The sequence below is a fragment of the Enterococcus sp. LJL128 genome (genome assembly GCF_056924295.1).
The window spans coordinates 57,672-173,014 of sequence record NZ_JBXPBP010000004.1 but is presented as its reverse complement, the minus strand read 5'-3'; the positions used below and the strand labels follow the sequence as shown (position 1 = coordinate 173,014).

Here is a 115,343-nt window from a genome sequence, read left to right as displayed (position 1 = left end):
TGCCTTTTAATTGCTGAATCATATCAGGGATTTCACGATAAAGGGAGCTGTTCAGCACGATAACTTCAGGGTCATAGTGGGCAATTAAGTTATTAATGCCTATGCTTAAATACTGGCAGTTTTCTTTAACAACCTGAACAGCATCAGGGTCGTTATTCTGGTAATATTCCCGAAGAATGACGGAATTGACGTAGTCCATTGATTTAATTTGTGCAAATTTTTCAAAACAAACTTTATTGGCTGCATACATTTCTAGACAGCCATGATTTCCGCAAGGGCATTTCTCCCCATTCATAACTACAATTTGGTGACCTATTTCACCGGCAAACCCATGAGAGCCCACTTGTAGTACGCCGTTTTGAACAATCCCGGCACCAATCCCACTATGCATGTTTATGCTGATTAGACTGGAAGAATCGGAAGTAAAGGTGTATTCGCCCAAAGCAGATAAATTCGCTTCGTTTTCTAGATAAACGGGATAATCACTTAGCTCTTCCGCAATTTGCCGAAAAGAAATTTGTTCTAAATTATGATGAGGGGTAAAAATGATATCGCCATTGTAAACTGGTCCGTGAATGGCAAGGACGACGCCGATAACCCCGTAATTGGTCTTGGGTAATATTTCGTTAAATGAAGTGAAGATTTCCGCAAAATATTTTTTTATGGTCTCTTCATCCAAGGTAATTGGTTTCTTTTGAAAAATGCTGACTTCTTCTCCGTCAAGATAGGTTAGTAGCGCATTAATATAATTATAGCCAACATCAATCGAAATTGACAGACCAGCTTTACCGTTGTACTTCAAGATGATTGGTTTACGGCCTCCCGCGTTGCTGGATGAACCGATTCCTGTTTCCAGCACTAAATAATCCTCAATCAATTTTTTTACAATGACAGAAACAGTTGCCTTTGTAAGGCCTGTCATTGTGGCTAAATCTGCTCGAGAAAGATTTCGGTTGTTCATAATAAGCTCGAGACACAAGGATTCATTAGGTGTACGTCGGGTGTAATGTAAATTTTCCATCGAAAAAACACCTCCTATTAATTTGTTTGTTATATATACTTAATACAGTATACATATAATTCGTGCAGCTTACTAGTTTTTTTGTATTTCCTAGTTTGTTTGTAAAATGAACATACTATGTTGAGAATTAAAATATAAAAACTATAATTTCACTAAATAAATCTTTTTTAAATGTAAAAAGAGACTTGACTAATATAGGATAAACGGTTAACATGATGGCGTTGAATTGGTTTGTAAAAAGAACAAACTAATGTGAATGTCATTTTATTTTTAGGAGGAAGAAATAATGAGCTATTTTCCACGCGTAGAAAAAATTAAATATGAAGGTCCCAAAACAACGAATCCATTTGCTTTTCGTCACTACAATCCAGAGGAAATAGTTGCTGGTAAATCAATGAAAGAGCATTTACGTTTTGCTGTTGCATACTGGCATACGATGACACAAGATGGCAGTGATCCTTTTGGATTACCAACAAATCAGCGAACATGGATTGCTTCTACTGAAATGGAAACTTCACGAAATCGAGTAACTGCATTTTTTGAAATTTTAGAAAAATTGGGTGTAGAGTATTTTTGTTTTCATGATGTTGATATTGCTCCAGAAGGAGACAGCTTAGAAGAATTCTATAAGAACTTAGATGAAATTACGGATTTGATTAAGGAACAAATGGATCGGACAGGAATCAAACTGTTATGGAACACCGCAAATATGTTCAGTCATCCAAGGTATGTCAATGGAGCGGCATCAGCTAACCATGCAGATGTATTCGCTTATGCCGCTGCACAAGTGAAAAAAGGGCTGGATATTTCGAAAAAACTAAATGGCGAGAACTATGTATTCTGGGGCGGACGTGAAGGCTATGAAACCTTATTGAATACAGATATGGCATTTGAGCAAGACAATATTGCACGTTTGTTCAAAATGGCCATTGCGTATGGCGAAAAAATTGGGCATAAGCCGCAGTTCCTAATTGAACCAAAACCCAAAGAGCCTAGCAAACATCAATATGATTTTGATGCAGCAACTGCCCTGCAATTCATCCAAAAGTATGGATTGGAAGGTGAATTCAAGCTAAATCTGGAAGCCAATCATGCAACGTTAGCTGGTCATACATTTGAGCATGAAATTGAAGTTGCCCGAACCAACAACGCGTTAGGTTCGCTGGATGCCAACCAAGGAGATGTTCTACTAGGTTGGGATACGGATGAATTTCCAACAAATGTGTATGATGTGACATTAGCTATGTACGGTGTTTTGGAAAATGGCGGAATTGCTCCAGGCGGAATTAATTTTGATTCAAAAGTACGCCGTTCAAGTTTTGAAATGGAAGATCTATTCTTGGCTCATATTGCAGGTATGGATACTTTTGCACGAGGCTTGAAGGCTGCAGCGAAATTAAAAGAAGATCGTTTCTTTGATGACTTGAAGGAAAAACGATATGCGACCTTTAAAGAAGGAATTGGGGCATCGATTGTTGCTGATAAGGAAAACTTAGAAAGCTTGACGGAATATGCGTTGAAACTAAAGGAAATTAAACTGGAATCAAGCCATATTGAGTACGTGAAATCTTGTCTGAATGATTATTTAGTGTAAAAGATAAAAGTTCTCTACAATTGGCTGCAAAGTTATAAAGGGAGCTTGAGTTAGTTTTTGATAGGAATATTAAATTGTTTGGATTGTAGAGAGTTTTTCTTTTGTGAAGTAACTAAAAATGATAGGAATGGAGCTGCCGATGAAAATGCAAAATCCTATTAACACAGGGGGGGCTGCCAATAAAGAGGACGTAACAGTCTTTTCATTAGGCTCTGAAGGTCCTGATGTAGGTGTGATGAGTGTAATTGAGTCGCAAGGAAAATCTGGAAAGATTCTTCATTATGGATTTGATTATACCGATACATGGCTAAAGGGCGTTGATAATGGTCGAATCACTGCTATTGTTGATTAAGAGGCCTACCAATTTGGTTATCAAGTAATTTAAAATTTAGTTAAATCGATTGATGGGAGAAAAACTTGATCAACCATTCCAATTGATGTGAAATATGTTCAGGCAGTAGACCTGCAGAGTTAGGTAAATGAAAAAGTAAGGTGAAAACCTATTTAGTAGAGGACTTAGCAAAAGAAAGTACCGATGAATCTGAAAAATAAAAAATTATAGCTTAGCTTTTGGGGATGAACAAGTTGCTTATCTCCCATCAGCTATCTTAAGAAGAGGTGAAAAGATGGCTTATGTTTTAGGGCTTGATTTAGGAACAAGTGCGCTTAAAGGATTAGTAGTTGATAAACAAGGACGAGTAGTAGCTGAAGCAACAGCGTCTTATCCATTAGCTACTCCGCAAATCGGATATAGCGAGCAAAACCCTATTCACTGGACTGAAGCAGCTGATAAGGTTGTAAAAGAACTGCTGGCAGTAATTCCTGACATGAAAGATTTATTAGAAGGGATTAGCTTTTCAGGACAAATGCATAGTTTAGTGCTGCTTGATGAGGAAAATGAGCCGTTGCGTCCGGCAATTTTATGGAATGATGTCCGCACGACAAAGCAATGTAAAGAAATTACAGAAACAATGGGAGACGTTATCCTCGCCCATACAAAAAATATTGCTTTGGAAGGATTTACACTGCCAAAAATTTTGTGGGTGCAGGAAAATGAACCGGAGATTTGGACACAGACGAAACAAATTCAGCTACCCAAGGATTATTTGCGTTTTTGGCTTACAGGTGACTACAATATGGACTATTCTGATGCGGCTGGCACATTATTATTGAATCAAGAAAGTCAACAGTGGGATACAGAGATTTTAGAGCAATGGAACATCCCTATTTCGATTCTTCCAGCACTTGTTGAGTCTGCAGAGGTTGTAGGTCTTCTAAAACAAGATTTAAAAGAACGTTATGGATTTACTAAGGACATCAAGATTATTGCTGGAGGAGCAGATAATGCTTGTGCTGCGGTAGGCGCTGGTATTGTCAATGAAAAAATTGGTCTATGCTCCATCGGTACAAGTGGTGTGTTCCTTAAATATGAGGATGGAGTGGACAAGGATTATCAGGGGAAATTACATGTATTCCATCATGCGATAAAAAATGCTGCCTATTCAATGGGGGTTACTTTAGCAGCGGGAAACAGTTTGGATTGGTTCAAGAAGACGTTTGCGCAGAATCAGTCCTTTGACACGCTGTTAGCAGAGATTGATACGGTACCAGCTGGAAGTGACGGGCTGCTCTTTTCACCTTACATTGTTGGAGAGCGTACCCCATATAGTGACAGTCAAATTCGCGGAAGCTTTATTGGTATGGATACGCATCACCAACTGAAGCACTTTAGTCGAAGTGTTTTAGAGGGGATTACGTTTTCGCTAAAAGACTCCCAGCAAATGATGGAGGAAGTAACTACCGAAAGGCTGGAGAGAATCGTCTCCGTAGGCGGGGGTGCAAAAAATGAGAATTGGCTGCAAATGCAGGCTGATATTTTTAATACACCCATCGTTACTTTAACGACAGAGCAGGGACCTGGCTTAGGGGCGGCTATGTTGGCAGCAGTTGGCTGTCAATGGTATTCAGATTTGAATGAATGTGCGAGTCAATTTGTCACGTATAAAGAAGTAGTTCAGCCTCAAAGAGAACAAGCAGCAGCATACAAAAAAGTGTATGCACGCTATCAAATGGTATATAACGCAACAAAAGATATTTGCCATGACTATTTTTCTACGCTTGATTAATTAGAAGATAAAGCAGGAAAAAAATTTATAACGGTTTTCATGTATTTTTAAAATCAAAAAAGGGGCCTTAGTCACTTCGATTAATAATTGGAGTAGCTAAGCGCCCTTTCTATATTCGATTCATAAAGTATTAATACTGTGAGTCAATGAATTGAATTCTGTAATCAGCCATTGGGTCACTATTACTGTCAAAGAAACGAACAGCTATTTTTATGATATAGTAAGTGTATCTGGAAAACGATGGAGGAAGCGAATGAATAATAATGATAGATTACTGCGTCTGAGATATGCATTGGACATGAAGGATGCAGATATAGTAAAAGCTTTTGAACTAGGTGGATTAGTTGTTTCTAAAGAAGAAGTGAAAGAAATGCTGACTAAAGAAAACAACCAGCAGCATGAAGAACACGATGATTTTGAAAAGAATATCTATGTCAAAACGATTAATAATCAAGTACTGGATACGTTTTTGAATGGATTTATTACTTTAAAACGTGGTGAGCCTAAGAATGGAAAAGCTGATACCCCACAATTAAAAAGCAATGAAATTCGCCACATTAATAATATTCTTTTGAAAAAAGTGAAGATTGCCTTAGCCTTGACCAGCGACGACCTGTTGGATATTTTAGCTGAAGCTGGTGTCTATCCTTCAAAAGGAGAAATGAGTGCTATTTTGAGAAAAGAAGGGCATCGCAATTTTAAGCCTTGCGGAGATAAATATGCGCGTAATTTTTTGAAAGGCTTAGGCTTACGTTATCGTAAATCCTAGCATAAATAAGTAAGCTGTTTAGCAACATGATAGGTATAGAAAGTTGAGAAAACGCAGTCTACTTAAGAACCAAGAAGATCAATCATCATGAATCGGTGATTGGTCTTTTTGTCATTAATAGGCAGAGAATGTGGTCTACCACTTTAGGTTGAAAGTTAGCAGATTACGTGATACTCTGTGTGAGTATTAATTTTCACAAAAAATAACATATATTTGAAAATGTTATTTAATCTTATGAAATTAATAATGAAAAGCAACAAAATTTTGTGTATCTATATTATAGAGGAGCTATTAAGCAAGATAGTTAAAAATGAATGATTAATTAGGAGAAAGGCTATTTATGGTTAATCAAACGAAAAATGAAAAAGAAAACACAACTGATTTAGAAATAAAAAGGATAAGAAAGAGTGTTTTTTATAAAATTGTCGGGCTAATTTTGGTGATTATTGTAGGAATTGGAGTGAAAGTATATATGGATGAAAAAAAGTTTAATGATGAAATGATGAGAATAGTAAATAGTGATGGAGCGAAAAAGGTGTATGAACAAACTATTAAAAATAGAGATTCTCTAGCATTTACAAAAGGAGGTATAATCCAGAATTATAAAATAGATTATGATTCTGTTGAACATAATCCAATGGGGGGGATTATGTTGGATTTGACTGTAAATGAAGATCCTGCACTTACAGTCGGAATAATTCTAAATAAAAAATCTGATGGAACTTTGCATAGTGGTGTAGTTGTAATTTCCTCTAAGTTATCTAATATTTTGGAAGATGAGAATGCTAATGGAAATTAAATTTTCAGATGAACAGCGCCAAGAAATTGCAGAATTTCAGTATAAAAAATTAAAAACAAGCGGCGATGGATTATCGGCCTCTGAAGAAGCTTATTTAGACAGTCAGCGTGTATTGGCAGTTGTGAATGGGGTTTATCAGTTAGTGGAACAAGCGATTCAAGATTTGTCTGTAGAGTACAAAAAAGAAATAGGTGAAATTGAAAAGCTATGGGAAGAGACGCTTGCGGCTGCCCGTGACGTAGGAGCACATTTAGAAGAGAATGAAATTCTTTCTGCTTTAATGTCAGGAGGATGTACAAAAGAGACACTGGTTGTTCAACCAATTGCAGAGCTGGAAAGTACCTTTGCAGAAATTGCAGCAATTGGTGCGGACTTTGTTTCATTAGTGAATCAGATTAAATCAAGCGTGGCACAGCAATTAGCGACGGATAAAGAATTAGCTGAGCAGGTGGGCATTTTATGACAGAGGAACAAGTGAAACGAAATTTGACAAGTGAGTTAGATGAAATGGAATCCGACTTTGAAAAAAATCGGCAAATATATCAGAGGAAACGGGAAAAATTAGAAGAGCAATTATTGGAAATAGGAAGAGAGGAAAAATGACAAAAGAAATAGTTGATATAGAAGCACTGGCGAAAAAGATGATGAAGCAAATAGAAAAAATGATTATTCAATCTTCTATCGCAAGTACAGCACATGCAAAAGTGAAAACGAAAAAAGAAAAATTAAAACAAAGTACTAAAGATACCTTGACTGTGACTAAAGGAAGTTTGGATGGTGTAGGGAGTGATTTATCTAGTTCGCTAAAAGGTTCATGGGGAACCCAAGCGAAGGAAAGCTTAACACGCAACAGTGAAAAATTGAAAACATTCTAGATGATCGATAGGGAGAAGCCTATATTGTTAGAGATAAGAAACTACTTAAAAATCTAATCTTGGAAAATTTTGCGAGTATAGGTCAGTAGATATCAGTATTTGTGGATTCAATAGATAAAGAATATAAAGCTAGCAAAAAACATCATGGATTAGAAAAGAAGAGGAGCAGAAATTTATGGATACCAATGAAAGCTTAGCACTAAAAGTAATTAATGAGTCTTTGAAGCTACCTGTTGTCAAAGTGAATCGTTCAGAATTTTTAGTGAAAATATTTGATGGAAAAATTGAAGATACAAACCAACTTATTGAAAAAGGTCCACAATATTTTTTATCAAAAGATCAATTAGAACATGTTGCAAATAATCGAATCCATTCCATAACGGCTCAATCCAGTGCGATATCATTTGCTACAGGAATCCCAGGTGGTCTAGCAATGGCAGCGACCATTCCCGCTGATATCGCTCAGTTTTATGGCTACTCCTTAAAACTTGCACAAGAAATTTCATATATTTATGGTTATGATAATATCTGGAATCAGCAAGGAGAACTAACCGAGGAAGCTAAAAATACACTAATATTATATTTAGGTATTATGTTAGGTGTGACCTCTGCAGGTTCTGTTGTTAGAGTTCTATCAGGTAAGCTTTCAGTACAAGCATTGAAAAAAATACCTCAGAAAGCTTTAACTAAGACATTTTATTATCCTATCATAAAAAAAATTCTTGCAGTTTTTGGAACCAAATTAACAAAAGCAAGCTTCGCAAAAGGCATTTCTAAAACAATTCCTATTATGGGTGGAGTAGTATCTGGAGGATTGAACTATTTTTCCATGAAGCCTATGGCAACAAGACTTAAAAATGAGTTGGCGAAAGGTTTAGATTATTCAGAGGAAGAGTTGAAAAAAGACTTGGAAATTCTAAATGTCGAAGAAATGTCAATTAATGATGTTGACTTGTCAAAGAATCATAGTAAAAATGAGAATCTGATTGAACAAATAGAAAAGGCACATGAGTTGCTGAAACAAGAATTTATTACAGAGGAAGAATTTGTATTGCTAAAAAAGAATATACTTTCGAAGTAATTTGTTAGATAACCATCAACATTGAAAAAAAGAGTCGTATTTTAGATAAATGATATATCCTAGTTAGATTTATTTATAATATATTAGTTAAGAAATTTAAATGAAGCTAAACGAGCAAAGCAGCGGGCAAAAATTACCCGCTGAATTAGATCCTTAGTATAGAATCTATTTAAACCAATAATTCATCCAGACAAGAAATAGTACTGCCTTTACTTTCATAATAACGTATCATTTCGTCAATTTTCCTTTTATCGTAGCTGGTAATGCAGTCTGACAAAATCGTGACGCCATAGTCTGCTTTGCGCAGGTTATAACAGGTCGATTTAACACAAGCGACAGCATCTGCTCCTGTCAGGTAGAATTCGTTGATTTCATTAACATTAATAAAGTCTGCAAATTCTTCGCTAGTCAATGCGTTGCCCTTATATTTGGTAAAAACATTTTCCGATACAATTTTCAAGTCTGGAGCTAATTCAGCACCCTGAGTATTGGTTTTAAAGGTTCTTGTCCCTGCTGATAAATTTTCATGCCTGATATAGATGACATGCATATTACTGTCAACGGCCCAATCAATCGCTGTATTAATGTTATCGATGATATCCTTGTAATTTTTTGTTATATCATTTTGAATGTCGATAATTACTAATGCTTTGTTTTTCATAATGTCTCCTCCTAATTGTCTATAACTTCCACATAAAATAAAATTTTGTAGGGTATATAATGTTTGATTTGTTTACTCCTTTATTATACGAGGAGATTGTTGACATCAGTATGGCAACAATCTATACTGACTAAAAAGAAATTTTGAAAGGCGGCCATCCAATGAAGGTAGACAGGCTCGTTAGTATTATTATGATACTGCTAGATAAAAAGCGTATAGGTGCAAAAGAACTGGCTAACAGGTTTGAGGTTTCGACCCGCACGATTTACCGCGATATAGACTCCATCAACATGGCAGGGGTTCCTGTTCGTTCAACATCGGGAGTAGGCGGCGGCTTTGAAATCATGGAGAATTACAAGCTGGATAAAAAGGTCTTTTCAACGGATGAGCTTTCTGCTCTCGTGATGGGGCTTTCCAGTCTGTCCAATATGATGTGGGGGGATGAACTGGTACATGCCCTTGCAAAAGTCAAAAGTTTTATCCCGGCTGATAAAGCAAAAGATATTGAGTTAAAGTCCAATCAGTTATCTATAGATTTAAGCCCATGGATGGGCAACAAGAACATACAGTCATATTTAGAAATAATCAAAGCAGCTTTAAAAGAAAACAGACTGCTCTCTTTTGACTATGCAGATCGCTACGGAAATGAGACGACTCGAACCGCTGAGCCCTATCAGTTGGTATTGAAAAATAGTCATTGGTATTGGCAGGGATACTGCTATCAAAGAAAGGATTTTCGCTTATTCAGGTTATCCCGTATGTCAAGCTTGAACATGCAGGAAGCAATTTTTTCACCGCGGGAATATCAAAGTGCACAGTTGGATTTTACAGATATTCTGGCGACCATGCAGACAGAAATCACTATTCGAATCCATAAGTCCATCATGGATAGTGTCCTTGATTATTGTACCTATGAACAGTTTTTACCAGACGGTGATGAGCATTATCTTGTCCGCTTTCCTTTCATAGAAAATAACTATTACTACAGTATCCTTCTTAGCTTGGGGAATAAATGCGAATGTTTAGAGCCGGTGTCTATTCGCAAAGAAATCAAGCGCAGAATACATGAGATGGCGTCAATGTACGAAAGCTAAGTAATGGAGGGCAAGAAAGAGGGCAAGAAAAAGGTAAACAGGTTTTATCCAGCTATGATGAAGTGGAAGGAAGTACGGACCGAGGCTTTTTTTAGTGCTGAATAGTCTAAGTGCTTAATGAGATTACCAGAACCTCAGATATTCAACAGAGTTTATTTATTGACAGAGTTATTTTCCCATGTTAATCTGTTCAACATCATAAGAACAAAAAAATTGGAGGGAATCGACATGACATTCAGCAAAAATTTTGCAGTTAAATCTTGCTGTTGTTGTATGGTGCTAAAAAGCAGCATACCGCTTTGTCATGCCTGTTAACTGCCCAATTTTCGCTTATTTTTGATACTCGGAGTAGGAGTTTAGCCTCTTCTGGTGTCAGTCTAACGGAATTTCAAGGTGCTGATTAATAGTCAGCGCCTTTTTTTGTTTTTCAAAAATTTGTCAAAGGAGCCTACAATGATTATTAATTCTATCCAAGCGGCTATTGGTCATACGCCGTTATTGCGCTTCACACATCACGATTTTCCTGAAATCCCTGAAGGGTCTGCGGTTTATTCTAAGCTGGAATATTTGAATCCCGGCGGCAGTATTAAAGACCGGTTAGGTGCTTATCTAATCAATGAAGGATTGACCAGCAGAAAGATAACTAGAGAGACAACGATTATCGAACCTACTGCCGGCAACACAGGTATCGGAATTGCTTTGGCAGCTTTAGCTGTTGGTTTGCCAACAATTTTTGTCGTACCAGAGAAGTTTAGTCTAGAGAAACAAGCCTTAATGCAGGCTTTGGGAGCCAAAATTATTCATACACCTACTGAGGCAGGGATTACAGGTGCGATTGCCAAAGCGAGAGAGCTTCAGGAGGAACTGCCAGACAGCTATTTACCGCTTCAGTTTGAAAATCCTGCCAATCCTCAAGCCTATTATCAATCGCTTGCTCCAGAAATAACCGCTGATGTCGGAGCGGAAATCACCAGTTTTGTAGCGGGAATCGGCAGCGGTGGGACGTTTAGCGGGGTTGCCCGTTACTTTTTAGAAAGAAATGCAGCCGTTCGTTTAATTGGTGTAGAGCCAGAAGGTTCTATTTTGAATGGTGGAGCTAGTCATAGCCATGAAATTGAAGGTATTGGCGTAGAGTTCATGCCGACTTTTCTGGAAGGACTGCCCATTACCAAATATGCAACTATCAGTGATTCAGAAGGATTTGCTATGACAAAAAGACTAGCAAAAGAACACGGACTTTTAGTGGGAAGCTCTTCAGGAGCCGCAATGCAGGCAGCGTTAGCAGAAGTAGCACAGCTGCCGGCCGGCAGTCAGGTTGTGACGATTTTTCCTGATGGGGGCGACCGTTATTTATCTAAAAATATTTATTCACGGGAGGATTATTAATATGCATATCAATACGAAGCTGATTCATGGCGGAATTTCAGAAGATAAAACGACTGGAGCGGTTAGCGTACCTATCTATCAGACCTCCACCTACAAGCAAAATGGGGTTGGACAACCGAAGGAATATGAGTATTCCCGCTCGGGCAATCCAACCCGTCATGCCTTGGAGGAATTAATTGCAGATTTGGAGGGTGGTGTGCAGGGCTTTGCTTTTAGCTCTGGTTTAGCAGGAATCCATGCAGTCTTGTCCTTGTTTTCTCCAGGAGATCATCTGCTTATGGGTGATGATGTTTATGGCGGCACTTTCCGTATTTTTGAGAAAGTGTTCGTCAAAAATGGATTAGAATATACAATTATTGATACCAGTGACTTAGCAGCTATTGAAGAGAATATACAGCCAAACACCAAGGGCCTCTACTTGGAATCCCCAAGCAATCCGCTGTTAAAGATTACTGATATTAAGGCTGCTGCGGCCCTTGCTAAAAAGCAGAATTTATTAGTCATGGTGGATAATACCTTTGCAACTCCTTATTTCCAGCAGCCTTTAGCATTAGGGGCAGATATTGTGATTCACAGTGGAACAAAATATCTTGGCGGACACAGTGATGTTGTCTCTGGTTTAGTGACAACGAATGATTCTCAGCTTGCACAAGAGCTTGCTTTTTTACAGAATGCGATTGGAGCTGTTCTAGGTCCGCAGGATAGTTGGCTGATGCAGCGGGGAATTAAAACGTTGGGTGTACGGATGGAAGAACATCAGCGTAATGCATTAGCTGTGGCGGAATTCTTGGAAAGCCATCCTGCTGTCGCTAAAGTTTATTATCCTGGATTAACCAGCCATAAAGGACATGAATTGGCAGAAAAACAAATGAGTGGTTTTAGCGGCATGGTCTCTTTTGAACTAGAGAACGAGAGCGCTGCGGTACCATTTGTAGAGGCTCTGCAGCTATTCACTTTAGCCGAGAGCTTGGGCGGTGTGGAAAGTCTGGTAGAGGTTCCATCTGTTATGACCCATGCGTCTATTCCAAAAGAAAAAAGGGAAGCAGCAGGAATTAGGGATGGTTTAATCCGTTTATCGGTAGGGCTTGAATATGTAGAGGATTTGCTAACTGATCTGAAACTAGGACTTGCAAAGGCTGGTGTTTAGGTATGGGTTTGGAGTTTATGCCGATTTTTGAAGAGTGGGCAGCAGATTATGATGATGAGGTCAATGGCGGTAATCTAGAGTATCAGGAAGTGTTTGCCGACTATTGGAAAATATTGGATGAAATCACCGCAGCTGCTGGAGATGTTGTGTTAGAGTTTGGAAGCGGTACTGGCAATTTGACGGAAAAATTAGTCGCTGCTGGAAAGACTGTGTATCCAGTAGAACCTTCTGTGGAAATGCGCAAGCTTGCTAAAAGAAAGGCAAGCCTTCAAAAGTTGAATTTCTTAGCAGGGGATATGGAAAACTTTCCTGAACTACCGGAAGCGGTGGATACGATTGTTTCAAATTTAGTGTTTCATCATTTGACTGCTGCTGAAAAAACAAGGGCACTTGAGCGTTACAGTCAGCTGCTGCCGAATGATGGGAAAATCATATTCGGTGATACGATGTTTCTATCTCAGGACACTTATGCTAAAATATTGGAAGAGAAAAAGGCCTTGGGGGAGCACCAGCTTGCAGCAGATTTGGAGCGGGAGTATTATCCGTTACTATCAGACCTGGAAGAGAGCTTCACTAGGAACGGCTTTCGGACGATGTATCGGCAAATGAATCGCTTTATTTGGCTGGTCATCGCAAAAAAATGAGCGGAGGAAGAACAATATGAGAATGAATGTTGAAAGCTTTAACTTGGATCATACGAAGGTTAAGGCACCTTATATCCGTGTAGCGGATAAAAAAACAGGGGCTAATGGAGATTTGATTGTAAAATATGATGTTCGCTTGAAGCAGCCGAATAAAGAGCACATGGAAATGGCGGCGCTGCATTCATTGGAACACTTAACCGCAGAATTAATCCGCAATCACGCAGATTATATTGTGGACTGGTCGCCAATGGGCTGTCAAACCGGCTTTTACTTAACTGTATTAAACCATGACAACATTGATGAAGTTATGGAGGTTTTAGAAAAAACGATGAAGGATGTCCTACAGGCAACTGAAGTTCCGGCAAGTAATCCGGTTCAATGCGGCTGGGCAGATAGTCATACGCTAGAAGGCGCCCAAGCACTAGCGCAAGAATTTCTGGACCAGCGTGCAGAATGGGGCAACGTTTTTGCAGATTAGTGTTGGCAGTAAAAAAGTTAGTTGTCAGATTTTGTTTCAATAAGAAATGAAAAACAGTTAGGCACTTTGTAGCAATCTTCAAAAGTTAGACCAAAAATCTAACCTTTGGGGGTTGCTTCACTTTTGCCTAGCTTTTTTGTTGCTTTCTTAAAGGATATCTCTTTTCTTTTTGAGATATATTACGAGGTTGCAACAGAAATCGTTAGCTTCAAGCACCAGGTAGGTACTTTTCAGCATCTGTTCTACTTACATAGTAAATAATCACAGTGATTCAAAGCACCAAGTAGGTACTTTTCAGCATCTGCTCTACTTACGTAGTAAGTAATCACAGTGGTTCAAAGCAATAAGCAGGAAATTACGAAAATGACAGTCAACATGAAGGTAAACCATTCGATGTTGATGGCTTCCTACCTGGTGCGCCACAAATGTTTGCTAAATTCTGACTTATTGCCGAAGCAGCTGCTCCTGCGGTTACTCGTCGCAATTCAGTGCTTTGTGAGTGCTCCTGCGGTTACTCGTCGCATTTCAGTGCCCGTATGTGTGACTGTCTCACTGTTTATTCGGTTTTAAACATATTAAAAGTTTGAGAATTTAGTTAGGTTCCAGATTCATTACTATGTTCCTATACCTCTTAGAGCTTAGCTTCTTACTATTTAGCTTGACGTTTTTCCCATTTTGAGTGTTATTTGTATATAGGATTTGATAATTTCCTCCTTGAGTATCATCTGGAAGCTGGCTTTCTTACATGCTATACTTTCTTAAAATGAACAAAAAGGAGAAGAATTGTTGGGAGAGAAACACAAAAGGAAATGGAGAATAACGATTCTCGGGTTGTTGGTGTTGCTTTTATTGAGCGGTTGTACAGAAGACCGTGTGAAAGCAATCAATATAAAAAATACAGAAGTCTTCACTATAGGAGAAGAGGACGTAAATAAAGAATTGGAAACCAGTAATCAGACATTTTCAAATTACCAGTTTGAAGGGCTAATCTTCAGGAAGACTTATGGATGGGCTGACGATTCGTTTATATTGCGGCTGACTAAAAACTACCGCGATGAAATTTACGAGTACAATACAGCAAGTAGAAAATTTACACACATTACTGATTTGTCCTTGGCCTCAAATGAAATCCAAGCGGATTTACGTATTGGCGATTATTTGTATTTGATTGTTGCTAAGGAAATTAGAAAATCGAGTACAGGATATGGTGTTTTTAATTATTTACTTATGACTATTAACAGTAAAACCAAGCATGTTGAGACCAGAGAGATTGCGACTCTACATGAGGCTCCGCTTTTTAGAAGTATCGGATTTCAGATTAAAGAAGGTATCTTAGGGATTCGTTATGGGGAGGCGTACATAGATGAGATGGACTATATTTCTTTGGACCTAGTTATTAGTAAAGAAGAACAGGCGCAAATTGAATTGGAGAAAGAAAAAGAAAATGAGATTTTCGAAAATTCTTTTGAAGTAAAGCTGGGAAATTCATATATGGATATAAGTGAATTAGGTAAAGAAGAGTGGGATCGGATTGAAGGATATCTTTGGAAAGACTCATACTTACTATATATTCCACAAAAGCTGGAAAGAGAACCGGGAATCCCGGATGATGAAGAAAGTGAGTCTGTGTATCAAGGGCAATACTATATCTATAATTATCGAACGAAAGAGAGACTGAGAGTCGCTTACCTGAGTTTGGACAATCGAGAAGTTGTCAAGATGACGGATAATTTTATTATGATTACGCCGGAAGATGGCGACCGACGCTTGATTCGGCTTCGTGAAGAGGAAGGGAAAGTTCTCAAAGAACAAATTGAAATTCCAGGAACAGAGGATGTTCGTTATGTGAAAATGCTGACTACGAGAGCTGGGAAAACACTTGTTTTAGTGAATTTAGGAGACAGTACAAATGGGAATCTCCTAATAATGCAGGAGAATTGAAGGGGCATTTTACTGTGCAATCCTCCGAAAAGTAACTGCTGCCTGTAGTAAGAAGTAGAGAAGAAGATAATTTGTGTGTATCGAGTAAATATATTCACCATTTTTATAGATAAATACATAATCCAATTCGTATACTAGCAGTAGAGAAAAAGAGAAATAGAAAAGCTAAAAGGGAGCTGAGCGAGTGAAAAAAATAAAAGGGGTGCGTCTGCTATTGGGCCTGTTGGGTTTAGGTATACTATTGGCAGGTGCGATGTATTGGCGGCTTCAGCTGCCTGACAAGACCGCAACGATTTCTACAACTGAAAGCAGCAGAGAGCCTCAAGTGTCGTCCGTGCAAAGTACGGAAGTATCGACAACCAAAGCAATAGAAGCTTCTTCAGAAACTATTGAAAGCAGTACGGAGTCTTCCAGTAATCAGGCGGAACCGGAGGCAGTATTCCATACAAGGGTCAGTCAAATTGCCAATGAATCAGTTAGTCATTTAACTGGCAAAAAAGGAATTTATGTCGCAGATGTCAATCAAGTAGCGGATATCTATCTGGAAAATAGCGACAGCCCGATTCGAGCAGCTAGTATTATCAAGCTGTTCCTGATGGATATGTTTTATTATCAGGTTCAGGCAGGGCTGCTTCAACTAGATACAAGCTATGCGTTAAAAGCATCTGATAAGGTTGGCGGCTCTGGAGTGATTCAACAAATGGCGGAAGGCAGCTTGTTTACGTATGAAGAGCTAGTTAATTATATGATTACGGTGAGCGATAATACAGCCAGTAATATCTTGTTAGACATATTAGGTGGTACAGGGACGGTTAATCAATTCATTCAGCAGCAAGGCTATCTGAATACTCGATTTGAACGGCGCTTTTTAGATACAGCAGCATTAGCTAGCGGTTTAGATAATTACACTTCGGCTGGGGATGTGGGAAGGTTATTAACGGCAATCTATCATAAGCAGGCGGTTTCCCCTGTCTACGATCAGCAAATGCTTATGGTACTTGCAGGCGGTCAAAACCGGACAAAACTACCGGCGCAAATCGGTGCTGAGGTAACGGTCTATAACAAAACCGGTGAATACTCCGAATATGGTGTACAAAGCGATGCCTGTATTTTTGAGAAGAATGGCAAGGCATATATACTGGTTATCCTATCGCAGGATGGTAATGAAGGGGAACAGTTTCCGGCGATGAACCAATTTGGTTTGGCAATCTACAATGAATATTTAAGCGCAGATTAAATAAAAGGCTGCGGTTTAGCCTGAACTCATAAGTTGCAGCTCTCTAAACCTTGTCAGCTTTATTGAATGAATCATTTGTTCGATGAATAAGCTTGGGTGAAGGATTGTGTATGTTCAAAAAAATTCTGGATATTTGCGGTTGTATAGACCCTGTAGTAGAGTGTTTATTGTAAGGACTTATGATCCGTGACAAGCAATTTCATTTCAGACAATGGAGGAGGATTATGATGAAAATAACACAATTAACGGTGGATACACTAAAGCGCGCACAAGAACGTTTTGAAGAAACTCTTAATCAGATGAGCGTAGTAGAGGCAAACACGATGCCGGCACCGCTGATTAAATCAGTAACCTGGTTAATATGGCACACGGCACGGGAGCTGGATTTTCAGATTTCAGACCTGAATCAGACCCAACCGCTATGGCTGGCAGCAGGCTGGAGCGATAAATTTGCCTTGGATTTGCCAGATGATACAGAGGACTGGCGGCATACACCGGCAGAAGCGGCTAAAGTAGTTGTGACAGATAAAAACCTGCTGCTGGATTATCTGACAGCCAGCGTAAATCTTACGAACACCTATTTAGAAACAGTGGAAGAAGAACAGCTTAGCGAAGTCATTGACAAAAGCTGGACACCGCCGGTTACACGACAGGTTCGTTTGGTTTCAGCTGTTGATGATGCAGTGATGCATTCAGGACAGGCGGTTTATACAAGAAGACTAGTTATTGGGAAATAGGAGAAAGCTCATAAACGACGTCCTGAAGCAAGATATCTAGTGTTGCTAGAAGAAACGGAGAATCAGTTATGGCAGATTTATTGAAAAATATGTACAATCAGCAATCAATTAACGATCTTGCAGAAGATATCCAGACTGTTTATCCTACTTTTCCAATCGAATCCTTTTTATCAGAAGTCATAGATGACGCATGGGCGGATTTGGAATTAAAGGCTAGAATGCGGAAAATCAGCACAAGCTTAGGGAATTATCTGCCTTCCGACTATGAAGAGGCATTGACGGTGCTCGATAAGGTTGTTGCAAACTACTCTGGTTTTTTCGGCATCTTATTTCCTGATTTTGTTGAGGTTTATGGACAAAGCGATACTGATTGGGCGCTGTCAGTAGCGGCGCTGGAAAGATATACGGTGTATTCTTCTTCCGAATTTGCTGTACGGCCGTTTATCATAAAAGATAGTGAACGAATGATGAAGCAGATGAGAAGCTGGTCCCAAAGTGAAAATGAACATATTCGCAGACTGGCAAGTGAAGGCTGTCGACCTCAGCTGCCTTGGGGTGTGGCATTAAGTGCTTATAAAATAGATCCATCTCCCGTACTGCCTATATTAGAACAGCTAAAGACTGATCCTTCCCTATATGTTCGGAAAAGTGTTGCTAATAATTTGAATGATATTTCTAAAACCCATCCAGAACTTGTCATGGAGCTCGCTAGGGAGTGGTATGGCGAAAATGAGCAGACAAACTGGATTTTGAAGCATGGCTGTCGGACATTGCTAAAAAGAGGCAATCAAGAAGTACTGGCAGTTTTTGGTTATCATGATGCTTCAGCGATAATTATTGAGGATTTTTCTTTAGCAAATGACGTTATTTCAAAGGGAGAAGAGCTCAGCTTTTCAGTCGCGCTTTCTGCAAATGAGGCGACAAAGATTCGGCTGGAATATGGGATTGATTATGTAAAAGCCAATGGGAAAAGAAATCGGAAAATCTTTAAAATATCTGAGCTTTCGCTAAAAGAAGGAGAGCAAAAACTATACAGCAAGACGCACTCTTTTGCAGATTTAACTACCAGAAAGCATTATCCGGGGCAGCATACCATTACACTGATTGTAAATGGTGCTGAACGTGAAACGCTGGATTTTGATTTAAATGGTTGAGTGTTGGAAAGAGCTGTTCTAAGTATGTTCTTATAGTCAAATAAAAAAAGGTATGCCCTGAAAGTTGTAAAACATAACAACCTTCAGGGCATGCTTTTTTTATTTGACTATTTTTTCGTTAGCTTCTTAAGCCTCGGCCTTTGTTAATCAAGTACCAGCAGACGGCATAAAGTACAGTGATAAACAGAATGAGAATCGTCATCGAAATGACAATTGGAACATCCTGAACACCAAGAAAGCCGTATCTAAAGCCTGAAATCATATAGACGATAGGGTTAACTTTTGAAACAGCCTGCCAGAAAGGCGGCAGCATAGAAATAGCATAGAATACACCGCCAAGGTAAGTTAACGGTTGTAAAACGAATGTAGGGACAATTGATACATCATCAAAGGATTGAGCAAAAATCCCGTTTAGTAAGCCGGCTAATGAGAATAAAATAGCAGTCATAAGCAAGGTAAGGATGACGATGAACCATGAGTAAACATGAAGCGGCACAAAGAACAATGAGATAATAGTGACAAGTGTGCCGACTAAAATGCTTCGTCCCATCCCGCCGATAACAAAGCCCCAGATAATAATATGTGTAGGGACTGGAGCAACTAAGATTTCTTCAATATTTTTCTGGAATTTCTGAGAGAAAAAGGAAGAAGAGACATTAGAATAAGAGCTGGTGATTACCGACATCATGATGAGACCGGGAACAATAAATTCCATGTAGGAAAAGCCTGCCATTTGTCCGATTCGTCCGCCAATCAGGTTTCCAAAAATGACAAAGTACAGGGATGTGGTGATGACAGGCGGCACCAGTGTTTGCACCCAGATGCGCAGATAACGATTCGTTTCTTTTACTGCCAGACTTTTTAAAGCAGTGAAATATAGATTAAACATTTTTTGTTCTCCTTATTTGTACTAACGTATTGATTTTTCTTCTGTGATTTTTAGGAATAGTTCTTCCAGACGATTGGACTTATTACGCATGGATAGAATGTGGACACCTTGCTTCGTAAGCTGATCAAATAAATCATTCAAGCCCTGATTGCGCTCAACCTCTACAGCTAGGGTCTGATCATCTTCAAAAGCGCTCTTGTAACCAGTGATTTCAGGCTGCTTATCGTAAGGAGCCAAATCAAAGATGAAGGTTTCAAACTGCAGCTTTGATAGAAGCGTCTTCATGCTAGTATTTTCAATCAGCTCCCCAGACTGAATGATTCCGATATTTCGACAGAGCATTTCTGCCTCTTCTAAATAATGAGTCGTTAGAATAATCGTTGTACCGCTGTTATTCAATTCTCTTAGGAAATCCCACATTTCACGTCTCAACTCAATATCTACACCAGCAGTTGGTTCATCCAGAATAAGCAGGCGAGGTTCATGCATCAAGGCGCGGGCAATCATCAACCGGCGTTTCATTCCGCCAGAAAGCATTCGAGCACGCACGTTGCGCTTTTCCCATAAATCAGACTGCTTCAGATATTTTTCGCTGCGCTTCAAAGCTTCTTTGCGAGAGACCCCATAGTAGCCAGCCTGATTTACAACAATCTGCTGGACTGTTTCAAAGGGATTGAAGTTAAATTCTTGAGGGACCAGTCCAATCTGCTGCTTGGCGAGCACTAGCTCTGTATCCAGGTCATAGCCGAAAACCTTCACCTTCCCTGAAGTTTTGTTGACAAGGGAAGTAATGATACCGATTGTGGTTGATTTTCCAGCACCGTTTGGACCTAAGAGAGCATAAAAGTCGCCTTCTTCTACGGTTAAGTTAATTCCTCTCAACGCTTCGACGCCGGAGGCATATACTTTTTTTAAATCTGTTATTTCTAATGCGTAGGTCATTTTGTTCGCTATCTCCTTTTCCTTTTTGAAGAAATCAGGATATAGAAAACTTTTGCAGATTTCTATATCTAACCAGTCCATAAACACCAGTTTTAAAGGACCAAACCTTAACGGTCAGACAAATTCCTTCGTAGACACGATTCTTTTATTTTATCATTAATCTTCTGGTTTACAAAGCTAAGTAGCTCTTACATTTATTTTTGTTGCATTTCTTAAAACGTGAAGGAGGATTAATAGACAAAGTAGTTCCTATTTTAAGCTAGAGGGCGTTAAAAAGTGGAGTGGTCTCTGAATTTTTCAGAGATTATTGTGAAAATTAAGAAAGGAAACACAGCTTAGGCGGCATATAAACTATAGTAACAGAATGGTATGCGCTGTTTTGATAACTATTTCTTGGAAAAACTAATTTCACTTATCTTTAAGAACTAGTCTATATAACGATTCAACTCTAAAGCTTTCAGATAGGCCTAATTCTAGTTGACAATTTTCGCCTATCAAGATACGTTATATTGTGAAGTCTGGATTGTAGAGAAATAAAAAAAGAAATAGCCTTTAAAAAGATGTTTCAAGGTGATGAGTGATTGGCATACAACCTGGTCTAAAACATAAAATGGCCAGACTGTTTTTTTTTCATATCGTAAAAAACGTTAGCAGTGTCTGTGAAACAGTCAAATAAATAATGAGGGGTAAGAGAAACACGATGAAAAATATTAAATTAACTATTGAATATGACGGCGGAAGATATCTTGGTTGGCAAAGACTTGGCGATTCAGACAAAACGATTCAAGGGAAAATTGAGCATATTCTTTCCCAGATTATTGGAACGAAGATTGAAATTATCGGCTCGGGTAGAACAGATGCCGGAGCGCACGCTAAAGGACAAGTTGCAAATTTTAAAACAGATGCGACAGTGGATTTAGCAGAGATGCTGACAACGCTAAATAACCAGCTGCCTCGTGATATTGTGGTGAAGAAATTGGAAGAAGTGCCAGAACGGTTTCATGCCAGATATAATGCAGCGGGGAAGAAATATAGCTACTATGTTTGGAATGAAGTGATTCCTTCTGCATTTGAACGGAATTACAGCTTTCACTATGCAGAGCCGTTAGACCTTGAGCTGATGAATGAGGCTTGTCGGAAATTAATAGGGACACATGATTTTATTGGTTTTTCTTCTCTTAAAAAAACAAAAAAATCAACCGTTCGAACGATTAATGAGCTTTCGATTCAACAAGAAGCTGGTTTGCTTCATTTTACATTTGTTGGAGATGGCTTCTTATACAAAATGGTGAGAATTATTATGGGGACACTGTTGGAAATTGGTACAGGAACGATGAAATTGGAAACAATCGATGAGGTATTTGAACGGAAAATTAGAAGTGATGCCGGAATGACAGTGCCATCACAAGGGCTTTTTCTGGATGAAGTTTATTATAAATAGACATACAGGAGAAGCTCCAACGAGATCCTTGAAAGGCTCAGATAGAAAAACACCTCAAAGCTCAAAAGAGTGATGAGGTGTTTTTGTACGCTTGCTAGGAGGATAGTAGAAGGAGCATCAATTTTTATTTTTGCTCTCCAGCAGATGATTCGTGCTTTTTCTTTATCCGCAGTACAATAAGGATAACGAAAGTAGAGGAGTGGATTATATGTCAAGCTATGAAAAAAGAACAGAAGATCATTTGCTTTCACCGGAAAATGCGGTGTTAACAATTATTGACTATCAGCCGACACAAATCAATTCGATTAATTCAATGAATCGTTCAGAACTGATTCGCAATACTGAAATTGTGATTGAACTAGCTAAGCTTTACGGTATTCCTATTGTGCTGTCAACGGTGAATGTGGAGAAAGGCTGGAATTCTGATACAATTCCTGTATTGAAGAAAGCTGTTGGCGAGGGCGTTCAGTCTTATGATCGAAGCTCAATCAACGCTTGGGAGGATCAGGAGTATAATGCTGCTGTAAAGGCAGTCGGACGTAAAAAAATCCTGATTGCTGCTTTATGGACAGAAGCTTGCCTAACCTTTCCAACGTTGGATGCACTGAAGGAAGGCTATGAAGTCTATCCCATCGTAGATGCGGTTGGAGGAACCTCTTTACTGGCTCACGAGACTGCCTTACGCCGTGTAGAACAAGCCGGTGCCCAGTTAACAACGATAGCTCAATTAGCCTGCGAGCTGCAAAGAGACTGGAACAGAGAAGAAACTGTACCAGGCTTCGATGAGCTGATGACTAAGTTTGGTGCTTTTTCTAATTTGAGGTAATCGGAAAATCAGGAGTATATTGTGAAACAGACGTATCTAAGCCTAGCCATTTCTTTTATTTGTTGAACTGTAGAAACTCAGGTTGTCTATGTATGGTATAAGTAGAAAAGACTCAGTGGTCAGTGACAGCTGAATGAGTAAAAAGAAGCTGTATGTTGTACAGTTGTAAGAGTGAAAAAGTGAATGGAATAATAATCAGATTTCCTTCTGACTATTGTTCCACTCGCTTATTTTTGTTTCTACAAAAGGCGAGGTTGAAAGTGTTTACCTTCGAGAAGCAAGTAGATAAGTTTCATGTCAGCTCGTTTTTCACTGTATTTTACAGTAATAAGAAGGATAAGCCGAAACTTGTCAAGAAACACTACGAGGGAACTGAGTAGTTGTGGATTGATATCGACCTGGAGCGCCGCATATTTTTGAGATTATTCGGCTTATTTCCGAGAACTTCAACTCTTAGCACTTAGAAGTTGATGCTAGCGGGACGAAGTGTAGTGAGCTTGCTATCTCTATGAGCCTAGCAATTCTCGAGACAAAGCATTAGGTTCCTACAAGCTTGTCTACGGTTCTCGCTCTGTTGCGCTTCTCGAAGCATCCGAAGACTGGAACATTGTTTATCCGGTTTTATGAGACTGAGACAAGCTTATGTCAAAGCTCCTCAATAATATGTAGTTTGTAAAAAAGATGCATGCCATTTCCCAGACCTGAATTGCCGGCAGGTGTAAAAAATCTCATTTTTCTGAGGTCTACGTGAAGACCCATAAATAATAGATGTATTTCGTTTATTCATGTAGCAGCCCTTGCATTGGGAAGCAGTGTAAAATAAAAATGGTTGAATGATTGTAGCTAAAGTGAGATAATCCAGCTAGTCTTTTGCTGAAAAAGCAGGGTCTGCGATAGTAATAGGTCTCGATTACTCATTATTGCCAAGATACATAGTGAGGTACGAGCTGATGTTGAACGATACCTATTTGGTTTTCGAGACAGAAGACTTCTGCTGCAACCTAAGCGTGTACATATTATTAATAGAGGAGCGTTTTAAATGATTACATTAAAATCAACTAGAGAAATTGAGCAGATGAAGGAGTCTGGAGCGATTTTAGCTGGTATTCATGAACAATTGAGAGAGTTGATTGTACCAGGAATTACAACGAATCAAATCAATGCGTTTGTTCATAAGAAGATAGAGGAAGCCGGTGCGACAGCTGCTCAAATTGGATTTGAGGGCTATGAATATGCTACTTGTACTAGTGTGAATGAAGAAATATGCCATGGGTTTCCATCGGACTATCGGTTGAAATCTGGAGATGTTGTTAAAGTAGACTTTTGTGTGGATCTTCATGGGGCTATTTCAGACAGCTGTTGGACGTATGCTGTTGGAGAGATATCCGAAAAGCATCAGGAATTAATGGCGGTTACTCTGGAAGCCTTACGCTTAGGGATTGAACAAGCACAAATTGGCAACCGGGTAGGTGATATTGGTCATGCAATTCAGAGTTATGCAGAGTCGAAAGGATATGGTGTTGTCAGAGATTTTATCGCACATGGGATTGGCCCGACAATCCATGAGGAGCCTTTCTTTCCTCACTATGGAATTGCAGGAAAGGGACTGCGTTTAAAGGAAGGAATGACACTGACCATTGAACCAATGATTACAACTGGTACTTGGCGAATGGTGATGGACCCCAATGGTTGGACTGCCCGTACGATTGACGGCGGGTATTGTGCTCAATATGAACATTCTATTGCAATTACTAAGGAAGGTCCGGTGATTATGACGGGGCAAAATTAAGGTAACTAACGCTACTATTGGACAAAAGGCGCTGAAGGAATAGCTTCCACAAGTCTATTCTTTCAGCGCCTTATAAAAGGTTTCAAAATATATCGAGAAGCCTCGACATATTAAATTGCATAAAAATATACTTCCATCCCATTGAGAAGTAAATACGTGTTGGTGTACATCTGGATAATGGTTGGAATCTCCGTGATTTGCTCCATACTTTCCACCTATAGTTGCATGTGGTCGTCTTTGTACTGCCAAATCAGGCAATGGAGTGTCTGGGTCAGTTTATTCTTGGCTGTAGACCACTCAACTACTTCCTTCACTCGAATGTTTTATACTAAAAGACAGTGCTAATAAAAATACTAATACTGTCCCTAATTTTTTTACTTATTAAACTAACTAGTTTTAATGAACTGTAGATTACTTTAAATAGTATTCATTACTAAATTCTCCTACTGTAGCACATTTAAAGCTTGCTTGACTTTTGCTAATAATTTTCTGATTTCCAATTCATCATATTTTTCATAGCCATCTTGTATTACCCTGTTAATAGCTGTTTCAATATACTTATAAAATTCTTCAAAACTTAAGTATGCCTCACAATCTTCATTTGCTGCTGGTTGATCAATTGAAAATAGAATTTGATTATTTTTTAATTTTCCATAGGCGTGGAATGATTCATCAATCTCGTCACTAAATAGAAATCCCATAAATTCTTCACCGAAACCTTCTTTTCTTGCAAACCTAGATAATATTCTTTGTAATTGTATATCAGAAATACAAAAGAAAAATGAATATACATACTTTTCTATTTCTGATTTATCATTAATAACTCTACACATATATTTCTCCTTTATTTTAGTATAGGATAAAAGTTAGTAACTGCACCTTCTTTTATATAACCTTTAAATTTTAAACCATTAGAAGCATGACCTATTATTTCTCCAGTATTTTGATTAAATATACCATTCTGCATGGCTTCCTTCCCCCATGCTATCATTTGAGCATCATTTATCATATTCGGGTCATATACTGTTTTAGGGTATTGTACTTTCTTATATTTAATCGGTTGCGCTAATGCTCCTCCAGAAACTTGCATTGGTAATTGATATTCAATTTCATAAACTCCAGAAATAGTCGGATGAGGTGTTTTTCTCAAAATACAATCATCTAAACCAATAGTAGAGTCTAAACTTAATAGTGCTGTTTCAAATTTTTTCAAATTATGTCCGCCACTTACTGTTTTTCCGGTAATTTTTTCAGCATTCTTCAAATGATTTTCAGCATTACTGCCAATTCTCACATGATAGTTTTTCCCTCTAACCGTCTGTCCATGATACGTACTTCCTGCATCCCCATCTATTTCCGGAACCTTAGTTACTTTTCCCTTAACCGTCTTAGCTCCGTTATAGCCTAACATAAATCCTTCCAAGACCGCAAACGAGACTTTGAGTATTCGCTCTCCTGTGGATAGCTTTCTTCCAGTAATCAGCTCTTTTCCTGTCCATGCCTCGGTCGCATTAGTGACAGTTCCTATCATATCCAGGGTATTGGCAATGGCCAACGGCAGCTTCGGTTGGAAAAAGAGGAGGGCTCCATTGACAGCAATCGTTACCACAAAGCCCTTGATCTGATCGTGGTGGGAAGAGTAATCGAAGGAGCCTTTCGCAAAGTTTGCGGCCCGGTATTCTTCAAAGGTCAGATCGCCCCATTCGTCTTTCTTTCGGGCAAACTCATCTTTCAAATAATCGTTTAACGTCGTATCTCCTGCGAGAATATCCCCCAGTGTGACATGACTCTTATGCCTTGTTCCCTGAAATGCCTGATCTGGAAAGTAGCCTTTGGCACTGGTACTGTAGCCCATCAAATCCATGTTGCTGATTCCTTCTACGACCTGATCCATCGCTGAGGCAAAGGGATAATCCACTCCTCCTGACAATTGATCCGGAATGTGCCGCATCGCCAAATTTAACAGGACAAATCTATTGGCTAGCTCTTCATAGCTTCCTTCTGGGGTATCTATTTGAATGGCACGGTCGGCATCATAGGCGGCGCAGGCCTGTTCAGCCTGTTCACTGAGACGGTCGGCTTCCTTCAGCATAGAAAAGAGATCCATGCTTTCGATAAAGCCTACACCCTCGCTCAACGCCTGCCAATCTGCTGCATTATACTTTATATCCAACCTTTTCCTCCTTTTTATTTTTAACCTCTTTGCTTTTTCTAACTGTTAATCGAACACCCTTCCTATTATATGGAATAGATGAGCCGACCCAACTCTGTCTCGAAAATATAATAACACTTTTTTGATATCTTTTTATTTATTTAGATAATTAATTATAACAAATGGTTCGTTGTGTGGAGTATCAATTTTTAATAAATCATAAAAAAATAATACTTTATATTTTTAATCCTTTATTAAAAAAAATAAAAAGTAGACTTTAAAAAAATTCTGAAATGAGGATAGGACAGAAGTGTTTTGCTTAGAGAAGCAGGTAGGTACTGATAAACATCCGAGCGTCCTTTGCGGTGTACCACAACAATAAGGTGGACGAATCAAAAATTGCCAAGTAATACTGTGAGAGAACCGAGTAGCTGCTAATTGAACCCTATCTGGAGCAGCGCCTATTTTTAGTGTCGCTTGACTTATTTCTGAGAACGCCAATTCTAGTGCGTTAGCACGTAGATATTGATGCTATCGTAGCGTAGCGAAGTCCTTCAATTCTTAGGGGATTGTCTACTTAGAGATTGATGAGATTGGAACGAAGTGGAGTGCGTTTGCTGTCGCTAAGATCAAATGTTTTTCAAGCCGAAACATTCGATTCCTACAAGCGTGTCTATGGTTCTCACTGCGTTGCGATTCTCGAAGTATGTCAAGACTGGAACACCGTTTGTTCGGCGATAGAGCCTTGGATATCTTTTATTACTATCTTAGCGAGTATCCACTGAAGAAGAGCATCAAAAGATAACAAATAATTGAAGAATTCACTTGAAAGAGCTTTCAATTACCGATATGATTCAGATGTATGAATGGAGGCGGAATTAATGACTGAAGATATTGATAACCTGTTAAAAAAGAGTGAACTGATTTATATACGACAATCCAAATATTCTGAAGAGGAGTGGCATTCTTCTATCCATTCCCATTACTTTACAGAGATACTGATAGTTCTAAGCGGAAAGGGCAATTTTATCGTCGAAAATGAAAAGTATCCAATAAAGGATCGGGATATCATCATCGTCAATCCTTATGTTCAGCATACCGAAACCTCATCTGGAGAATATCCTTTGTGGTATGTAGTAATTGGGATTAATAATATTAAATTTGAAAAGAAATCATCAGGAGATAAACAGCATTTCATTTTCCATGATCACATGGGAGATTTACTGCCATTTTTGAAGCTTGCTATTGCTGAAATGAATCAGAAAGGCTGGGGCTATGAAGCAGCACTAAAGCGGTTGGCAGAAACGATAGTCATCAAAATCTATCGGGATCAGAAATTTACGCTGGTACCGGTGGAAAACAAAAGCGTCAGTAAAGACAGTGTGCTAATCAAGGAGTTTATCGACCTGCATTTTAAAGAACAGCTTTCACTGGAGGATATTGCAGCAACGATTCATTTAGATAAATACTATATCATTCATACCTTCAAACAAAATTATCACACGACACCGATGAACTATCTGATGAAAAAAAGAATTGAAAACACTAGGGAGCTATTGGAGAGTACGGATTATCAAATTGCAGATATTGCATCAATCACAGGGTTTACTTCACAGTCTTACTTTAATCAGGCTTTCAAAAAAGAGATGGGTGTTTCACCGATGAAGTACCGGAAAATGCATCGAGGTATCCAATGATTGTTTTCAATATATTTATTGTAAGGGTTTTCTTCAATAATTATAAAAAAACCAGCAATTGTTCAAAAATAAAGCGCTTTCCAACCTGTTATACTGAAACCATCAAATATAGGAGGAGTCAATCATGAAAAAATTTTTAGGTCTGACCTCTGTTTTAGCTTTAGCTGCATTAACACTTAGTGCATGTGGTGGCGGTAAAACCTCGGATACAGGTGCTTCAGATAGCGGGGATGGAAAAGAAGTCATCAAAGTAGCAGCTTTAGAATCTGCCTACGGTGCAGACATGTGGGATAAAATCAAAGAAGCATATGAAGCTCAAAATCCTGATGTAACAGTTGAATTGACGATTGACAAGAAGCTGGAGGATGTCATTAGTCCGAATATGAAAGCCGGCAATTACCCGGATGTGATTTTACTGGCAACTGGCCGTGAAGCGGGTCTTACAGAAACCTTTATCAAGGATAAGAATCTAGAAGATTTGACTGATGTTTTATCAATGACTGTTCCTGGTGAAGAGAAGAAGGTTTCTGACAAACTGATTTCCGGTTTTACAGATACACTGGCAACTAATCCGTACAATGATGGAAAAACATATTTGGCACCGATGTTCTATTCACCTACTGGACTGTTTTATAATGCAGCCTTGCTAGAAGAAAAAGGCTGGGAAGTACCACAGACCTGGGATGAGATGTGGGCATTAGGAGATAAAGCGAAAAAAGAAGATATTTCACTTTTCACTTATCCAACAACAGGCTATATGGATTCCTTCATGTACAGTCTGTTATCAGCTACTGGCGGGCCAGAATTCTTTAACGAAGCAATGAGCTATGAAAAGGGTGCCTGGAACTCAAAAGAAGCAACAGAAGCGTTTGAAATCGTTGGAAAACTGGCGGAATACACTGCACCAACCACTGTTGCAAATGCCAATGATCAAGACTTTACTAAGAATCAACAGATGATTTTAGATGATAAAACAATCTTCATGCCAAATGGAACGTGGGTTCCAGAAGAAATGAAGGATGCGCCACGAGCTGACGGCTTCTCATGGGGCATGACTGCGTTGCCAGCCGAAAGCACAGGCGGCGACCGCTATTCTTATACTTTCTTTGAACAGGTTTGGATGCCGTCTGGTGCAGAGCATAAGGACGCAGGAAAAGAATTTATTGCATACTTGTATTCTGATGAAGCGGCAGATATCTTTATGGAAGTCGGCGCAATCCAGCCAATTCAAGGGATGTCCGATAAATTAACTGGAGACAATAAGCTGTTTTACAGTATCTATGATGACGGTGCAAAAGCTGTTATGGGCGGCTTTGCCAATGCAGCGAGCGTTGAAGGCGTAAGTATTCGCGATACCTTGTTTGAAACAATCAACAGTGTGGTTTCCGGCGATAAAACAGTGAAGGAATGGCAGGATAGCGTTGTTGAAGCTTCTGATAAATTAAGAGAGGCCTCTGAATAGATTGTCTTAAGGCTGAGGTACATTGCTGCCTTGGCCTTTCCTAGTCATAAAAATAATTTATAAAAATTTGTAATAGCCGAAATTTAAAAATATATAAAAAAGGAGGAGGTCCAGATGAACAGAAAAAAGCAGCAGCGGATTTTTATTACGCTTTGTCTGATTCCGGCAGTTTTGCTGATTCTGATTTTCATGGTCTATCCGACAGTCAATGTCTTCTTCATGTCGATGTTTAAATGGGGCGGTTATTCTCCTGAAAAAACATTTGTCGGTTTGGATAATTTTAAGATTCTAATTAAGGATATGGCTTTCTTCCGGTCCTTTCAAAATACAATTTTGCTGATTGTCCTCGTTACTATTATTACGTTATTATTGGCGCTGATATTTGCTTCCATACTGACACGGGAGAAGTTCAAAGGAGTGAATCTTTTCCGGGTAATTTTCTATATCCCTAATATTTTATCAATAGTCGTTATTGCGGCAATCTTTTCCGCTATTTATGACCCCAGCAGCGGCTTGCTGAACAATCTTTTCGGGGCGCTGAAATTGGAAAATCTTCAGCAGATGTGGCTTGGCGATCAGAAAATTGTCATTTACAGCATCGCTTTTGCACTGATTTGGCAAGCGATTGGGTATTACATGGTGATGTACATGGCTTCGATGGCTTCTATTCCTGAAAGTCTGTATGAAGCTTCTGCTCTAGAAGGAGCAGGCGCACTCCGGCAATTCTTCGATATTACGCTGCCGCTAACCTGGAATACGATTCGGACAACGTTGACCTTCTTTGTCATCAGTACCATCAATTTGAGTTTTCTGTTAGTAAAAGCAATGACTAACGGCGGACCGGACGGCTCAACAGAAGTATTCCTGAGCTACATGTATAAACAAGCATATACCAATTCTTCCTATGGCTATGGGATGGCAATTGGGGTAGTTGTGTTTACCTTCTCATTTATTTTATCGGCAGTACTAAACAAAGTAACCAAACGTGAAGTTTACGAATTCTAGGAGGAATGGATATGAAAGCAAAGAACGGCAATCGAGTCTATAAAATCTTTGTCTATGTTGCGCTGATTACTTTAGCTGTATCCATTCTAGTTCCAATCGCTTGGGTATTTTTCGCTTCAATCAAAGAAAATTCTGAATTTTATGGTAATCCGTGGTCAATGCCGAAGGGCTTCTATATTGAGAACTTCATAGGTGCTTTTGAAAAAGCCAATATGGGTTCCTATATGTTGAATTCAGTTATTGTAACATTAACTGCGTTAGTCATTTTAATTGTTGTAGCGCTGCCGGCAGCCTATGTGCTGGCCCGCTTTAAATTCAAAGGCAGAGGATTTTTGAATACGTTGTTTATGATGGGGCTGTTTATCAACTCTAATTATATTGTGGTTCCTATTTTCCTGATGCTGCTGGACGGCGACAATGCACTGCGCCAAACTATCGGCAGTGCTTTTCTCATCGATAATCTCTTTGTTTTGGCAGTAGTCTATGCAGCGACTGCTTTGCCATTTACAATTTACCTGCTGTCGAATTATTTCCGAACGCTTTCCACAGCTTATGAGGAAGCAGCCTATATCGATGGCGCCGGCTTTTTCAAGACATTACTGGTTGTTATGGCACCGCTGGCAAAGCCAAGTATTATCACAGTGATTCTATTCAATTTCCTGAGCTTTTGGAATGAGTACATCATTGCACTGACTCTGTTGCCAGGTGAAAATAAAACCCTTTCTGTAGGACTAATTAATTTAATGGCTGGGCAAAAGGCGGCTGCTAATTATGGTCAGCTCTATGCAGGGTTAGTGATTGTTATGCTGCCGACACTGATTCTCTACATTCTTGTGCAAAAGCAATTGACACAAGGAATGACCGTTGGCGGAAATAAGGAATAGGGGGATTTAGAATGACAAATAAGGGACGAGTGACAATTCCCAGTGAAGGAAATTACTTAGAAGAAACGAAACGTCTGATGAAGCTTTGGGGAGCAGATGCCATTCGGGATAGCGACGGGACCAAGCTGGATGAAGGACTCAAACAATTGAAAGCAAAAATCTACACTACCTATTTTGTTGCCCGGGGGCATAATGAGTTCATTCAGGAGCATTTAGAAGAAGTCCAGCAGCTGTATCTCCTTAGTGAGCGTGTGACGGCAACAGATGCAACAGTAACGATTCCTTTTCTCAATGGATTTTTTGAAGAACAAATCAAGCCCAATTATGATGACGACCCAAAGCATTTCTGGGAGGTTCGTGACCGGACAACAGGAGAAGTCGTTCCAGCAGCTGACTGGCACTATGAAGCCGCAGCTAATCAAGTAATCGTACAAAATATCACTGCATTTCATGAATATACGGTGTCTTTTCTAGCGTACATGATTTGGGATCCAACACAGATGTATAATCATATAACAAATGACTGGGGCGATAAGCCTCATGATATTCCCTTTGATGTACGTAAGGATTTTTCAAAAGGATATATGGCAGAGTTTCTGAAAAATTGGCTGGCGGAAAATCCAGATACAGATGTGGTTCGTTTTACAACCTTCTTTTATCACTTCACCTTGTTTTTCAATCAGCTGGGCAAAGAGAAATTTGTTGACTGGTTTGGCTATGGCGGCACCGTATCAGTTGCTGCTCTACAGGAGTTTGAAAAGGCGAAAGGGTATGCCTTGACGCCAGAGGATTTTGTGGACGAAGGCTATTATAATTCTACCTTTAGGACACCGAGCCAAGCGTATCTGGACTATATTGATTTTATTCAGAAGTTTGTCGCAGAGGAAGCAAAAGCGCTGGTAGATCTCACTCATGAGAGCGGCAAAGAAGCGATGATGTTTCTTGGTGATAACTGGATTGGCACAGAGCCTTACGGTAAGTATTTTAAGGATATCGGTATAGATGCGGTTGTGGGCAGTGTAGGGAATGGTACGACATTGCGGTTAATATCTGAAATTCCTCATGTGAAGTATACAGAAGGCAGATTTTTGCCTTACTTCTTTCCAGATGTTTTCAAGGAAGGCAATGATCCCACTGCAGAGGCTAGAGAGAATTGGCTGACTGCCCGCCGCGCTATCTTAAGAAAGCCGGTTGATCGAATTGGCTACGGCGGCTATTTGAGTCTGGCTAACCAGTTCCCGGATTTTGTCGAGTATATTGCAGAAGTAGCGGATGAATTTAGAGATTTATATGAAAAAATCAAAGATGTTGCACCTTATACAGGGCTAAAGATAGGGATTGTCAATGCCTGGGGGAAACTGCGTTCATGGCAGACTCATATGGTCGCTCACGCTTTATGGTATCAGCAAATCTATAGCTATAACGGTATTCTTGAAGCCTTATCTGGTCAGAAAGTTGCAGTAGAGTTCTTTACCTTTGATGAAATCAAAGCGGGAATACCTGAGGATATTGATGTTTTAATCAACGCAGGTGATGGCTATACAGCATACTCAGGCGGAGCAGCATGGGAAGACCCTGAGCTGATTCAGACGATTTTCTCATGGGTCAATCAGGGCGGCGGTTTCATTGGTGTAGGAGAGCCTAGTGCTTTTCAAAAGAATGGACGTTACTTCCAACTGGCTTCTCTGCTGGGTGTGGAAAAAGAACAAGGTTTCTCTTTATCAACAGATAAATATTTTCATGAAGAGCAGCCAGAGCATTTCATCACGAAGCATTGCCAAAGCTTTGATTTCGGTGAAGGGCAGAAAAATATTTTTTCACTTCATACTGAAACGGAGATTCTTAACATTCAGGAAGGATCAGTTCAACTGGCAGCGAATCAGTTTGGAAGAGGACGAAGTGTGTACATCAGTGGTCTACCATATTCTCCGGAGAACAGTGATTTACTGCTGCGGGCATTATTTTATGCAGCAGGTCAAGAAGACCGTTTAAATGAGTGGTATAGCGAAAACCCAAATGTTGAAGTCCATGCCTATCCTGGTATTCAAAAATATGTAGTAGTTAATAATCATAATCAGGCGGAGACGGCGCTGGTTTATTTAATAGGCGGGAAGCATGAAGTGTTTGAACTGAAACCAGGGGAAATTATTTGGAGGGATTATGATGGATAAACGATTGATCTCTGGATTAAAAGCAGGTGTCTTTTTCCTTTGTCTGATTCTGGTTTTTCTAGGTCAGAAGCATATTGGTTATTCTGGGCTGCTGGCTATGCTGGCGGGCTTAATAGGACTTCTTGTGTTGCTATGGGACTATAATAGAAAGTATCAGTAGCGGAGGAAATAATATGAAAAAGGCAATAGGTATTGATATTGGCGGTACAAAAATTGCCGCAGGTCTGGTCTTTGAAGATGGACAGGTGACAAACGAGGTTCGAATTCCCAGCAATATAAACTCCAGAGAGGGAATGTATGAGCGGCTGTGCCAGGCTATTGACGAGCTGTTGGATAAAAGCGAATTGCATGAAGAAAAGATTTCTTTCGGTATTGGCGTACCAGGATTAGTCGATCGGAAAAACGGCATTGCGGTTTTTCAGAATAATTTACCATGGGAAAACTTTCCAATCGTCGCGCGGCTGCAAGAGCGCTACTCCAATTGTGAACATATTGCCTTGGACAATGATGTGTATCAGGCAGCTTATGCAGAGTGGGGCACATCAGGACTAGCAGCAGATGACTTGTTGGTTTTTCTAACAGTTAGTACAGGAATTTCCGCAGCAATTATTAACGGCGGAACCTTCTTACGGGGCAAAGGCTTTGCCGGAGAACTAGGACTGCTGCCTGTTCGGAATGGACAGCAGTCTTTAGGAAGACTGGAAAAGCTGGCTTCTGGTCCGGCGTTGGCAGAAGCTGCCAGAGAGGCCTATAATGACGGCACGCTGACTACAGAAGAAGTCTTTCAGCGCTATCATCGGAAAGACCCGAAGGCTGTGGAGCTGATTCAGCAATGGTCCGATTCTTTGACCCATGGTATTTATGCGTTAATCTGTATCCTTGATCCGCAGAAAATTGTCTTTGGCGGCAGTGTTTTACAACAGAATCCTGATATGCTGGATCTACTGAAGGTAAAGCTGGCGAAAGAACTCATTGAAGCACAGAAAACCAGTCTTGAAGGATTAGAAATGACGAAGTTTGAAAATAATGCCGGCGTCATTGGTGCCGGTTTGCGAGCCATTGCAGAAATGAATAGAGACTAAAAGGATGAAGCAGGTTATAGAACAGGAAGACTATAAACCAGCACATCATTAGTGAAAGATACTAAAGAAAAGCAGCAGACAACGATAAGCGAAAAAAGCATCGGACAAAAAAGTTCGATGTTTTTTTCGTATAGGGAAATACATAGTCAATGAATAAAGAAACAACCAGGAATAGTATGATCAATAGTCTACATTTTGATAAAGTTATCTCGCTGTAATATCTTAAATGTATTTTGATTTTGAGCGTAAGGCAATTCTTTATTTGTTGCTTTGCTCTCTTTTTCTGATTTTTTTAATGACTGTAATCAATCTTTTTGAAAAGTTGTATGTGTTATGAGCAATCCTTTGAAGTAAATGTTAAGTATAATAGTTTATTGTAATTCTGTTATTAGTAATGTTAAATGGTATTTTTAAGAAAAATTATTGTAATTACGTGATAAAATATGATTGATGAGGGGGATCATATGGAAACAGTGAAAGCGAGAAAACAAGGGAATGCAATCATGGTTACTTTAGCGAGCAAATTAGCTGTAAAAGAGGGACAAGAATTTTACTATTATAAGGATGATGAAGGAATTATCTCTTTAATTCCCAAAGCAGAAGATTTTTTTCAAAATGCAGAAAAAGGTGATTTTGTAGATGACGAGGATAAGCTGGCTATGAATTTTGTTCCAAAAGTCAGCGAGCTAGATGATTAAGCAAGGTGATATTGTTATTATTAATTTTGATTCTTCTAAAGGTAGTGAAATTCAAAAAGGCGACCAGCATTAGTTATGAGCCGTGATGAATATAACTTGTCTTCGAATCTAATCATTGTTTGTCCTATTACTTCAACCGAAAAAAACGTCCATATTTTATCCCCATACATAGTAAAATCTTACAAAAGGATAGTAAAGTTAATACTAAACAAGTATATTCGTTGGATTACACACTTAGTGGAAATCGTAATGCAGAAGTTATTGGTAAAATTGAGATGAAAGAATTCTTGAATATCGCACAATATTTTATGTTGAATTTTAATTTTCCATTTTTTTAACTTTTCTAAGTGATTGTGAACACTACAGAGAGTCTGGGACATAAACAAAATCCCAGACTTTTGACATCTCTAAAACCGAATAAACGGTATTCCAAAAGCAGCTTTCTCGGAAATAAGCCGAATAATCTCAAAAATATGAGAAGCTATTTTCGTATTATTCTTCTTATTTCTCGGAGCTGAACACTTTTGTCACAACCTCCTATACATAATTTCAAATGCTCAACTTAGGAGTGAATAAGCTATTGCAGCTATTTAGTAACAAAATTAATTTAGGTAGAGGTAAAGATACGAAGAATAGCTTTTCTTTTACGATGTTATGCTGGATACTTAAGATAAAAGAATCGCATGGAATTAGGTGAAGAAGCGAGCACACTTATTAATCAAACATTTAAAAATCCAACTAAATTAATAGTTATCGGTGAGTCTAAGGGAGCAGAATTAGTCTTGCTTTTGGGTAGTGCATACAGTAATGAAATTGATAAAATTGTAGGTATCGTACCCAGTAATCATGTTTTTTTGGGTTTAGGTGAGATGAGTGTTGAGGTCTCGTCTTGGACTAAAAAAGAACAGCCTTTTTCATATATTTCTTTGATGAAGCTAAGAAAAGAATTTCATTTATCCACAATCATTCCGTTTGCAAAGTATCTCTTAGGAATGATTAGAAAAAAGCCAGTGACATTTCGAAAGCTTTATGAGCAAAGTGTTCATTTGAGTGATAATAAAGAAGAGGCTCGGATTAAAAGCGAAAATTTTGCTGGAGAACTGCTGCTGATTGCTGGCGGGCAGGATATGCTCTGGCATTCTGATCAAATGGCTAGGGAAATAAAAGAAAGCAGGCAACCCCTGAAAACAGAATTAATTATATATGAAGAGGCAGGGCACTCAACCGGAGAGCCATATCGTACGAGCAAACTGATACTAGGTGGAAATGAGGAAATCAGCCAACGTTGTTACCAAGATATGATGAAAAATATTGTTTCTTTTTGTTCTACTTAGAAATAGGGGGGATAGTTAATAATTAGGGAAGGTATTATCCTTCAAAAGATTAAAAAACAAGCAGCTTGAGCAGGCACTTGCTAATGATGAAAGTTGGAACTAAAACTATTTTTTCTGGAAAGAATAATAAAAAAAGAAACATGGAACGTTAAGTGTTTGTAGCGAAAAGGAGTTTTAGAAATGATTGAAAAAGATGAGATGACTGGATTGTGGACACCGCCAGCGAGCAATAGTGGGATACGACCGGCAAGCAACAAATGGGATGAAGCAGCCGAGCGAACTGCGACTGAAGAATTCAAGGTTGCCTATGGCGGAGGAATAGTTAATGTAAAAAAAGGTTCAACTTATTATGTGGATACAAAGGATAGAGTATTAGTAGGATGGCATGGAACATACGATCCGCCCCGTGATATGGGAGGATATTCGATTCTCAAAGTGGACTAAAAGGAGGGCGAAGCATGAAAAGAACCATTAGTAAGAAGGCTGTTGTGATACGTTTTGGCCTTTTAGGCTGGAAGCTATACACAAAAAATGAGATGAAATTCGCTGGTAATCCTGGCTATATATTTAGATTGTACGCATGTTCATTCCTTGTTTTTTTCTCTTTAATAGTAATGTTAGCATTATTAGTATCAGTAAAAGTCTGGCTGTTTTTAGAATTATTTTTACTATTACTTTCATGCTGGTATGGCTTGTGGGCATCAAAATTTTTTGCGCAGTACTTCTAGCAAGGGATGTTAGAAGCTTTCGATAAATAAAAGTTTTTAAAAAGGAGTAGAATGGCAGGTGTTTTATGTACTTAAATTCTAAAAAGAACAAGTTTTCACTCAATATTTTCTCTATCGCAGGTATCATATGTTTTGCCCTTGCGTTTGTATTTCTATGTACTAATTATATTTTTAAGAAAGAAAGCCTGCAAACTACTTTAGAAAATAATACATGGGAAATGAAAAAGACGTCGCCTATAGAGATTGTATATACAGTTACTTTTTCTAAAGAAGAGGTGAATCTCAGTGCTGCTAATTTAGGCTCTGCATTTTCAGGTTATCAAAACTATCAGTATGTGATTAATGAAAATATTCTAACGATAGCTACTTACGAGGGAGAAGAGGTGTATTCAATAAAAGAAAACGAGAGCGGATTCGAATTTACAGCTAAGAATGAATTAGCAAAAACAAATAGAGGAAATCTACAATTAGTGAAGAAAAATAGATGGCAATTATTTCCTTAAAGGAAAACAGTCAGATTTTCCAAAAGAATTTTTGAAAAGGGCAACAGTAAAAAATTAATGGACTGAAAAGCGTTTGGATACACACCAAAAGACCAATAGGAGGTAATTATATTGAGTAAATCAGATATTAAAATTTTTCATATAAAGCAAGAAGCGTTTCATTTTCTTGGGATAGAAAATGAAATAGTTGGAGCTATTGAAGACGCTGATTTTGTTACTATTTGGAATAACTTTTTTGAGGCTGGAGGGTTTGACAAGATCAAACCCTATCAACAAAAAAATAATCAGCCAATGGTTATTTATCATAACAACAACTCCAGCAATCTTATTTACTTTATTGGCACTATGATTGAAAGTGAAAGTGTAGATGAAATTCCCAAGGGATACAAGATAAACAAATTTCCAGAGTGCGAATTTCTGGTAGTAACAACGAAATGGCTGCGGACTGAAGAGGAGGCGCTTGGGGAGCGTGGACTTGGACAGTGTGGAGAGTATGAAAAGAATGTAGCTATACCTCAAGGATATATTCGTTATGATAGTGGGGATAGTCAATATGTATTGATAGAAAGAGAAAATTTCAACACCAAGGAAGGAAGCCGATATGAATTTTGGGTTCCGATAAAGAAGGTCACTTAGAAAAGCAGTTATTGATTGAGAGAGAAATCCTATGGAAATGAAAAGAGTGAGACAATTATCAGTTGTTTTCTGATTATTGTCTCACTTTTTTAGAAGATTACACAAGTGCAGCTATTTCCGGATTATCCTTTGCAACTAAATAGAACAAAAAATGTTATTCACAGTTGGTTGTAATCTTTACTACAGGCGGTAAAATTAAGATGTAAAGGAGGTATGAAAAGTATGAATAAGATTATAAATAAGAAAATCAATATAAAAAAAAATCTCGTGTATCTAAGAAAAGTTAGTCACATGACTATTGAAGAAGTGGCGGATAAAATTGGCGTATCACGGCAGGCTGTGGCAAAGTGGGAAAATGGTGAGTCAATTCCGGACGTTATCAACTGTGACGCATTGGCTGGTTTGTATGATGTAACAATCGATGATTTGCTTCATTTTGACGGAGAAAATCAAGAAATCGGGATGGCACCCAAAGGGAAACATCTTTTTGGAACAGCGGTCTTGGGGGAACGAGGGCAGGTTGTTATTCCCAAACAAGCGAGAGATTTATTGAAATGGGAAGCTGGCGAGAGATTGGTAGTATTGGGTGATACAAGGCCAGTATCACAAGGAATTGCGTTGCTGCCGGCCGATTCCTTTATGCAGGCGGCGAAAGAAATTATGGATAACTTCTATCCTGAAAGGGGCGGTGAATAGCATGTTGCTAGAGGTTCATAATTTAACAAAAAAATACCCTAAATTCACATTAGAACGGATTTCTTTTTCACTACAAGAGGGAAAAATTATGGGGTTGATTGGGAAAAACGGCGCAGGGAAAAGTACTGCGTTGAAAGCTATGCTTAATATGGTTTCTCCTGATGAAGGAACCATCCGAATGTTTGATACTGACTTCAGAAAAGAAGAGGCAAGATGTAAACAAAAAATCGGTGTCGTTCTTGGAGGGATAGACTTTTATCAGTATAAAAAATTATCTGATATTACGTCGGTCACTCGCCGTTTTTACAAAGAGTGGGATGACCATGCCTACCAGAAATATATGGAAATGTTTGATTTGGATGCGGGCAAACGTGTTAATCAGCTGTCTGCAGGTATGAAAGTAAAATATTTGATTACCTTAGCATTATCCCACCATGCGGACCTGCTGATTTTTGATGAACCAACCAGTGGCTTGGATCCTGTCGCACGTGAGGACTTATTAGATTTGTTTAAATATCTGGTAAAGGATGGGAAAAGATCAATACTGTTCTCCACCCATATTACCTCAGACCTGGATAAATGTGCAGATAACATTACTTATATCAAAAATGGCAGAATACTATTAAGTGCGGCGAAAGAGACATTTATAAAATCATTTCAACAGCTCAAAAAGCCAAATGAACAGGAGCTGTCACTGGAAGAAATTATGATTCGTACTGAAAGGAGGAATTACAGTGACTAATCTGGTTTATAAGGAATTTCGTTTATGTGCGCATCCAACACTGTACGTGTTTATGTTATTAGGGTGTTTAATCATTATTCCTTCTTATCCGTACGGCATTGTATTTTTCTTTGGCTGCTTAGCATCATTCATTACATTTTATAATGCCCGTGAAAACCACGATGCCTTTTATACAGCACTGCTGCCAGTTAGAAAAAAAGATATTGTAAAATCAAAATGTGTGCTGGTCGTAATTGTAGAATTAGGACAGTTGCTTATTTCTTTACCATTTGCCTATCTTAGAACATTAATCCTGCCGGAGGGTAACCCGATTGGAATTGAAGCAAACGTCGCTTATTACGGGTTTGGATTGATTGTATATGCTGTATTCAATTTATTTTTCTTTACGGAGTTCTATAAAACAGCGTATAAGGTTGGGCGAGCCTTTATATATGGCATTATACCAGCAATGATTATTGTCGTTGTAATGGAATCTTTCACCTATGTTCCGGGGATGCAGTGGGTGGATAGTATGACACCGGCTCTAATGTTAAAGCAGGCTCCTATTCTAATTGCTGGAATCATAATATATAGTGTCTTTACATTTCTAGCTTATAAAATAGCGTCAAAACGCTTTGAACGCGTAGATTTATAAGGAATAAAATAGAGTTTTGCTGAGTAATAAACGATTCAACTAAAAAAGGGATGTTGACGCATCTCTTTTTTTGCTGTATTAACGTACGGTTTTAAAGAGGAAATATCTAACTTAATCAATGTAGTATGTTTTAATGGGGTACCAAATCTTTATCTTTATATTATAATAAAATGATGAAGCTAAAGTAAAAAGCTAAAATGATTAGTACTAATGTTCAGGTAAACATTGAAGGGCTAGTCATAAAGCTGAGTGTCTAAACCAGAAGACAATTTCTCAAAATTGATCAGTGGTTGAAACCAATCAGAAGATTCGACAGTGTAATTCGAAACCCAAAAAGATTTTTAAACAGTTAAAGAAATATTATTTTCACAAATACTTTTTAGAAAAGAGGAGTAGTTATGGGGGATAGAGAAAAACAACAAAAATTTGCTCAAAATTCTACTATTAGAAATAGTGAGTTTGATCGCCAAAATACTAATTTATTAGGACGCTCTAATACGGATAATATGGGAAATGTATTACCAACGGATATAGAAAATAGAAAGAGCCCCCATCTAAAATTAATAATTATAAATTTTGTTGGTGTTGTGTTGGGGATAGGATTTTTTATTTATATAGTTCCGTTAGGCAGGTATTTTGTAAGCAAAGAGTTTTATTCAGGGGCATCATATTTATTTTTTTCTTTAATTGCTACTTTTGTTTTCATTTACTTAGCTATACTTTTAGGAAAGATAGCTTGCCGCATTAAATTAAAATAACAGTTTTATTCTTTGATAAGCTAGCGATAAATTGAAGGAAAAAATAAGTTGGGAATGATTTGATATTATAGGAGGAAAATGTACTTGCGAATGAATTTGAAATTCGTTTAATCCAGTGGGAAACTAAGTAATAATCAATGTGAAGCTATTGAACGTTGAGATAGATATTTTAAGTAGTTGGTAAGATGACTTCAGGGTTAAAGTTATTTAAAAACAGATAGAAAGAAGGCGGAGTAAATGAAGGAAAAGAAAAATCTTTTTATTGGAGTAGGCATTTCAGTGGTATTAGTAGGTGCATTAGTTCTTTTTATTATTTTTGGTACAGCAGGTGGAAAACGCTGGCAGAAGAATATGCAGTCGTCATTAAATGATGGATTAAATCGAGAGATATTGGTTTATAATGCAGACGGCTCAATTATTTATGAAGAAAAAGGGAAATTTGATATTAGTTATGGCGAAGGGCGGTTAGAGTATATTGATGCTGAAACGGGACTTAAAACCAATATCTACATCGGTTATAACGCTACTGTAATCGTCAACGAGCTGAAGTAGGTAAAGCATGTCGCTTGTACGCAAGCCACCTCAAAAAGAGACGCAATAGTGAGTACCGGCAGATAAGTATCAGAGTTTAATTATATGCTTATTTGGAATAGTTTTTTAATAACGAATAACAATGGTATGAATAAAATATTCTTTGGTTTTTTGTGACACTTAACGTTGAAAAATAATAAAATATTTTTGCCAGAAGAGTTTCTATGAAAAGACGTATGCGATTATAATCACACGGTATCCGAAGATATTAGGAAAAACAGTAGTAACTTTTGAAAGAATGAATATGGTTTTTACGCTTATCTGTTTTATGTAATTTTAAGGTACAGGGGATTTTTTTAGTGAAAATCTGTAAGTATAACTGGTTTAAAAGTTGGTTTTTTAGACAAAAATGGAAAAGATAATATTTAATTTTTACTAAAAAATTATTGAATAGTAATTTAATTTTTGATAAAATAACATGGAAAGGGGTTTTTTTAAATGAAAAAAAAGAAAATAGTTACATTTGTTGTTGCTTCAGTAGTCGGATTGTCAATGGTACCTTTAGTTGCAAAAGCAGCTGGGGGACAAAATTTTATTCAAGCACCATCAAAAGATGTGCGGGATAATTTGTACTGGGAGATTTCCGACAATCTTTCTCAAACGGAACAATATAATCGTTTGAATGATTTTGAATATGTTTTTGATCAATATGGTGTTGTTCCGATGGAATATATGGATATGGTGACAGAGGTTGACTCGGATTGGGAAGAACCATACCTGAACGGTTTGGAGTATGCTGAAAACTTGGAAATTTTGCAGGGCGAATTTATGCAGGAACTGCAAGAGTTATCCCCAATAAAAAATTCGGTTAATTTGAAATCCATTTGGATAGAGTATGGTGATAACACAAACTTGAAAGACCTTAAAAATTTAGCAGCGTTAGAAAATCTTAGAATTTATAGTAAAGGTTATTCAGACAGTGAGGATGAAGGTATGGATGCAAAACCAGATATGTTAGCACTATATGATATTTCTGAGTTATCCAACCTAACAAATTTGACTGAAATTGATGTAAGCACTAGTGGATTACTGCAAACTGTAACGCTGAAAAGGGGAACAACGAGTTACGAAATGTACAGTCCTGTAATTAAATCGGAACAATTTGGAGATAAGAAAATTGAGTACAATGAACTTGAATCTAATAGTGATGACGAGTTGTTTACTGAACAAGATAGCTTGTTGAAATGGGAAAACATTTCTCCAGATGCAAAATATCTATCGTTTTCTTGGGCCATTAACAATGGAAGAATAGTTAATTTCCATGGAAATGCATGGATTCCTATTAACTGGATAGATTAATCGTTGTTAAATTGATAAAGTATTTTTTTAGAATAAACAAAAAGGTATGAGAATAACTCATGCCTTTTTTTGTTTATTTATCTAGTGAATAGTCATGGCTTTGAAAGGGGACTGTTGAGCAAAACGAAGCTTATGAAGCTGAGGTGTAGATGAATTTTTTTAGGAAGCTGTTAAAAGTGAAAAAAAGTATAAGAAAACAGGATATTCTCATTTTAGCAAGTGTAGGCATTGTAATAAGTACAACCCAGTTATTTAAAAATGGAATTAGGTACAGCACAGAAAAATAAGGAAGTATGGTAATGCAGAGACCAATGTGCATTTCAAAAAGGAGTAGGAGAGATAAAAAAAGGTGGAAATGCTAAAGCTTGTGACGGGTGTGAGAAAAGATGAGACAAAGGAGAAATTGATCAGGAGTACAAAAAAGGTAGACTTTTCAACGATAAGCGAAGTAGAATAAAATAAATAGATAGAAGAAGTATAGAAGCACATTCTCAAAAAAAGGATAGCAAAAAATGAAGGGGAAATGTTGACAATTTGATTATGTTGAAAAGATTACTATCAGCACCCGTTTATTTTACAAATGAATTTGGTATTTTTACTCAAAAAGAAATTTTAAAAAGGAGGCAAATGTAAAATGAAAAAATTTTTGGCACCAGTTTTACTCATTTCTGTTAGTAGGTTGTACTAGCGGAAACGTTACAATTTCGGAAGAATCTAGTACCAGCATTAAAGAATCAGAGTCATCAACAAGAACATCCAGTTCAGCTCAAAAAACAACTTTTAGTTCTACTTCTGAAATAAATGATGTATCGTCATCAATCAACAATCAAGTTACATTGATAAAGAGTCTACACCTGTACAACAGAGTGAAGAAAGTAATAACAATTTAGAAGACTATTATTACAATGTTATAAAAGATGCTCGGCAAAGACAAATCGACTATATAAATTCTATTGAAGATCCCCAAGTGAAACAGTCTGTTCAAACAAGTCTCGCAGCTGCAATATCAGAGTCTAACAGTTTACAGTTAGAACATCCAGATGATGCCGACGCTATAAATAAAGCACTTCAGAGAGTACTTAATGGAGCTCAGTAATAGTAGGACAATAATCAGAAGAAAATCTGATTGTTGTTCCATTTTTTTGATTTAGGAGTACATAAAAAGCACACAAATTTGTATGATTAAAGTACCTAAACCCAATCAAAAAAAGCGTGCTTTTATGTTTAAGGAAATTAGGGGAATAAATATGAGGGGAAAGGTTAGCTTGTAATGACTGCTTATTTAGAAGCTGGGAAACAGTACTCCATTTTTGTGAAAACATGTTATAAAGCATTTATCTAAAAAAAACAATGAGGGGCTGATAGGATTGATAGAAAAGAATAGATATAAGGCTGCTGATTTTATTTCTAAAGTGAGCTTACTGGATATGAAAGTAGATAACGAAATCACTATTTCTGAGAAACATGATATAGTGATTTATTTAGAGCCTATTCAACGTGTAAAGTTTAATGAGTTGATAAAATGGTTTGAAACAATATGCATGGCTGTTCCAGATTTGGATAATCAAGTACAAGAATATTTTGAAAACAAAGATTCGATTGATGGTTTTCCCTTTGATCTAGCAGTGATATATTTTGAAGGAAATACAATTACTATGGATTATTGGGGAAGAAATTGTAATACTCAGTTTGATATGAAATTTAGTTTTGATGGTAAAAATTGGCAAAGGATAGAAGGAAACGCTGTTCATTAGTTGTCATATTCTCAAAAGAGTTAGTAAAGAAGAGTTTGAAAGGGAACATCAAAAAGCTACCCCAAAACTGGGATAGCTTGCATAAATTTATATATATTTGTAATTAGTTTAGTATGGATTTCCAGAGGAGTCAGTTTCTGTAACTACTCCTTGTGGAGATATACGATAAAACCCATAGCTTCAGGGAATAAAATCATTGCTCATATATGCAATAATCTTGGGGCTTGGGGTAAAGGTTTTGTACTAGCAATCTCAAAAAAATAGAAAGAGCCAGAAATTGCATATAGAAAATGGTATCGAGAAAAGGAACAGTTTGATTTAGGAGAGATACAAGTTATTTCAGTAACAAAGGATATCGAACTATTATAAAATATAAGAATGAACAGATCCTTGATGAATGCCATTCAAAGTAATAAAGTTCAAAAATCGCAGTAAATTTCTGTTTAACTTCTCAAATAAAAGACAATTTTTTTATGAATTTACATACTAAAATAGAGAATGCGGCTACAATTTAGATATTTTGTCTAGTTTTAGTATGAGCATATTGAACTGCTTCTTCTTTTGACGAAAAACTCTCTATTTTTGTATCATTGAAAATAACAACAAAGTCTTTGTTTCCTCTAACTACAGTATGCAGTTTATTACTTTATATACAATATACATTACTCGGATGGATAAAGCAAAGTTTTACTGATTATCCTAATAAAAGTTATGTTAGTCTACCTGTAAGTATGTTTTAATTGCTACACTAATAATCTGCCAGTAGTGTAAATTATGGGTATAGGGAAATTTTATTCGGCTGCTTCATATCTGAAGGAGATTCGGAAGTCATTTTTAAGTGTAAAATATTGTTTATCAAAAACGAGAATTTTTGAGATACGAAAGAACACAAATGTGTTTGCGCACGTTTGTGTTCATGATATAATCTATTTACCAATAAAGAAAGAGGTGCTTAAAGATGGCGACAATTACTGTTAGAGTATCGGATGAAGAAAAAAAATTCTTTGATGAAATGGCAAAAATTGAAGGTAAGAGTTTGTCAGATTTGCTAAGAACAGCTACTCTTGAGAGCTTGGAAGATAGTTATGACGCGCATGTCGGAGATATTGCTTATGAAGAATATTTAAAAAATAAAAAGCGTGCTCCTCTAGCTGAACTTATGAAGCAGTATGAGGTTGATTAACTATATGAATTATAGAGTAGAAACAACGCCTAAATTCGATAAACAATTAGCGAAACTGGATAATTTCACGGCAAGGATGATTCTGAAGTGGTTAGCAAAAAATATAGATAATACTGATAACCCAAAAAAATCAGGAAAAGCACTTGTTGGGAATTACAGTGGAAAATGGCGTTACCGAATTGGGGACTATCGAGTAATCTGCAAAATAGAGGAAGATAAGCTAATAATACTTGCTTTAGAAGTTGGTCATAGAAGAAAAGTGTATTAATAGTTTTTTCTATAGTTAATAAAAGAGGCTCTTTGTCAACTAATGTTGGTGAAGAGAAATCTTAGAACTATTGGAGAGGTTGTGACAGAAGTGTTCAGCTTCAAGCAATAAGGCGGAAATTCCGAAAATTGTTCCACAAATTTTTGCGAATTTCCGCTTTATTGTCGAAGAAGTTACTTCTGAAACACCGTTTATCCGGATTTAAGGGACTGAGGCATACTAATGTCACAGCCCCTTTTTTAATGTACAAGCAACGCGTTGCCGTGGCGAATCATGATTCGCAGTTTGAAGTTGTAAAAGCTGCGAAATCCATATGCATTTCTTTTCAAGACTTTGATATGGTTGTTCAGACATTCCAGTGGTCCATTTGAGTAGGTGTACTGAAGGGGATTCCTAATTTGTGGGAGAAACTTTCGAAACGTCTTCAAAGTGGTTCGATAATTTTCTGGAAGTATCGGGTTGGAAACAAGCAGTTCTTCGAAGCGTTCTTGATTGCGTTTTTTTACCGCATAAAGCAAATCTTGGTATAGTTGATAGCCGATTCGTAATTCAGGAGAAACATGAAACAGGCGATTCACAATCTCAGTTTCTGTTAAGTAGTCCTTGAAACCAGGACGCCAAAGGCGTTTTTCATCGTTCAGTCTGCTTTCGTCTTTTTGAAGCAATTTCCAGTACTTCTTCATTTGTTTTCCGGTACTACGCAACTTCGACTCTTTACTTTGAAGTAACCGAGTAGTTTCCTTCATTCGCTGGGTACGAAACGTTCTTCCAATGTGCTGGACGATGTGGAAACGGTCAATAATAAGTTGGGTATTTGGAAATAGTTTTTTGACCAGTGAAACATAAGGTGCGTACCTATCGATTACGATAAATTGTACAGTTTCACGATTTTCTCTTGAGAAACGGCTGAAATAACGTTCTAAAAAAGGCAGCTGCCGGTTCTCCACGATATCCAATAGATGATGGGTTTCACCATCCATCATAATAAAACTCATGGCATGGGTAACACTGCGGACAGATTTAAATTCATCAAAGCACAACACTTTGGGCAGGTGTGTTCGAAACGGATTTATCGGACGATAAAATTGCTTCATCACACGGTATACGGAAGAAACAGACAGGTTCTTTTGATGAGTAATCTCTGTCATGGAGGTATTTTTCTTTAGGCGAGTCACAATGGACCAGCGGACTTTTTCAGTGATGAAGCAATGCTTTTGTGCCACAGAAGTATCAGCAACAAAGGTCCGTTGACAGGCCTTACACTTGAAGCGTTGTTTTTTCAGTTCAAGATATGTCCGGTATTCAGAAACGTCATTCATTAACAACCGTACGGTTGTCATCCCCAAACGTATCAGATTCGAAGGAACAACAGTTTCGCAATGAACGCATTCTTGAGGGGAATAAGAGAGTTTTCCGCGATAAATTGAACAAATTTGTCCCTTGTATCTTTCTCTCGTTAAACAATTTTCCTCGAAAGTAATATTTAGGTCTAGGATATCCAACGTTTCTTTGATAAGCTGAGTGAGAGACATCTTGATTCCTTTTTTTGAGTTGGTTCGCCAAATTAATTCTAAAGGATTTCGAGGTGTCTTTTCTATTGTTTGATAAAATAAAAAAGATGTTGGTGAATTCTACCAACATCAAAAAGTATAGAGCCAAAATAATCTGTACTGATGGTTCGAGCTGTAGACAAAATTTCTAGAAAGAGATTGTGTCTACAGCTCTTTCTAGTTTTAGATCAGCATTTTTTTAATAGTTAAATCTAATGTTTCATGGGGGTTCAAAAACGAGGGTTTGTGAATGGATAAAAAAGAGAAGCGACTAATTTTAAATAGTTGCATTTAATCCCCTTATCCAGGGAGTTCTTTTTTTACAGAATCATAGTAGATATCAAGATTAGGTCGGTCTAAATAGTTTTGGATAATTTCAAAGTCTTTCTGTGACCACACGCCAACTGGTGATCCACTAATATCTTTGTTAACATTAATGATTGATGCCTGTTCTAACAAATTTCGATAATATCATTAAGATATGATTGGCTAGAGTGAAAGTCTTGAAATATTTAAAGACATGTCAAAATGGACCAAGGAATGTATGCATTTCTAATAAAAACGCTTGCATTCTTTATCATAGTATGCTAAATTAAATGCACGGATTGTTACTGAAGAAGGCGATACCGAAGAATGTAAAGTGATTACATTCTTCGTTATCGTCTTTTTGTGTACCAGTCTTTTTCTTTTTACGAGATCGTAGAAATCAAGAGTCATTCACAAAAGAGTAAAATTTAGCGCTAAATTTTACTCTTGCATTAGTGTAACTGATTATTGGTGGAAAGGAGAATTTGAATGATCATTCAAAAAATATTTAACAACAATGCACTAGTTGCGATAGATAAGACTGGTGAAGAAGTTGTAGTGATGGGGAATGGCATTGGCTTTAAACGTAGTGCTGGTGAAGTAGTTGATAAGGAGCGTGCTGAAAAGATATTTTCTTTAAAGGAGAAGGAAGCATCAAAAAAATTTTTAGATTTGATGCAACATGTACCATCACAATATATTTCTTTATGTTATGACATTATTCAATATGCAAAAAAAGAATTGAATACTAGACTTAGTGATTATATTTATATTTCATTAACAGATCACATCTATCATATGCTAAAACTTTATGATGAAGGTGTTCAAATTTCAAACCCTTTATTATGGGAAATTAAAAAATTTTATCCAAAAGAATTTGCGGTAGGTTCAAAAGCTTTAAAACTGATTGAAGCAACAGAACATCGAAAAATAAATGAAGATGAAGCTGGTAATATTGCTTTTCATTTAATCAATGCTCAAATGGATAATAGTGATTCAAAACAATTAGATATGCACAAACAAATGAAAAAAATTAAGGATATAATGGGAATCATTGAGTATAAATTTGGCATGGTTTTAGATGATAAATCAGTCTATTATGAAAGGTTTGTTACGCATTTACGTTTCTTTTTTGAACGTCTCAAGAAAAACCATAAATTGAATGATGATACAGATGATTTTCTTTTTGAGCAAGTGAAGGAAAAATATCCAGAAGCATATGAATGTACGCTAAGAATTGAACAGTATCTAAAAGTGACATTAACAAATGAAGAGAAACTATACTTGACTGTGCATGTGGAGCGTCTGACTAAATATGGTCGCGATTAAATATAATGTTTTAACAGGAGAGAATGAAAGAAAATGAGAGGAGCTTTCAAATGAAATACGAACAGTTAAGCCATAATATTATAAAAAATATTGGTGGAAAAGAAAATATAAATGATTTAACACATTGCGCAACTCGCTTGAGATTTAAGTTGAAAGATGAAAGCAAAGCGAATACTGAAGCATTGAAAAATAACCCGGAGATTGTGGCTGTTGTCCAAAGTGGTGGGCAGTATCAAGTGGTGATTGGCAACCATGTTTCTGATGTTTATGAAGATATCAGCACATTATATAAACTAAATACTCAACAGAGTAATGATGAGAGTCCAAAAGAAAAAATGAATTTATTTGACCGCTTTATTGATGTTGTATCTGGTGTTTTTACGCCTGTTTTGGGTATTTTAACAAGTACAGCTTTATTAAAAGGAATCAATATTTTATTAGTTGCCTTTGGTATTTTAGAAACAACTTCAGGCACATATCAGATCTTAAATATTATTGGGGATTGCTTATTCTATTTCTTTCCGATTTTCTTAGGTTACACAGCAGCAAAAAAATTCAATTCCAATGTTTTTATAGGGATGGCTATTGGTGCTTGTTTAGTTTATCCAACGGTTGCCGAAATGATGAATGGTGAGGTACTATATACACTATTTAAAGGAAGTATTATTGAATCACCAGTTCATGTTACTTTTTTGAAAATTCCGGTTATTTTAATGAATTATCCTTCTAGTGTTATTCCAATCATCATAGCTACTTATGTAGCTTCAAAAGTAGAACCTATATTTAAGAGAATCATTCCAAGTGTTTTGAGAAATTTCTTTGTACCATCATTAACTTTGTTGATTGTCGTTCCAGTGACGTTTATTGTTATTGGACCAATCGCTACTTGGAGTGGTCAGCTAATTGGTTTGGCAACAGAAAGCCTATTCAATTTTAGTCCAGTAATTGCTGGAGCATTATTGGGGGGATTTGCGCAAGTATTCACAATTTTTGGATTGCAATGGGGATTGATGCCGATTACGTTTAATAATCTAGCTATTTTAGGTCATGATTACATTGTTCCAGCTTTGGCTATTTCTATTTTTGCACAAACGGGCGCCGTATTAGGAATCATGTTAAAGACTAAAGACAAGAAATTGAAAAATTTATCCTATCCGGCTTTCATTTCTGGTTTATTTGGTGTAACAGAGCCAGCTATATACGGAGTTACGTTACCAAAGAAAAAACCATTCATTCTTGGATGTATTGGTGGCGCAATTGGTGGTGGAGTAGCAGGTTTAATGGGGACGAAGGCGTATGCATTAATGGTTGGACTCTTTGTTTTCCCAAGTACGATTGGACCTAATGGATTAGATCAAGGGTTTTATGGCATGCTATTAGGAGCACTTGTTGGATTTGTTGCAGCATTTGTGCTTGTATATTTTAACTTCAAAGATGACCAAGAAACAGAAAACGAAAAAGAGGATGTATCATCTGCAAAAAATAATTTAGAAGAAAATTTGTTGATAAAGGATTCAGTAGTTAGTCCAATTAAAGGTACTGTGATTCCTTTGAAAGCAACCAACGATGAAGCATTTGCAAGTGGTGCATTAGGTAAAGGAGTTGCAATTGAACCTAGTGAAGGAAAAGTTTTTGCTCCAATAGATGGAGTGTTAACAAATGTATTCCCAACAGGACATGCGATTGGACTTACAAATGAAAATGGTGTGGAAATACTCATTCATATTGGAATAGATACAGTCAGACTACAAGGTGAATTTTTCACACAGATAAAAAAACAAGGCGAGCAAGTGAAAAAAGGTGATTTATTAGTAACATTTGATATAGAAAAAATCAAAGCTGCGGGATATGAGCTAACAACCTTTATTACAGTAACCAACACAGATAAATTTCTGGATGTCATTGAAACAGAAGAGACAAGTGTGGAAATTTCCGATTCGCTTTTAACAGTTCTTGCATAATTGAAGAGTCAATCAAATAGAAGCATGTTAAAAATGGGAGTGATGAATATGCTGAAATTGAATCCTTTAATTTCAGATCAAGTTGTCTTACAGGCAGAAGAATCTTGTATGATTAGTGGAACAACAGAACCCAAAACAACGATACAGGTTGTATTTGGTGCAAAGGAAATAGTGACGCAAAGTAATGCAAATGGTCAATTTATTTTTGAATTGCCTCCTCAAGAATATGGAAAAAAAACTCAATTATCAATTACAACAGAACTCGATTTTATTGAAATAGCTGTACAGTTTGGAGATGTTTTTCTCTTCGCTGGACAATCTAATATGGAATATAAGATGAAAGATGAGCTACATTTTGAAACGGAGCAAGCCAATGAATTAAATAAAATATTCTTTAACAATGTTCCGGACGTGGAATTTGAGGAAAAGGGCAAAGATCAACCATCTGATTTGCAAGAGTATAAATGGCAGCAATTAGATAAGAAAACTATTACTGAGTTTTCCGCGATTGCTTATTACGCATCAAAAAAATATCGCGAAAACAACCCCGATGTGCTTATTGGTATCGTTTGCTGTAGCAAAGGGGGAACTAGCGCTTCATGTTGGGTTGGTGAAGAATGTTTATTACAAGATAATGAATTAAATGAAGCTATTCTTACACCGTATAAGCAAGCGATTAAAGGGAAGGGAAAAGTCCAATTTGAGCAACAATTTCAAGATTTTTTGGAGCAATCAAAAGCATATTATGTAAAAAGAGAAAAAATGATTCAAGAAAATCCAAATTGGTCGTTAGGAGAAGTAAAAAAGGTGATTGGATATTCACCTTGGCCGCCACCAGCTAGTCCTTATCTTTTTACTAGACCAAGTGGGTTATATCAAACAATGTTTCAAAAGATTGTCCCTTTTACTTTCAAAGCTGTTATATGGTATCAAGGGGAAGAGGATACGGTACACAGTTTTCTTTATGAAAAATTATTAAAGCTTTTGATTGTACAATGGCGGGAAGAGCTAGGAACGATTGTCCCGTTTTATATTATTCAATTGCCTCTTTGCCAGGATCGGAAAGGACACGATTGGGCTACAGTAAGAGAAGCGCAACAGAAAATTAGCATGTTGATTGAAAAAACCTTTTTAGTTACAGGACTTGATTGTGGAGAACCAGACAATATTCATCCCCCTGAAAAAAGTATTTTAGGAAGTCGAGTTGGAGAAATCATTGGTCATCAATATTATCCATCTGCTCCAATAGCCAAACTAGAGAAGTGGACTACAGAGGAAGTAGTGATTGTAATTGATCAAGCAAAGAAACTGAGTCATACTGGAATACAAATTTTTCAACCAAATGAAGCCATTCAGTCTATTGAATATACTAAAAACGAAATAAGAATCAAGCTGAAAAATGAAATTATGGAATTGGGATATGCATGGAAAAATGTACCAGATGCTATCCTTTATAACGAAGTTGGTTATCCAGTATCACCGTTCAAGTTCAAAAAATATGAGATTGGAGTGGATTAAATGAATACATTCAAAAAAGAATTCATGTGGGGCGGTTCAGTCTCGAGCATGCAAACTGAGGGAGCTTGGAATACCGACGGGAAAGGTCCTTCAGTCTATGATACGAATAAAATGAAAAGTTACGCCCAAACAGCTTCAGATTGGGAAAACGGGATTGATTTTTATCACCATTATAAGGAAGATATCGCACTTTTTGCAGAAATGGGATTTAATACGTATCGTTTTTCATTGAGCTGGGCAAGGATTTTACCAGATGGAGAAGGAGAGGTTAACCAAAAAGGGCTGGAATTTTATGAAAGTGTCATCGATGAATTAAAAAAATATAAAATAGAACCAATTATTTGTTTGTATCATTTTGATTTACCTGATGCTCTTGCGAAAAAGTACGGCGGTTGGCAATCTCGAGAAGTTCTTGAAGCGTACAAAAAGTATACAGAAATCGTAGTGAAATATTTTGGTGAAAAAGTAAACTATTATATTCCAATTAATGAACAAAATGTTGCTTATACGTTAGTCAATAACTTGAAAGGAGATGGGTTAAGTGAGAAAGAATCAAAACAAATGAATGCGAATGCACAACATTTTTCTTTCTTGGCTTCGGCAGCTGTAAAGCATATTGTTCAAGAGTTTGCGCCTCATGCAAAAGTAGGTGGTATGGTAGCCTTCTCCCCATTTTATCCAGAAACGAGCAATCCAGATGCGGTGCTGAGCGCACAAATTGCAAATAGAAGGTTAACTTACCAAACCGTAGATGTCTTTAAGTATGGCGTGTATCCACAAGATTTATTATTTGATTGGCAAAAAAATGATGTGATGCCAGATATTAAGGAAGAGGACAGAGAGTATTTAAAAACAGGAACAATGGATTTTATTCCCTTCAGTTATTACCAGAGTGCAGTTGCTAAAGCAGGTGCAGATATAACCGTTGATTCTTTTCTAGATTCTTTTTTAAGTGGGACTCAGCCTAAAAATGATTACCTAGAAGTGAGTGAATGGGGCTGGATTATTGATCCAAAAGGTCTACGTTTAGCTGCAAAAGAATTGTATGATCGCTATAAAATGCCGGTCTTTACAGTAGAGTGTGGAATCGGTGTAAAGGAGACATTGAATGATCAGCAAACAGTAGAAGATGATTATCGGATCAATTATTTGCAAAATCATGTAGAACAACTAAAACTGGCTGTTTCAGAAGATGGTGTTGATTTAATGGGTTTTCTAACCTGGGGCCCAATTGATTTATTAAGTTCACAAGGTGAAATGAAGAAACGTTATGGATTTATTTATGTGAATCGCGATGAAACCGAACTAAAAGATTTAAAACGTTACAGGAAGAAAAGTTTTAATTGGTATAAAAAAGTTATTCAAAGTAACGGTGAGATACTATAACAATGGAATGAAAAGGGAGAGTAAGTATAAAAATGAAAAAAATTGTGATTGCAGTAATGATGTTAGGATTATTAAGTGGTTGTGCAACGAATGAAAGTTCTAATTCAGATAAATCAAGCAAACCAAAAGAAATTACAGTCTATTTTACTCGTCATGGGAAAACGATGTTGAATACCACTGGGAAATCTCAAGGATGGAGTGATGCGCCATTAACCCCAGCTGGAATTGAAGTGGCAGAAAATGTGGGTAATGGCATTGGCAATAGCATTCAATTTGATAAAGTTTATACCAGTGATAGTGGACGGGCTATTGAAACTGCTGAATTGATTCTTGATAATGCTGGACAAAAGACAGGAATTATTAAAGACAAGCGGTTACGAGAATTTAATTTTGGGACTTTTGAAGCCACACCAGGGGAAAAATCAATTGAAGAAATTGCTAAAATGAATCAATTAACATCAGAAGAATATATGGAAAAGGCAGCTAGCAATGGTGGTTATATTGGATTTATCAAACAAATAGCCAATGATTTAGCTGAAGTTGATAAAGATAATGTCAAAGAAAATGAAAATTGGCCAGCAGAAGATTATCAAGCAGTTGTCAATCGCTCCAAAGCGGCCATTGAGGATATTATTTCAGAAGCAAAAAAAGATGATGCTGATACAATTTTAGTGGTTTCACATGGTATGACTTTAGCTACAATATTAAATGAACTAGATCCAGAAGCAACAATTGTCATTCCCATGGAGGGGTTAGAAAATGCAAGTATATCTAAAGCTGTTTATAAAGATGGGGAATGGAAAGTATTGTCAGTGAATGATATGAGTTTTAGTGAAAAAGGGAAAAGTAATTAGAATTAAAGTTGGTTGATTTTCTTATAAATCATGCGAAACTGAAAAATGGGGCTGTGACATTAGTATGCCTCAGTCCCTTAAATCCGGATAAACGGTGTTTCAGAAGTAACTTCTTCGACAATAAGGCGGAAATTCGCAAAAATTTGTGGAACAATTTTCGGAATTTCCGCCTTATTGCTTGAAGCTGAACACTTCTGTCACAACCTCATTTTTCAGTTTAATAATTCAGAAAGTCCAGGTCGTATGAGATTCCAAACATTTTCAAATCGTTCGTGTAGGTTTATGTCCCATGTATTTGCAAAGGAAGGTGCGGAGAAGACCGCAAAAACTTCTAAAACACTTTTGAGGACTTCTATATTGGAATAACCCAGTAACTCTGAGACCGTAGCTACTAATTCAGAAGTATGTTCACTTAAAGTAGCCGGATTGTTGTCAATATAGGTCGTATAAAGAGTAAACATTTTTTTATTGGAATCATATGCTCGTTTTTTACTAATTGTTAGTATCCAGAGCCAATCATGTAATAAATCTAATTTTGATTCGTAGCCATTAGAATCAAATTGGAGTACGTCTGCCAAAATATCACGTAACCATCCAAAAGCTAAGGAAGTCCATAAATCTTCTTTGTTTTCAAAATATTTATATAGTGCTGCGTGGCTAACTCCTAACTGTTTAGCTACTTGAGAGAGAGATGTTTTCTTCATCCCATGTTTTTCAATCAACTGCTCAGCAGTCTTTAGTATGAGTGCTTGATTAATTGTTTTCATAAGAACAGTATAACATATGAGTTACATAATTTGATTTATATAACTTTTTTGTTTATTCTTAAATAGTTACAAAAAATAAAAAGTGTAACTGGAAGGATCTGTGTTTCATGAATATGACCCAAAATAGTATCTTGATTACCGGTGGGACATCTGGTATAGGATTAGCATTAGCAAAAAAATTAACAGAAAAGGGAAACAATGTAGCAGTCCTAGGTCGAAGCGAAGAAAAATTAACAATGGTACAAGAAAAATATCCTGATATTTTGACGTTTAAAGGAGATGTAACAAACCTCTCATCATTGATTAAGCTAAAAGAATGGTTAATGAACTATTTACCAAACTTAAACATTATAATCAATTCTGCTGGAGTTATGAACAGTCATAACTTATTAAATCCTGATTTGCCATTAGAGAATTTGCTAAGCGATATTGAAATCAATCTTATTGGAACAATCGCTGTTAACCAACTTTTTTTATCTCAATTAATGAAGCAAGAAGAGGCAATGATTGTAAACATATCATCTGGGTTAGCATATTTAAGTTCAGCGGCGCACCCCACTTATTCTGCTTCCAAGTCAGGGGTTCAAATGTATACGAGTGCTTTACGTAATCAGTTGAATTACGCAAAAAAAGAGTTTATACATGTAATGGAACTTGTTCCACCATTGGTTGCGGAAACAGGTTTACAGGACGGAAATCTTTCAGGGACATTTGGGAATATGAGCTTAGATGCATTAGTCAAAGCTGCCCTTAAAGGGATGGAAAAAAATAAGAAACGAGTCAATGCCGGTGCAGCAAAACAACTACATCTAATGGGACAGGTTAGTCAAAATAAAATGGAGACAATAATGGCGAAAGAATCACTTAAGCAAGCATTTCCAAAAGGCTTGTGAAAAGAACTCATAGAAAAATCCAAGAAATAGCCATTATACAGATATGCTCTGTTCACTGAACGTGATACTGTTAAAATGGGTATACTGACAACAAAAGACTTAAAATCTTATGTAATCGAATATAAAGAATACACCAATTTAAAAGATATTAATTATTTTGCAAAAGGATACTTTGATGGAAAGTTAATAATAAAAGGTGGAGCAAGAGAATGAGGAAATTAGGGAGGTATTTGTAAGTCAAATACTAATTCGTGGCATAACACAGATGGAAAAATAACTATTCATGACATTCGTCTAGTTGAAGAACAAGTTAAAGTGATATTTCCAAAAGACTATGTTGAAGTAGTTCTAGACAATAATGGAGGTTATCCCGACTTACATATATTCACATGAAATGCTGGAAAAAAATTTTTAACAAACTTTTTTGTTTTAATCCAGATCCCTACAATAACATTGTAGTTAACTTAGTGGATGTTTCGGATAGACTTGTTCCAGCTATTTTACCATTTGGAAAAGATACAGGTGGAAATATGATTTGTTTTGATTATCGTTCTGGAGATAATCAAATCGTCGTTTTTGGGGATTATGAAGTGGCAGATGGAGGAGAGCTTGAAAGAGCTATTTCCCCTATCTATAATACTTTTACTGATTTATTTGAGTGGATATCATACTATAAAAGAATGCCGATGATTCCAGAAAAGAAAGGTATCGATTCTTGAATGAAGATAAAGGATTTGCTGAAGAATGCTCCAAAAAATAACTTTATCAATGTACTGTAAACATATCTTTATGTGATGTGATGGCTAGGTAGAAAAGTTTGTGGCGGTGGCTGCTTCTGAAGGAGGTGGTGCTTATGAATGTAAGTACTAAATCTATGAAAGGAGAAAGCCGTTTTGTCAGCGCTTGAGACAATTCAGCTACTAATTAGCTTTAGTATGTTTACTATTGCATTAGTACGTTTGGTTGTTGATTTGCTTAAAAAGACAAAAAGAAAAACCGCAGACAGACTTTAGCGAGTTCTGCGGTTTCTTTAACCCAAATATCTTGCTGCCGCCTTAAGCGGTTCTACTAAAGAGAGAGATGTTAGCGCATATCTCTCTTTTCATTTGTATTATAGCATAGATAATCATTGGTTGTACAAATTTTTATACAGCTGTTAAAGAGATTCTTTCTTTAAAACCTGCTCTTTGTCCTATTATTGCCGATGAAGACTGTGGTTAAAAAGTGATGCATCAAAAAAGCTAACTACTAAAAAGGTTAACGATGGTTTAGAACAATTAGCTCTTATAAAAGTTTGTTGATAGATAGTCTGCTCGTTATCCCTTGCAGGTATCAGCTAACATTGTTAATGATTTGTGGTTAATCAAACGCAATTATCACAGATTATTCTTTTTCCCGCTTAACCTGTAGCGAAACCGTAGTCTCTGATATGTTTTTTCAGTGTATCAAGATAGTGTTCGCCTAAGGTTGACAGTTGACTGCGCTGGCTTTTAATCCAGCCGATTTCAATGCGGTCGGGAATATCCAGTGGGATAGCAACGATACTATCATCGTTGAGCTCCCGACTGATGATTCCAGAGCTGAAGGTATAGCCGTTTAGCCCGACCATTAGATTGAAAATCGTAGCCCGGTCGCTGACTTTAATGTGCTTTTTATAGGAGCGGGTGCTCAGGATTTCTTCCGCAAAATAAAAGGAATTGCTGTTGCCCTGTTCAAAGGAGAGGTAGGGCAGATCATCCAGTTCTTCCAAAGCAACCGAGGTTTTCGAGGCCAATGGATTGTCTTTGCTGATAAAGATATGAGGTTTAGCATAAAACAGTGAAGAAAAAACCAGATTTTTTTCTTCAAATAGATTTTCCAGCACGCGCCGGTTAAAATCAGTCAAAAATAATATGCCAATCTCGCTGCGAAAACCGGCGACATCCTCAAGAATATTTTGTGTTTCTGTTTCCCGTAATGTAAATTGATAGCTGTTGTCTTCGTAAGCTTGAATGAATTCAACAAAAGCATGAACTGAAAAGGCGTAATGCTGAGAGGAAATCGACAGGCGAGAAACCCGTTTAGCTGTCTGCTTGTATCGTTTTTCCAATAAGTCCACCTGATCAATAATCTGCTTGGCATAAGAAAGGAATTCTCGTCCTTCTTCAGTTAAAGAGACACCCAGTTTGCTACGATGAAGGAGACAAATACCCATCTCGCTTTCCAACTCCTTGATTGCATTTGACAGCGTTGGCTGTGATAAAAATAAGCTTTTCGCTGCTTCGTTGATTGATCCTGTTTCAGCAATTTTTTCCAGATATTCTAGTTGTTGTATGCGCATGGTCTGCTCCTTTCTTGGGGAATTGACTGAATACTTTGGTAAAATCTGATGCATTCAGCCCTCTCTTTAAGTAAATAAAAAACGCCCTTTTTCTATAGAGAAAAAGGACGAATAATTTCGTGTTACCACCTTTGATTATCATTACCTCACAATAATGACCTTAGCCAGTACAAGCATGAATGCAGATACTGCGTTGCGATAACGGGCACCACCGTCAGCTGCTTGCACTTAGGCTCACTACTGAATGCTCAAAGACCATCTTCCAATCGAATCCCGCACCCCTTTTCACCTGCCGGAGCTCTCTGCCGCTGTTCTTCTGATTGTACTTTTCTTTTCTGCGCATTGTATATTGTTCTATACTATAACCAAGATTTTTCCTTCTGTCAAATGATTTCCTAATAATTTTCTCATTATTTTGTTATAGTTTAATTTTATAAGCTCTTATAGAAATTAACAGTTAGTCAATTCCTTTTATTCTGTGGTAAAGTTTCTCTCATAACTACTTAGGAGGCGATTCCATGAAAACAACGGTCGTTGGATTTCCAAGAATTGGAGAGAACCGTGAATTAAAAGCTGCAACAGAAAGCTATTTCCGAGGAGACAGCACACAGGAAGCATTAGTGGGAAAAGGAAAGCAGCTGAAGCGAATGCATTGGAATCTGCTGAAAGAAACAGGAATACACTTGATTCCGAGTAATGATTTTTCTTTTTATGATACAACGCTGGACACTGCTGTTCTGTTGAATATTATTCCCAAGAGATATCAGGAGTTAAAGCTTTCTCCATTAGATACGTATTTCGCATTGGCTAGAGGTTATCAGGGAGACGCAGGAGATGTGACTGCTCTGCCAATGAAAAAATGGTTTAACACCAACTATCATTATTTGACGCCGGAATTTGAAAAAGATACCGAAGTTAAGCTTGCCGGAACAAAGATTTTTGATGAATATACAGAAGCCAAGGAGCTTGGTATTGAAACAAGACCTGTTATTTTAGGGCCATTCACCTTAATTAAACTGGCAGAATTTAAAGATACAACAGAACAGGAGCATCTGGCAGCGCTGATTGCCGCATACAAAGAGATAATTAGGACACTGAATGAGCATACTGCACAATGGCTGCAGCTGGATGAACCTTATCTAGTAAAAGATTTATCTGAAGCAGACCGTGAGCTATTCTTGCATATCTACCATGAGTTAACCTTAGAGCCAAGGACTATCAAGCTTTTACTGCAAACTTATTTTGGTGATGTCCGTGATATTTATGGAGATATATTAGCTTTGAATGTTGAAGGGATTGGACTGGATTTTGTGGAAGGAAAACAGACAGCTGATTTAATTGCAGCTTTAGGGTTTCCGCAGAATAAGCAGTTGTTTGCCGGGGTTGTGAACGGAAAAAATATTTGGCGAAATGACTATCAGCAAACAGCTGATTTACTGAACGTTTTGCCGAAGGAGCAAGTTGTTCTTTCGACTTCCTGTTCCTTGCTTCATGTGCCTTTTTCAGTGGAACAGGAAGAATTTCCGCTTGAAGTAGCCCAGCATTTTTCATTTGCCAAGGAAAAACTGACCGAGCTAACTGATTTGGCAGTGATTTCTAGTCTATCAGCGGATGCTTCTGCGAATGAACGTTATAAAAATAATCAAGTGCTTTTCCAAAAGAAGAGAGTGATAGAAAACCAGCTGCTGACACATAAAATAGCTGGCTTGGCAGCGGAGGATTTTCAGCGGCAGCCGTTATTTGAGGAGCGGGCAGTTGTTCAGAAACAGGCGTTGAGCTTACCTGTTTTACCAACAACAACAATCGGCTCTTTTCCCCAGACTAGAGAGGTTAAAGCAACACGGTCACGATTTAAGAAAAAGCAAATTAGTCAGTCGGATTATCGTGAGTTCTTGAAGGAAAAGATTGCCGACTGTGTGGCTTTTCAAGAAGAGATTGGACTGGATGTTTTGGTTCATGGAGAATTTGAACGAAATGACATGGTAGAATACTTTGGTGAAAATCTGGAAGGTTTTCTCTTTTCTAAAAATGCCTGGGTACAATCCTATGGCACTCGTTGTGTGAAACCGCCGATTATCTGGGGAGATGTTTCCCGTAAACATTCGATTACTGTTGACTGGTCTGTGTTCGCTCAGGGTTTGACAACTAAGCCTGTGAAGGGAATGCTGACAGGACCTGTGACAATTCTGAACTGGTCGTTTCCAAGAGAAGATATTTCCATCAAAGAATCCACGCTGCAGATTGCTTTGGCGATTCAAGAGGAAGTGCTGGATTTAGAGGCTAACGGTATTAAGATTATTCAGATCGATGAAGCTGCTTTGAGAGAAAAGCTGCCCCTTAGAAAAAGCGACTGGTATCAGGAATATTTAGATTGGGCAATACCAGCATTCCGGCTGGTTCATAGCAAGGTTGCCCCGCAGACGCAGATTCATACGCATATGTGCTATAGCGAATTTGCAGATATTTTACCTGCCATCGATCAGATGGATGCCGATGTAATTTCCTTTGAAGCTTCTCGTTCAAATTTATCACTATTGGATGCCTTGAATGCTCATCATTTTCAGACAGCTGTCGGACCAGGGGTTTATGATATTCATTCACCAAGAGTTCCTTCTGTGGCTGAGTTGGAAAAGACAATTAAAATCCTGTTGGAAAAGATTTCTGTAGAGAAGCTATGGATTAATCCCGACTGCGGACTAAAGACAAGAGGAGAAAAAGAAACTTTTGCAAGCTTGGAAAATCTGACTCGTGCAGCAGTTCAAGTGAGGGAGGCTCTTGTCTATGAAGCGGTTAGAGAATAAAAAAGCCAGCCTATCCTTTGAAGTGTTTCCGCCGTCGTCTAAAGCAACGATGGCGGGATTATATACTTCCCTGAGCCAGATGGAGGATTTGCGTCCCGATTTTATTAGTGTAACCTGTAGCAATAAACAGCTTTCTTTAAAGGAAAGCACCGTGAAAATAGCTACTCATATTCAAAAAAAGCATCAAGTACCTAGTATTGTACATTTAAGTGCAGCCTATTCGAGTAAAGCAGAAGTCAATCAGATTTTAGGGGATCTTCATCAAAAAGGGATTCAGAGTATCTTAGCCTTGCGTGGGGATCTTTATCCGGAAATTCCCAGAAGTACTGATTTTCGTTATGCTGGGGATTTGATTGCCTATATCAAAGAGTGGGATCAGAGCTTCTCTATATCGGCTGCTTGTTACCCGGAAGGGCATCCGGAATCGTCAAATACCCTTGAAGACATCCAGCATTTGAGAGAAAAAGTAAATGCGGGTGCAGACCAACTGATTACGCAACTGTTTTTTGACAATGAGCTGTTTTATCAGTTTCAGGAGAAGTGTTGGCTGGCGGGGATTGAGGTACCAATCTTGGCAGGGATTATGCCTGTGGTCAATAAGCGTCAGGCAGAACGTATCGTACGGACTGCAAGCGTTCAGCTGCCCCAAAAATTTCTGGCGATTTTAGAAAAATATGCAGATAATCCAGTGGCTTTGAGAGATGCTGGTCTAGCCTATGCGATTGATCAGATTGTTGACTTGGTCACTCAGGGAGTGTCGGGCATTCATCTTTATACAATGAATCAGGCTGGAATTGCCCGCAGTATTTATACGGCTACCCATTCCTTATTTGAGTCAACAACAAATCAGGAAAAGGTGTCTATCTTATAAAAATGAGACAAAAGAAGCCTCGGAGATTTTTAGAAAAAGTAGCTATATAAATCCTGAAAAAAATGCGTTTATACGTATGTTTCCTTTGAATAGGCTAAGGGCAAAAGTCGTTTTTGTGTAATGAGAACTTTTACAGGAGATATCACTAGTGTTGCAAAGAAAAAGCAACAGATAATCTTCTTTTAGTCAAAGAAACAGGCAGCTAGCCGGAAGCGAACCGGCTAAAGATCAAGCCGATTCCATTCCTAAATGACGTCAAACAAACTGTATGGTATTGATTAAACAGTTTGTAATTCCTCATTTGCTTTCAAAGCTGCTTGTTCTTGTCTCAGAAGCTTCCGATTTTTCCTTATTATAATTAGTGTTCTTCTCCACCGTTATATGGTCTCTCTTAAATAGGAAAAGTATCAGATTGTCAGTGATTAATACGTCAACTTAGAATCTGTTGGAGATTACTTTTGTTTTTAGTTAAATAGGTACAAATTTCTCTGGAGAACGACCATCCGTTGCATCAATATTCGACTTTTTTAAGAAAACAATTATTTCCGGATTATTCTGACTATATATTTGCAACATCATTTGGAAAATATAGGTACTTAGTATCAAAGCTGAAAGAAGTAATGGGCTTTGGTACTATTTTTTTATTTATAACAGTGTAATGAACGTATTAAAGAAAAAAATCTAGTATAATCAAGTCAGAGTCTGCCTGAAAACACTAGTGACAGGTATTTTTATAGTGTTTATAGAGATCATCGTCGTAAAGATTCGCTTATGTACCAGATAAGTTTTTTTCTAAAACTCAACTAAGCTCTTTGAAAAACACAGGGCAGTTTACAATCCCTGAAACCGATTTGAGAATCATACTACAATCGAAAAAAGTTATAAATACAACTGTACAACCGTTGGAATCAGGAGCTTTTGAAAGAGTTGTAAATGTTAACGAAGTTATAGGGACTGTAAAACCTAGTTTAGGTGGTCAAAAGACTACATGGTTAACAGTTATAACAGACAAAGCAGGTAATATCGTGACAGCATATCCGACACCTAAACCTTAGGAGGAATAAGCAATGAAAGAAGACCTTTTAAATATCTATAACAATTTCGATAGTAAAAAACTTGATGAACTATTTGATGACCTTGTCAAATACGTTAATAACTATGAATATGTATTTTCAAGATATACAGTGCTGGATTACCTTGAAGAAATGAAAAAATTCGATTCAAAATACTTTGTTATTGGGCATTCTGATGACAATTTTCTATTAGGTATTCCATATTATAAAAAGAATATTTTAGATGGGATTGACGAGCAGGAGATAACTAATCAGGTTACTTCTCTAATATGGGATTTGGGTACTTATATGACTGATGAAATATGTCCTAATTGCCATGAAAGTAATCTTCGATTAACAACCACTATTACTAAAAAGAATGAACTTGTTAAATTCTGTGATGAATGTTTATATAAGGGGATTTCTAACAAGTATGTAGACATTCAAGAAGAACTAATACCAGCAACTAAAACATTAATAACACATTCAATCGATGAATCTATAGAGGGATTATGATTTTAACTTGAGGTAGAACAATTGCAGTGAGTGTTTTGGAGAGTTATATGGGTTGATATTTCTATAATGTTGGATAAAAATGATTATACTTAAATGCCAATAGATGTAGTTATTCCTGTTGATTTAATGGAGCAACCCAGTCATTAAGAATGTTTTTTCCAATCATAAAAAAGGTGTCTATCTTATAACTAGCAAATTGATTGCTGGACATTACTAAAGCTGGCTTCTTTCAGCTTTAGTAATGTTTTTTTATGCTGGCGTTGTATAATTGAATTAGTTATTCCGTAAAATGAATAAATCATTGATAAAGAGCCATCTAGAAAGACAGGGGTGTTGATTGTGGTCAAGGAGCTTTCAGAAATGAGCTTAGAGGAATTGTGGCAGTTGTTCCCAATTTCGCTGGTCGAACAAAATACAGCATGGTCAAAGTGGTATACCGAGATTGAAGAAGAGCTGTTACAGCTGATTCCCAGTCAAAATCTTTATGCGATTACCCACATAGGGAGCACTGCAATAAAAAATATTCAGGCGAAGAACATTATAGATGTGGTAGTAGAATTAACGCCGGAAAGCGATATTAAAGAAATTGCAGAAGGGTTGGCGGAGAATAATTTTATTATTATGTCAGAAGCTGAACGTAGGATTTCCTTAAACAGAGGCTATACAAATAAGGGGTTTGAGGAAAAGGCTTATCATGTCCATTTGCGCTATCAGGGAGATAACGATGAAGTTTTCTTCAGGGATTATCTAAACAACCATCAAAAGATTGCTTTAGAGTATGAAAGGTTAAAAACGGAATTAAGTAAAAAATATAAATACGACCGGAATACCTATTCCGATAAAAAGGGCGAGTTTGTCAAAAAATGGACGGAGATTGCTAAAGCCGAAAAAACGATGAGGTTTCTGATTAAATAGAGGATAACATCGGGAAATACCCATGTTTAATCAGGATTGTCTGAAAACGTGTCTCTTCGATAGTTTTCAAATAGTCTCTAGTGAAAGAAGCCGTTTTTTTTATAAAATGAGATTTTTTTCATTTTTCGACGGCTACTTATAGTATAATTTTAAGAAATGATGGTTAGGAGTGAATAGGAATGATTAGAGTGGCGATTATTGGTTATGGGAATTTGGGACGGGGAGTTGAACGTTCGTTAAAACAAAATCCGGATATGGAACTAGTCGGGATTTTTACTAGAAGAGCACCTGAAGCTGTTCCGGCGGAAGGAGCAGCAGTTTATCCGATGGATGAGCTACAGAAGAAAAAAGAAGAAATAGACGTTTGTATTCTATGCGGCGGTTCAGCTACTGATTTGCCTGAGCAAACGCCGGAAATTACTAAGCGCTTCAATACAGTGGACAGCTTTGACACACATGCTAAAATTCCTGAGCACTTTGAAAAAGTGAATCAGGCAGCAAAAGAGAATCAGACTGTTTCAGTTATTTCCACCGGTTGGGACCCGGGATTATTTAGTCTGAATCGGCTTTACGCCCAAAGTATCCTACCTGTCGGTCAGACCCATACATTTTGGGGAAAAGGTGTTAGTCAGGGGCATTCTGATGCATTAAGAAGAATCTCAGGTGTTGTAGATGCGACACAGTATACGATTCCCAATAGTGAAGTTATTGAAAAATTAAAGGCTGGAGAAACGCTGGAGCTGACAACTAGAGACAAGCATTTTAGAGAATGCTTTGTTGTGCTGGAGGAGGGGGCGGATAGTGAGGGGATTCGAGCTGAAATTGTAGCAATGCCAAACTATTTTGCTGATTATGATACAGAGGTTCATTTCGTTTCTCAGGAAGAGCTAAACCAAAACCATAAAGCAATGCCTCACGGTGGTACGGTGCTTCATACAGGAAGCACTCACGAGGGAACCAAGCAAGTCGTTGAGTATAATCTGCACTTAGATAGTAATCCTGAATTTACAGCCAGTGTTCTTGTTGCGTATGCCAGAGCCTGCGTTCGTTTAGCCAAAGAGCAGCAGTTTGGTGCCTTTACGGTACTGGATATTGCACCGAAATATCTTTCGCCGATTGCCGCTGATATTTTGCGGAAAGAGCTGTTGTAGACTAGGGGTAAAAAAGTTTAATTATGAATCAGAACAAATACTTGAAGGGTTCATTTCTTCGAGTATTTGTTTTTTTTATCAAAAGCAAGTCATTGAACTTTTATCAATGATACTTATTGAGGTAAGGCTTTAAAAAATTTTGAAAAAGATTTTTTTCAAAACCAGTTACTCGCTTAAGCAACAAAAATATGATAAATTGCAGATGAATTTTAAGAGATAGTACAGACCCTTTCCAAGAGGAACCCTGTCTTTTCTTTTAAATGATTAGTGTATCAAAACTAGCTTGGAGGAGGGATTGAGATGGAAGCTTCTCAAGAAGAGCTAATCAGTGATATCTACAATCTCATAGTGAACCCGGGGACACGGGAGTGGGAACGTTCGCTGCTGGTTGCTGCTAAAAATTCGATAGAAGATACAGCTAATTTAAAAAAACAATTAGACAAGCTGGAGGGAGAGCTGCGCCCTCTTGCACTCAGAAATAATCTGACGCCGGATGTCGCGGATTTCTATTTGAAAATTACTGGTGAATCAGTAATCCACGAGAATGGGATACCTTTAAAACATTTGGAAGTAGATCAAGCGTATCAGGAACGGGCAATTTTTGCAGGAGGCTGTTTCTGGTGTATGGTAGAGCCATTTGAAAAGAAACCTGGCGTTATATCTATTTTGTCTGGCTATACAGGCGGAACGGTTTCCCACCCTACTTACGACCAAGTTCACGGCGGCTACACTGGACATGTTGAAGCCGTGGAAATTATTTTTGATACACGGCTAATCAGCTATCAAAGTTTAGTTGATTTATATTGGCAAATTACAGACCCAACCGATGCGCTGGGACAGTTTCAGGATCGGGGAAGTCAGTACCGGCCAGTTATTTTTGTGCAAGATGAAGCGCAAAGAAAAATTGCAGAGCAGTCAAAGCAATCATTGAGCGATTCTGGCAGGTACCAAAAACCAATTATTACTGAAATTAAGCCAGCCGCTACCTTTTGGCCAGCGGAAAATTATCATCAGGAATTCTATAAGAAACAACCGAAGAGGTATAAACGAATCAAGCGTGCCCGGAATCAGTTTTTACGCTATCAGCAGTTGAAGAGTAGGCTTCGAATAAGGAGAGAAGCAAAAAATAAAACAGGTCATGACTGAGGAAAATCTATTTGCAAAGCTGATTTGATGGCAAGGTAGACGATCAGTAATGACTTAATAATAGATTGGACTTAAAGAATATTGCGGACAGAAAGAAACTGTTAATAGTGAGGTTGGAAAGTTGAATACGCCAAACTTGCTTATTTTTCATTCATTTATGAACAGCAGGATAATTGTTTAAGCATTAAAATGATGAGATAAAAATATAAGTCGTTAAAGTTATTTTAGGGGGAACAAGGATTGAGGCATTTTCTTTTAAACAGATTAGAATTGAATATTGTGTAAGACGTATGAATTGATGAAACAGCCTCGCAATGCTTATAATGAAGCTAAGAATAGCTTTTAGTATGGGGGAGATTACAATGAAAAAAATACTTCATGGTTTGATGGTACTGAGTCTGATGGTGCCTTTTTTCGTGCCGGTTGCAAGCTTAGCCGTAGAATCTAGTGAAGAGGTTGCCGTGGAATCGTCACAGACAGCTGTTTCCACAAGCTCTGATGAGGAACCGCCAGTTTCAACCTCAGCTACAACAGCTATTAGTTCGGAAAGTGAAAGCTCTACATCAAGCAGCAGTTCAGAGCCTGCTAAAGCAAATGAATTACGTGTTATTGCAAAAACATCTATCAACAAGAGCTTAGAACAGTCTGAGAATAAAACGCAGCAGCTTCTAACATTGAAAATAGCTGGTGAGTTATTGATTAACGACCTTGACGGCAGGATTCCAACTATAACTGTAGCTGCGGATTTTATCCCGGAGCCTTTTGAAAATGGACTGCTGCGAGGTGCTGTACACAATGCTGCTGGCGAAGTAATCGGCACGTATCAGCTGCAGAAAGACGAACAAAATCAGGAGTCTGTTATCCAGCTGATAATAACGAATCCCACTCTAGGAGAAACAGGATTTTACTTGGAGTTCACGGGAGTATACACTGAAAATGAGAATCAGGTATTATCGATTATTAGTGAAGGACAAGAACCGTTTCAGTTGAACATTCCTGAAAATTTATTGGAACAGCCTGAAGCGTCCACGACAACCAGTTCTTCAGAGGCAAATTCTTCTGTTGCAGAAGAGACAAAGACAGAAACAACAGAAGATACCAGTGTTAATCAGTTACCCAATGAGATGAAAGCCAAGGATACTCGTCGTGCAGCGGTCAATGTCGCAGAGCTGTTCAGTCAGCTGGCACCGGGTGAAAACTTTGTTCGTTCCATCGATACAGCCTTTGAGCCGGATCCGGCAACGATTGACTCGGATATTCATTTTCAGCTAAACTTTCAGCTGCCGCCGATTATTCAGGATGAGCTTCAGGCCGGTGATTATTATGAACTGCCGTTGCCGGCAGGCATTGATGTAACTAGTTTGCAGTCAGGAGATTTAACGGATCCGGATAATGGAAATGAAAAGTATGGCGAGTATCAAATTGATCCAGTAACCAATACACTAAAGATTACTTTTACACAAAATACGAATGGTGATTTTTTACCAGCATCAGCTGGTCAAGTGAATTATACAGCTCATTTTGATTCCCAGGTTATCACTACACCGGGGACAAAGACATTCCATTATCCAATTGAAAGTCAAATCCCACCTTTTACAGTGGTCATCCATCCAAAGAATACTGATTCTATCAGTAAAAGCGGAAATAGTGACCGGGCGAAAAACCCTTCAAAAATCACTTGGAATGTAGACATCAACAAAGACCTTTCAACTTTAAAAAATGCCTCAGTTACGGAAGCATTTCCTAGTCAGGTTACTTATCAATCTGTAGCAATCTATCCAATTCAGCTGAACTTTGACGGCACAGTGGCTTCTGTAGGAACAATGCCTTTAAGCAGCTCTGATTATTCTGTAGATTCGGCTGGAAATGTAACTTTTCTATCAGATATCAGCAGTGCTTACCGACTGGTATACGAAACGACTATTAACGATGCTGCCAAGCCTGTGAATGGCGGTAGTCTGACAGTGACCAACAAAGCGACATTGAAGGCAGAAGGATTGGCTGATACACCGGCATCGGCTTCTGTGAGCTTGAATTATGGAAAATTTCTTGAGAAAAAAATGACTGCTTATCATAACGTCGGACAGACTTATGATTGGACAGTTCAATACAATTATGGTCAAAAGGATATTCCTATAGGGGTACCGATAACAGATACCTATTCTGGAAATATGGTGCTAACATCCGGAAACCCTAACAATTTAACGAGTGGTTCCAGTGATCCTGTCCTTTATTATGTGAACTTTGATAAAAACGGCAATCCTCAGAAAGGCAATCCAGTGCCGGAAAATGCGTATACGATTGCTAGAGATGAAGCAAACCATACGTTTTCCATTACTTTTAATGATAATGTTCAAAAAAATCAGGCAGTCAATATTTACTATACAACAAAGGTAACAGATGTTGTGTCAGATAATGGAAGCACCAAGATAACGAATAATATTTCATCAAATGGCATCACTCCCCCAGCACCCATTACTGAGACTCCTAAACAACAGACAATTATCAAGAATAAACCGGTTGTTGATAGAGGACCAAAGGTTGCCCATTGGACAATAGATATTAACAAAAATAGGTATCAAATTGAGAACGCGGTAATCCGGGATACTGTTAACGGGGCAACCGAAGGCTATATTTCGTTGCCGTATACAACTGTAGGCGTGCCGACAAGCTATGGCGTAAGACTGGTAAATCAAAATGGGGAAGTTCTGGTGAGCGGCGTTGATTATGATTTCACGACACACTCATCTGGGGCGAACTATGATTACTTTACAGTGACACTGAAAGGAAAGTATGCCTCCACCACAGATTCCTTTAAAATGAGCTACTATACTTGGTATGACGTTTCAAAAGGGGTTGAAACCCCTACCTATACGTTCTCCAATAGAGTAGGCATTGACTGGACAACTGACGGTAAAAACTATCACAGCGACAGCACGAATGGTTTTACAGCCAGCACGGAAGAGGCCAATCAGGGCACGAAGTCCGGCAGCTATAATCCGCTGACTAAAGAGATTACTTGGACGGTTGTAGCTAATTACAACAATGTGGGTGTTGCCGCGTTTGGCTTTTTGGATTCAATCACGGGGAATCAGCAGTTTATTGATGGTTCATTGTCGATTGTTCGAGGAAATATTAATCCTCAAGGCAGATTTTCAGCTACAACAAATCCTCTTTATTCTGGAGAGCAGGTTGAAAATCCATATATTTCGTATACATCGCCGAGTGCGAATGTCCCATTAACAGTTGATTTTGGCAAAAGCATCCCAATTCCAGGCTGGGATCAAAGCCAGCTGCCGGGAGATACACCTATGGTTTTTCAGCTAACGTTTAAAACTAGTCTAAAAGGGCAAATTGTTAATAATGCGGCAACTTACCATAATATTGGGAAAGTATTTATTGGTGATAAAGAAGAGAATCTGCCAGCGGATGTCTCTATTGCATACGCAGGAGAAGAAGTAAATAAATCCGCTGCGTATGATGCAGCGTCCGGGCTGATAACCTGGGATATCTGGGTCAATAGAAGCCAGTCAGCCTTGCTGCGTCCAACATTAGTTGATAACCCCTCTTCTAATCAGACTGTTAATGAACAATCTGTTCGGGTCTACAGAGGAAACGTTGCAGCGAATGGTTCGATAACTAAAGGGGCTTTGGTGCCAAGCAGTCAATATACAATCAGGCTTGAAACAGATAATACGACTGGGAGTGAAGAACTGGCAGTTGTTTTTGATAATATCGAGGAAGGAAATGGAGCCGCTGCGGGTGTCATCGAGCAGCCCTATCTTGTAGAATACACCACTACGCCTAATTTTTCTGCTCAAACTGAAACAGTATCTAATACAGCGAAATTAGTTAGTGAAGGGGGAGAAACGGTCGGACCTCCTTCAACCTCGAATAAACAGGTCAAGATTGAAACCAGTACCGGTGTTGCCTGGGGAGTGAAAGGCAGCTTGACCATTCAGAAAACAGACACTTTTGGAAGTGTTTTACCGGGAGCCAAATTACAATTAATTCGACACTATTTAACAAGTAATGGGCCGGCAGATAAAGTTCTTTATGAGGTAACAACCGATGAGAGCGGAAAAGCAGTATTTTCCAATCTGGTTTATACACAGAAAACCGGAAATAATCCATTTGTTTATTTATTAAAAGAAGTGGAAGCACCAGACGGCTATACTATTAGCGAGGAGCTTCTCAATGGACAAGAAATTACAGTAGATGCTGCTACATCTGCTTTGGGTGCTGTTACACCAGTTCTTAATGAGCGGGTAACGCTTCATGTAAATAAGAAGAATGAACTTGGTTTACCAGTTGTCGGCGCTCTTTTCCGCTTGAATCATGAAGTTAATGGACAAATGGTTCCTTTTAATGAATATCCCCCAGTACGTTCAACAGATGCCGGATTTTTCCTGTCCGGATTGAAAGACGGGAATTATGAGTTGGCTGAAGTAGTACCAGGAGATAACTATTTACTGAATAATAAACCCCTGCCATTTACAGTGGCTAAAAAAGCCAATGGACAGCGGGGCGTATTTATTAATAACGGTATGACTGAGGTTAACTCACTTGATTTTGTTAACTACCAAGCCTCAGCTCAGCTGCTGAAAACAAATGAAGATGGTCAAGGATTAAATGGTGCTGAATTTAAGCTGCAGCGTGCTGATTACGGCAGCTCCGAATATAGCGATGTTCGTTCAGCTATCGTGAGTACGACTCGTAACGGGCAAGATGGCGTTGTTTTTGTAGACTATTTAGGTCCAGGCTTATATCGGTTGATTGAGACAGCTCCTGCTGAAGGTTATTATCTAAATACAACCCCTGTTGATTTTACTGTAGGGCTTTTTGCTAGTGAGCGGCCTGAAACGATTCAGACATCAGTAAATGGAGCTTCAGGATTAGTAAACTATAAGGGAACTGCTTCCTTTATGAAAACTGATAATAAAGATACACCGCTGCCAAATGCCGAATTTGAATTACTGGATGGGCAAAATCAGCCTGTTTTGGATGATTCGGGTTCTCCAATCACTATTATTTCTGGAGCCGACGGGAAGCTTATTGTTGAAAATCTTTCCCCTGGAACACAATATGGACTAAAAGAAATTGAGGCGCCTCAGGGATATGTTTTGAACGATACAATTCTAAAATTCACCATGCCGGTGAGTACCGCTGGATCTTCTAACGACAACGCAGTAATTAACCAGCCGGAAGATAAGCTAGTTTATGAAGAAGCAGTTCCGTTTAAAAACTATAAAGGGATTGTGCGCTTCACTAAACTTGGTCAGGATAAACTTTCGGACAGTAGCGATCAGGTGCCTTTAGCTAATGCACGTTATCATTTGTTCGAGGTTGAAAACGGAGTTGAGCAGCAGATTACTTCTCCTGATTACGGTGCAGATGAAGAAGGCTATTTCAGCTCGAATGAAGAGGGCTATATTCAGGCAGGAGATTTAGAACCAGGAAGTTATTATTTTAAGGAGGCTGTTGCACCCGCTGGCTACATTTTGGACACAAAGACAATCCCATTCACGATTCCAGCTGAAGGGATTGGCGATCCGGGAATCATGGAGCTTAATCAGAATGGCATTAATTACAAAGGAGCTGCTTTTTTCGTCAAGCATAATGAAAAAGGAGCAGCAGTAGCAGATGCCGAATTTGATGTTCTGCTGAAAAAGCAAAATGGTACAGAAGTTGTTAATCATGTGGTTAGCGATGAACAGGGTAGGGTCTATGTCGAAGGACTGGCTCCCGGAGATTATGAGTTTTTAGAAACTGGAACGAAGAACAGCGAATATATTACCAACACGGAAGCAATATCCTTTAGTATCTCTCAAGAATCAGACGGCCAGCCTCAAGTAGTATCGGCTCGTGAAAATGATGAACCATTTATCAACTATCTGGGCAGTGCGCAATTAATAAAAACCAATAATATTGGCCAACCGTTAGCAGGTGCGCAATTTAAGGTGATTAAATCCGGTGACAATCCTGACACTGGAAGTCCTGTGGGAGGGAATGAGGCTCTGGAGTCTGATGAGCAGGGCCGGGTAACCGCAATAAATCTAGCGCCGGGAAGCTACGAATTTGTCGAAACTAAAGCGCCGTCAGGCTATCTTTTAAACAGCACATCGGTACCTTTTGTTATCAGCAGTTCAGCAGCTGGTCAGCCGGAAACAGTAACTGAAAATCAATCTGGTCTGTTAACGCAAATTAATTACAAAGGGACAGCTAAACTGCTTAAAACCGACAGCAACGAGCAACCGCTTGGCGGAGCTCATTTCAAACTAATAGATGGACTGAGCGGAGAAACGGTGCAAACTGACTTAGTTAGTCAGCCAGACGGCTTCGTCACAGCAGAGAACTTAGCACCAGGAACCTATCGCTTTGTTGAAACCCAAGCGCCAGACGGCTACTTGTTGAATACGCAGGAATTAAAAAACTTCGTTATTCCTGAGACTGCTCAAGGTCAGCCGGAAGCTATAACATTGGATGTGAATGAAGATACTTTGACAGCTGTCAATTATCAGGGTAGTGCCAGGATTACCAAGATGGATGAAGCGGGTAAACCGATAGCAGGAGCCTTCTTCAAGGTAGTGAATCAAGAAGGAAAGACTATTTCTGGTCAGGAAGCTATCAAATCGGATAGCTTGGGACAAGCAACTGCAAAAAATCTGGCGCCGGGTACGTACCGATTTGTTGAAACTAAAGCACCTTCCGGTTATGTCCTAAACACAAACCCGTCGGATACATTTGAAATACCTGATGAAGCAGAAGGACAGCCGTTGATAATAGTTGTTGGCAGCAATGGCAAACAATTAGAGCTGACTAATTTTAAAGGAACGGTTCAGTTTAAAAAAGTAGACGAACAAGGGCAGCCGTTGAAAGATGCGGTTTTCGAAATTCGAAACGGACAGACAAACAGTGTTGTGCCTGGCTATGATTTTCTAGTTTCGGATCAAGATGGACTGGTCAAAGCGACTGGCTTGAGTCCTGGTGAATATCGATTGGTTGAAACAAAGGCACCAAACGGTTTTGCAATTAATACAGAGGCTTTGTCCTTTACAATTGAATCAGAGGCTGATAAACAGCCAGTGAAAAATTTAGGTAGTTTTATCAATTATGAGGGATCAGTTGTACTGACAAAACGCGAACGTGAAAATGAAAAAAATGTTTTGTCAGGAGCAGTTTTTGAACTGAGAGACGGAACTGGCAAGGTTCTTCAAGAAGGATTAGTGTCTAATGCTGCTGGTCAGATTATGGTGGCAAACTTGGCACCAGGAAGCTACACATTTGTAGAAACCCATGCACCAAACGGCTATCTTAAAGATAGTTCACCGGTTGGCTTTACAATTGCGGCTGCTTCTCAAGGAAAACCTAAAGCAGTTCAAGTAAGTAAGAAGAACAGCGTGTCGCCATTGCCTCATGCTGGTGACAGTCAGAGCTTTACGCTTATCTTTATGGGATTAAGTGTGATTGCTGGAGCGCTGTACTTGTTCTTTCGCAGAAAAAGGGCATAAATAGGAAATGCAGGTCATCGTTCTATAAGGGAATCATGACCTGCATTTTCTATTTTTCATGGTATAAAAACAGCAGGTACGGCTTGAATGTGAATTAGTACTCCCATAGGATTGTTAGAACAACTTCTGCATTACTTCTGGAGTGATGAATGAAAACATTCTTAACGGAGATAGAAGATTCACTGGTATAATAGGCAGGTGTAAGAGTATAGTGTTTGGGTTTATTGAGGAAAGCCGCTATACGGGAATTATATTGCTAAATGAAGAGGAGAGATATAAAAATGAATGCTTTTATCCTAATGCTTCCGTTGTTAATCATCCGCTTCGCTATTTTAGGTGTTCTAAATCCTAAAGCAGCTTATTTTGCGCCTCTATCAGGTAATGAAAGAATAGCCTACTATATTTATCAGGTAGCCAATCTGGTATTATTAATTTTCCCATTGTTCTTGAAACTGACATTCAAGTTTCCTAACAGCTTGCTAGGGCTAGTCGTTTATCTGCTGGGGATTCTACTTTTGCTGATTACTACAATTAATTTTGCCCGACCTAAAAATTCGGGACTTAGAACACACGGACTATATTATTATTCGAGAAATCCTATGTATGTTGGCTACTTTTTTTTCTATTTAGGCTGTGCCACCCTAACCGAGTCACTGGTGCTGCTTATTAGCCTAGTTTACTTTCAGATATCCGCCCATTGGATTATTTTGTCTGAGGAACGATGGTGCAAAAAAGAGTTTGGTGAGGCGTATTTGAATTATTGTCAGCAGGTTCGACGTTATTTATAGATTGTCTATATCGAAATAATTTATACATATTTCTCAATTCTATGAGTAATAGAGGTGGAAAGAAAAATAACGGAGTGCGCTTTTTTTTGTAAATAAAACCATTGCTTTAGTTTTATGTAATAGCTACCTTTATTCTTTTTAGTTAAATTATTAATTTTTGTGGTATTATTTTTATATCTATAAGAAAGATAAAAGCCTGTTTGTTTTATCTATTCTTTTACGAAAATGCTGCTAACTTGAAGAATATAATAATTTAAAAGGATGGGATTTTAATGAAAACGATATTTATTGGAAACTACAAAGGTGGCGTAGGAAAAACTACGAGCGTACTTCTATTAGGAAAACATTTGGAATCGAAAGGAAAGAAAGTACTACTCATGGATTTAGATCCACAAAGCTCATTAAGTGAAATTTGTGTTAGGAAATGCGGGCGTTCCTTAACTGATTTAAACCCAAATCAAACATTAAATTATGTATTTGATTTATCAATAGAAAATATTCGTAAAGGATATAATCTAGATATTGAGTTTAATTTAACACATCTGATTAATGAATATGAACCAAATTTAGATTATATTGCATCCAGTCTATATTATGAACATGATTTGGGCTTAGATGAGATTAATATGAACATGGAAAAGGATATAAGGTTTTTTTCTATATTGGCAAAATTGATAGATAAAATAAAAAGAGTTAAGGATTATGATTATATTTTAATTGACTGTCCCCCAAATAGTAGTATTATTACTCAAAGTGCTTTTATGCTGTCTGATTATTATTTAATACCTACAATCGTTGACTCGATTAGTTCTCAAGGTATCATGCACTACATTGGAACTATTTCAAAAGTTTATAGCAGGTACTGTGAAAAACATGAAGATCGTTTATTATTTCAACATTGCTTTGGAAACGAACCACAATTACTGGGTATTTTCTATACTCTTATTAGAGGGCAGGTTGATTATGGGGATATTGTTCAAAAAATGCAGACTGAACTTCAAGCTATGGATAGAGTACAGGATATTTACATATTCGAAAACTTTACAAATAACTATGTAGATATTACGAGAGGAATTGCGGCAGATGACCCAGATAGTATTCCAGCATCGAAAGATACGTATGATGAAATAGCTGGAGAGTTGTTAGCTAGAATTGCCGAGTTGTAAAATTATTGTTTTTTGTGTAAAATGGATAATCAAATAGAAATAGGAGGAAGGATCTCATGATTGAAAAAAATCAAAGGATGGTTGAAGAGTTGATTTCTGAAATAGCTACTCTAAAAACAGATGAATCGATAACTGAACAGATTATTGAAATTCAAAAGAAGTTTGATTTAGATGATATCATCCAGATACTAACTCTGTTAAATAAAGTGAATAAAACTACATTGAAAAAAATTGTATCAATACAGGAACCAAAAGAAAGCTCAAAAACAAAGTCAGAAAAAAGTCTACCACAAAAGTTATATACAGTGGATGAAGTTCGCTATTTATTTAAAAATAAGTCTATTAATGAGATACTTCAAAGCTATACAAAAAAAGAATTAGAAAATATGTACGTAACAGTAGCTGAAAGAAACCCTCTGAGCAGTGATTCGAAAGCAAGAATCGCTAAAAGCGTGGAGCAGCATTTTAGAGCTGAAGCCAGAGGTCAGGCAATTTATAAAAATTATATTGCCCATTAGTCCTGACAATTAGCGAGAAAATATTCAGTATTAAAATGATGAAACAGCCGTCAAGCCTATACCAGGCTTGACGGCTGTTTTGTCTAAAATATAGTCACAAGACAGTCTCTGCTCTTTGATCCAGCAGCTTTCTAAACTTTAGCGGAGAGCAGCCCACACGCTGCTTAAAAACATGATGAAAGGTTTTAGGGCTGGTGAAGCCTGCTTTATCCGCGACCTCATTCATCGACAAGCTTTCTGTTGCCAGTATGTATTTTGCTTGGTTTAAGCGGTAATCGGTTAGATAGCTGGAAAATGACTGGCCAACGCTTTTCTTAAAAAAGCGGGAAAAGTAGCTGGGACTAAAGCCAATCTCTCCAGCAATCGATTCCAATGTTAATTCGCGGCTGTAATTTTTCTCAATATATTCAAACGCCAAATTTAATTGCTCCAAGGTCTCTTTACTGCGAAGTGATTTTTTTGATGTTGTCTTTTGTGCATGAACGATAGGCAAACTAAAAAAGAGACGATTGATTTGATAAAGTGCACCAACGATACCGTGCTGCCAGCCTTCTTCTGTTTTATTGAATTCCTCGAAAACCTGTAAAAACAGCTGAATAATTTCTTTGCGGGTTGCTGTCGGCCACTCATTGCTATGATTAGCAACTTGTTCATAGAGCTGAAAAAGAGAGCGTTCATTTGTTTGGCGGCTGGTATTTTCCTGAAAGATTTTCAAATCATACTGAAAAACAATACGCTCACTGTCAGGAGAAGCTAGAAAAAAATGAGGCTGGGCACTGGGGAAAAAGTAAAGCTCTCCTTCTTGTAATGTGATGATTTTTTCATCGGCGCCAAGGTTAACTGTTCCCTTGAGGCAATAGATAAATTCTATTTCTTTATGCCAATGGGGGTAGGTAATTTCCCAGCCGTAATTAATAAAGGTACGGAATAAAAGAGTGGAATCAAATTCCGGGATTTCTAAATATAGGCTCATAAGCACCTCCTGTTCTTAGTATAAACTAAATAAATTTAAATAGAACAAAATTCGGGAATTTTTTGACGGTTAAGAGGGAAGAATCTTTAAAATAGTTTGTTTATACTAGGTATATAAAAACAATAAAAGCGGTTACAGGAGGACTGGTTATGACTTTAAAAGTTGGAATTATTGGCTGTGGCGGAATTGCCAATGGCAAGCATATGCCTGCATTAGCGGAGATTGAGGGCGTAGAGATGACAGCATTTTGTGATCTTCAATTTGAGCGTGCTGAACAAGCAAAAACTGGATTTGGCTCCCCTTCAGCAGGTGTCTATACTGATTATAAAGAAATGCTGGAGAAAGAAGAACTGGATGTAGTTCATGTGTGTACTCCAAACAGCTCTCATGAAGAAATCACAATTGCTGCTCTGAAAGCGGACAATCATGTGATGTGTGAAAAACCGATGGCAAAGACTTCCGAGCAAGCACGTAATATGCTGGAAGCAGCTAAAAAAACAGGAAAAAAATTAACGATTGGTTATCAAAACCGCTTCCGTACGGATTCACGCTATCTTCAGGAAATTTGTCGGGAAGGGACCTTGGGAGATATTTATTTTGGGAAGGCTCACGCTATTCGCCGCAGGGCTGTTCCCACATGGGGCGTATTTCTTGATGAAGAAGCACAGGGGGGTGGACCATTGATTGATATCGGTACCCATGCGTTAGATTTGACCCTCTGGATGATGAATAACTACCAACCCAAATATGTAGTTGGTAAAGCCTACCATAAATTGGCTGAGACTAGAGATGCCGCTAATGCTTGGGGCGCATGGGATCCAGAGCAATTTTCAGTAGAAGATTCTGCTTTTGGCTTCATAACGATGGAAAACGGTGCAACAATCTTTTTAGAAGCCAGCTGGGCATTGAACTCTTTAGATGTAAAAGAAGCAAAAACGACACTTTGTGGTACTAAAGCTGGCGCAGATATGAATGACGGATTGACCATTAACGGAGAAGATCACAGCCTTTTGTATGAGAAGAAAATTGAGCTGCAGACCGGTGGCGTCGACTTTTATGACGGGACAGAGGATCGGCCGGAAGTCGCCGAGGCACGCTCGTGGATTGAAGCAATTCTGAATGATACGGAACCTGTGGTGAAACCAGAGGAAGCACTTGTGGTAACTGAAATTTTGGAAGCTATCTACGAATCATCGAAAACGGGTCAGCCTGTTTATTTATAAATAGGCGGTTCAGCTGATTCTCGTACTATATTTGTTGGATTAAGGAAAACATTTACCCGTAAGGCGATGAAATAACCAACTAAGTTAACAAAGAAAGGAATGTACAACTATGAAATTAGGTGTTTTTACTCCGTTGTTTAATCAATTAAGCTTTGAGGAAATGATTAAAAAGGTGGCTGACTATGGGTTAGAAACGGTAGAAATAGGAACAGGCGGCTCACCGGGAGCTGCTCATCTGGACATAGATAAACTGTTGGCCAGCAGTCAGGAGCGGAAAGAATATTTAACTAAACTAAAGGACAAAGGCTTAGAAATTTCTGCGTTGAGCTGTCATCATAACCCTATATCACCAGTAAAAGCAGTGGCAGTAGAAGCTGATGAGCTGTTGAGAAAAACCATCAAATTGGCTAGTCTAATGAACGTTCCAGTAGTAAACGGATTTTCCGGTGTCTCTGGGGGGAATCCGACAGATACGCAGGTAAACTGGCCCATTTTGCCTTGGCCAACGGAATATGACGATAATTATAATTATCAATGGGAAAAAAAACTGATCCCTTACTGGAAAGACATCAATCAGGAAGCGGAAACAGCGGGTATTAAAATCGGAATTGAGCTTCATGGAGGCTTTCTAGCTCATACTCCGTATACGATGTTGAAACTGCGTGATGCTGCTGGAAAAGCCATTGGCTGTAATTTAGATCCTAGTCATTTGTGGTGGCAGGGGATTGATCCGGTGGCAGCCATCAAGATTTTGGGTAAAGAAAAGGCAATTCATCATTTCCATGCAAAAGATACCTATTTGGATCAAGACAATATTAACATGTATGGCTTAACAGATATGCAGCCGTATAGTAGTGTGGCAACCCGTGCGTGGACGTTTCGTTCCGTAGGCTGTGGACACGATTTAAAAGTTTGGTCCGATATTATTTCAGCATTGCGGATTTATGGCTATGACTATGTATTGAGTATTGAACATGAAGATCCAATCATGTCTATCGATGAAGGATTGAGCCGGGCCGTAACAAATTTGAAATCGATTATGATTAAAGAACAGCCAACCGATTTGTGGTGGGCGTAAGGAGGGAGAAAATGACTGGGATAAAATTAGCAGTAATCGGTTATGGCGGTATGGGTTCCTATCATGTTGAAACAATTCTTAAAAATGAAACAGCAATTGAGGTTGTCGGCATATACGACATTTTAACGGATCGGAAAGAAGCTGCAGCAGAAAAAGGCTGGTACTGCTTTTCAGATCTCGAAGAATTGCTGGCTGATGAAGCTGTTGAAGCTGTCTTGATTGCTACACCGAATGACAGTCATAAAGATTTAGCGGTTACGGCTTTGAGGGCAGGAAAACATGTGGTTTGTGAAAAGCCGGTAACATTAAATGTTGCAGAGCTTGACGAGATATTATCTGTTGCTGAAGAAACTGGGAATACCTTTATGGTTCATCAAAATCGACGGTGGGACCCGGATTTTTTGATTATTCGTGAATTGTACAAAAAACAGCAGATTGGCGAGCTGTTTCAAATTGAATCACGGGTTCATGGCGGAAACGGGATTCCAGGTGATTGGCGCCATTTAAAGAAACATGGAGGAGGCATGGCTTTAGATTGGGGTGTCCATTTGTTTGACCAGCTTCTTTGGCTGATTGATAGTCCGATTAAAGCCTGCTACAGCGATTTGAGTTATATTCTTGGGGATGAGGTAGATGACGGGTTTATGGTGCATCTAATCTTTGAGAACGGTGTGCGGGCTCTTATAGAGGTAGGTACAACAAATTACGTGAATTTACCTCGCTGGTACGTTAAAGGAACCGCAGGAACAGCGAAAATCGAGGACTGGGATTTGTCTGGTGAGGTGATTCGGGCAACCGGTAAGGAGCAGCAGACGCCGAAGCCGATACAAGCTGGCGTGGGGCTGACTAAAACGATGGCCCCGCCTTCAAAAGAGGCAACTGAAGCTTTAACGATGCCGGAAGTTTTGGAGACATTCCCATCTTTTTATCAAAATTTTTATGAAGTAGTTCGCCAGGGGGCAGAGCCAATTGTAAAAAATGAAGAGGTACGCTATGTACTGGAATTAATTGAAAGTATTTTGTCCAAGGGTGAGCAGAGTAGCGTTGACAATTGTCGGGAAAAGCTGCTTAGAGACATAGACGCAGCGGAAATGAAACGAGAGACTTCGAAAGCGCTAGTATAAGTAAAAAGGAATGCTAGAGCGTGTCAAAAGTAAATTGAAAAGCACGATGCAGTCGTGGAACAAGTAGTTCTTTAAAAAGAGGAACAACTGAAGGGGAAAAATAAAGAAGCTGCACGAAACTATTGTTTTTTCGGATACAATGGTTTCGTGCAGCTTTATTTTATAGAGGAGTCATTATTTATACAAAGGGCTATAAAGAATCGATGTAGCTGTTAATGCGTTCACCGAATAGTGCCCAAATTATAATACTAAACATCGCCTTCATTCCTTTCTATAAAAATTTTTGGAAGTGTTTATTCCTCGCCGTCAACAGGGGCATCTGGGAAGCCCTCAAAAGGCCGGCGATGATCGCCGTGCTGATGGAATGAGCCGTGAGCAGGTCCAAACCCTGGAAAGCCTTTACCGCCAGGTCTGAAATCTTCCATCCCGTTTGGACCAAAACCACCGCGGTGGCCTCTAAAGCCACCGAAACCGCGCATATCTGGACGACGTCCTGCGTCTTCCGGCATCTCTGCTTCAACAGCAGCTGTCAGCTTGTCAATAATCGCTGTGAACTGCTCCTGTTCTTCTTCTGTTAGCACATCAAAAATAGTTTCTTCCTCAGCAGCATTCATTTTTTCTGCTTCCTCAGCACCGGCATCGGTGAGTTTCACTACCATTACCCGGCGATCCTCCGCAGCAGGTTCCCGAGTAACGAAGCCGGCTTTTTCCAGCTTATTCAGTAATTCTCCCAAGGATTGTGGGCGCATATCCAATAAAAAAGTCATTTCTTTTTGGGTAATTTCCGGTTGAAGCTTTAGAATGCTCAAAATCCGTCCCTGTCCTTTATGCGGATTGGCATGAGGTCCTTGTTCTCTACGTTTCCATCCAAAGTAGCGGTGCAGTAATCCTTCTAAGTATAGATATTTTTCTAAAAAATTCGATTCGTATTCAGTCATCGAGAATTCCTCCTAGTAGTATAAGTTATGTGTTTTAAGATACCTGTCAGGTACCTTATGAATTATATTATAAAGGTACCTTCGATAAAAGTCAAGTACCTTACTAATTTTAACTATGTGTTTCCAAGTGTATTAAGCAGCTCCTTGATACTGACTGTTGTAGATATCGCCATAAACACCATCTAATGCCTGGAGCTCTGCATGCGTGCCGGTTTCTACTACGTCTCCGTGATCCATGACAATAATTTCATCTGCATCATAAATCGTAGATAGTCGATGAGCGATAACAAAGCTGGTTCTTCCTTTCAACAGCTTGCGCATGGCTTTTTGAATCAACAGCTCTGTACGTGTATCGACATTTGATGTTGCCTCGTCGAGAATCAGAATCTCAGGATTAGAAAGGAAGGCACGGGCGATGGTAATCAGCTGCCGCTGGCCCTGAGAAATATTGCTGATTTCTTCATTCAAAACGGTTTGGTAGCCTTCCGGCAGCTTGCGGACAAAATCATCAACAAAAGCCGCTTGGGCTGCTTCATAAATTTGTTCGTCAGTTGCTCCCGGATTGCTGTAACGGATATTGTCATAAATCGTACCAGAAAACAGCCAGGTTTCCTGCAGCACCATACCGATTTTTTTATGCAGCTCTTCATGGCTCAGATTGCGGATATCTTTACCCTTGATGCGGATACTACCGTTGGATATTTCATAAAAGCGCTGCAGCAGATGAACGAGTGTTGTTTTTCCTGCACCCGTATGTCCGACAATGGCAACCATTTCACCCTTATCGACGGCTAGAGAGAAGTCCTTCATAACTAAGTGATCCGGAGTATAGCCGAACTGTACATGCTCAAAATGAACTTCTGCAGTATCCATTGGCTGATCTGGAAAAGCTTGCTGGTCATAAATAGCCCGTTCTTCTGCATCCATCACGGCGAAAACCCGTTCAGCGGAGGCAACGGTAGACAATAGTCCATTCCAAATTTGCGAAAACTGACTGATTGGCTGTGAGAATTGTGAAGAATATTGTAAGAATGCCTGCAAATTCCCGATTAAAATAGCACCAGCAGCGACCTGCCAGGCACCGGCCGAAGCGATGATAACATAAACAAAATTTTTCAAGAAAATCATCGCCGGCATCATGGAACCGCCGAAAAATTTAGATTTCCAGCCGGTTTCGTACATAGAATCATTTAATTTTTTGAAGTCTGCAATTGATTCCTGCTGATTACTGAAGCTTTTGATGACTTCGTGACCGTTAAAGGCTTCTTCAATCTGACCATTGAGTGAACCTTGTGTTTTGAGATAGGCCCGGAAATTTTTCTGTGTTCGAGGGGTTAGCACCTTAGCAACTAGGATGCTCGCCGGTAAAGTCAGACAAGCAACCAACGTTAGCTGCCAACTGATTGTTAACATCATCCAAATGGTCCCCGCGACTAAAATTACGCTGGCAATCAACTGTGTGATGCTTTGTTGAAGCATTGTAGCAATATTATCCATATCATTAGTCGCGATTGACATTAGATTGCCGTTGGAATGCTTGTCAAAGTAACCGCTGGATAGTGTATTGATTTTCCTTTTTAAATCGTTCCGCAGGCGCTGTGTTGTTTTTTGGGAAACAACGGTCATAGCTGTTGACTGCAGAAAATCTATGATGAATTTCCCAATATATAATGCAGTGACAGTTAATAAAATCTGGCTTAATCGTATAAATTGAATCTGGTTTCCAGCACTGACATTTGCAAAAATCAAAGTTGTCGCTTGTCCCAAAATTTGAGGACTAAGCACCTGCATAATGGTTCCGCTGACTGCAAGAACGACAACTAGCAGTAAGAGCCAGGTACTGCCTTTAACATAGCTCATGAGGCGTTTAATTGTCTGCCATGGTTTCTTTGGCTTCTCAATTAACCCTCCGGGTCTCATTCCGCCTCTACCCATTTCTTTTTTTGTCATTAGGCTGCCGCCCCTTTCTCTTCTGTTTGTGACTGCATAATTTCCTGATAAACAGGATTTCCAGCAGCTAGCTCCTCATGACTGCCATAGCCGACAACCTGACCTTCATTTAAAACCAAAATTCGAGTCGCGTGTTTAGCTGTTGCAATCCGCTGAGCAACAATTATTTTGACTGACTGCTGGAAGTTTTCTTTAAGCTTCTGCTGAATCAAAGCATCCGTCTTGAAATCCAGAGCAGAAAAAGAATCATCGAAGATATAAATGGCTGCTTCCTTTAGAAAAGCACGTGCTAGACAAAGCCGCTGCTTTTGTCCGCCGGAGAAGTTGTCGCCGTTTTTTTCTACAGGGGTATCTAATCCGCTTCCGGCACGAACAAAATCCGCTGCCTGTGCCTGTTCCAAAGCCTGCCACATCTGTTCATCTGTTGCATCATTTTTGGCAATCCGCAGATTTTCACGAATCGATCCAAAAAATAAGGTATTTCGTTGAGGGACCAAGCTGATTTTCTCTCGAAGCTGTTCTTCTTTTAAGTCTTTCAAGTCTTGTCCGGATAAACGAATTTGACCATTGTCTATTGGATAAAAGCGGGAAAGTAAATTTACTAGGGTTGTTTTTCCAGAGCCAGTGCTGCCGATAATTGCCAAACTTTCTCCTTGATCTACTGTTAAAGAAAGATGGTGGAAAACTTCTTTTTCGGCACCGCTATATTTGAATGAAACCTGGTCAAATACAAGGGTAGGTTCTTTAACTGCTGCTTGGATATTTTCTGTTCCATCTTTGATTGTTAACGGCAAATCCAAAATTTCATTAATGCGCCTAGCTGAAACCTGTCCTCGTGGAATAGAAGAAACGATATTTGTCAGTAAAGCAACACCCATCAAAATTTGAGTTGTATAAGCAGTTACACCAATCAATGTCCCGATTTCCATTGAGCCGCCATCAATAAGACCTGCACCCAGCCAGGTAATTGCAAGAGTCACAAGACTCATGATTAGTGACATGAACGGCATTAAGAAATTCAACACACTATTTGATTGAATCGAGACTTTTGTATAGCTGTTGTTCTCTGCTTCATAACGCTCATACTCTGCTTCCTCTTTATTGAAGGCATGGATAACCTTAATTCCGGTGACTCCTTCTTTAAAAATCCGGTTCAGATTATCAATACTTTTCTGCATTTTTTCAAAGAGTGGATTTGTAAAATGAAAAATTAGAAAAGCAATTCCCAAAAGAATTGGCACGACTAGCAGATAGGGAGCAGTTAGCGCTGCACTCAACCGAAAAGAAAGGTAAAGCCCGCCAACTAGATAAATGGGTGTTAAAATCAAAAACTTTAAGCCCATTTCCACCAAGTTTTGTACCTGAGTTACATCGTTGGTATTTCTGGTAATTAGGGAGGAGGCGCTAAAACGATCAAATTCTACATTGGAGAAAGCGATGATCTTTTTATAAATTGCCTCCCTTAAATCATTCCCTAATCGATAAGATACTTGTGCAGAAAGATAGGTATTTAAAAGTGCTGCAGCAAAGCTGGCTAGAGAAAAGCTCAGCATAATTCCGCCGATACGCAAGATGGCGTTCATATCTGAAGCAACCACGCCTTGGTTGATCATATTGGCAGTCAGTGTAGGGATGTACAAGTCGCAGCCAGCCTGGATTAATAAAAAGACAATAGCTACAACGGCCTTACTGATTGACATTTTTTTAATTATTTTAAGCATTGTTCTTCCTCCGTCATTTTCTATAAAACTTGAATTACTACAAATTTTCTTCTTTATTCGAATTTGATAAGGTACCTTACTCAAAAGAATATACAGGTACCTTCAGAAAAAGTCAAGTACCTTACTAAAAATATTTAGGTACCTTTCTAAAATTAGAGAAAGATTTAAAAATTAGAGCATTTTTTTTAAAATCATTTATGTATCTCTTCTGGCAGAGGATGTGATATTCTAATGGAGAAATAAAAAGGAAATTATCTAATTGAAAAAGGAATGAAGTCATGAAAGAAGTAGATGCGTACTTATTGAATGTAGATGATAAACGGCGTGAGGATTTTCTGCACTTGTTTAACGTTGTTAAAGAAAATATCCCTGAAGGATTTGAACTGGGATTCAGCTATGGAATGATTGGCTATGATGTTCCCTTGTCTGTGTATCCTGATGGTTATCTGAACAGAAAAGATGAACCAGTTCCTTTTATTGGTCTTGCCGCTCAGAAACGGCATATTGCCCTTTATCACATGGGAATCATGGGGAATAAACCACTGCTGGAATGGTTTCAAAAACGGTACGCAGAGGAAATGCCGACAAAACTGAATATGGGGAAAAGCTGTATTCGATTTACTAATTCAAAAAAAATCCCCTATGATTTAATCGGTGAACTAGTCACTAAAATGTCAATGGAGGAATGGATTGCTTCCTACGAAAAGTTTGTGACTAATAGAAATGGCTAAGGGAATAAATGCGTTTTTTCGATTGGCGGATTAATCCGCCAATCCAATATAGTAAAAGGGGATTCAGTGCAGATAAAACTGCACTAGCTAATTGACTCTATCAATTTTCCTTGCCTGAAATTATATGCGAGTAGAATCCACAGACATAATAGTATAATTATTGCCTCCAGCTTGGACTGAATGATAGAAAGTCTGATATGGAGGTATTTGTGGTTCCTAGACCTGAAAAGCTGCTTTTATTTTGTCAGTAAAGACTTGCTTTCCTTTTTATTTGGGCTATGATAGTAGTGAACTATTTATTTTTTAGAAATCGTAATTTCTTATTAGGAAATAATACAAATGGAGCTATTATCTGAAAAGTAAGTTATTCGAAAAAATATCATAGGATTAGGCAGGGTTTGTTAGTATGTTAAAAAATTCATTTTATCAGGAGTTAAGCGAAACAAACAAGTATATAATTAAATGTTGTTTTTTTATCTTTTTTATTAATGGTCTATATGCGATGATTTTCGGTTCAATTTTACCGCTGCTAAGTGATGCGTATGATTTAAGCGATACGGTCAGCGGGATGCTGATTTCCAGCCATCAGGCGGGAAATTTGTTGGCAGGGCTTGTAGCTGGAATATTACCTGTTTATCTAGGGCGTAAAAATGCGATTCTCTTTTTAAGCAGCTTTGTGGTTGTCGGTTTTTTACTGATTATTTTGACAGATCAATCATGGCTGTTGCTGCTGGCGTTCTTTTTTACAGGGATTAGCCGCGGCAGTATCTCTAATTTTAATAATAAGACAGTGAATGATGTTTCCAATAGTAGTCCGGCCGCCTTGAATTTTCTACACAGCTTGTTTGCGATAGGCGCATTACTGGCACCGTTTCTGGTGATTCTAACGACATCTTTGTTTGGGACCAAGGGCTGGAAAATTAGCTGTCTGATTATTATTCTACTGATTTTAGTTTCTCAGTGGATGTTTTCAAGGATGACTCTTGAAAATGATAAGCCGCAGGCTAAGACGGCTTCAAAAGCAAAAGGGTATGGTTTTTTCAAAGATAAATTATTTTGGAATACCGTTCTGATTCTTTTCTTTTATTTATGTGCAGAAGCCGCAATTACCGGCTGGCTGGTTAAATATTTTGTAGATGCTAATATCATGAATGTTCAACAGGGACAAATGCTGGCCTCTTTACTCTGGTTGGCTATTTTAGTTGGACGCTTGTTCTGTACCTTTTACGGAGACCGCTTGAAGCGCAGTCGTCTACTGTTGATGATTAGTATTGGCGCCAGCGTGTTTTATTTTCTATTGCTGTCCACACAAAATTATTATGTAATCATCTTGGCAATATTTGGTTTAGGGGCTTCTATGGGCGGAATCTATCCAACCGCAATGACCATTGCTGGTCCAGCGATACGCAAGTATCCAATGGCGATGGGCTGGCTGTTGATTATTGGCGGAGTCGGCGGCATTACAATGCCAATCGTTACGGGGATTTTATCAACAAACTATGGAATATTCGCTGGCATGGCGGCGATTATTGTAGCAATTGTCATTATGCTGGCAGGAGTTATTTTATATATTTTTCTCGGCGGTAAAGAAAAAATCTAGTTGAATATGATCTGAAGAAGAGTTATATATGTTATAAAAAGAGGTGAAATGATGTCTGAACGCTTTGATTTTAGTAAAAGAAAAATAAGAGGGTGGAAAAGAAAGATTAAAGAGATTGAGACTTGGAAAAACTATTATATCCAGTTGGATTTAGCTGCTTTAGAGAAGAATCATAGGGAGTATGTAAAAACTTGGATTCATCCGTTCTACTCTTTAAGGCGTTACTCAATACCCTTTTGGTATAAACGGTTAATTATTGAAGCCCTACTGGAAATTTATGATTCATGGCAGCAGACAATGGAAACCTATAAGACACCTTATTATTTAAAGGTATGGCTATTTGAAAAGGATTTTATTCGTTCACAGATTGTGGTTAGTTTTAAAGAAATGTATCACTCCTATGATGAGACATTTGAAGAACTGAAGAACAGACAGACGCTCCCAGAGACATTGTTTGTTGAAAAGGCGGCTGGGTTCTCATGGGAAGAAGGTATCCGTGCAGATGTTTGGTATGAGAGCGAATTGCTGGAGGACGTAGCTAGCGGACTTTATTCTGAAGCAGAAGTAGAGTCAATTAAACAGTCAGCGTATCGAATTGAACAAAGAAAAGATGATCGATTGTATCTAGTGAATGGTGATACTGTTTGGGTTGGTACAAAGAAGTGGAAGAAAAAATGAACCAATGTGGTGTGGTAGCGTAAAGATTTATAAATAAGAGCGGCTATAAAAATTAGGGTGTCAGTCAAGTCTCTCCATAAATAAACGAAACGTCCAAGAGCATAAAAATCTCGGACGTTTCGTTTATTTTAAAGTTTAATTCTGCGGTTCTTTGTAATATTTTAAACCCTGCTTGAAGCAAAAATATGCAACAGCTGAAGTTAACAGCAGCATGGGTACAGTTGAAATCAACTCTCTAAAAATATCTTCATTGGTCCTATAGCTGTCCGGTGATGGCACAATCAGGTATGAGATACTGCTCCAAAAAGATTGGAAGCTAAATAAAAAAGCAATAAAAGAAATTAGAACCACTACCAAAAAAAATACAACAACAAAATTTGCCTTTTTCATTTTTCTTACTCCTTTCTAAAAAAATATAAGTTATTTTATCATACTCTGTGAGTGATAGAAAGGATAATTTGACGTGTTGATTCAAATGAGCTGTATAGAAGAAACGGGCTAGAAAAAGAATTAATCCGGCAACGGGGTAAAGATTCGTTCTTTTCCTTGGAAGACCACCAGCTGTTCCACATTGTGTTTTTTCAATAGTGCAGACATTGGGTCAAAGCCTAAACGATAGTCTTCTGCAACATGGGCATCAGACCCCAATGTGAAAAGCTCTCCGCCTAAGGAACGATACAAAGGAATGGCATATTCGTAAAGGTGAGCATTGTAGTATTTAACAAAGCTTTTTGCATTCAGCTCGACAGCCATCTCCAAATCGATAACCTTTTTGAAAATTTCGCTTAGCAAAGTCTCAAACTGCATCAATTCTTCGACAGAAAAGTCAAATTTCCTCAAGCCGTACTCAAAATGGGTGAGAATATCCCCTTCATGGAACCGATCCAGAACCTGATTCATCTGAGTAAAATATTCTTCAGCAACGATAAATTTGTCCTTTGTCAAAACCACATCATCCATATAGTCAAACTGACCATTTTGATGAATACTCATCAATTTTAAATCGTGAGAATGCTGGTTTAGATAGTTCTTAATCGTTTCTTCCTGTCCTGGAACTACACCAATTTCGATTCCCTTTAAAAATACAGTTTCAACCTGATTGCTTAATTCAGCAATTTTTTTTGTATAGGCAGGGTAATCAGGAATGTCGTCTTTGAATTGGGAACAGGGGTTTTTAAGATCAAAATGATCGGTAGAAACGAAAAACTCCGGCTGGTAGGTCAAATAGTTTTCGAAGTGCTCCTCAGAATCAAAAGAAAAGTATGTGTGTAAATGCTGATCATAATAGTTCATAGCTGCTCCTCCTTTTTTTCTACCTTATCACAGATGAGGCAAAAGGGCGATTTTTTTCTAATGGATGTTTAGAAAAGCCAAAATCTGTCTAGGCTATCAAATGGACCTTAACATAAACCTTTCAAACTCAATACGATTTTTACAATGTTTACTGGAAATTTTCTTAAAGTTGAATTTCTTTTAACAGTGCTTTGTTAAAGTGAAGTCACTGAGGCTGAATCAAACAGGAATAGCCTCATAGTAAATATCATTGGTTGGCTTTTTTCAAACAAAACAGCAAAAAGAAATGGAGCGAGCAAAAAAATGAAAAACAACAAGAGAAAAGTAATTGGACTGGTTGCTTTAGCTGGGCTAGGGATTGCATTGTCAGGCTGTGGGTCAAAGGACAGCAGTGCGGCAAATCTTTCCTCAGAAGAGGACACTTTGGAAACGATTATTGAAAAGGCAAAAAAAGAAGGTGAGGTTGCCAGTGTGGGGATGCCGGATACTTGGGCAAACTGGATTGGTACCTGGCAGGATATAGAAAAGGCATACGGCTTAACCCATGTAGATACGGATATGTCCAGTGCAGAAGAACTGGCTAAGTTTGAATCTGAAGGGACTAGCGGTACAGCCGATATTGGCGACGTGGGTATTAGCTTTGGCCCGTTGGCAGAAAGCAAAGGACTGACATTACCATACAAAACCAGCTATTGGGATGAGATTCCTGATTGGGCGAAAGATGATAATGGCGATTGGCTGCTAAGCTATACTGGAACGATTTCCTTTCTAACCGACACGAACAATGTAAAAAAAGCGCCTGAAAGCTGGGCTGATTTACTTAGTGGAGACTATAAAGTTAGTGTTGGCGATGTGACAACTGCCAATCAAGCTCAGTTTGCGGTTTTAGCAGCAGCCGTCGCGAATAATGGCGATGAAAAGAAAATAGAGCCTGGTTTGGCTTATTTTAAAAAGCTTGCGGAGCAGGGCAGACTCTCCTCTGTAGACGCAAGTGTAGCAAATTTGGAGAAGGGTGAAGTAGATGTTGCGATTGTCTGGGACTTTAACGGCTTGAATTACCGAGATCAAATTGATGCTAAAAGATTTGCGGTAAATGTTCCCAACGATGGCTCTGTAACTAGCGGCTATACAACTATCATCAATAAAAATGCACCCCATCCTAATGCTGCTAAGCTGACTAGAGAGTATATTCTTTCTGATGAAGGCCAAATCAACCTGGCGAGAGGGTATGCCCGGCCAATACGAGAGGTAGAGCTGCCTGCAGAGGTTGCTGAAAAGCTGCTGCCGGATTCTGCGTATCAAGCAGCAGTGCCAGTCAAAGATAATGCAGCATGGGATAAAACATCTGTTGATTTACCTGAGCTGTGGCAATCAGAGGTGTTGGCCTATGCCAAATAAAGACAAGCTGATTCTGATTATTCTGGATGGCTGCCGGTATGATACCGCAGCCGCCCAGTGCGGTTTTCTGAATCATTTAGTAGAACACAACCAAGCTGTATTAACGAAGGTACAGGCGGAAATGCCCAGCAATTCCCGACCTCTGTATGAAGTATTAATGACCGGTGTGCCTACCTATAAAAATGGTATCTATACAAATGCCTATAGTCAGCGGTCAACACAGACCTCCATTTTCCAGCTGGTAAAAAACAGTGGTGGAACAACTGGAGCTGCGGCCTATTATTGGTACAGTGAGCTGTATAATCGAGCGCCGTATAATATTCGGGAAGACCGAATTCAACAGGATGCAGACCAGCAGATACAGCACGGGATTTTTTATAGCGAGGATACCTATCCGGATTCTCATTTATTTGCTGACGCCAATTATATTATTAACAGTGATTCACCTGATTTTTTACTCGTTCATTCAATGAATATTGATGATATCGGTCATAAGTACACGGCTGCTTCAAAAGAGTATCAGTGGGCGGTTAATCGGGCAGATAATCTTTTAGGTGAATTTATACCAGCCTGGCTTGGGAAGGGGTATCAGATTATTGTCACTGCCGATCATGGCATGGATGAGTTCGGACTGCATGGCGGTAATCTAGCTGCTCATCGTGAGGTTCCGTTATACATCTATTCGAAAAAAATCAGCAGAGAGCTGCCAGAAATTGTGAAGCAGCTGGAAATAGCACCTTTAATCTGTTCTTTGTTAGGGATTAAACCTTCTGCTGAAATGGTTGGTTTAGAAATAGCTGTGGAGGGATAAGAATGAATAAGAAGCTGGTTTTACTACCGATGGGTCTTATCTTTGCCGCCTTTCTGATTATCCCATTGTTTTCCATGATTATCGGCAGCTTCCATTCGGACCTGACAGGGCAATGGACACTGTCCAACTACACCGCCATTTTCGCAAACGCCTACTATACACAGGCCTTTTGGAACAGCCTGCTTATTGCTTGCCTCTCTAGTGTACTGGGAATTATTGGTGCAGTCATTTTGTGTTTATGTTTAATTAACCTATCCGCAAAGACACAGGAAAAAATCACCTTTGTTTCTAATCTGGCGGCAAACTTTGCCGGAATCCCTTTAGCTTTTTCTTTTATTATTTTACTGGGAAATGTTGGTGTGCTGAAATTGCTGCTGCCGATTTTAGCTGATTTTGAGTTGTACTCATGGTGGGGTTTAACGATTACGTATGTTTATTTTCAGATTCCTTTAGGACTTTTGTTTCTATATCCAAGTATACGGGAAGTAAAAAGAGAATGGCTGGAATCCGTCGAGCTTTTAGGCGCCTCTAAGCTTTACGCCTGGCGAAAGGTAGCTGTGCCTTTTCTGCGTCCGTCCCTTGCCAGCACCTTTGTTATATTGTTTGCCAATGGTATGGGGACTTACGAGACAGCTTATGCCCTGACCAGCAGCAATGTAAACCTCTTAACGATTCGTATCGCTGCTCTGGTGTCCGGCGATGTATTTGCCAAACCAAATCTCGGTAGCGCATTAGCAGTGCTATTTGGATTAATTTTAGTTGGCGGGATGATTCTGATTCAACGAAAAGGGCGGGTGCTGCGGTAATGAAAAAAAGACTTTCGACCGGTATTCTAGTACTGTTTGCCATCTACTATTTCCTGCCATTGCTTGGTACAATCCTTTATGCCAGTTCAACAACTTGGACTAAAACGGTTCTGCCTGATGATTTTACCCTTCACTGGTTTGGTCAGCTGTTTTCTGATCAGAAGTTTATTGAAGCAGCAGGCCGTTCACTGCTGCTGGCAGGCTTAGTCTTGGCTTCAATTCTTTTGATTATGATTCCAACAATTATCTGGATTCATTTGTTTTTTCCAAAAATCAGCCGCATGATGGAAAAGTTTGTGCTGCTGCCTTATGCAATTCCCGGGGTTATTCTTATTACAGCTTTGTTAAGAACCTATGCCAAGACCAGTGTGCCGATGTTCATTGTCTTGATTGGGGCCCTTTTTATCAGTGCTCTGCCAGTTGTCTTTCTCGGGATTAACAATCAGCTGCGTTTAATTAATATGAAAGAGCTAGTTGATGCTGCGGCAACTTTGGGCGCACCGATGTCGACTATTATTTTTAAAGTTCTATTCCCTAATCTGCGAATCGGCACTACATTAGTATCTTTAATGGTTTTTTCTTCCGTTTTTGGCGAGTACATGCTGACCAATCTTTTGATTGGCGGACGTTTCGAAACTATCCGCATTTATATGATACGGCGAATGAATGAAAACGGTCATTTGGCTAGTGCGGTCATGGTGCTGTATTTAGGCTTTCTTGTAGGGATTGCCCTGTTGACCTTTACGATTACTAATCGTCAGAAAAAGCTGGTAAGACAGCGGCAGACAGCAGCGAAAGAAGAAAAAGCAGTGATGAGAGGAGCCGTGGAAAATGTACTTGAGCATTCGTAATTTGACTTTATTTTTTGGAGAAAAGCAGATTTTGGCAGTTGATGAGATGACTATTGAACAAGGTGAATTAGTCACTCTATTGGGACCCAGCGGTTGTGGAAAATCTACACTGCTGCGTTGTATCACAGGATTAGAGCAGCCAAAAACCGGTACGATTCATTTAGATGGGGAAGAGCTTCAAACAAAGCCGACCAAAGATCGGAATATCGGATTTGTTTTCCAGAATTATGCGTTGTTCCCAACGATGAGTGTGTTTGAAAATGTAGCGTTTGGTTTAAGGGTGAAGAAGCTAAGTAAGGAGGAAATTGACGAACGGGTTTTCAAAATTCTTGATTTGGTAGATATGACAGAGTTTGCTGAAAAGAATGTTCAGCTGCTTTCCGGAGGTCAAAAACAGCGGGTGGCGCTAGCCCGCTCTTTAGTGACGGAGCCCAAGGTTTTATTGTTGGATGAACCGTTAAGTGCTTTGGACGCCCGTATCAGAAAGCAGCTACAACAGGATTTGCGAAGAATTCAACAGGAGCTTCAAATCACCATGATTTTTGTGACCCATGATCAGGAAGAGGCCATGCGGATTAGTGACCGTGTGTTTGTTCTTGATGCTGGAAAGATTGCTCAAAGCTCTTCAGCCGAAGCACTTTATCAGGAACCGGAAAAACCATTTGTCGCCGAATTTATCGGTAACTATAATCGGTTTGAATGGTTTGAACTGACCCGCTATGAAGAAGAACAGGGCAGCTTTGATAATCAGTTTATCTATTATCTGCGTCCGGAACTAATTCAGTTTGAACAGCAAAAAGACTGTTTAAAAATTCCCGTTAAGTTAAAAGAAACATTTATTTTAGGGAACATTCAACGCTATATCTTTGTGACAAAGGATCAAAAAGAAGTCGTGGTCGATCGGCTGAATGACAAATCAGAGAGAAGCATTTCAAAAGCACTCTATGTAAAGCGGGATGATATTCTTAGTGTGCCTATTGAGTTTCAGCCGGAAAGCTTGGCAGAATACAGTTGATTTTCTAGTCAAATACTACAAGCACATCTTCCCCAGTTGTGTGGATTCCCCTAAACATATAAAAGCAAAGTTCAGAAAATCTCTGTATTGTAGAGTTCCTAAAACGATAGAATGTTTTGGATAACTATGAATAAAAGAGGATTCTGACCTGTTTTTTTATCAGAATAGTCGGTGAGTAGTGATAGGCTGCAAAAATAAAATACATAAAAAGGCTTGACCTATAGTCAACTTCAGGGTGTAGGATAAACAATAAGAGCTGAACCCTTAAATCGACTGCAATTGCGTTTATTAAGTAAAAAAATAGGAGGCTTTATTATGGAATATGTAAAATTTGGTAATACAGGTATGGATGTTTCAAAGCTTTGTTTAGGTACGATGGGATTTGGTGATCCAGCCAGTGGCTTTCATGAGTGGGTACTGGAAGAAAAAGAAAGTCTGCCGGTCATAAAAAAAGCATTGGATTTGGGGATTAACTTTTTCGATACAGCGAATATTTATTCCTACGGAGCTAGTGAAGAAATTCTTGGGAAAGGGTTAAAAGATTATGCGAACCGAGATGAAATCGTAGTAGCAACGAAGGCTTACATGAAAATGAAGCAAACACCAAACAGCGGAGGACTTTCCAGAAAAGCACTGTTTCATCAGATTGATCAAAGCTTAAAACGACTGGGTATGGATTATGTAGATTTGTATATCATTCATCGCTGGGATTACCATACACCGATTGAAGAAACGATGGAGGCTCTTCACGACCTTGTGAAATCTGGTAAAGTACGTTATATCGGAGCCTCAGCAATGTATGCTTGGCAATTCGCTAAGGCACAGGCAACAGCAGAGAGAAACGGTTGGACAAAATTTGTTTCCATGCAGAACCATTTGAATTTATTGTATCGGGAAGAAGAAAGAGAAATGCTGCCGCTGTGTGCAGATCAAAAAATCGCAGTAACACCTTACAGCCCGCTGGCAGCCGGACGCTTGACCAGAGACTGGGAAGCGACGACTAAACGCTTTCTAACAGATGAAACGGCGAAATCGAAATACGATACGACTGAAGCTCAGGATAAAGTGATTGTGAAGCGGGTAGCTGAACTTGCTGAAAATCGCGGAGTACTTCGAGCACAGCTTGCATTAGCTTGGCTGCTTCAAAAAGAAGCAGTCGTTGCACCGATTATCGGCGCAACTAAGGAAAGTCATTTGCTGGATGCGTTGCCGGCGATTGACTTGATACTCACTGGGGATGAGGTTGCTTATCTGGAAGAAGCCTATGTTCCTCACAGAGTTGTTGGTGCTATCTAACTAGGAAAGAAGTTTTTAGAGATAAAGCTAGCTAAAGCATGTTTCTTGTGTTTTAGCTAGCTTTATTTTTTTACACATTATCTAGTGGAAACAACGTAATAAGCTCTACACCAAAAATCATTTGTGAACACTGATTTTGGTGTAGAGCTTAGAAATTTCAATCATATCTGTACTCACTCTTGGTAAGAAACAACTGTTTTATGTTGAAGGTAAAAAAATTATTAGGAGAAGCATCTGGAAGATACAGAATCTGTAGTAGGATTAACGATAATTTTAGCTCTATCTTTAAAGATTGTGGTCTTTACTCAAACAGGTATCTGCCATAGGTAACATCATCAGGTTCTACATTTTCTAATGGGATGCCTTTTAAGGGAATCCTTAAGTCATCTGGATTGACTCTATCAAATTTTTCATCAAGACATAGTAAAAGATTTTCAAATTTTTCTTCCATACGATTATTTTTAAATTGATCGAGAAGAGTAATTTTTAATTTGTTTCCTTCTGGTACATACATTGCTTTATCAATGTAAAAGAAGGGACCTATCGCAGAAATTTTTAGACTGATGAATTCAATAAAGCCTCGTTCGATGACTTCTTCTCTAGCTTTTACTGTGAAAAAGTTCTGACTTAAATGAATATCTTCCATAAACATATACGCAAAACAACGGCCATAGTTGAAATCTGTCATGTGTAAAAAAGTTATATCATCCATATCTTCTAATAATAGATAATCTAAAGTATCAATTTTAAGGTAGTTTCTTAATGTATAACCATAGTCACCTTCTTTTAAAGTTCGTTTTACAAAATCCATCGCTAAGTTACTTTTCATCACTTTCACCTCGGGATTATTTCATCAATTAAATTGATAAATGCTAGTTCAAAGTAACGAACCTGCGTACCATATAAACCATTTTTCTCTGAAAATTGTAAGGTGTTTACAAGTTCAAATTGGTCTATCCATTTAAGTGAATCATAGTTATTTAAAGTAGTTTCTATTATTTTTTGTAAATCATTCTGGGAATAGCATAGAGGAGAATCATCCTCTGTAATTATTTTTCGATCAAGTCGTTGGGGATCTAAATTAGGAATTTCAGCACGATGCTTTAAAGAATAAATAGTTTCTAACTTTGAAATAGTTAGGATTGATTCATAAGCGATAGAAAAATTTTCATTAACATATTTTTCATAGTAAAATCGCCACTCTTGTGAAGGCTCGTCTGTATTAGGATAGGTTTCAATTTTAATATTTTTCTCAGAGCAGAACTGCTCAATTTCCATAGATAAAGTGAGTTCCACGGCACACTTGCGATTGAAGTCTTCATTATTTTTTTTCAAATAATAGTCATTTTTTATAGTTTCGATTTTTTTACTTAACATAGATATCATGCCCCCCTGATACTGGAAATGACTGTCAAAGAGTTTATGAATTACTCAAAGAGGTAACTCAGGTAAGTCACATCTTCAGGTTCATAGTCTTCAAGCGGAACATTAAGTGACTCTCGTTTAAGTACTGCTGGATTAATTTGTCATAGTTCCTCTTTTTCTAATACGTGTATCAATTCTTCGTACTTTTCTTCTAGATAAGTATTCTTAAATTGAGATAATTCTCTAATGTTTAGCGAGTGTTTTATTCCGTCTTCGTGAGGCTCATATTGAGCCTTTTCTATATAGAAAACAGGGCTAATTGCAGAAATCTTCAAGCTGATAAATTCAATATATCCTCGTTCAGCTACAGCTTCTCTGGTTCCTTTAGCAAAAAAGGGTTGTTTTAAGTCAATATCCTCCATAAACATATAGGAGAAACACCTGGAGTAATTAAAATTTGTCATCGGCTTAAATATGAGATTAGCTATATTTTTAAGGACGTGTTTATCCCATTCATTGTGATAAATATATCTTCTTAGTACATACCCATAATCACCGATTGACAGACTGTTGTCTACAAATTTTATCGCTTGATTATTTTCCATAATATCTGTCCTTTATTCAAATAAATAGTTTTTATAGGTAACTTCACCTACATCATAATCATCCAGTTTCACAGAAGGTAAACGTTCAGTTAAATCAGTATCATCAACTTCATGAATCGTATGAGTCATCATTACTTCTTTTATAGAATGATATTTTTTTTCTAAATTATTGTTTTTGAATTGTTCCAGATAAGTAATATCTAAGGGAACCGTAGCTCCAGAATACATTGCTTTGTTAATGTAGTAAAACGGAGCAATCGCTGATATTTTTAAACTAATAAATTCAATATACCCTCGAGTAATAATTTCTTTATTGGCTTTTTCGGAGAAGAAGGGATGGTGAAGTTGAATGTCTTCAAAAAAATAATAATGAAACATCTGGAATAATTAAAATCACTACTGTTTTCTAAGAAGACCCCTGTCATATTTTCTGCTAAATGACTATCCCAGTAGTTGCTAAGAACATATTTGAGCAGTGTATGTGCGTAACAATCGCCAGATTTTATATAATCATTTATGGTACTTATTGCTAAAGTTGCATTCTCTTGTTTCATTTTTTCACCATTGTTTTTCTAGAAAATTTTCCACTTCATAGGAAAGATTGAAATGATACAATCCACTCACTTTCTATATTCCCCATCGAATCGATTGATGAACTCTGCAACAACATTTTCAAAAACCTTTCTATTGATGTACGCAGTTCCCGATGGGTAAAGGAAGCGAACATCATATTCTTCATAAGTTGAATCATCCAACCATGATAATTCCATCCATTCACCATCACTACTATAAAAATTTATGGCTGGAAGAAAACTTCCACCACTGGCTGATATCCAGCTATGTTCATACGCCCAATCCGCAAAAGCTTCTAGCATTTCAATTTCTTGATCGTCTGTTTGGAATACAAAATCTGTTTTTTGAATGAATGCTATTTTCTCTGAAACACTTTGTCCCTGCAATGGTACACTCCACTCAATGAAGGTAGAATCGAAAAATGTTGTTTGCTTTTTCTCAAGCCAGTCTCTTAGCTCTTGAATATCGCCACGAAATGAGAATTGTTTGCCATTTCTTTCATAAGAAAGAACATTTTTCCCTTTGATGAAAAGATATAGCTCACCATCTTCTTTTTCAAATAATTGAAAGCCTATTGCAAAATCTGCTTTATTTCCTATGTAAATCATGGCCATTTACTATCTCCTTGTTCAATTTTTTAATGAGCTAGTAAGATGTCGTTAATTCTTCGACATCTATATCAGTTTTAAAAGAATATGTTCTGTTATGAACATTCCTCCTATTTCCATTATATGGAAGATAGAGCTACCTAAACTAAATGAGCTTCATCATTGGATAGAAGTGTAGTGACCCAAAAAAGTTAGATTTTCAGGCTTAACTTTTTGGAATTTGAACGAAACCATTGGAAATTTCTTCACTGGATATGATAGCAACAGGATCTGAAAAATTTTCTAAATGATCAAAGTGGGTAACGGAGCTTTCCCATTCTTGATAAAATCGTATTGTCAGAATATCATCATCAAAACCCATAAAATAATTTATTTTCCTATTTGTCATTAGTGTTAAACGGGCATTTAAGCAGTGTATATATATTTTTCCTAACTGATACTGCTGTGCAATAGTTAACTCTTGATCGATAAAATCAATGATTCTAAGTTCAGTGTTTGCAAATTCATACCCTATTTCATCAGTAAACATCTTTTTCATAAATCTATTGAATTCTTCATTAGAAAGAACGTCCTCAGAATTATCTGGTTCTTCATTTTCTTCACCGTATACAAGTGTGAAACAGCCATAGATACATTCAATTTTCATTGTGAATAGCTGTTCTAATTGCTTTAAGTTGAAAGTAATTGAGCTTTCAAAAATTTCAGAATCACTATAGTTTATTTTTTTATCCCACAAATTATTATTTATCATTATCTTATTCTCCTAAAATTTGAATGAGAACTTAATGATTTTCAGCTCTATATGTCAGTTCATCTAATGCGTCTGCAACGTCTTCTTCTAAACTGGGATGGCTTTTAAATTTTTCTATATAGGGTCGATATTTTAATTCTCCTGAATACCCTAAAATAGAAAGCACATAACTAGCACATTGCGTATTAAAAATCGACAAATTTGAAATAATAGGTGTTAAGTCTAGCTCTTTATCTATGATTCTTGCATCTTCAGTGTCAAGAATAATTCCAAGTATTTCCTCTTTCATATCATCATCATTTTGTTTTACCAAAAAACGAATGAATAGATTTAAATAGGTTATAGCAGTCTCTTTTTCTAAATCTCCATATTTCAAATAGTCTCCTAAATCTGCAATTTGATTAATCTTATCTTGCTTATTGATTTCAGAATTATTAGTAGTTGTCATAATGATTAATCGTCATTATTTCTTAAAATATGTTCTCGGACCTGCATATATTCTGAATAAGCTTCCGCAATCTTTTTTTGACTAATACATGTCCACTCATCAAGGAGCTTTTTTCTGAGTGCTTCGTAATTTTTATTATCTAAGTCAACATCCATCTCTCCTCCGAAGCCAACGAAATCCTCTAACTTCTCAACAATGCCGTCTTTTCCTGCGTAGGCTAGTTCGTAATCTGCTACAGTAAATGATACCCCTTTGGCAACTAACTCTTCCCAGCCGGTTTCATCACTGAATAGTTTGTTTAAATCTAATCCATCTTGATAATAAATTTCTAATAAAACATGTTTAATTCTAGTTTCCATAGTTAAGTTCCTCTCATTTCAACGGCATTGGAGATAATGAACTAGTTGTATTAAAAAAGAAAAGTAACACTGTAAATATCTGTTTCGATGGTCAATAGATTGGCTCGATGAGACTGAAACAGGTCATCCTCCAGCTCTGAGAAAAACTGTTGGGTCTGTTCGGTATGGCTGTAGAGAACATCCAACAGAAAGGTTTCCTGACGGGTAGCTAGCCGGCGATAATCTTGTTCCAGCTCTTCCAGCCGCCATTGCTTCTTTCGTATGTCTGCCTGTGTTTGGGTAACGATGGTTAGCTGTTGGGCAATGTTTTCTTCTGTTTGTGCCATTTTAGAACCTGCCTTTTCTTGGACCAGGCAGAATGCTCAAACCATCAAAGCCTTTGCTTTGCTGCTGATCGATGGCCGCAAATTCCTGAGAGACAGAATGAATGCTGTTGCCGTCTCTGGCTAAGCCATTAGACACCCGTTGACCGATGCTGGAAGACAGTTGGATTGTTTGCTGGGCCTGCCGATTGCCTGCAATCATGGTTCTACTTGCCAGTGCCCCAGGCGATGAGGTACTGTTCAGCGCACTGGCAGCCTGGCTCATCTGTTGAGAAACAGCTCCCGCAACACCTAAATTATTTGTCATTTGACTCATTTTGCTCACTCCTTAATGATAAAATATTTCGTATTATTATTTCAGTTTATCATAGGTAAAGTAGTGAATATTATCAGATTTTTAGGGAAAATCGGATATTTTAGATAATCTCTTTGACCATTAAAAAGAAAATAAAAGAAATTTTGTCATTTTTTGAAACGTTTTGCCTCTTACTGCGTCATAGTGATGTGGACATAAAAAGGAGGTAAAAAAATGACAAAAAAAGATATTGAAATAAATTGTATCTGTAAGAGTCATAAAGCAAGAAAAATACTAAAAAACATTTCGTTTACTGCGGAAGCTGGAAAAATCACTGCGTTTCTTGGTGAAAATGGCGCTGGAAAAAGTTCAACATTACGAATCTTGCTGGGACTGGATCGTCAGCAGTCAGGCTCCGCAACGTTTTCAGGTAGAAAATATGCTGAAATGACTATGCCGCTAAAAACGGTAGGGGCAGTTTTTGACGGTATCGGGGGTATTCCTTCTCGTAAGGTGAGAACTCATCTAAAAATCATTGCCCAAAGCAACAGTATTCCAAAAGAGAAAATAGCAGAGGTACTGAAGCAGGTTGGTTTGTCTGACAAAAAGCAGGCAAGACTGGAGACTTTATCTTTGGGAGAGGGACAGCGGCTAAGCTTGGCAGCTGCTCTGCTGGGCGACCCGCAATACTTGGTGCTGGATGAGCCGCTGAATGGGCTGGATCCAAGCGGTATTCGCTGGCTGAGAAAGCTGCTTCGAAGACTGGCTAAAGAAGGAAAGACCATTTTACTTTCTTCGCACATTTTGTCAGAGGTGGAGGAGCTAGCAGATAGGGCAGTGATTATTCATCAGGGAGAGCTTGCAGCTTCGTGGGAACTGACCGCAATGAGACAAGAAGAGAAATCACTAGAAGAAATCTTTTTCTCGCTAACGGAGCAGGAGGAAACAGAATGAGGGGATTAAAAACAGAAATTTACCGAATCGTAACTAGTAGAAGCTGTAAAAGAGCATTTTTCTTTTTGCTGGCTATGCAGCTGCTGCTGGCAAAAATTGATGCTGGAAATATATTAGCACTTGGCAAACATGCCACACCTGAGACGAATCCTGAATTAGCTTCAGTGATGCCTGCTGTTGAATACTATGGCTTTGACGCATTGGCCTATGGCATCATTGTTTTACTTGTTTTTGGCGCTGTCAGCGGAGCGGAAAATTTTAAGCATCATGAATTGCGGACCGCTTTTCTGTATCAGGGCAATCGCCGACTGCTGACTTTGTACAAGCTGGCGGCCTTTTTGTTTATTACAGCGGGTATCTCTTTTGGTGCAATTTTTACAACCATCTCTATCACCCATTTCTTTTTAGGGAACGAAGGTCTGCATCCCTTACTGTTAAGTAGTATTAGCTGGCAATTCATTCTTTACGGCGTATTGGCATGGACGCTACTCGCTTTTCTGGCTTTTCTTTTAGGTCTGTTATTTAAAAATACGGCAGCGCCTTTATTACTGCTGATTCCTCAGGTTGTAGGTCTGGGAGTTGTCCTGCTGCATTACTGGAACTTGGGAAAATATTTACCGGTTGCCGCAAGCTATGCAATCTATTCCACACCAACTGGAATGATGGCACATAGCCCTTTAATGGGGACCGTTACGTTGCTGCTGTGGATTTTACTCCTGTTCCCTAGTGCATTTCGTTCTTTGTCTAGACAAGAAATTGGAGGACGTTACTGATGGGCCCTATTATAAAAAGTGAATGGACAAAATTTTCCTCCGCTCGCTGGTGTTTATTTGCTCTATTGTTGACGTTGAGCCTGCCTGCCGTAATTCTGCTTTTTAAGAACAGCAGTTTGACAGCAGAGGACAGCTGGTCAGCATCAGAGCTCATTGTCCAAAGCAGGCAGGTGTTATTTCAAGGACAGGCTGGATTGATTGTATCTGCCGCTTATTTCTTCGGTCAAGAGTATAGCTTTCATAGTTTACGGACCACCTTGCTAACAGAACCCTTCCGAAAAAAGGTTCTGCTTGCAAAGTACCTGCTTCTTTCTGTGGTGGGAATAGGTGCATCGCTTTTATCAGGAATCATTTGTGTCCTCTTGCTGTCTACTCTGAATGATTTGCCTTTCTCAACAGCTTTTCTACTTCACAGCTTATTGGAATTTTTCCCTGTGTTACTAAGTGCCTTGCTGCTTACCTGGCTGACTGGGGCTTTAGCAATTACCTTTAAATCATTTATACTGCCCTTTGTTTTGCTGATTTCTCTGCTTTTAGGCTTTAGCCAAATGCTGCTGGCAATGACTGAATGGGCAAAATTTTTACCGGATATAGCTGTTATGAACTTATTTCTTGATGAGTCTTCTCCATTTTTTCTGGAGGTAGAAACAGGTGTCATTTGTCAATTTCTCTGGGTCTTTGTTTTTGGCTTTTATTCCAGCTGGCAGTGGCTGGTGAGAGATGTCCGTTAAATAAAGGTTGCGATTGGATTTATAAGAAGGGGAATGCGGATGGACCTCGTTTATTCAATAGGATTTATATATAATAAAAGATAGGTGTGATGGGGGTGAGAAAAATAAAGGACTTTGAAACAGTGTATATGGAACATTTTGCCGATGTGTATCGGTTTATCTTATCCTTATGCCGAGATGAACAACTAGCTGAGGAAATCACCCAGGAAACATTTTTTAAAGCGCTAAAAAAAATCGACGAGTTTAAAGGGAATTGTAAGCTGTCTGTCTGGTTGTGTCAGATTGCTAAAAATACTTATTTTTCTCATCAGAGAAAAAAGCAGCCGGAGCCATTGGAAAGAGCTGTTGAGGTGTTAGGTGCTTCGTCGGCTTTGCAGGAAAGCATGGTCGCAAAGGAATCCTCGGAACAGCTTCACTATCATCTCCATCATTTAAAAGAGCCCTATAAAGAAGTCTTTACACTGCGTGTGTTTGGGGAGCTATCCCATGGGCAAATCGCAGCACTATTTGGAAAAAATGAAAGCTGGGCACGGGTGATTTTTTACCGGGCAAAAAAACAATTGCAGGAGGCGATGAAATGAAGGTATCATGTGAAGTAATCAGAGATTTACTGCCGCTATATGCTGAAAATGTCTGCAGTGAAGAAAGCCGCAGCATAGTTGAAGAGCATTTGGCGGATTGTGCTCAGTGTCGGATAGAACTGGAGCAGATGGAAGCGCAGACGCCCTTTTTGTTTCAGGAAGAAAACCTGAATGAAGCGCGGGCTGTAAAAGATATATCAAAAAAATGGCAGCGGGGTATGCTTGTTTCGTTAATTAGGGGAAGTCTAGTGACATTGATTGTTGTAGCGATTCTGGCACTGCTGATTTTACTGTTTGTAGATGTTAGTTTTGTGAATAAGTGATAGCTCTTTTTGATATAGCTAGTGAGCTTGAGAAAGATATAAAAGACAAAGATACTCGGCTTAAATGATGTTGAGCCAATGATTAGATAAAAAATGGCGCACGAAATATGTTGCTGGAGGTTGGATGAAATGTTATATCTTATACGTCAAGGAGAAACAGAGTGGAATGCACTAAAAAGATTTAATGGGCGGACGGAAACAGAGTTAAATCAAAAGGGGGTTGCTCAAGCCAGAGAACAAGCTGAAAAGCTCAGGGATGTCGCTTTCGATTGTTGCTTTTGCAGTCCGCAAAAACGGGCACGTCAAGCAGGGGAAATCATTTGTGGAGATAAGCTCATATTTGACGAACGGTTAATGGAAATTGATTGTGGCGAGTTTGAGGGGACTGAGGAAACAAGTGAGAGACTCAAGCAGTTTTGGCAGGCTGTAATGACTGGTAAGCAGAAAACAGAGAATTATAAGGATTTCATGCAGAGGAACAGTGAATTTTGTACAATGATTATGGAAAAGTATCGAGAGCAAACAGTCCTAGTGGTCACTCATGCGGCAAATGCCCGCGTAATTAATTACTATTTTAGCGGACAACCTAAGAATTATGATTTCAAAACAGGAGTGGCACGTTCGGGAGAAATTCTTGTATTCGACTATTAAGAAAACTGCTGAAACAGGATGATATTTCCTAATAGTGACCAACTAGACACGAGAGTAACAGCTCCTGTTTCAGCGAATACGGTAATAGCTTGTATTAACTTTTTTCACTTGGACAGGAAATCTTTCACCTTCCAATAAACCTAACCAGCGGGAAAAATCTTTTTGTGGCATATTCAACTGATTAAGGAGTTCATCAGTGGGAATTTCTTCCCCTTGTTCATAGTTTTGAAGTAGAAGAATTAAATCTTTCAAGGCATTGCCGGAAGACTTTGCTGTTGTCGGTGCCCCTATCGCTTCAAGCTTAAATCCGGATTTTTTCAGGGCGTCAATCAGCTTCTGATTGTCCTCTTCATACAATGGAAGATCAGCTTTTGAAAAGGCAGCCAGACGTTTTAGAAAACTGCTGCTGCATTGCTTTTTCAATCCCCGGTTAATAAAAAGATTATAGTAGCGTCTGGGAAAACGAATGCCTTTTTCAACACTGACCAGGATTAAATCAACCCCTCGATCCAGCTGATGAATACCAGCTTGTACCTGTTGCGCAATGTGAGGTGCTACCCCTAAATGCTGAGCAAAATGTGTTGAGCCTAATGCTAATGTTTCGCCAGTTTTTTCAGAGGTAAGGAGAAATTGATATTTCAGCTCACGACCGCAACGACAAAAAAGCCGTCCTTCTTCTCCATGAGGATACAGCGGATTTTCTTTAAAATCGATAAAGAGCCACTCTTCATCCTTCAAAAAATTTTCAGTCAGGAATAAGGACTGCATTTGATACTTCTTAAACTGCTGAAGGGTTTCCTGCTGAAGAGTAGTCAAATTTTGCCAAAGCTGCTGCCGCTGCTCACAAGTCAAGTCGATAGCCATAAATACACCTCCTATGATAATAATAGGATAACGCGAAAAAAGACCAATGTAAATTGCCATTTCGACTTATATAGGAACAACTAGTCGAATGGTATGCGTACGAATCTAGAACTGAATTTTGAAGAAATTCACTACCATATATTTGAGCTAGCTGCCATTTCGACTTATATAGGAACCGCTAGTCGAATGGTATGCGTACGAAAATAAAACGGATTGCGCCGAGCAATCCGTTCAAAAACATCCCCTTCATTCTTGGGGAGAATAAAAAAAGAAATACATAAACTGTTTAACCTTATTAAAGTTATCAGCTATTTTAACTAAAAGAGAGGCACGATATGTCATACAAACGAGTAAAAATGATTGGGGCTTACTGTCCTAACTGTCAGCGGAAATTGGATATTCTATTAAGTGAATATGAGCAAAATAAAGTATGTATTTGTTTTCGCTGCCGTACTCTTTATGAGTTTGATGGTGAGAAGCTACAGAAGCTTGGCCTAAGTAAGCAAATAACCCTACAGGAAAAATCAGTATTGGAGCCTTTGGTTAAAGCGCTGCCTGAGCAACATCAGTACAAGGGACGGGGGAGCCAGCTTCGGCAAAAAGATCAGAGCTTTGAACGGGCATGGCTAAGTTTGGCAGAATATGAAAGACAATTCGGTGAACCTTTAGGCTTTGGTCAATGTGATCTTCGTGCAGATGCTGCGAGTTGTAAATGGTGTGGGAAAGAGCTGCCGAAAGGGCGCCGTTCTTTTTGTAAAGACAGCTGTTCCCGAAATTACTCCCAAGCGACATTCACTAAAAGACATATGGCAAGCGTTCCTTACAGAATTGCCTGCCGTGACCGTTTCTATTGTCAAATCAGCGGTGCTGATTTAGCGCAATACAATCGCCACGGGATTCGTATTCCGGCAAGTAATGGCGAGCTGGCTATTCATCATCTGATTTTTGTTTCCCGCAAAGGTACCGATTATGAACAGAACCTACTTACTGTTTCAATCGATGTTCATAAAGCATATCATGCCGGAGAGACTGAGATTGTAAAACAGGTACACCGAATTCTTGAGCAGCGCAGGGCAATTCATAGTGAAAAAATGCAGTTTGAATGATTCTTTTTATTGTTTAGAAATGTCGATTTTTTTGTTATTTTTTCAAATGATAATTCTAAATTTCGAAAGATATTTTTCGAGTTGCATCATGAAAAAATAGCATTCAACATCGCTTTATAATATCTGTTTTAGGTTGATGAAAAAATAAATATAACTGCTGTTTTTTATTAGCTTTGTGTTTTTTTATTTCAGCTCTTTTTACAGAAATATTAGCTATCCAATTAGTTAGCTATTGACAAAAAAATGGGAATGTGAAAAAATACGGTCATAATAAAATACGACTTAAGCTTTGTTCGCCGGAACAGAGCTTGTAGAAAGTCAGCCAGACGAACCTTAGGCTTTATGGTTCGTCTGACTGACTTTTTTTGTTTGGGAGGTTTTAGGCATGATGAAGGAACAAGAAAAAATATTAACTAACTGGGAGACAGACGGAAACTTAGGACTTACCGAAGCGCAGGCTAAGGAAAGACTGCTGCAGTATGGAGCGAACACCATTAGCCAAGAGCAAAGCAAGCATTTTTTTACATATTTGCTTGCGGCACTGAAGGATATCACGATAATTATTTTGTTAATTGCGACTGTCTTGTCCAGTTATGTTGCTTTTACAGCCCATCCGGATGATTTTACTGAGCCCATCGTTATTTTCGGTATTGTTTTATTAAATATATTTTTGTCTGTCCATCAGCAGAAAAAAGCGGAAAAATCGATGGAGGAATTGAAGAGTTATAATCTTCCAAAAAGCAGAGTCATACGGGAGGGCAGGAACATTGAAGTAGAGAGTACAGACATTGTTCCCGGTGATATTCTGGATTTAACTTTGGGAGACCGGGTGCCTGCTGATGCTCAGTTGTTGGAAAGTGTTCAGTTGAGTGTGGAAGAATCATTTCTAACAGGGGAAAGTGAGCCTAGTGAGAAGGACGAGCACTATCAATCGACAGAAAAGGACAGTATTGGAGATCAGAAAAATCGACTGTTTTCCGGCTCTTTGATTGTTAACGGCCGAGGTAAAGCAGTTGTGACAGCGACTGGACGGCAATCAGAAATCGGCAAAATATCGAGCTTACTTTCTGAAGAAAAAGCTGTATTAGCACCTTTGCAGATAAAAATGCAAAAATTAGGCAAGATACTGGGATTGGTCGCTATTGGTTCGGGGCTATTAGCTATCTTGATTGGTCTTTTAAGAGGATACCCATTAGAAGTGACGATTATGACCGCTATATCAATGTCGGTAGCTGCCATTCCAGAGGTTTTACCTGTAGTTGTTACTATTTCTCTATCTTACGGTATCAGCAACATGGCAAAGCATAATACTGTTGTGCGAACACCGACGGCTGTAGAAACAATCGGAAATGTCTCAGTTATTTGTTCGGATAAAACAGGCACGATTACTGAAAACAAAATGACAGTTAAAAAGCTTTGGGCGTTTGGAGAAGCGTCTGCTGCTATCGAAAATACGCTGACGCAGAAACAGAAGGAACTATTAATTCTTTTCTATTTATCTAGTAATATCAGCGGAGATCCTGAAGCTGTGGGCAATCCAACCGAGCGTGCAATTGCCAAGCTAGTGGAAAAGCGTCTTGAACAAAAAGAGCTGGAGCGGCTGGCGGAGACCTATCAGCGTGTACATGAAATTCCCTTCGATTCAAAAAATAAACGAATGACTACCGTTTATAAAATAGCTCACCGCTATATTTCAATCACCAAAGGAGCAGTAGACCGACTGCCGTTGTCTAAAGAATCAGAGAAAGCCTCTAAAGATATTCAAGCCTATCATGATGAACTAGCCGGTCAGGCATACCGAGTGCTGGGGGTGGCATATAAAGAATTTGCCGTAGCTCCAAGTACCTTTACGCCGGAGTATCTAGAAAAAGATTTAACCTTTGCTGGTCTTGTAGGGATTATTGATCCGCCGAGAAAAGAAAGCTATCAGGCAGTAGCGGTTGCCAGAAAAGCTGGTATTCGAACAATCATGATTACAGGCGATCATTTGCTAACTGCTAAAAAAATTGCTGCAGATGTCGGTATTCTAACTGATGGTACCAAGGCAATGACTGGAGCTGAACTAGGAGGCTATACAGAACGGGAATTAGCTGAGATTATTCATGAGTATCGAGTATTTGCGAGAACCTCGCCGGAAGATAAGATTCGAATTGTCAAAGCGCTGCAAGGAAATAATGAAATTGTCGGAATGACTGGAGACGGTGTGAATGATGCGCCGGCACTAAAAGCCGCAGATGTAGGGATTGCAATGGGCAGCGGAACCGAAGTAGCCAAGGAAGCAGCAGATATGATTCTTCTGGATGACAACTTTGCTACGATTGTAGAAGCTGTTAAAGAAGGACGGCGGGTTTACAGCAATATTCGTAAATCGCTTTATGCGATGCTGGGCTGTAACATTTCAGCTTTAACCATTGTTCTGATTTCCATGCTGTTGGGCTGGGGTGCGCCGGTTACGGCGATTCAGCTACTGATCATCAAGGTAGTAGCGGATGGGATTCCCGGTTTTAGCTTGTGTGTGGAGCCTTCAGAAAAGAATAGTATGAAACAACAGCCGGTTTCTAAGGGCAGCAGTATTTTTGCTGATGGCTTATTGAAAAAAATTATTGATATTTCCATAGTTTTTACTATTTTGACGTTGCTATCTATTTATGCCGGCCGCTATCCTATTTTTGGAATATCTGATGACCATCTGACAGCTAATACCATGACCTTTTTGGTTTTGGGACTAACTACGATTATCCATATGTATAATTGTCGAAGCAAAAATTCAATTTTTACAATTGGCTTGTTGACGAATAAGCTGCTGCTTGGAACGACAGCAGCAGGGGCGTTACTGCTTATCCTATTAGTGGCACTTCCTCAGACAGCGAGTGTGCTACATTTTGCTCCATTGAGTTTTTATCAATGGCTGATTGTGCTGGGCTTATCCGTCATGCCTCTTGTGTACGTAGAGGTAAAGAAATTAGGGCGTAGTAGATATGAGCGAAGTCTAGAAACACTATAACTATTTGTCTTAAACTTCAGTATTCTGGTTTGAAGCTCTACTTATAAGCTATAGATTGGCTTCTGTATAGCTGATAAACAGCTGCTTTTACGCTGCAGCGACAGGAGATAGCTGACCAATTTTTGGGCGGAAGGAGGTTCTCAGAAGACGAAAGCTTTGTTATACTAGAGAGGTAAAAAATAAATAGTAAAGGAGAAAAAAATGAAAAAAAGGTTTGGTGTTATTGTTGCAGTATTGTCGTTATTTCTAATCACTGGCTGTGGGGGCAGCAAGGGTGCGAAAACGACGAAGGAAAGTAAAGAATCGGTTGAACAAACAGAAACAAAAGAGACAACAGAAGAAACGGAAGAGGATAAAAGAGAAAGTATCATCGATGAATCAAAATATGAGATAAAAGATGAAAGCGCAGAGACTATTTTGAAGGAAGCGGGCTATACTGTTAAAATTGGAACGCCTGCAACTGATGAATATACAGCAATTGTCTTAGAAAACTTAGAAGACAGAACTGTAATTACTGGAATAATAAACGTTTATGGGCAATTGTTGGATATCGAATATTCCAATCAGGAACAGGGTTTTAAAGATAGAAAAGTTTATTATAATGGCACGTATGAGCATTCATTTATGAGCATTAGCTCGGAAGATGATATGAACGCGATAGAGTCTTATGTGGATAAGGTTCGTTCATTAGGGATGACACTGCCGACCTTTGTAGAATTTGTTCAAAATTTTGGCATGGAAAACAATCCCGAAGCAGCTCCGAAAAGATTTGTTGGGGAAATTCCAGTCTTAAAAGATAAAGTTGGTTCTGCATTCCAAAAAAATAATTATGTGTTTTATACTATTCCTAATGATAAATACTTATTTTTGGACTTAACAAAACGAGAAGAAGGAATTCGACTGAAACTAACAGCGACAGAAAAAGGTCTTTATGAGATAAACTATACAAATTTAGACGAATCTGTAATTGATAACAGACTTTATTATAATGCGCAGCATGAAGGCAGTGATGAAGCCTTAGATGCGTATTTAGGAACATTAAAAGATTTAGGAATCACGGAAAGTGATTTGGAAGAGTTTATTATCGAGTATCGTAAACAAGTAATGGCTTTGAGAGCTGGCGGCACCGCACCAGCAGAAGATGCTACTACAGAAAGCAGTACGCCTAGTGCAGCAGAGCAAAATAATGACAGCACCACTGCAGATAATAGCGGAGTTGTCGCTGCGATAAAGAGAATAGATGCGAAGTATGACGAAATGATTACGAAAGCACAGGGCTATGTAGATAATCCAAGCACGTATAACGATACAGCAAGCTTGACCTTCCTAACAGACTATACCAAGCTGATGGCGGAATATGCAGAATTAGGAAAAGAGATCAATGACGCTGGCGGTACAATATCAGATGCGGACGGCATGACGATGTACACAAACATGTTGACAAAATCAGCAACCTTGGCTGAGCTATACGGGAAGCTAGGTACGCAATAAACGAATCAGCTAAACTAAAAATAAGTGGGAGGACGGCCAATTTTTTGGTCGTCCTCCCACTTATTTTTGCAGAAATGAACATCTGCAAGAAAATGATTAATTGCAGCGTGAGTAGGATAAACGGTGGGCGCAGTAGCACATAACCAGCATTGAACTGCGCCGAGTAACCGCAGGAGCACTCACTAGCACTTAACTGCGCCGAGTAATCACAGGAGCACGCGCCAAGCACTTAACTGCGCCGAGTAATCACAGGAGCACGCACAAAGCACTTAACTGCGCCGAGTAATCGCAGGAGCACTCACACAGCACTTAACTGCGACGAGTAATCGCAGGAGCACGCACAAAGCACTTAACTGCGACGAGTAATCGCAGGAGCAAAACCTTCGGAAACAAGCCGAAATTCACAAAAATTTGAAGAACACCTGGTAGGAATCAGTCAACATCGACTGACTCACATTCGTGTTTCCTGACATTTCCGTGAATTTCTTCTTATTGCTGAGAAACACAGTGAGGAACGAGCTGATGTTAAACAGTACCTACTTGGTTCTCGGGACTAAACACTTCTGTCCCATCCTCATAGCCAATGCTACAAAGTAAAATTATACGGATTAGTTTTTGTTGTACTGATATTGTCTCGAATCTTCTTTATAGATTCCACATTCTGATCATAGTTATGATGCATAACATTCGTATATAAAATATCCATGACGGTTAGATAGCTAATTCTGGATGCTAGTGATTCTGTTCGGAAGACGGTTTCCTCAGTGAGTACAATAATCGCTTTGTCTGCTAAGTTGACTAGTTCGGAGCCGCTGTTGCCAGTCAAGGCAATAATCTTTGCAGGCGTCTTTTTGACCTGTCTTGCCAAATTGATAGACTCTTTTGTCTGACCAGAGTGAGAAAAGATGAAGACGCAATCATCGCTGGTCAGCTTAGTAGCGAACCCTAGCTGCATGTGATAATCGAAGATATAGTTGCAGCGATACTTGGTTCTGATAAACTTATGGAAGCTGTCGAAAGCAACAATCGTAGAGCCTCCTAGACCGAAAAAATGCAGGGTCTTAGCAGAGTAAATCAAGGCAAGAGCCTCATTAAGCAGCTCCTCCGTAAGAAAATGAATGGAGTTGCTCAAGGAGTAGATATTTGCTTGTAAAACCTTTTTGGCAATATCAATGCTTGAGTCGTCGGGATGGATATCATCTGCACCAGTCATGTGATTAACATTTTGAAATCCTGGTTGATAATTTGAGTTGCGGGCAACGTCAATTTTGAAATCTTGAAATCCTCCATAACCGATTTTTTTAACGAACTGATAAATAGATGATTGAGATACACCAATCTCATTTGCCAGTTCTTCTAATGTTTTTCTAGACAAGACCTCGTCTTCATGAGTAAAGTGGTCGGCGATTTTTTGTTCTGTTTCGCTCAGCGCTCCCCCTTTAAGTCGTATTCGCTGGTCTAAATAGTGATTCTTCATGGTTTCCTCCATTCTAGACTCGCGCCGCTCTTCGAGTCGGTACATAATGAAACAAACGGATGCGACGATCCATAGGAGTGAGAAAGCAGTAAACGTAAATGAAAGATTGTTCCAGTCGTTGGAATAATAGGAACAGAAACTATCTGTTTATGTGAGTGTGCTTATTATTATTTGTCGGAGATTTAAATTACTACAAGTTTACTAAATTCAGGAAGGCTCTGTAAAGCCTTTACAGTTTTTTATGAAATATTTCAGTTAAAAGTAGAGAAGAATTTGGTTATGAGCAACATTTGGAATAGGCCAATTGCAATATAAAACGAAGAAAATGGCTGAAATTAAAAAAATAAT

109 protein-coding genes, 1 pseudogene and 1 other annotated feature (1 of these 111 only partly in view) are annotated in these 115,343 nt (G+C 38.5%); of the genes and pseudogenes, 83 read left to right on the top strand and 27 right to left on the bottom strand.

What is annotated here, in order from left to right:
- A protein-coding gene (locus tag AC1Z3K_RS07375; RefSeq protein ID WP_461732346.1) for an ROK family protein crosses the window boundary here: on the bottom strand, positions 1 to 1,021 show its 5' portion. The gene continues 134 nt to the left of window position 1, outside the view; the window shows 1,021 of its 1,155 coding nt (coding positions 1-1,021); it begins with the start codon at positions 1,019 to 1,021; its stop codon lies off the left edge, out of view.
- Positions 1,022 to 1,307: 286 nt separating this feature from the next.
- Here AC1Z3K_RS07375 and xylA point away from each other — a divergent pair, with 286 nt between their 5' ends.
- From xylA to AC1Z3K_RS07330, 9 genes are all read left to right on the top strand, one after another.
- Positions 1,308 to 2,615, top strand: a complete 1,308-nt coding sequence (gene xylA / locus AC1Z3K_RS07370) for a xylose isomerase (protein WP_426084495.1) — start codon at positions 1,308 to 1,310, stop codon at positions 2,613 to 2,615.
- Positions 2,616 to 2,733: 118 nt separating this feature from the next.
- Complete coding sequence (locus AC1Z3K_RS07365; protein WP_426084496.1) at positions 2,734 to 2,967, top strand: hypothetical protein; 234 nt, start codon at positions 2,734 to 2,736, stop codon at positions 2,965 to 2,967.
- Positions 2,968 to 3,241: 274 nt separating this feature from the next.
- The gene (xylB, locus tag AC1Z3K_RS07360; RefSeq protein WP_461732345.1) at positions 3,242 to 4,741 is read left to right on the top strand and encodes a xylulokinase; all 1,500 of its coding nucleotides are present in this window, start codon (positions 3,242 to 3,244) and stop codon (positions 4,739 to 4,741) included.
- Positions 4,742 to 4,994: 253 nt separating this feature from the next.
- Positions 4,995 to 5,510 carry a YehS family protein gene (locus tag AC1Z3K_RS07355; RefSeq protein WP_461732344.1) on the top strand — a complete coding sequence of 172 codons (516 nt, stop codon included), beginning with the start codon at positions 4,995 to 4,997 and terminating at the stop codon, positions 5,508 to 5,510.
- A gap of 340 nt (positions 5,511 to 5,850) precedes the next feature.
- Positions 5,851 to 6,309, top strand: coding sequence for a DUF1310 family protein (locus AC1Z3K_RS07350; RefSeq protein ID WP_461732343.1), 459 nt, complete (start codon positions 5,851 to 5,853; stop codon positions 6,307 to 6,309).
- Complete coding sequence (locus tag AC1Z3K_RS07345) at positions 6,299 to 6,772, top strand: hypothetical protein (protein WP_461732342.1); 474 nt, start codon at positions 6,299 to 6,301, stop codon at positions 6,770 to 6,772. The genes AC1Z3K_RS07350 and AC1Z3K_RS07345 overlap by 11 nt, the downstream gene beginning before the upstream one ends.
- The gene (locus AC1Z3K_RS07340; RefSeq protein ID WP_461732341.1) at positions 6,769 to 6,912 is read left to right on the top strand and encodes a hypothetical protein; all 144 of its coding nucleotides are present in this window, start codon (positions 6,769 to 6,771) and stop codon (positions 6,910 to 6,912) included. The genes AC1Z3K_RS07345 and AC1Z3K_RS07340 overlap by 4 nt, the downstream gene beginning before the upstream one ends.
- Positions 6,909 to 7,184: a hypothetical protein gene (locus AC1Z3K_RS07335; RefSeq protein WP_461732340.1), complete on the top strand. Its 276-nt coding sequence runs from the start codon at positions 6,909 to 6,911 to the stop codon at positions 7,182 to 7,184. Before AC1Z3K_RS07340 ends, AC1Z3K_RS07335 begins: the two co-directional genes overlap by 4 nt.
- A 175-nt stretch (positions 7,185 to 7,359) precedes the next feature.
- Positions 7,360 to 8,265, top strand: coding sequence for a bacteriochlorophyll 4-vinyl reductase (locus AC1Z3K_RS07330; RefSeq protein WP_461732339.1), 906 nt, complete (start codon positions 7,360 to 7,362; stop codon positions 8,263 to 8,265).
- Positions 8,266 to 8,434: 169 nt separating this feature from the next.
- Here AC1Z3K_RS07330 and AC1Z3K_RS07325 read toward each other — a convergent pair whose 3' ends face one another.
- On the bottom strand, positions 8,435 to 8,926 hold the full coding sequence (locus AC1Z3K_RS07325) for a cysteine hydrolase family protein (protein ID WP_461732338.1): 492 nt from the start codon (positions 8,924 to 8,926) through the stop codon (positions 8,435 to 8,437).
- Positions 8,927 to 9,087: 161 nt separating this feature from the next.
- Between AC1Z3K_RS07325 and AC1Z3K_RS07320 the strand changes: the two genes are divergently transcribed.
- The 9 genes from AC1Z3K_RS07320 to AC1Z3K_RS07280 all read left to right on the top strand — a co-directional run bounded on the left by AC1Z3K_RS07320 (position 9,088) and on the right by AC1Z3K_RS07280 (position 18,744).
- Positions 9,088 to 10,020, top strand: a complete 933-nt coding sequence (locus AC1Z3K_RS07320; RefSeq protein WP_461732337.1) for a helix-turn-helix transcriptional regulator — start codon at positions 9,088 to 9,090, stop codon at positions 10,018 to 10,020.
- 453 nt (positions 10,021 to 10,473) lie between these two features.
- On the top strand, positions 10,474 to 11,406 hold the full coding sequence (locus AC1Z3K_RS07315; RefSeq protein ID WP_461732336.1) for a PLP-dependent cysteine synthase family protein: 933 nt from the start codon (positions 10,474 to 10,476) through the stop codon (positions 11,404 to 11,406).
- A gap of 1 nt (position 11,407) precedes the next feature.
- Complete coding sequence (locus AC1Z3K_RS07310; RefSeq protein WP_461732335.1) at positions 11,408 to 12,553, top strand: cystathionine gamma-synthase; 1,146 nt, start codon at positions 11,408 to 11,410, stop codon at positions 12,551 to 12,553.
- A gap of 2 nt (positions 12,554 to 12,555) precedes the next feature.
- Entirely contained in the window at positions 12,556 to 13,197 is a 642-nt protein-coding gene (locus AC1Z3K_RS07305) for a class I SAM-dependent methyltransferase (RefSeq protein WP_461732334.1), read from the top strand.
- 16 nt (positions 13,198 to 13,213) lie between these two features.
- Positions 13,214 to 13,675, top strand: coding sequence for an S-ribosylhomocysteine lyase (locus AC1Z3K_RS07300; protein WP_426084509.1), 462 nt, complete (start codon positions 13,214 to 13,216; stop codon positions 13,673 to 13,675).
- Between the two features lie 786 nt (positions 13,676 to 14,461).
- The gene (locus tag AC1Z3K_RS07295; protein WP_461732333.1) at positions 14,462 to 15,616 is read left to right on the top strand and encodes a hypothetical protein; all 1,155 of its coding nucleotides are present in this window, start codon (positions 14,462 to 14,464) and stop codon (positions 15,614 to 15,616) included.
- 184 nt (positions 15,617 to 15,800) lie between these two features.
- Positions 15,801 to 16,853, top strand: coding sequence for a serine hydrolase (locus AC1Z3K_RS07290; protein ID WP_426084511.1), 1,053 nt, complete (start codon positions 15,801 to 15,803; stop codon positions 16,851 to 16,853).
- 227 nt (positions 16,854 to 17,080) lie between these two features.
- Positions 17,081 to 17,590: a DinB family protein gene (locus AC1Z3K_RS07285; protein WP_461732389.1), complete on the top strand. Its 510-nt coding sequence runs from the start codon at positions 17,081 to 17,083 to the stop codon at positions 17,588 to 17,590.
- A gap of 68 nt (positions 17,591 to 17,658) precedes the next feature.
- Positions 17,659 to 18,744 (top strand): DNA alkylation repair protein, encoded by a 1,086-nt coding sequence (locus AC1Z3K_RS07280; protein WP_461732332.1) that lies wholly within the window; start codon positions 17,659 to 17,661, stop codon positions 18,742 to 18,744.
- 118 nt (positions 18,745 to 18,862) lie between these two features.
- On the opposite strand, the gene AC1Z3K_RS07275 is transcribed toward AC1Z3K_RS07280, so the two are convergent.
- A complete protein-coding gene (locus tag AC1Z3K_RS07275; protein ID WP_426084513.1) occupies positions 18,863 to 19,633 on the bottom strand; it encodes an ABC transporter permease in 771 nt (256 codons plus the stop codon).
- Positions 19,634 to 19,654: 21 nt separating this feature from the next.
- Entirely contained in the window at positions 19,655 to 20,575 is a 921-nt protein-coding gene (locus AC1Z3K_RS07270; RefSeq protein WP_461732331.1) for an ABC transporter ATP-binding protein, read from the bottom strand.
- A gap of 700 nt (positions 20,576 to 21,275) precedes the next feature.
- Here AC1Z3K_RS07270 and truA point away from each other — a divergent pair.
- The 3 genes from truA (at position 21,276) to map (ending at position 24,631) form a co-directional block, all read left to right on the top strand.
- Positions 21,276 to 22,016, top strand: a complete 741-nt coding sequence (truA, locus tag AC1Z3K_RS07265) for a tRNA pseudouridine(38-40) synthase TruA (RefSeq protein ID WP_461732330.1) — start codon at positions 21,276 to 21,278, stop codon at positions 22,014 to 22,016.
- Positions 22,017 to 22,224: 208 nt separating this feature from the next.
- Positions 22,225 to 22,842 carry an isochorismatase family protein gene (locus tag AC1Z3K_RS07260; RefSeq protein WP_461732329.1) on the top strand — a complete coding sequence of 206 codons (618 nt, stop codon included), beginning with the start codon at positions 22,225 to 22,227 and terminating at the stop codon, positions 22,840 to 22,842.
- A gap of 1,039 nt (positions 22,843 to 23,881) precedes the next feature.
- A complete protein-coding gene (map, locus tag AC1Z3K_RS07255; protein ID WP_426084518.1) occupies positions 23,882 to 24,631 on the top strand; it encodes a type I methionyl aminopeptidase in 750 nt (249 codons plus the stop codon).
- 443 nt (positions 24,632 to 25,074) lie between these two features.
- On the opposite strand, the gene AC1Z3K_RS07250 is transcribed toward map, so the two are convergent.
- Together AC1Z3K_RS07250 and AC1Z3K_RS07245 are read right to left on the bottom strand one after the other, a co-directional pair.
- Complete coding sequence (locus AC1Z3K_RS07250) at positions 25,075 to 25,464, bottom strand: hypothetical protein (RefSeq protein WP_426084519.1); 390 nt, start codon at positions 25,462 to 25,464, stop codon at positions 25,075 to 25,077.
- 11 nt (positions 25,465 to 25,475) lie between these two features.
- Positions 25,476 to 26,804, bottom strand: a complete 1,329-nt coding sequence (locus AC1Z3K_RS07245; RefSeq protein ID WP_461732328.1) for an EndoU domain-containing protein — start codon at positions 26,802 to 26,804, stop codon at positions 25,476 to 25,478.
- A gap of 860 nt (positions 26,805 to 27,664) precedes the next feature.
- Between AC1Z3K_RS07245 and AC1Z3K_RS07240 the strand changes: the two genes are divergently transcribed.
- The 23 genes and pseudogenes from AC1Z3K_RS07240 (at position 27,665) to AC1Z3K_RS07130 (ending at position 46,908) form a co-directional block, all read left to right on the top strand.
- The gene (locus AC1Z3K_RS07240; RefSeq protein WP_426084749.1) at positions 27,665 to 28,480 is read left to right on the top strand and encodes a helix-turn-helix domain-containing protein; all 816 of its coding nucleotides are present in this window, start codon (positions 27,665 to 27,667) and stop codon (positions 28,478 to 28,480) included.
- Between the two features lie 124 nt (positions 28,481 to 28,604).
- On the top strand, positions 28,605 to 29,942 hold the full coding sequence (locus AC1Z3K_RS07235) for a carbohydrate ABC transporter substrate-binding protein (RefSeq protein ID WP_461732327.1): 1,338 nt from the start codon (positions 28,605 to 28,607) through the stop codon (positions 29,940 to 29,942).
- Positions 29,943 to 30,056: 114 nt separating this feature from the next.
- Positions 30,057 to 30,947: a carbohydrate ABC transporter permease gene (locus AC1Z3K_RS07230; RefSeq protein ID WP_426084751.1), complete on the top strand. Its 891-nt coding sequence runs from the start codon at positions 30,057 to 30,059 to the stop codon at positions 30,945 to 30,947.
- An 11-nt stretch (positions 30,948 to 30,958) separates the two neighbouring features.
- Positions 30,959 to 31,831 (top strand): carbohydrate ABC transporter permease, encoded by an 873-nt coding sequence (locus AC1Z3K_RS07225; RefSeq protein WP_426084752.1) that lies wholly within the window; start codon positions 30,959 to 30,961, stop codon positions 31,829 to 31,831.
- 11 nt (positions 31,832 to 31,842) lie between these two features.
- Complete coding sequence (gene gnpA / locus AC1Z3K_RS07220) at positions 31,843 to 34,002, top strand: 1,3-beta-galactosyl-N-acetylhexosamine phosphorylase (protein ID WP_461732326.1); 2,160 nt, start codon at positions 31,843 to 31,845, stop codon at positions 34,000 to 34,002.
- Positions 33,995 to 34,162 (top strand): DUF6903 family protein, encoded by a 168-nt coding sequence (locus tag AC1Z3K_RS07215; protein ID WP_426084754.1) that lies wholly within the window; start codon positions 33,995 to 33,997, stop codon positions 34,160 to 34,162. Before gnpA ends, AC1Z3K_RS07215 begins: the two co-directional genes overlap by 8 nt.
- Positions 34,163 to 34,175: 13 nt before the next feature.
- On the top strand, positions 34,176 to 35,084 hold the full coding sequence (locus AC1Z3K_RS07210; protein WP_461732325.1) for an ROK family protein: 909 nt from the start codon (positions 34,176 to 34,178) through the stop codon (positions 35,082 to 35,084).
- A gap of 464 nt (positions 35,085 to 35,548) precedes the next feature.
- Positions 35,549 to 35,782, top strand: coding sequence for a type II toxin-antitoxin system PemI/MazE family antitoxin (gene mazE / locus AC1Z3K_RS07205; RefSeq protein ID WP_426084756.1), 234 nt, complete (start codon positions 35,549 to 35,551; stop codon positions 35,780 to 35,782).
- Positions 35,775 to 36,120 (top strand): annotated as a pseudogene (locus AC1Z3K_RS07200) (type II toxin-antitoxin system PemK/MazF family toxin). The gene mazE and the pseudogene AC1Z3K_RS07200 overlap by 8 nt, the downstream one beginning before the upstream one ends.
- 345 nt (positions 36,121 to 36,465) lie before the next feature.
- Positions 36,466 to 37,116: an acyl-CoA thioester hydrolase/BAAT C-terminal domain-containing protein gene (locus AC1Z3K_RS07195; protein WP_461732324.1), complete on the top strand. Its 651-nt coding sequence runs from the start codon at positions 36,466 to 36,468 to the stop codon at positions 37,114 to 37,116.
- Between the two features lie 198 nt (positions 37,117 to 37,314).
- A complete protein-coding gene (locus AC1Z3K_RS07190; RefSeq protein ID WP_426084758.1) occupies positions 37,315 to 37,560 on the top strand; it encodes a hypothetical protein in 246 nt (81 codons plus the stop codon).
- 14 nt (positions 37,561 to 37,574) lie between these two features.
- Entirely contained in the window at positions 37,575 to 37,844 is a 270-nt protein-coding gene (locus AC1Z3K_RS07185) for a hypothetical protein (RefSeq protein ID WP_461732323.1), read from the top strand.
- A 65-nt stretch (positions 37,845 to 37,909) separates the two neighbouring features.
- Positions 37,910 to 38,347 carry a hypothetical protein gene (locus AC1Z3K_RS07180; protein ID WP_461732322.1) on the top strand — a complete coding sequence of 146 codons (438 nt, stop codon included), beginning with the start codon at positions 37,910 to 37,912 and terminating at the stop codon, positions 38,345 to 38,347.
- A 111-nt stretch (positions 38,348 to 38,458) separates the two neighbouring features.
- Complete coding sequence (locus tag AC1Z3K_RS07175) at positions 38,459 to 38,983, top strand: hypothetical protein (RefSeq protein WP_461732321.1); 525 nt, start codon at positions 38,459 to 38,461, stop codon at positions 38,981 to 38,983.
- 222 nt (positions 38,984 to 39,205) lie between these two features.
- Entirely contained in the window at positions 39,206 to 39,679 is a 474-nt protein-coding gene (locus tag AC1Z3K_RS07170) for a helix-turn-helix domain-containing protein (RefSeq protein WP_461732320.1), read from the top strand.
- A 1-nt stretch (position 39,680) separates the two neighbouring features.
- Positions 39,681 to 40,421, top strand: coding sequence for an ABC transporter ATP-binding protein (locus AC1Z3K_RS07165; protein ID WP_461732319.1), 741 nt, complete (start codon positions 39,681 to 39,683; stop codon positions 40,419 to 40,421).
- A complete protein-coding gene (locus AC1Z3K_RS07160; RefSeq protein WP_461732318.1) occupies positions 40,414 to 41,055 on the top strand; it encodes an ABC-2 transporter permease in 642 nt (213 codons plus the stop codon). The genes AC1Z3K_RS07165 and AC1Z3K_RS07160 overlap by 8 nt, the downstream gene beginning before the upstream one ends.
- Before the next feature lie 398 nt (positions 41,056 to 41,453).
- Positions 41,454 to 41,813 carry a hypothetical protein gene (locus AC1Z3K_RS07155; RefSeq protein WP_461732317.1) on the top strand — a complete coding sequence of 120 codons (360 nt, stop codon included), beginning with the start codon at positions 41,454 to 41,456 and terminating at the stop codon, positions 41,811 to 41,813.
- 237 nt (positions 41,814 to 42,050) lie between these two features.
- Positions 42,051 to 42,365 (top strand): hypothetical protein, encoded by a 315-nt coding sequence (locus tag AC1Z3K_RS07150; RefSeq protein ID WP_426084766.1) that lies wholly within the window; start codon positions 42,051 to 42,053, stop codon positions 42,363 to 42,365.
- 477 nt (positions 42,366 to 42,842) lie between these two features.
- Entirely contained in the window at positions 42,843 to 43,703 is an 861-nt protein-coding gene (locus AC1Z3K_RS07145; RefSeq protein ID WP_461732316.1) for a hypothetical protein, read from the top strand.
- A gap of 1,367 nt (positions 43,704 to 45,070) precedes the next feature.
- A complete protein-coding gene (locus AC1Z3K_RS07140; protein ID WP_461732315.1) occupies positions 45,071 to 45,457 on the top strand; it encodes a hypothetical protein in 387 nt (128 codons plus the stop codon).
- A gap of 958 nt (positions 45,458 to 46,415) precedes the next feature.
- Positions 46,416 to 46,640, top strand: coding sequence for a type II toxin-antitoxin system RelB family antitoxin (gene relB / locus AC1Z3K_RS07135; protein WP_461732314.1), 225 nt, complete (start codon positions 46,416 to 46,418; stop codon positions 46,638 to 46,640).
- A gap of 4 nt (positions 46,641 to 46,644) precedes the next feature.
- A complete protein-coding gene (locus AC1Z3K_RS07130; protein WP_461732313.1) occupies positions 46,645 to 46,908 on the top strand; it encodes a type II toxin-antitoxin system RelE family toxin in 264 nt (87 codons plus the stop codon).
- A gap of 239 nt (positions 46,909 to 47,147) precedes the next feature.
- Here the strand turns inward: AC1Z3K_RS07130 and AC1Z3K_RS07125 are convergent, their stop codons facing one another.
- Positions 47,148 to 48,440: an ISL3 family transposase gene (locus AC1Z3K_RS07125; RefSeq protein WP_461732312.1), complete on the bottom strand. Its 1,293-nt coding sequence runs from the start codon at positions 48,438 to 48,440 to the stop codon at positions 47,148 to 47,150.
- Between the two features lie 813 nt (positions 48,441 to 49,253).
- Between AC1Z3K_RS07125 and licT the strand changes: the two genes are divergently transcribed.
- From licT to AC1Z3K_RS07100, 5 genes are read left to right on the top strand one after another with little or no spacing between them, the layout of a single operon-like run.
- Positions 49,254 to 50,093, top strand: coding sequence for a BglG family transcription antiterminator LicT (gene licT / locus AC1Z3K_RS07120; RefSeq protein WP_461732311.1), 840 nt, complete (start codon positions 49,254 to 49,256; stop codon positions 50,091 to 50,093).
- Between the two features lie 50 nt (positions 50,094 to 50,143).
- Positions 50,144 to 52,054 (top strand): beta-glucoside-specific PTS transporter subunit IIABC, encoded by a 1,911-nt coding sequence (locus AC1Z3K_RS07115; protein ID WP_461732310.1) that lies wholly within the window; start codon positions 50,144 to 50,146, stop codon positions 52,052 to 52,054.
- A 48-nt stretch (positions 52,055 to 52,102) separates the two neighbouring features.
- Complete coding sequence (locus tag AC1Z3K_RS07110) at positions 52,103 to 53,572, top strand: sialate O-acetylesterase (RefSeq protein ID WP_461732309.1); 1,470 nt, start codon at positions 52,103 to 52,105, stop codon at positions 53,570 to 53,572.
- Positions 53,573 to 54,958, top strand: coding sequence for a glycoside hydrolase family 1 protein (locus AC1Z3K_RS07105; protein WP_461732308.1), 1,386 nt, complete (start codon positions 53,573 to 53,575; stop codon positions 54,956 to 54,958).
- Between the two features lie 32 nt (positions 54,959 to 54,990).
- A complete protein-coding gene (locus AC1Z3K_RS07100; RefSeq protein ID WP_461732307.1) occupies positions 54,991 to 55,812 on the top strand; it encodes a histidine phosphatase family protein in 822 nt (273 codons plus the stop codon).
- Between the two features lie 212 nt (positions 55,813 to 56,024).
- Here the strand turns inward: AC1Z3K_RS07100 and AC1Z3K_RS07095 are convergent, their stop codons facing one another.
- Positions 56,025 to 56,579 carry a TetR/AcrR family transcriptional regulator gene (locus AC1Z3K_RS07095; RefSeq protein ID WP_426083695.1) on the bottom strand — a complete coding sequence of 185 codons (555 nt, stop codon included), beginning with the start codon at positions 56,577 to 56,579 and terminating at the stop codon, positions 56,025 to 56,027.
- A gap of 107 nt (positions 56,580 to 56,686) precedes the next feature.
- On the opposite strand from AC1Z3K_RS07095, the gene AC1Z3K_RS07090 reads away from it, so the two are divergent.
- The 3 genes from AC1Z3K_RS07090 to AC1Z3K_RS07080 all read left to right on the top strand — a co-directional run bounded on the left by AC1Z3K_RS07090 (position 56,687) and on the right by AC1Z3K_RS07080 (position 58,485).
- Positions 56,687 to 57,472, top strand: coding sequence for an SDR family oxidoreductase (locus AC1Z3K_RS07090; protein WP_461732306.1), 786 nt, complete (start codon positions 56,687 to 56,689; stop codon positions 57,470 to 57,472).
- Between the two features lie 467 nt (positions 57,473 to 57,939).
- Positions 57,940 to 58,191, top strand: coding sequence for an SMI1/KNR4 family protein (locus AC1Z3K_RS07085; RefSeq protein ID WP_461732305.1), 252 nt, complete (start codon positions 57,940 to 57,942; stop codon positions 58,189 to 58,191).
- Positions 58,192 to 58,365: 174 nt separating this feature from the next.
- Complete coding sequence (locus tag AC1Z3K_RS07080) at positions 58,366 to 58,485, top strand: putative holin-like toxin (protein ID WP_426083702.1); 120 nt, start codon at positions 58,366 to 58,368, stop codon at positions 58,483 to 58,485.
- A 386-nt stretch (positions 58,486 to 58,871) separates the two neighbouring features.
- Here the strand turns inward: AC1Z3K_RS07080 and AC1Z3K_RS07075 are convergent, their stop codons facing one another.
- The gene (locus AC1Z3K_RS07075) at positions 58,872 to 59,792 is read right to left on the bottom strand and encodes a LysR family transcriptional regulator (protein ID WP_461732387.1); all 921 of its coding nucleotides are present in this window, start codon (positions 59,790 to 59,792) and stop codon (positions 58,872 to 58,874) included.
- Between the two features lie 100 nt (positions 59,793 to 59,892).
- Positions 59,893 to 60,139: a binding site (T-box leader), on the bottom strand.
- 171 nt (positions 60,140 to 60,310) lie between these two features.
- Between AC1Z3K_RS07075 and metE the strand changes: the two genes are divergently transcribed.
- The 10 genes from metE (at position 60,311) to AC1Z3K_RS07025 (ending at position 78,227) form a co-directional block, all read left to right on the top strand.
- Positions 60,311 to 62,593: a 5-methyltetrahydropteroyltriglutamate--homocysteine S-methyltransferase gene (metE, locus tag AC1Z3K_RS07070; RefSeq protein WP_461732304.1), complete on the top strand. Its 2,283-nt coding sequence runs from the start codon at positions 60,311 to 60,313 to the stop codon at positions 62,591 to 62,593.
- A complete protein-coding gene (metF, locus tag AC1Z3K_RS07065; protein ID WP_461732303.1) occupies positions 62,574 to 63,464 on the top strand; it encodes a methylenetetrahydrofolate reductase [NAD(P)H] in 891 nt (296 codons plus the stop codon). The genes metE and metF overlap by 20 nt, the downstream gene beginning before the upstream one ends.
- A 1,067-nt stretch (positions 63,465 to 64,531) precedes the next feature.
- Positions 64,532 to 65,032, top strand: coding sequence for a hypothetical protein (locus AC1Z3K_RS07060; RefSeq protein ID WP_461732302.1), 501 nt, complete (start codon positions 64,532 to 64,534; stop codon positions 65,030 to 65,032).
- 360 nt (positions 65,033 to 65,392) lie between these two features.
- Complete coding sequence (locus tag AC1Z3K_RS07055; RefSeq protein WP_461732301.1) at positions 65,393 to 65,947, top strand: GrpB family protein; 555 nt, start codon at positions 65,393 to 65,395, stop codon at positions 65,945 to 65,947.
- Positions 65,948 to 66,126: 179 nt separating this feature from the next.
- Entirely contained in the window at positions 66,127 to 67,098 is a 972-nt protein-coding gene (locus AC1Z3K_RS07050; protein ID WP_461732300.1) for a diaminopimelate dehydrogenase, read from the top strand.
- A 300-nt stretch (positions 67,099 to 67,398) separates the two neighbouring features.
- Positions 67,399 to 68,244, top strand: a complete 846-nt coding sequence (gene msrA / locus AC1Z3K_RS07045; RefSeq protein WP_461732299.1) for a peptide-methionine (S)-S-oxide reductase MsrA — start codon at positions 67,399 to 67,401, stop codon at positions 68,242 to 68,244.
- A 362-nt stretch (positions 68,245 to 68,606) separates the two neighbouring features.
- Complete coding sequence (locus tag AC1Z3K_RS07040) at positions 68,607 to 75,755, top strand: SpaA isopeptide-forming pilin-related protein (protein ID WP_461732298.1); 7,149 nt, start codon at positions 68,607 to 68,609, stop codon at positions 75,753 to 75,755.
- 281 nt (positions 75,756 to 76,036) lie between these two features.
- Positions 76,037 to 76,543: a methyltransferase family protein gene (locus tag AC1Z3K_RS07035; RefSeq protein ID WP_461732297.1), complete on the top strand. Its 507-nt coding sequence runs from the start codon at positions 76,037 to 76,039 to the stop codon at positions 76,541 to 76,543.
- Positions 76,544 to 76,815: 272 nt separating this feature from the next.
- Entirely contained in the window at positions 76,816 to 77,709 is an 894-nt protein-coding gene (locus tag AC1Z3K_RS07030) for a ParA family protein (protein ID WP_426083718.1), read from the top strand.
- A 56-nt stretch (positions 77,710 to 77,765) separates the two neighbouring features.
- Positions 77,766 to 78,227: a hypothetical protein gene (locus AC1Z3K_RS07025; RefSeq protein WP_461732296.1), complete on the top strand. Its 462-nt coding sequence runs from the start codon at positions 77,766 to 77,768 to the stop codon at positions 78,225 to 78,227.
- A 94-nt stretch (positions 78,228 to 78,321) separates the two neighbouring features.
- Here AC1Z3K_RS07025 and AC1Z3K_RS07020 read toward each other — a convergent pair whose 3' ends face one another.
- A complete protein-coding gene (locus tag AC1Z3K_RS07020) occupies positions 78,322 to 79,200 on the bottom strand; it encodes an AraC family transcriptional regulator (protein ID WP_426083722.1) in 879 nt (292 codons plus the stop codon).
- 149 nt (positions 79,201 to 79,349) lie between these two features.
- Here AC1Z3K_RS07020 and AC1Z3K_RS07015 point away from each other — a divergent pair, with 149 nt between their 5' ends.
- The 3 genes from AC1Z3K_RS07015 to AC1Z3K_RS07005 all read left to right on the top strand — a co-directional run bounded on the left by AC1Z3K_RS07015 (position 79,350) and on the right by AC1Z3K_RS07005 (position 82,625).
- Positions 79,350 to 80,423, top strand: a complete 1,074-nt coding sequence (locus AC1Z3K_RS07015; RefSeq protein WP_461732295.1) for a Gfo/Idh/MocA family protein — start codon at positions 79,350 to 79,352, stop codon at positions 80,421 to 80,423.
- A 109-nt stretch (positions 80,424 to 80,532) separates the two neighbouring features.
- Complete coding sequence (locus AC1Z3K_RS07010; protein WP_461732294.1) at positions 80,533 to 81,501, top strand: sugar phosphate isomerase/epimerase family protein; 969 nt, start codon at positions 80,533 to 80,535, stop codon at positions 81,499 to 81,501.
- A gap of 11 nt (positions 81,502 to 81,512) precedes the next feature.
- On the top strand, positions 81,513 to 82,625 hold the full coding sequence (locus AC1Z3K_RS07005) for a Gfo/Idh/MocA family protein (protein ID WP_461732293.1): 1,113 nt from the start codon (positions 81,513 to 81,515) through the stop codon (positions 82,623 to 82,625).
- Positions 82,626 to 82,918: 293 nt separating this feature from the next.
- Here AC1Z3K_RS07005 and AC1Z3K_RS07000 read toward each other — a convergent pair whose 3' ends face one another.
- The 3 genes from AC1Z3K_RS07000 to AC1Z3K_RS06990 form a co-directional block, all read right to left on the bottom strand.
- Positions 82,919 to 83,563, bottom strand: coding sequence for a MarR family winged helix-turn-helix transcriptional regulator (locus tag AC1Z3K_RS07000; protein WP_426083729.1), 645 nt, complete (start codon positions 83,561 to 83,563; stop codon positions 82,919 to 82,921).
- A 132-nt stretch (positions 83,564 to 83,695) separates the two neighbouring features.
- Entirely contained in the window at positions 83,696 to 85,513 is a 1,818-nt protein-coding gene (locus AC1Z3K_RS06995; protein WP_461732292.1) for an ABC transporter ATP-binding protein, read from the bottom strand.
- Positions 85,513 to 87,234 (bottom strand): ABC transporter ATP-binding protein, encoded by a 1,722-nt coding sequence (locus tag AC1Z3K_RS06990; RefSeq protein ID WP_426083733.1) that lies wholly within the window; start codon positions 87,232 to 87,234, stop codon positions 85,513 to 85,515. The genes AC1Z3K_RS06995 and AC1Z3K_RS06990 overlap by 1 nt, the downstream gene beginning before the upstream one ends.
- Positions 87,235 to 87,512: 278 nt before the next feature.
- On the opposite strand from AC1Z3K_RS06990, the gene AC1Z3K_RS06985 reads away from it, so the two are divergent.
- The 3 genes from AC1Z3K_RS06985 to AC1Z3K_RS06975 all read left to right on the top strand — a co-directional run bounded on the left by AC1Z3K_RS06985 (position 87,513) and on the right by AC1Z3K_RS06975 (position 90,243).
- The gene (locus AC1Z3K_RS06985) at positions 87,513 to 87,965 is read left to right on the top strand and encodes a DUF1801 domain-containing protein (RefSeq protein ID WP_426083735.1); all 453 of its coding nucleotides are present in this window, start codon (positions 87,513 to 87,515) and stop codon (positions 87,963 to 87,965) included.
- Between the two features lie 406 nt (positions 87,966 to 88,371).
- Positions 88,372 to 89,565: an MFS transporter gene (locus AC1Z3K_RS06980; RefSeq protein ID WP_461732291.1), complete on the top strand. Its 1,194-nt coding sequence runs from the start codon at positions 88,372 to 88,374 to the stop codon at positions 89,563 to 89,565.
- Between the two features lie 51 nt (positions 89,566 to 89,616).
- Positions 89,617 to 90,243: a hypothetical protein gene (locus AC1Z3K_RS06975; protein ID WP_461732290.1), complete on the top strand. Its 627-nt coding sequence runs from the start codon at positions 89,617 to 89,619 to the stop codon at positions 90,241 to 90,243.
- A 135-nt stretch (positions 90,244 to 90,378) separates the two neighbouring features.
- Here the strand turns inward: AC1Z3K_RS06975 and AC1Z3K_RS06970 are convergent, their stop codons facing one another.
- Both AC1Z3K_RS06970 and AC1Z3K_RS06965 read right to left on the bottom strand, forming a co-directional pair.
- Positions 90,379 to 90,633, bottom strand: a complete 255-nt coding sequence (locus tag AC1Z3K_RS06970; protein ID WP_426083741.1) for a hypothetical protein — start codon at positions 90,631 to 90,633, stop codon at positions 90,379 to 90,381.
- Positions 90,634 to 90,753: 120 nt separating this feature from the next.
- Complete coding sequence (locus AC1Z3K_RS06965) at positions 90,754 to 91,536, bottom strand: PHP domain-containing protein (RefSeq protein ID WP_461732289.1); 783 nt, start codon at positions 91,534 to 91,536, stop codon at positions 90,754 to 90,756.
- Positions 91,537 to 91,839: 303 nt separating this feature from the next.
- On the opposite strand from AC1Z3K_RS06965, the gene AC1Z3K_RS06960 reads away from it, so the two are divergent.
- The 6 genes from AC1Z3K_RS06960 to AC1Z3K_RS06935 all read left to right on the top strand — a co-directional run bounded on the left by AC1Z3K_RS06960 (position 91,840) and on the right by AC1Z3K_RS06935 (position 97,713).
- Entirely contained in the window at positions 91,840 to 92,934 is a 1,095-nt protein-coding gene (locus AC1Z3K_RS06960) for an ABC transporter substrate-binding protein (RefSeq protein ID WP_461732288.1), read from the top strand.
- Positions 92,924 to 93,745, top strand: coding sequence for an alkaline phosphatase family protein (locus AC1Z3K_RS06955; RefSeq protein ID WP_461732287.1), 822 nt, complete (start codon positions 92,924 to 92,926; stop codon positions 93,743 to 93,745). Before AC1Z3K_RS06960 ends, AC1Z3K_RS06955 begins: the two co-directional genes overlap by 11 nt.
- 2 nt (positions 93,746 to 93,747) lie before the next feature.
- Positions 93,748 to 94,551 carry an ABC transporter permease gene (locus AC1Z3K_RS06950; RefSeq protein ID WP_461732286.1) on the top strand — a complete coding sequence of 268 codons (804 nt, stop codon included), beginning with the start codon at positions 93,748 to 93,750 and terminating at the stop codon, positions 94,549 to 94,551.
- Complete coding sequence (locus tag AC1Z3K_RS06945; protein ID WP_461732285.1) at positions 94,551 to 95,402, top strand: ABC transporter permease; 852 nt, start codon at positions 94,551 to 94,553, stop codon at positions 95,400 to 95,402. The genes AC1Z3K_RS06950 and AC1Z3K_RS06945 overlap by 1 nt, the downstream gene beginning before the upstream one ends.
- A complete protein-coding gene (locus AC1Z3K_RS06940; protein WP_426083754.1) occupies positions 95,383 to 96,417 on the top strand; it encodes an ABC transporter ATP-binding protein in 1,035 nt (344 codons plus the stop codon). Before AC1Z3K_RS06945 ends, AC1Z3K_RS06940 begins: the two co-directional genes overlap by 20 nt.
- Before the next feature lie 315 nt (positions 96,418 to 96,732).
- Positions 96,733 to 97,713, top strand: coding sequence for an aldo/keto reductase (locus tag AC1Z3K_RS06935; protein ID WP_461732284.1), 981 nt, complete (start codon positions 96,733 to 96,735; stop codon positions 97,711 to 97,713).
- Positions 97,714 to 98,014: 301 nt separating this feature from the next.
- Here the strand turns inward: AC1Z3K_RS06935 and AC1Z3K_RS06930 are convergent, their stop codons facing one another.
- From AC1Z3K_RS06930 to AC1Z3K_RS06885, 10 genes are all read right to left on the bottom strand, one after another.
- A complete protein-coding gene (locus AC1Z3K_RS06930) occupies positions 98,015 to 98,542 on the bottom strand; it encodes a hypothetical protein (RefSeq protein ID WP_461732283.1) in 528 nt (175 codons plus the stop codon).
- A gap of 5 nt (positions 98,543 to 98,547) precedes the next feature.
- Positions 98,548 to 99,090, bottom strand: coding sequence for a hypothetical protein (locus AC1Z3K_RS06925; RefSeq protein WP_461732282.1), 543 nt, complete (start codon positions 99,088 to 99,090; stop codon positions 98,548 to 98,550).
- A 149-nt stretch (positions 99,091 to 99,239) separates the two neighbouring features.
- Complete coding sequence (locus tag AC1Z3K_RS06920) at positions 99,240 to 99,683, bottom strand: hypothetical protein (RefSeq protein WP_461732281.1); 444 nt, start codon at positions 99,681 to 99,683, stop codon at positions 99,240 to 99,242.
- Between the two features lie 12 nt (positions 99,684 to 99,695).
- Positions 99,696 to 100,061, bottom strand: coding sequence for a hypothetical protein (locus AC1Z3K_RS06915; protein WP_461732280.1), 366 nt, complete (start codon positions 100,059 to 100,061; stop codon positions 99,696 to 99,698).
- Between the two features lie 242 nt (positions 100,062 to 100,303).
- Entirely contained in the window at positions 100,304 to 100,870 is a 567-nt protein-coding gene (locus AC1Z3K_RS06910; protein ID WP_461732279.1) for a hypothetical protein, read from the bottom strand.
- A 199-nt stretch (positions 100,871 to 101,069) separates the two neighbouring features.
- A complete protein-coding gene (locus tag AC1Z3K_RS06905) occupies positions 101,070 to 101,615 on the bottom strand; it encodes a hypothetical protein (RefSeq protein ID WP_461732278.1) in 546 nt (181 codons plus the stop codon).
- Between the two features lie 31 nt (positions 101,616 to 101,646).
- Positions 101,647 to 102,063 carry a hypothetical protein gene (locus tag AC1Z3K_RS06900; protein WP_461732277.1) on the bottom strand — a complete coding sequence of 139 codons (417 nt, stop codon included), beginning with the start codon at positions 102,061 to 102,063 and terminating at the stop codon, positions 101,647 to 101,649.
- 5 nt (positions 102,064 to 102,068) lie between these two features.
- Complete coding sequence (locus AC1Z3K_RS06895; protein ID WP_461732276.1) at positions 102,069 to 102,422, bottom strand: hypothetical protein; 354 nt, start codon at positions 102,420 to 102,422, stop codon at positions 102,069 to 102,071.
- A gap of 50 nt (positions 102,423 to 102,472) precedes the next feature.
- Positions 102,473 to 102,748, bottom strand: a complete 276-nt coding sequence (locus AC1Z3K_RS06890; RefSeq protein WP_461732275.1) for a hypothetical protein — start codon at positions 102,746 to 102,748, stop codon at positions 102,473 to 102,475.
- Position 102,749: 1 nt separating this feature from the next.
- On the bottom strand, positions 102,750 to 103,061 hold the full coding sequence (locus AC1Z3K_RS06885; RefSeq protein WP_461732274.1) for a TIGR04197 family type VII secretion effector: 312 nt from the start codon (positions 103,059 to 103,061) through the stop codon (positions 102,750 to 102,752).
- A 213-nt stretch (positions 103,062 to 103,274) separates the two neighbouring features.
- Here AC1Z3K_RS06885 and AC1Z3K_RS06880 point away from each other — a divergent pair, with 213 nt between their 5' ends.
- The 6 genes from AC1Z3K_RS06880 (at position 103,275) to AC1Z3K_RS06855 (ending at position 107,053) form a co-directional block, all read left to right on the top strand.
- Complete coding sequence (locus AC1Z3K_RS06880) at positions 103,275 to 103,994, top strand: ABC transporter ATP-binding protein (RefSeq protein ID WP_461732273.1); 720 nt, start codon at positions 103,275 to 103,277, stop codon at positions 103,992 to 103,994.
- Positions 103,991 to 104,767 carry an ABC transporter permease gene (locus AC1Z3K_RS06875; RefSeq protein ID WP_461732272.1) on the top strand — a complete coding sequence of 259 codons (777 nt, stop codon included), beginning with the start codon at positions 103,991 to 103,993 and terminating at the stop codon, positions 104,765 to 104,767. Before AC1Z3K_RS06880 ends, AC1Z3K_RS06875 begins: the two co-directional genes overlap by 4 nt.
- Positions 104,767 to 105,498, top strand: coding sequence for an ABC transporter permease (locus AC1Z3K_RS06870; protein WP_461732271.1), 732 nt, complete (start codon positions 104,767 to 104,769; stop codon positions 105,496 to 105,498). The genes AC1Z3K_RS06875 and AC1Z3K_RS06870 overlap by 1 nt, the downstream gene beginning before the upstream one ends.
- Before the next feature lie 95 nt (positions 105,499 to 105,593).
- A complete protein-coding gene (locus tag AC1Z3K_RS06865) occupies positions 105,594 to 106,079 on the top strand; it encodes an RNA polymerase sigma factor (protein ID WP_426083781.1) in 486 nt (161 codons plus the stop codon).
- Positions 106,076 to 106,402 carry a zf-HC2 domain-containing protein gene (locus AC1Z3K_RS06860; protein WP_461732270.1) on the top strand — a complete coding sequence of 109 codons (327 nt, stop codon included), beginning with the start codon at positions 106,076 to 106,078 and terminating at the stop codon, positions 106,400 to 106,402. Before AC1Z3K_RS06865 ends, AC1Z3K_RS06860 begins: the two co-directional genes overlap by 4 nt.
- A gap of 129 nt (positions 106,403 to 106,531) precedes the next feature.
- Positions 106,532 to 107,053 carry a histidine phosphatase family protein gene (locus tag AC1Z3K_RS06855; protein WP_426083785.1) on the top strand — a complete coding sequence of 174 codons (522 nt, stop codon included), beginning with the start codon at positions 106,532 to 106,534 and terminating at the stop codon, positions 107,051 to 107,053.
- A gap of 69 nt (positions 107,054 to 107,122) precedes the next feature.
- Here AC1Z3K_RS06855 and AC1Z3K_RS06850 read toward each other — a convergent pair whose 3' ends face one another.
- Positions 107,123 to 107,917, bottom strand: coding sequence for a hypothetical protein (locus tag AC1Z3K_RS06850; RefSeq protein WP_461732269.1), 795 nt, complete (start codon positions 107,915 to 107,917; stop codon positions 107,123 to 107,125).
- Between the two features lie 335 nt (positions 107,918 to 108,252).
- Here AC1Z3K_RS06850 and AC1Z3K_RS06845 point away from each other — a divergent pair, with 335 nt between their 5' ends.
- The 3 genes from AC1Z3K_RS06845 to AC1Z3K_RS06835 all read left to right on the top strand — a co-directional run bounded on the left by AC1Z3K_RS06845 (position 108,253) and on the right by AC1Z3K_RS06835 (position 113,518).
- A complete protein-coding gene (locus AC1Z3K_RS06845; RefSeq protein ID WP_461732268.1) occupies positions 108,253 to 109,023 on the top strand; it encodes a hypothetical protein in 771 nt (256 codons plus the stop codon).
- Positions 109,024 to 109,408: 385 nt separating this feature from the next.
- Entirely contained in the window at positions 109,409 to 112,027 is a 2,619-nt protein-coding gene (locus tag AC1Z3K_RS06840) for a cation-translocating P-type ATPase (protein WP_461732267.1), read from the top strand.
- 201 nt (positions 112,028 to 112,228) lie between these two features.
- Entirely contained in the window at positions 112,229 to 113,518 is a 1,290-nt protein-coding gene (locus tag AC1Z3K_RS06835) for a hypothetical protein (RefSeq protein ID WP_461732266.1), read from the top strand.
- A 586-nt stretch (positions 113,519 to 114,104) separates the two neighbouring features.
- On the opposite strand, the gene AC1Z3K_RS06830 is transcribed toward AC1Z3K_RS06835, so the two are convergent.
- Positions 114,105 to 114,995: a MurR/RpiR family transcriptional regulator gene (locus tag AC1Z3K_RS06830; protein WP_426083795.1), complete on the bottom strand. Its 891-nt coding sequence runs from the start codon at positions 114,993 to 114,995 to the stop codon at positions 114,105 to 114,107.
- Between the last annotated feature and the right edge of the window lie 348 nt (positions 114,996 to 115,343).

What these genes read in the sequence shown, in the direction of transcription:
- AC1Z3K_RS07310 (WP_461732335.1), top strand. Translation starts at nt 11,408, where the DNA reads ATGCATATCAATACGAAGCTGATTCATGGCGGAATTTCAGAAGATAAA.
- metE (WP_461732304.1), top strand. Translation starts at nt 60,311, where the DNA reads ATGAAAACAACGGTCGTTGGATTTCCAAGAATTGGAGAGAACCGTGAA.
- AC1Z3K_RS07155 (WP_461732317.1), top strand. Translation starts at nt 41,454, where the DNA reads ATGGGGGATAGAGAAAAACAACAAAAATTTGCTCAAAATTCTACTATT.
- AC1Z3K_RS07005 (WP_461732293.1), top strand. Translation starts at nt 81,513, where the DNA reads ATGACTGGGATAAAATTAGCAGTAATCGGTTATGGCGGTATGGGTTCC.
- AC1Z3K_RS07275 (WP_426084513.1), bottom strand. Translation starts at nt 19,633, where the DNA reads ATGTTTAATCTATATTTCACTGCTTTAAAAAGTCTGGCAGTAAAAGAA.
- AC1Z3K_RS06850 (WP_461732269.1), bottom strand. Translation starts at nt 107,917, where the DNA reads ATGGCTATCGACTTGACTTGTGAGCAGCGGCAGCAGCTTTGGCAAAAT.
- AC1Z3K_RS07285 (WP_461732389.1), top strand. Translation starts at nt 17,081, where the DNA reads ATGAAAATAACACAATTAACGGTGGATACACTAAAGCGCGCACAAGAA.
- AC1Z3K_RS06875 (WP_461732272.1), top strand. Translation starts at nt 103,991, where the DNA reads ATGAGGGGATTAAAAACAGAAATTTACCGAATCGTAACTAGTAGAAGC.
- AC1Z3K_RS07315 (WP_461732336.1), top strand. Translation starts at nt 10,474, where the DNA reads ATGATTATTAATTCTATCCAAGCGGCTATTGGTCATACGCCGTTATTG.
- AC1Z3K_RS07115 (WP_461732310.1), top strand. Translation starts at nt 50,144, where the DNA reads ATGAAATACGAACAGTTAAGCCATAATATTATAAAAAATATTGGTGGA.
- AC1Z3K_RS07345 (WP_461732342.1), top strand. Translation starts at nt 6,299, where the DNA reads ATGGAAATTAAATTTTCAGATGAACAGCGCCAAGAAATTGCAGAATTT.
- mazE (WP_426084756.1), top strand. Translation starts at nt 35,549, where the DNA reads ATGGAAACAGTGAAAGCGAGAAAACAAGGGAATGCAATCATGGTTACT.
- AC1Z3K_RS07340 (WP_461732341.1), top strand. Translation starts at nt 6,769, where the DNA reads ATGACAGAGGAACAAGTGAAACGAAATTTGACAAGTGAGTTAGATGAA.
- AC1Z3K_RS06835 (WP_461732266.1), top strand. Translation starts at nt 112,229, where the DNA reads ATGAAAAAAAGGTTTGGTGTTATTGTTGCAGTATTGTCGTTATTTCTA.
- truA (WP_461732330.1), top strand. Translation starts at nt 21,276, where the DNA reads ATGAAAAATATTAAATTAACTATTGAATATGACGGCGGAAGATATCTT.
- xylA (WP_426084495.1), top strand. Translation starts at nt 1,308, where the DNA reads ATGAGCTATTTTCCACGCGTAGAAAAAATTAAATATGAAGGTCCCAAA.
- xylB (WP_461732345.1), top strand. Translation starts at nt 3,242, where the DNA reads ATGGCTTATGTTTTAGGGCTTGATTTAGGAACAAGTGCGCTTAAAGGA.
- AC1Z3K_RS07230 (WP_426084751.1), top strand. Translation starts at nt 30,057, where the DNA reads ATGAACAGAAAAAAGCAGCAGCGGATTTTTATTACGCTTTGTCTGATT.
- AC1Z3K_RS06905 (WP_461732278.1), bottom strand. Translation starts at nt 101,615, where the DNA reads ATGATAAATAATAATTTGTGGGATAAAAAAATAAACTATAGTGATTCT.
- AC1Z3K_RS07055 (WP_461732301.1), top strand. Translation starts at nt 65,393, where the DNA reads ATGAGCTTAGAGGAATTGTGGCAGTTGTTCCCAATTTCGCTGGTCGAA.
- AC1Z3K_RS07100 (WP_461732307.1), top strand. Translation starts at nt 54,991, where the DNA reads ATGAAAAAAATTGTGATTGCAGTAATGATGTTAGGATTATTAAGTGGT.
- AC1Z3K_RS06955 (WP_461732287.1), top strand. Translation starts at nt 92,924, where the DNA reads ATGCCAAATAAAGACAAGCTGATTCTGATTATTCTGGATGGCTGCCGG.
- AC1Z3K_RS07035 (WP_461732297.1), top strand. Translation starts at nt 76,037, where the DNA reads ATGAATGCTTTTATCCTAATGCTTCCGTTGTTAATCATCCGCTTCGCT.
- AC1Z3K_RS06855 (WP_426083785.1), top strand. Translation starts at nt 106,532, where the DNA reads ATGTTATATCTTATACGTCAAGGAGAAACAGAGTGGAATGCACTAAAA.
- licT (WP_461732311.1), top strand. Translation starts at nt 49,254, where the DNA reads ATGATCATTCAAAAAATATTTAACAACAATGCACTAGTTGCGATAGAT.
- AC1Z3K_RS06950 (WP_461732286.1), top strand. Translation starts at nt 93,748, where the DNA reads ATGAATAAGAAGCTGGTTTTACTACCGATGGGTCTTATCTTTGCCGCC.
- AC1Z3K_RS07335 (WP_461732340.1), top strand. Translation starts at nt 6,909, where the DNA reads ATGACAAAAGAAATAGTTGATATAGAAGCACTGGCGAAAAAGATGATG.
- AC1Z3K_RS07210 (WP_461732325.1), top strand. Translation starts at nt 34,176, where the DNA reads ATGAAAAAGGCAATAGGTATTGATATTGGCGGTACAAAAATTGCCGCA.
- AC1Z3K_RS06830 (WP_426083795.1), bottom strand. Translation starts at nt 114,995, where the DNA reads ATGAAGAATCACTATTTAGACCAGCGAATACGACTTAAAGGGGGAGCG.
- AC1Z3K_RS07105 (WP_461732308.1), top strand. Translation starts at nt 53,573, where the DNA reads ATGAATACATTCAAAAAAGAATTCATGTGGGGCGGTTCAGTCTCGAGC.
- AC1Z3K_RS07125 (WP_461732312.1), bottom strand. Translation starts at nt 48,440, where the DNA reads ATGTCTCTCACTCAGCTTATCAAAGAAACGTTGGATATCCTAGACCTA.
- AC1Z3K_RS07095 (WP_426083695.1), bottom strand. Translation starts at nt 56,579, where the DNA reads ATGAAAACAATTAATCAAGCACTCATACTAAAGACTGCTGAGCAGTTG.
- AC1Z3K_RS07050 (WP_461732300.1), top strand. Translation starts at nt 66,127, where the DNA reads ATGATTAGAGTGGCGATTATTGGTTATGGGAATTTGGGACGGGGAGTT.
- AC1Z3K_RS07040 (WP_461732298.1), top strand. Translation starts at nt 68,607, where the DNA reads ATGAAAAAAATACTTCATGGTTTGATGGTACTGAGTCTGATGGTGCCT.
- AC1Z3K_RS06840 (WP_461732267.1), top strand. Translation starts at nt 109,409, where the DNA reads ATGATGAAGGAACAAGAAAAAATATTAACTAACTGGGAGACAGACGGA.
- AC1Z3K_RS06935 (WP_461732284.1), top strand. Translation starts at nt 96,733, where the DNA reads ATGGAATATGTAAAATTTGGTAATACAGGTATGGATGTTTCAAAGCTT.
- AC1Z3K_RS07365 (WP_426084496.1), top strand. Translation starts at nt 2,734, where the DNA reads ATGATAGGAATGGAGCTGCCGATGAAAATGCAAAATCCTATTAACACA.
- AC1Z3K_RS06870 (WP_461732271.1), top strand. Translation starts at nt 104,767, where the DNA reads ATGGGCCCTATTATAAAAAGTGAATGGACAAAATTTTCCTCCGCTCGC.
- AC1Z3K_RS07130 (WP_461732313.1), top strand. Translation starts at nt 46,645, where the DNA reads ATGAATTATAGAGTAGAAACAACGCCTAAATTCGATAAACAATTAGCG.
- AC1Z3K_RS06970 (WP_426083741.1), bottom strand. Translation starts at nt 90,633, where the DNA reads ATGAAAAAGGCAAATTTTGTTGTTGTATTTTTTTTGGTAGTGGTTCTA.
- AC1Z3K_RS07145 (WP_461732316.1), top strand. Translation starts at nt 42,843, where the DNA reads ATGAAAAAAAAGAAAATAGTTACATTTGTTGTTGCTTCAGTAGTCGGA.
- AC1Z3K_RS07165 (WP_461732319.1), top strand. Translation starts at nt 39,681, where the DNA reads ATGTTGCTAGAGGTTCATAATTTAACAAAAAAATACCCTAAATTCACA.
- AC1Z3K_RS06920 (WP_461732281.1), bottom strand. Translation starts at nt 99,683, where the DNA reads ATGGAAAATAATCAAGCGATAAAATTTGTAGACAACAGTCTGTCAATC.
- AC1Z3K_RS07190 (WP_426084758.1), top strand. Translation starts at nt 37,315, where the DNA reads ATGACTGGATTGTGGACACCGCCAGCGAGCAATAGTGGGATACGACCG.
- AC1Z3K_RS06930 (WP_461732283.1), bottom strand. Translation starts at nt 98,542, where the DNA reads ATGAAAAGTAACTTAGCGATGGATTTTGTAAAACGAACTTTAAAAGAA.
- map (WP_426084518.1), top strand. Translation starts at nt 23,882, where the DNA reads ATGATTACATTAAAATCAACTAGAGAAATTGAGCAGATGAAGGAGTCT.
- AC1Z3K_RS07110 (WP_461732309.1), top strand. Translation starts at nt 52,103, where the DNA reads ATGCTGAAATTGAATCCTTTAATTTCAGATCAAGTTGTCTTACAGGCA.
- AC1Z3K_RS06910 (WP_461732279.1), bottom strand. Translation starts at nt 100,870, where the DNA reads ATGGCCATGATTTACATAGGAAATAAAGCAGATTTTGCAATAGGCTTT.
- AC1Z3K_RS07350 (WP_461732343.1), top strand. Translation starts at nt 5,851, where the DNA reads ATGGTTAATCAAACGAAAAATGAAAAAGAAAACACAACTGATTTAGAA.
- AC1Z3K_RS07320 (WP_461732337.1), top strand. Translation starts at nt 9,088, where the DNA reads ATGAAGGTAGACAGGCTCGTTAGTATTATTATGATACTGCTAGATAAA.
- AC1Z3K_RS07030 (WP_426083718.1), top strand. Translation starts at nt 76,816, where the DNA reads ATGAAAACGATATTTATTGGAAACTACAAAGGTGGCGTAGGAAAAACT.
- AC1Z3K_RS07260 (WP_461732329.1), top strand. Translation starts at nt 22,225, where the DNA reads ATGTCAAGCTATGAAAAAAGAACAGAAGATCATTTGCTTTCACCGGAA.
- AC1Z3K_RS06965 (WP_461732289.1), bottom strand. Translation starts at nt 91,536, where the DNA reads ATGAACTATTATGATCAGCATTTACACACATACTTTTCTTTTGATTCT.
- AC1Z3K_RS06895 (WP_461732276.1), bottom strand. Translation starts at nt 102,422, where the DNA reads ATGGAAACTAGAATTAAACATGTTTTATTAGAAATTTATTATCAAGAT.
- AC1Z3K_RS06860 (WP_461732270.1), top strand. Translation starts at nt 106,076, where the DNA reads ATGAAGGTATCATGTGAAGTAATCAGAGATTTACTGCCGCTATATGCT.
- msrA (WP_461732299.1), top strand. Translation starts at nt 67,399, where the DNA reads ATGGAAGCTTCTCAAGAAGAGCTAATCAGTGATATCTACAATCTCATA.
- AC1Z3K_RS07225 (WP_426084752.1), top strand. Translation starts at nt 30,959, where the DNA reads ATGAAAGCAAAGAACGGCAATCGAGTCTATAAAATCTTTGTCTATGTT.
- AC1Z3K_RS07015 (WP_461732295.1), top strand. Translation starts at nt 79,350, where the DNA reads ATGACTTTAAAAGTTGGAATTATTGGCTGTGGCGGAATTGCCAATGGC.
- AC1Z3K_RS07020 (WP_426083722.1), bottom strand. Translation starts at nt 79,200, where the DNA reads ATGAGCCTATATTTAGAAATCCCGGAATTTGATTCCACTCTTTTATTC.
- AC1Z3K_RS06980 (WP_461732291.1), top strand. Translation starts at nt 88,372, where the DNA reads ATGTTAAAAAATTCATTTTATCAGGAGTTAAGCGAAACAAACAAGTAT.
- AC1Z3K_RS07240 (WP_426084749.1), top strand. Translation starts at nt 27,665, where the DNA reads ATGACTGAAGATATTGATAACCTGTTAAAAAAGAGTGAACTGATTTAT.
- AC1Z3K_RS06900 (WP_461732277.1), bottom strand. Translation starts at nt 102,063, where the DNA reads ATGACAACTACTAATAATTCTGAAATCAATAAGCAAGATAAGATTAAT.
- AC1Z3K_RS07195 (WP_461732324.1), top strand. Translation starts at nt 36,466, where the DNA reads ATGGAATTAGGTGAAGAAGCGAGCACACTTATTAATCAAACATTTAAA.
- AC1Z3K_RS06985 (WP_426083735.1), top strand. Translation starts at nt 87,513, where the DNA reads ATGAAAGAAGTAGATGCGTACTTATTGAATGTAGATGATAAACGGCGT.
- AC1Z3K_RS06940 (WP_426083754.1), top strand. Translation starts at nt 95,383, where the DNA reads ATGTACTTGAGCATTCGTAATTTGACTTTATTTTTTGGAGAAAAGCAG.
- AC1Z3K_RS06885 (WP_461732274.1), bottom strand. Translation starts at nt 103,061, where the DNA reads ATGAGTCAAATGACAAATAATTTAGGTGTTGCGGGAGCTGTTTCTCAA.
- AC1Z3K_RS07355 (WP_461732344.1), top strand. Translation starts at nt 4,995, where the DNA reads ATGAATAATAATGATAGATTACTGCGTCTGAGATATGCATTGGACATG.
- AC1Z3K_RS07180 (WP_461732322.1), top strand. Translation starts at nt 37,910, where the DNA reads ATGTACTTAAATTCTAAAAAGAACAAGTTTTCACTCAATATTTTCTCT.
- AC1Z3K_RS07300 (WP_426084509.1), top strand. Translation starts at nt 13,214, where the DNA reads ATGAGAATGAATGTTGAAAGCTTTAACTTGGATCATACGAAGGTTAAG.
- AC1Z3K_RS07010 (WP_461732294.1), top strand. Translation starts at nt 80,533, where the DNA reads ATGAAATTAGGTGTTTTTACTCCGTTGTTTAATCAATTAAGCTTTGAG.
- AC1Z3K_RS07305 (WP_461732334.1), top strand. Translation starts at nt 12,556, where the DNA reads ATGGGTTTGGAGTTTATGCCGATTTTTGAAGAGTGGGCAGCAGATTAT.
- AC1Z3K_RS07235 (WP_461732327.1), top strand. Translation starts at nt 28,605, where the DNA reads ATGAAAAAATTTTTAGGTCTGACCTCTGTTTTAGCTTTAGCTGCATTA.
- AC1Z3K_RS07150 (WP_426084766.1), top strand. Translation starts at nt 42,051, where the DNA reads ATGAAGGAAAAGAAAAATCTTTTTATTGGAGTAGGCATTTCAGTGGTA.
- AC1Z3K_RS06890 (WP_461732275.1), bottom strand. Translation starts at nt 102,748, where the DNA reads ATGGCACAAACAGAAGAAAACATTGCCCAACAGCTAACCATCGTTACC.
- AC1Z3K_RS06945 (WP_461732285.1), top strand. Translation starts at nt 94,551, where the DNA reads ATGAAAAAAAGACTTTCGACCGGTATTCTAGTACTGTTTGCCATCTAC.
- AC1Z3K_RS07090 (WP_461732306.1), top strand. Translation starts at nt 56,687, where the DNA reads ATGAATATGACCCAAAATAGTATCTTGATTACCGGTGGGACATCTGGT.
- AC1Z3K_RS06995 (WP_461732292.1), bottom strand. Translation starts at nt 85,513, where the DNA reads ATGACAAAAAAAGAAATGGGTAGAGGCGGAATGAGACCCGGAGGGTTA.
- AC1Z3K_RS07330 (WP_461732339.1), top strand. Translation starts at nt 7,360, where the DNA reads ATGGATACCAATGAAAGCTTAGCACTAAAAGTAATTAATGAGTCTTTG.
- AC1Z3K_RS07270 (WP_461732331.1), bottom strand. Translation starts at nt 20,575, where the DNA reads ATGACCTACGCATTAGAAATAACAGATTTAAAAAAAGTATATGCCTCC.
- AC1Z3K_RS07170 (WP_461732320.1), top strand. Translation starts at nt 39,206, where the DNA reads ATGAATAAGATTATAAATAAGAAAATCAATATAAAAAAAAATCTCGTG.
- AC1Z3K_RS06960 (WP_461732288.1), top strand. Translation starts at nt 91,840, where the DNA reads ATGAAAAACAACAAGAGAAAAGTAATTGGACTGGTTGCTTTAGCTGGG.
- AC1Z3K_RS07075 (WP_461732387.1), bottom strand. Translation starts at nt 59,792, where the DNA reads ATGCGCATACAACAACTAGAATATCTGGAAAAAATTGCTGAAACAGGA.
- AC1Z3K_RS06925 (WP_461732282.1), bottom strand. Translation starts at nt 99,090, where the DNA reads ATGTTAAGTAAAAAAATCGAAACTATAAAAAATGACTATTATTTGAAA.
- AC1Z3K_RS06915 (WP_461732280.1), bottom strand. Translation starts at nt 100,061, where the DNA reads ATGTTTCATTATTATTTTTTTGAAGACATTCAACTTCACCATCCCTTC.
- AC1Z3K_RS06975 (WP_461732290.1), top strand. Translation starts at nt 89,617, where the DNA reads ATGTCTGAACGCTTTGATTTTAGTAAAAGAAAAATAAGAGGGTGGAAA.
- metF (WP_461732303.1), top strand. Translation starts at nt 62,574, where the DNA reads ATGAAGCGGTTAGAGAATAAAAAAGCCAGCCTATCCTTTGAAGTGTTT.
- AC1Z3K_RS07000 (WP_426083729.1), bottom strand. Translation starts at nt 83,563, where the DNA reads ATGACTGAATACGAATCGAATTTTTTAGAAAAATATCTATACTTAGAA.
- gnpA (WP_461732326.1), top strand. Translation starts at nt 31,843, where the DNA reads ATGACAAATAAGGGACGAGTGACAATTCCCAGTGAAGGAAATTACTTA.
- AC1Z3K_RS06990 (WP_426083733.1), bottom strand. Translation starts at nt 87,234, where the DNA reads ATGCTTAAAATAATTAAAAAAATGTCAATCAGTAAGGCCGTTGTAGCT.
- AC1Z3K_RS06880 (WP_461732273.1), top strand. Translation starts at nt 103,275, where the DNA reads ATGACAAAAAAAGATATTGAAATAAATTGTATCTGTAAGAGTCATAAA.
- AC1Z3K_RS07325 (WP_461732338.1), bottom strand. Translation starts at nt 8,926, where the DNA reads ATGAAAAACAAAGCATTAGTAATTATCGACATTCAAAATGATATAACA.
- relB (WP_461732314.1), top strand. Translation starts at nt 46,416, where the DNA reads ATGGCGACAATTACTGTTAGAGTATCGGATGAAGAAAAAAAATTCTTT.
- AC1Z3K_RS07025 (WP_461732296.1), top strand. Translation starts at nt 77,766, where the DNA reads ATGATTGAAAAAAATCAAAGGATGGTTGAAGAGTTGATTTCTGAAATA.
- AC1Z3K_RS07185 (WP_461732323.1), top strand. Translation starts at nt 37,575, where the DNA reads ATGAAAAGAACCATTAGTAAGAAGGCTGTTGTGATACGTTTTGGCCTT.
- AC1Z3K_RS07280 (WP_461732332.1), top strand. Translation starts at nt 17,659, where the DNA reads ATGGCAGATTTATTGAAAAATATGTACAATCAGCAATCAATTAACGAT.
- AC1Z3K_RS07060 (WP_461732302.1), top strand. Translation starts at nt 64,532, where the DNA reads ATGAAAGAAGACCTTTTAAATATCTATAACAATTTCGATAGTAAAAAA.
- AC1Z3K_RS07250 (WP_426084519.1), bottom strand. Translation starts at nt 25,464, where the DNA reads ATGTGTAGAGTTATTAATGATAAATCAGAAATAGAAAAGTATGTATAT.
- AC1Z3K_RS07215 (WP_426084754.1), top strand. Translation starts at nt 33,995, where the DNA reads ATGGATAAACGATTGATCTCTGGATTAAAAGCAGGTGTCTTTTTCCTT.
- AC1Z3K_RS06845 (WP_461732268.1), top strand. Translation starts at nt 108,253, where the DNA reads ATGTCATACAAACGAGTAAAAATGATTGGGGCTTACTGTCCTAACTGT.